This is a genomic window from Nonomuraea polychroma, assembly GCF_004011505.1.
Taxonomy (GTDB): Bacteria; Actinomycetota; Actinomycetes; order Streptosporangiales; family Streptosporangiaceae; genus Nonomuraea; species Nonomuraea polychroma.
In genome coordinates this window covers 11346637-11458018 of record NZ_SAUN01000001.1, presented here as the reverse complement: position 1 = coordinate 11458018, position 111382 = coordinate 11346637, and the positions used below count along the sequence as shown (strand labels likewise).

At 69.5% G+C, this 111382-nt stretch carries 116 protein-coding genes, 1 tRNA gene, 1 pseudogene and 2 riboswitches (2 of these 120 running past the window's edge); of the genes and pseudogenes, 48 read left to right on the top strand and 70 right to left on the bottom strand.

Annotated features, from left to right (window positions below):
• Nucleotides 1–314: the final stretch of an ABC transporter permease gene (locus tag EDD27_RS53520; RefSeq protein ID WP_127940321.1), read on the top strand. The gene continues 436 nt to the left of window position 1, outside the view; only the last 314 of its 750 coding nucleotides appear in the window; the start codon falls outside the window, past its left edge; it ends in the stop codon at nt 312–314.
• Here EDD27_RS53520 and EDD27_RS53515 read toward each other — a convergent pair.
• The 3 genes from EDD27_RS53515 to EDD27_RS53505 all read right to left on the bottom strand — a co-directional run bounded on the left by EDD27_RS53515 (nt 294) and on the right by EDD27_RS53505 (nt 4902).
• Nucleotides 294–1076: a MurR/RpiR family transcriptional regulator gene (locus EDD27_RS53515; protein WP_241564757.1), complete on the bottom strand. Its 783-nt coding sequence runs from the start codon at nt 1074–1076 to the stop codon at nt 294–296. The genes EDD27_RS53520 and EDD27_RS53515 overlap by 21 nt on opposite strands.
• Nucleotides 1077–1489: 413 nt before the next feature.
• Entirely contained in the window at nt 1490–3139 is a 1650-nt protein-coding gene (hutU, locus tag EDD27_RS53510) for a urocanate hydratase (RefSeq protein ID WP_206642059.1), read from the bottom strand.
• Nucleotides 3140–3192: 53 nt separating this feature from the next.
• A complete protein-coding gene (locus tag EDD27_RS53505; RefSeq protein ID WP_241564756.1) occupies nt 3193–4902 on the bottom strand; it encodes an ABC transporter ATP-binding protein in 1710 nt (569 codons plus the stop codon).
• Between the two features lie 218 nt (nt 4903–5120).
• Here EDD27_RS53505 and EDD27_RS53500 point away from each other — a divergent pair, with 218 nt between their 5' ends.
• The 5 genes from EDD27_RS53500 (at nt 5121) to EDD27_RS53480 (ending at nt 10797) form a co-directional block, all read left to right on the top strand.
• On the top strand, nt 5121–6497 hold the full coding sequence (locus EDD27_RS53500; RefSeq protein ID WP_127940317.1) for a DUF4331 domain-containing protein: 1377 nt from the start codon (nt 5121–5123) through the stop codon (nt 6495–6497).
• Nucleotides 6498–6650: 153 nt separating this feature from the next.
• Nucleotides 6651–7853, top strand: a complete 1203-nt coding sequence (locus EDD27_RS53495; protein WP_127940316.1) for a tetratricopeptide repeat protein — start codon at nt 6651–6653, stop codon at nt 7851–7853.
• Nucleotides 7850–9367 carry a nickel/cobalt transporter gene (locus EDD27_RS53490; protein ID WP_127940315.1) on the top strand — a complete coding sequence of 506 codons (1518 nt, stop codon included), beginning with the start codon at nt 7850–7852 and terminating at the stop codon, nt 9365–9367. The genes EDD27_RS53495 and EDD27_RS53490 overlap by 4 nt, the downstream gene beginning before the upstream one ends.
• A gap of 60 nt (nt 9368–9427) precedes the next feature.
• Entirely contained in the window at nt 9428–10003 is a 576-nt protein-coding gene (locus tag EDD27_RS53485; RefSeq protein ID WP_127940314.1) for a PadR family transcriptional regulator, read from the top strand.
• The gene (locus EDD27_RS53480; protein WP_127940313.1) at nt 10000–10797 is read left to right on the top strand and encodes an SGNH/GDSL hydrolase family protein; all 798 of its coding nucleotides are present in this window, start codon (nt 10000–10002) and stop codon (nt 10795–10797) included. Before EDD27_RS53485 ends, EDD27_RS53480 begins: the two co-directional genes overlap by 4 nt.
• Here EDD27_RS53480 and EDD27_RS53475 read toward each other — a convergent pair.
• Genes EDD27_RS53475 through EDD27_RS53460 form a run of 4 tightly spaced genes read right to left on the bottom strand, consistent with a single transcriptional unit; the run spans nt 10764 to nt 13283 of the window.
• A complete protein-coding gene (locus tag EDD27_RS53475) occupies nt 10764–11456 on the bottom strand; it encodes a nucleotidyl transferase AbiEii/AbiGii toxin family protein (protein ID WP_127940312.1) in 693 nt (230 codons plus the stop codon). The two genes, EDD27_RS53480 and EDD27_RS53475, sit on opposite strands and share 34 nt — an antisense overlap.
• The gene (locus tag EDD27_RS53470) at nt 11456–11779 is read right to left on the bottom strand and encodes a hypothetical protein (RefSeq protein ID WP_241564755.1); all 324 of its coding nucleotides are present in this window, start codon (nt 11777–11779) and stop codon (nt 11456–11458) included. The genes EDD27_RS53475 and EDD27_RS53470 overlap by 1 nt, the downstream gene beginning before the upstream one ends.
• A gap of 3 nt (nt 11780–11782) precedes the next feature.
• The gene (locus tag EDD27_RS53465) at nt 11783–12538 is read right to left on the bottom strand and encodes a hypothetical protein (RefSeq protein ID WP_127940311.1); all 756 of its coding nucleotides are present in this window, start codon (nt 12536–12538) and stop codon (nt 11783–11785) included.
• Nucleotides 12539–12578: 40 nt separating this feature from the next.
• Complete coding sequence (locus EDD27_RS53460) at nt 12579–13283, bottom strand: FadR/GntR family transcriptional regulator (protein WP_127940310.1); 705 nt, start codon at nt 13281–13283, stop codon at nt 12579–12581.
• 124 nt (nt 13284–13407) lie between these two features.
• On the opposite strand from EDD27_RS53460, the gene EDD27_RS53455 reads away from it, so the two are divergent.
• From EDD27_RS53455 to EDD27_RS53440, 4 genes are all read left to right on the top strand, one after another.
• Nucleotides 13408–14766, top strand: a complete 1359-nt coding sequence (locus EDD27_RS53455) for a glutamine synthetase family protein (RefSeq protein WP_127940309.1) — start codon at nt 13408–13410, stop codon at nt 14764–14766.
• A 2-nt stretch (nt 14767–14768) separates the two neighbouring features.
• Nucleotides 14769–16109 carry an aldehyde dehydrogenase family protein gene (locus tag EDD27_RS53450; RefSeq protein WP_241564754.1) on the top strand — a complete coding sequence of 447 codons (1341 nt, stop codon included), beginning with the start codon at nt 14769–14771 and terminating at the stop codon, nt 16107–16109.
• Nucleotides 16110–16320: 211 nt separating this feature from the next.
• On the top strand, nt 16321–17085 hold the full coding sequence (locus EDD27_RS53445) for a 3-oxoacyl-ACP reductase (RefSeq protein ID WP_241564753.1): 765 nt from the start codon (nt 16321–16323) through the stop codon (nt 17083–17085).
• Nucleotides 17086–17096: 11 nt separating this feature from the next.
• Entirely contained in the window at nt 17097–17789 is a 693-nt protein-coding gene (locus EDD27_RS53440; protein ID WP_127940306.1) for a gamma-glutamyl-gamma-aminobutyrate hydrolase family protein, read from the top strand.
• A 15-nt stretch (nt 17790–17804) separates the two neighbouring features.
• Here EDD27_RS53440 and EDD27_RS53435 read toward each other — a convergent pair whose 3' ends face one another.
• Nucleotides 17805–18647, bottom strand: a complete 843-nt coding sequence (locus EDD27_RS53435) for a hypothetical protein (RefSeq protein ID WP_127940305.1) — start codon at nt 18645–18647, stop codon at nt 17805–17807.
• 93 nt (nt 18648–18740) lie between these two features.
• Nucleotides 18741–18838: riboswitch (glycine riboswitch) on the top strand.
• 89 nt (nt 18839–18927) lie between these two features.
• Nucleotides 18928–19026, top strand: a riboswitch (glycine riboswitch).
• 32 nt (nt 19027–19058) lie between these two features.
• Between EDD27_RS53435 and gcvT the strand changes: the two genes are divergently transcribed.
• The 3 genes from gcvT to EDD27_RS53420 all read left to right on the top strand — a co-directional run bounded on the left by gcvT (nt 19059) and on the right by EDD27_RS53420 (nt 21968).
• Nucleotides 19059–20144, top strand: coding sequence for a glycine cleavage system aminomethyltransferase GcvT (gene gcvT / locus EDD27_RS53430; RefSeq protein ID WP_127940304.1), 1086 nt, complete (start codon nt 19059–19061; stop codon nt 20142–20144).
• Nucleotides 20141–20530, top strand: coding sequence for a glycine cleavage system protein GcvH (gene gcvH / locus EDD27_RS53425; protein WP_127940303.1), 390 nt, complete (start codon nt 20141–20143; stop codon nt 20528–20530). The genes gcvT and gcvH overlap by 4 nt, the downstream gene beginning before the upstream one ends.
• A 61-nt stretch (nt 20531–20591) precedes the next feature.
• A complete protein-coding gene (locus EDD27_RS53420) occupies nt 20592–21968 on the top strand; it encodes an L-serine ammonia-lyase (RefSeq protein ID WP_127940302.1) in 1377 nt (458 codons plus the stop codon).
• A 28-nt stretch (nt 21969–21996) separates the two neighbouring features.
• Here EDD27_RS53420 and EDD27_RS53415 read toward each other — a convergent pair whose 3' ends face one another.
• Nucleotides 21997–22530: a hypothetical protein gene (locus EDD27_RS53415; protein ID WP_127940301.1), complete on the bottom strand. Its 534-nt coding sequence runs from the start codon at nt 22528–22530 to the stop codon at nt 21997–21999.
• A 165-nt stretch (nt 22531–22695) separates the two neighbouring features.
• Here EDD27_RS53415 and EDD27_RS53410 point away from each other — a divergent pair, with 165 nt between their 5' ends.
• From EDD27_RS53410 to EDD27_RS53395, 4 genes are all read left to right on the top strand, one after another.
• Nucleotides 22696–23868 (top strand): sensor histidine kinase, encoded by a 1173-nt coding sequence (locus tag EDD27_RS53410; RefSeq protein ID WP_127940300.1) that lies wholly within the window; start codon nt 22696–22698, stop codon nt 23866–23868.
• Between the two features lie 14 nt (nt 23869–23882).
• Entirely contained in the window at nt 23883–24545 is a 663-nt protein-coding gene (locus EDD27_RS53405; protein ID WP_206642058.1) for a response regulator transcription factor, read from the top strand.
• Between the two features lie 109 nt (nt 24546–24654).
• Entirely contained in the window at nt 24655–25395 is a 741-nt protein-coding gene (locus tag EDD27_RS53400) for an ABC transporter ATP-binding protein (RefSeq protein WP_127940299.1), read from the top strand.
• Between the two features lies 1 nt (nt 25396).
• The gene (locus EDD27_RS53395) at nt 25397–27886 is read left to right on the top strand and encodes an ABC transporter permease (RefSeq protein ID WP_127940298.1); all 2490 of its coding nucleotides are present in this window, start codon (nt 25397–25399) and stop codon (nt 27884–27886) included.
• A gap of 154 nt (nt 27887–28040) precedes the next feature.
• Here EDD27_RS53395 and EDD27_RS53390 read toward each other — a convergent pair whose 3' ends face one another.
• On the bottom strand, nt 28041–28310 hold the full coding sequence (locus EDD27_RS53390) for a hypothetical protein (protein ID WP_127940297.1): 270 nt from the start codon (nt 28308–28310) through the stop codon (nt 28041–28043).
• Nucleotides 28307–29428, bottom strand: coding sequence for a toxin glutamine deamidase domain-containing protein (locus tag EDD27_RS57585; RefSeq protein ID WP_241564752.1), 1122 nt, complete (start codon nt 29426–29428; stop codon nt 28307–28309). Before EDD27_RS57585 ends, EDD27_RS53390 begins: the two co-directional genes overlap by 4 nt.
• A 281-nt stretch (nt 29429–29709) precedes the next feature.
• Between EDD27_RS57585 and EDD27_RS57580 the strand changes: the two genes are divergently transcribed.
• Nucleotides 29710–30069 (top strand): hypothetical protein, encoded by a 360-nt coding sequence (locus EDD27_RS57580; protein ID WP_127940296.1) that lies wholly within the window; start codon nt 29710–29712, stop codon nt 30067–30069.
• Nucleotides 30011–30133, top strand: a pseudogene (locus EDD27_RS59165) (HNH endonuclease); the annotation flags it as partial. The gene EDD27_RS57580 and the pseudogene EDD27_RS59165, both read left to right, overlap by 59 nt.
• 48 nt (nt 30134–30181) lie before the next feature.
• On the opposite strand, the gene EDD27_RS53370 reads toward EDD27_RS59165, so the two are convergent.
• Nucleotides 30182–30264 (bottom strand) — tRNA-Leu (locus EDD27_RS53370).
• A gap of 130 nt (nt 30265–30394) precedes the next feature.
• Nucleotides 30395–30883 carry a thioredoxin-dependent thiol peroxidase gene (gene bcp, locus EDD27_RS53365; RefSeq protein ID WP_127940295.1) on the bottom strand — a complete coding sequence of 163 codons (489 nt, stop codon included), beginning with the start codon at nt 30881–30883 and terminating at the stop codon, nt 30395–30397.
• A gap of 160 nt (nt 30884–31043) precedes the next feature.
• On the opposite strand from bcp, the gene EDD27_RS53360 reads away from it, so the two are divergent.
• Complete coding sequence (locus tag EDD27_RS53360; protein ID WP_127940294.1) at nt 31044–31376, top strand: DUF3618 domain-containing protein; 333 nt, start codon at nt 31044–31046, stop codon at nt 31374–31376.
• Between the two features lie 35 nt (nt 31377–31411).
• Here the strand turns inward: EDD27_RS53360 and EDD27_RS53355 are convergent, their stop codons facing one another.
• Entirely contained in the window at nt 31412–32605 is a 1194-nt protein-coding gene (locus EDD27_RS53355; protein ID WP_127940293.1) for an amino acid deaminase/aldolase, read from the bottom strand.
• A gap of 138 nt (nt 32606–32743) precedes the next feature.
• Here EDD27_RS53355 and EDD27_RS53350 point away from each other — a divergent pair, with 138 nt between their 5' ends.
• The gene (locus EDD27_RS53350; protein WP_127940292.1) at nt 32744–33346 is read left to right on the top strand and encodes a DUF6286 domain-containing protein; all 603 of its coding nucleotides are present in this window, start codon (nt 32744–32746) and stop codon (nt 33344–33346) included.
• On the top strand, nt 33346–33837 hold the full coding sequence (locus EDD27_RS53345; protein WP_127940291.1) for a hypothetical protein: 492 nt from the start codon (nt 33346–33348) through the stop codon (nt 33835–33837). The genes EDD27_RS53350 and EDD27_RS53345 overlap by 1 nt, the downstream gene beginning before the upstream one ends.
• 27 nt (nt 33838–33864) lie before the next feature.
• On the opposite strand, the gene EDD27_RS53340 is transcribed toward EDD27_RS53345, so the two are convergent.
• Genes EDD27_RS53340 through rph form a run of 3 tightly spaced genes read right to left on the bottom strand, consistent with a single transcriptional unit; the run spans nt 33865 to nt 36882 of the window.
• The gene (locus EDD27_RS53340; RefSeq protein WP_241564751.1) at nt 33865–35529 is read right to left on the bottom strand and encodes a molybdopterin-dependent oxidoreductase; all 1665 of its coding nucleotides are present in this window, start codon (nt 35527–35529) and stop codon (nt 33865–33867) included.
• A 46-nt stretch (nt 35530–35575) separates the two neighbouring features.
• A complete protein-coding gene (gene rdgB / locus EDD27_RS53335) occupies nt 35576–36166 on the bottom strand; it encodes an RdgB/HAM1 family non-canonical purine NTP pyrophosphatase (protein WP_127940290.1) in 591 nt (196 codons plus the stop codon).
• Entirely contained in the window at nt 36163–36882 is a 720-nt protein-coding gene (gene rph / locus EDD27_RS53330) for a ribonuclease PH (protein WP_127941554.1), read from the bottom strand. Before rph ends, rdgB begins: the two co-directional genes overlap by 4 nt.
• Nucleotides 36883–36950: 68 nt before the next feature.
• Between rph and EDD27_RS53325 the strand changes: the two genes are divergently transcribed.
• Nucleotides 36951–38189, top strand: coding sequence for an MFS transporter (locus tag EDD27_RS53325; RefSeq protein WP_164904170.1), 1239 nt, complete (start codon nt 36951–36953; stop codon nt 38187–38189).
• Here the strand turns inward: EDD27_RS53325 and EDD27_RS53320 are convergent.
• The 3 genes from EDD27_RS53320 to EDD27_RS53310 all read right to left on the bottom strand — a co-directional run bounded on the left by EDD27_RS53320 (nt 38174) and on the right by EDD27_RS53310 (nt 40698).
• A complete protein-coding gene (locus EDD27_RS53320; RefSeq protein ID WP_127940288.1) occupies nt 38174–38926 on the bottom strand; it encodes an MBL fold metallo-hydrolase in 753 nt (250 codons plus the stop codon). The genes EDD27_RS53325 and EDD27_RS53320 overlap by 16 nt on opposite strands.
• Nucleotides 38923–39747 (bottom strand): glutamate racemase, encoded by an 825-nt coding sequence (gene murI, locus EDD27_RS53315; protein WP_127940287.1) that lies wholly within the window; start codon nt 39745–39747, stop codon nt 38923–38925. Before murI ends, EDD27_RS53320 begins: the two co-directional genes overlap by 4 nt.
• A gap of 159 nt (nt 39748–39906) precedes the next feature.
• Nucleotides 39907–40698, bottom strand: coding sequence for a thioesterase family protein (locus tag EDD27_RS53310; protein WP_127940286.1), 792 nt, complete (start codon nt 40696–40698; stop codon nt 39907–39909).
• A gap of 110 nt (nt 40699–40808) precedes the next feature.
• On the opposite strand from EDD27_RS53310, the gene EDD27_RS53305 reads away from it, so the two are divergent.
• Nucleotides 40809–41135, top strand: coding sequence for a hypothetical protein (locus EDD27_RS53305; RefSeq protein ID WP_127940285.1), 327 nt, complete (start codon nt 40809–40811; stop codon nt 41133–41135).
• 85 nt (nt 41136–41220) lie between these two features.
• A complete protein-coding gene (locus EDD27_RS53300; RefSeq protein ID WP_127941553.1) occupies nt 41221–43086 on the top strand; it encodes a DUF3352 domain-containing protein in 1866 nt (621 codons plus the stop codon).
• A 49-nt stretch (nt 43087–43135) separates the two neighbouring features.
• Here the strand turns inward: EDD27_RS53300 and EDD27_RS53295 are convergent, their stop codons facing one another.
• The 5 genes from EDD27_RS53295 to clpS all read right to left on the bottom strand — a co-directional run bounded on the left by EDD27_RS53295 (nt 43136) and on the right by clpS (nt 45755).
• Nucleotides 43136–44083: a PLP-dependent cysteine synthase family protein gene (locus EDD27_RS53295; RefSeq protein ID WP_127940284.1), complete on the bottom strand. Its 948-nt coding sequence runs from the start codon at nt 44081–44083 to the stop codon at nt 43136–43138.
• A gap of 1 nt (nt 44084) precedes the next feature.
• Nucleotides 44085–44357 (bottom strand): MoaD/ThiS family protein, encoded by a 273-nt coding sequence (locus tag EDD27_RS53290; protein WP_127940283.1) that lies wholly within the window; start codon nt 44355–44357, stop codon nt 44085–44087.
• Between the two features lie 149 nt (nt 44358–44506).
• Nucleotides 44507–44908 (bottom strand): M67 family metallopeptidase, encoded by a 402-nt coding sequence (locus EDD27_RS53285; protein WP_127940282.1) that lies wholly within the window; start codon nt 44906–44908, stop codon nt 44507–44509.
• Nucleotides 44909–44917: 9 nt separating this feature from the next.
• Nucleotides 44918–45442, bottom strand: a complete 525-nt coding sequence (locus tag EDD27_RS53280) for a DUF2017 domain-containing protein (RefSeq protein WP_206642057.1) — start codon at nt 45440–45442, stop codon at nt 44918–44920.
• A 19-nt stretch (nt 45443–45461) separates the two neighbouring features.
• A complete protein-coding gene (gene clpS, locus EDD27_RS53275; protein ID WP_090935661.1) occupies nt 45462–45755 on the bottom strand; it encodes an ATP-dependent Clp protease adapter ClpS in 294 nt (97 codons plus the stop codon).
• Between the two features lie 46 nt (nt 45756–45801).
• Here clpS and EDD27_RS53270 point away from each other — a divergent pair, with 46 nt between their 5' ends.
• From EDD27_RS53270 to EDD27_RS53250, 5 genes are all read left to right on the top strand, one after another.
• The gene (locus EDD27_RS53270; RefSeq protein ID WP_421917214.1) at nt 45802–47085 is read left to right on the top strand and encodes a nicotinate phosphoribosyltransferase; all 1284 of its coding nucleotides are present in this window, start codon (nt 45802–45804) and stop codon (nt 47083–47085) included.
• A 14-nt stretch (nt 47086–47099) separates the two neighbouring features.
• On the top strand, nt 47100–47669 hold the full coding sequence (locus tag EDD27_RS53265; protein ID WP_127940279.1) for an isochorismatase family protein: 570 nt from the start codon (nt 47100–47102) through the stop codon (nt 47667–47669).
• A gap of 135 nt (nt 47670–47804) precedes the next feature.
• Nucleotides 47805–48302: a hypothetical protein gene (locus tag EDD27_RS53260; protein ID WP_127940278.1), complete on the top strand. Its 498-nt coding sequence runs from the start codon at nt 47805–47807 to the stop codon at nt 48300–48302.
• 87 nt (nt 48303–48389) lie between these two features.
• Nucleotides 48390–49211, top strand: coding sequence for an alpha/beta fold hydrolase (locus EDD27_RS53255; RefSeq protein ID WP_127940277.1), 822 nt, complete (start codon nt 48390–48392; stop codon nt 49209–49211).
• Nucleotides 49212–49235: 24 nt separating this feature from the next.
• Nucleotides 49236–49889 (top strand): class I SAM-dependent DNA methyltransferase, encoded by a 654-nt coding sequence (locus EDD27_RS53250; RefSeq protein WP_127940276.1) that lies wholly within the window; start codon nt 49236–49238, stop codon nt 49887–49889.
• Here the strand turns inward: EDD27_RS53250 and EDD27_RS53245 are convergent.
• The 7 genes from EDD27_RS53245 to EDD27_RS53215 form a co-directional block, all read right to left on the bottom strand.
• Nucleotides 49886–50263 carry an STAS domain-containing protein gene (locus EDD27_RS53245; protein ID WP_127940275.1) on the bottom strand — a complete coding sequence of 126 codons (378 nt, stop codon included), beginning with the start codon at nt 50261–50263 and terminating at the stop codon, nt 49886–49888. The two genes, EDD27_RS53250 and EDD27_RS53245, sit on opposite strands and share 4 nt — an antisense overlap.
• A gap of 196 nt (nt 50264–50459) precedes the next feature.
• Nucleotides 50460–52214 carry a DEAD/DEAH box helicase gene (locus tag EDD27_RS53240; protein WP_206642056.1) on the bottom strand — a complete coding sequence of 585 codons (1755 nt, stop codon included), beginning with the start codon at nt 52212–52214 and terminating at the stop codon, nt 50460–50462.
• 124 nt (nt 52215–52338) lie between these two features.
• Nucleotides 52339–53256: a hypothetical protein gene (locus tag EDD27_RS53235; protein WP_127940274.1), complete on the bottom strand. Its 918-nt coding sequence runs from the start codon at nt 53254–53256 to the stop codon at nt 52339–52341.
• A gap of 251 nt (nt 53257–53507) precedes the next feature.
• Nucleotides 53508–54893, bottom strand: coding sequence for an MFS transporter (locus tag EDD27_RS53230; RefSeq protein ID WP_241564750.1), 1386 nt, complete (start codon nt 54891–54893; stop codon nt 53508–53510).
• A gap of 26 nt (nt 54894–54919) precedes the next feature.
• Nucleotides 54920–55798: a zinc metalloprotease gene (locus tag EDD27_RS53225; RefSeq protein ID WP_127940272.1), complete on the bottom strand. Its 879-nt coding sequence runs from the start codon at nt 55796–55798 to the stop codon at nt 54920–54922.
• A gap of 78 nt (nt 55799–55876) precedes the next feature.
• Nucleotides 55877–56137 carry a DUF3039 domain-containing protein gene (locus EDD27_RS53220; protein WP_127940271.1) on the bottom strand — a complete coding sequence of 87 codons (261 nt, stop codon included), beginning with the start codon at nt 56135–56137 and terminating at the stop codon, nt 55877–55879.
• A gap of 123 nt (nt 56138–56260) precedes the next feature.
• A complete protein-coding gene (locus EDD27_RS53215; protein WP_127940270.1) occupies nt 56261–57868 on the bottom strand; it encodes an MFS transporter in 1608 nt (535 codons plus the stop codon).
• Nucleotides 57869–58025: 157 nt separating this feature from the next.
• Here EDD27_RS53215 and EDD27_RS53210 point away from each other — a divergent pair, with 157 nt between their 5' ends.
• Nucleotides 58026–58649, top strand: a complete 624-nt coding sequence (locus EDD27_RS53210) for a TetR family transcriptional regulator (protein ID WP_164904169.1) — start codon at nt 58026–58028, stop codon at nt 58647–58649.
• Here the strand turns inward: EDD27_RS53210 and EDD27_RS53205 are convergent.
• Together EDD27_RS53205 and EDD27_RS53200 are read right to left on the bottom strand one after the other, a co-directional pair.
• Nucleotides 58646–59224, bottom strand: a complete 579-nt coding sequence (locus EDD27_RS53205) for a YqgE/AlgH family protein (RefSeq protein ID WP_127940268.1) — start codon at nt 59222–59224, stop codon at nt 58646–58648. The genes EDD27_RS53210 and EDD27_RS53205 overlap by 4 nt on opposite strands.
• A gap of 120 nt (nt 59225–59344) precedes the next feature.
• A complete protein-coding gene (locus tag EDD27_RS53200) occupies nt 59345–59956 on the bottom strand; it encodes a TetR/AcrR family transcriptional regulator (RefSeq protein ID WP_127940267.1) in 612 nt (203 codons plus the stop codon).
• 237 nt (nt 59957–60193) lie between these two features.
• Between EDD27_RS53200 and EDD27_RS53195 the strand changes: the two genes are divergently transcribed.
• The 3 genes from EDD27_RS53195 (at nt 60194) to EDD27_RS53185 (ending at nt 64073) form a co-directional block, all read left to right on the top strand.
• Nucleotides 60194–60943: an IclR family transcriptional regulator gene (locus tag EDD27_RS53195; protein ID WP_127940266.1), complete on the top strand. Its 750-nt coding sequence runs from the start codon at nt 60194–60196 to the stop codon at nt 60941–60943.
• Between the two features lie 87 nt (nt 60944–61030).
• Entirely contained in the window at nt 61031–62497 is a 1467-nt protein-coding gene (gene glpK, locus EDD27_RS53190) for a glycerol kinase GlpK (RefSeq protein ID WP_127940265.1), read from the top strand.
• A 10-nt stretch (nt 62498–62507) separates the two neighbouring features.
• Complete coding sequence (locus EDD27_RS53185) at nt 62508–64073, top strand: glycerol-3-phosphate dehydrogenase/oxidase (RefSeq protein WP_127940264.1); 1566 nt, start codon at nt 62508–62510, stop codon at nt 64071–64073.
• On the opposite strand, the gene EDD27_RS53180 is transcribed toward EDD27_RS53185, so the two are convergent.
• From EDD27_RS53180 to EDD27_RS53170, 3 genes are read right to left on the bottom strand one after another with little or no spacing between them, the layout of a single operon-like run.
• Complete coding sequence (locus tag EDD27_RS53180; RefSeq protein WP_127940263.1) at nt 64070–65014, bottom strand: ABC transporter permease; 945 nt, start codon at nt 65012–65014, stop codon at nt 64070–64072. The genes EDD27_RS53185 and EDD27_RS53180 overlap by 4 nt on opposite strands.
• Nucleotides 65001–65930, bottom strand: a complete 930-nt coding sequence (locus tag EDD27_RS53175; protein ID WP_127940262.1) for an ABC transporter ATP-binding protein — start codon at nt 65928–65930, stop codon at nt 65001–65003. Before EDD27_RS53175 ends, EDD27_RS53180 begins: the two co-directional genes overlap by 14 nt.
• A 1-nt stretch (nt 65931) precedes the next feature.
• The gene (locus tag EDD27_RS53170; protein WP_241564951.1) at nt 65932–67074 is read right to left on the bottom strand and encodes a COG1470 family protein; all 1143 of its coding nucleotides are present in this window, start codon (nt 67072–67074) and stop codon (nt 65932–65934) included.
• Nucleotides 67075–67265: 191 nt separating this feature from the next.
• Here EDD27_RS53170 and EDD27_RS53165 point away from each other — a divergent pair, with 191 nt between their 5' ends.
• The 3 genes from EDD27_RS53165 to EDD27_RS53155 are packed head-to-tail and all read left to right on the top strand — an operon-like array spanning nt 67266 to nt 68593.
• Nucleotides 67266–67694, top strand: coding sequence for an Hsp20/alpha crystallin family protein (locus EDD27_RS53165; protein ID WP_127940260.1), 429 nt, complete (start codon nt 67266–67268; stop codon nt 67692–67694).
• Between the two features lie 49 nt (nt 67695–67743).
• A complete protein-coding gene (locus EDD27_RS53160; protein WP_127940259.1) occupies nt 67744–68067 on the top strand; it encodes a MerR family transcriptional regulator in 324 nt (107 codons plus the stop codon).
• A gap of 25 nt (nt 68068–68092) precedes the next feature.
• The gene (locus EDD27_RS53155; protein ID WP_241564748.1) at nt 68093–68593 is read left to right on the top strand and encodes a hypothetical protein; all 501 of its coding nucleotides are present in this window, start codon (nt 68093–68095) and stop codon (nt 68591–68593) included.
• A 434-nt stretch (nt 68594–69027) separates the two neighbouring features.
• Here EDD27_RS53155 and EDD27_RS53150 read toward each other — a convergent pair whose 3' ends face one another.
• Genes EDD27_RS53150 through EDD27_RS53135 form a run of 4 tightly spaced genes read right to left on the bottom strand, consistent with a single transcriptional unit; the run spans nt 69028 to nt 72603 of the window.
• Nucleotides 69028–70437: an NAD-dependent malic enzyme gene (locus tag EDD27_RS53150; RefSeq protein ID WP_127940258.1), complete on the bottom strand. Its 1410-nt coding sequence runs from the start codon at nt 70435–70437 to the stop codon at nt 69028–69030.
• Between the two features lie 56 nt (nt 70438–70493).
• Nucleotides 70494–71123, bottom strand: a complete 630-nt coding sequence (locus EDD27_RS53145; protein ID WP_127940257.1) for a cytidylate kinase-like family protein — start codon at nt 71121–71123, stop codon at nt 70494–70496.
• Between the two features lie 9 nt (nt 71124–71132).
• The gene (locus EDD27_RS53140) at nt 71133–72068 is read right to left on the bottom strand and encodes a tetratricopeptide repeat protein (protein WP_127940256.1); all 936 of its coding nucleotides are present in this window, start codon (nt 72066–72068) and stop codon (nt 71133–71135) included.
• Nucleotides 72052–72603, bottom strand: a complete 552-nt coding sequence (locus EDD27_RS53135; RefSeq protein ID WP_241564747.1) for a MarR family winged helix-turn-helix transcriptional regulator — start codon at nt 72601–72603, stop codon at nt 72052–72054. The genes EDD27_RS53140 and EDD27_RS53135 overlap by 17 nt, the downstream gene beginning before the upstream one ends.
• 233 nt (nt 72604–72836) lie before the next feature.
• Here EDD27_RS53135 and EDD27_RS53130 point away from each other — a divergent pair, with 233 nt between their 5' ends.
• The 3 genes from EDD27_RS53130 to EDD27_RS55180 all read left to right on the top strand — a co-directional run bounded on the left by EDD27_RS53130 (nt 72837) and on the right by EDD27_RS55180 (nt 75974).
• Complete coding sequence (locus tag EDD27_RS53130) at nt 72837–74957, top strand: hypothetical protein (RefSeq protein ID WP_127940255.1); 2121 nt, start codon at nt 72837–72839, stop codon at nt 74955–74957.
• 28 nt (nt 74958–74985) lie between these two features.
• Nucleotides 74986–75657 carry a DUF4230 domain-containing protein gene (locus EDD27_RS53125; RefSeq protein ID WP_127940254.1) on the top strand — a complete coding sequence of 224 codons (672 nt, stop codon included), beginning with the start codon at nt 74986–74988 and terminating at the stop codon, nt 75655–75657.
• A 164-nt stretch (nt 75658–75821) separates the two neighbouring features.
• Nucleotides 75822–75974: a hypothetical protein gene (locus EDD27_RS55180; RefSeq protein WP_164904167.1), complete on the top strand. Its 153-nt coding sequence runs from the start codon at nt 75822–75824 to the stop codon at nt 75972–75974.
• 183 nt (nt 75975–76157) lie between these two features.
• Here the strand turns inward: EDD27_RS55180 and EDD27_RS53120 are convergent, their stop codons facing one another.
• The 3 genes from EDD27_RS53120 to EDD27_RS53110 all read right to left on the bottom strand — a co-directional run bounded on the left by EDD27_RS53120 (nt 76158) and on the right by EDD27_RS53110 (nt 78089).
• Nucleotides 76158–76385, bottom strand: coding sequence for a helix-turn-helix transcriptional regulator (locus tag EDD27_RS53120; RefSeq protein ID WP_127940253.1), 228 nt, complete (start codon nt 76383–76385; stop codon nt 76158–76160).
• The gene (locus EDD27_RS53115; RefSeq protein WP_127940252.1) at nt 76379–76807 is read right to left on the bottom strand and encodes a hypothetical protein; all 429 of its coding nucleotides are present in this window, start codon (nt 76805–76807) and stop codon (nt 76379–76381) included. The genes EDD27_RS53120 and EDD27_RS53115 overlap by 7 nt, the downstream gene beginning before the upstream one ends.
• A gap of 94 nt (nt 76808–76901) precedes the next feature.
• Complete coding sequence (locus EDD27_RS53110) at nt 76902–78089, bottom strand: acetyl-CoA C-acetyltransferase (protein ID WP_127940251.1); 1188 nt, start codon at nt 78087–78089, stop codon at nt 76902–76904.
• Nucleotides 78090–78175: 86 nt separating this feature from the next.
• Here EDD27_RS53110 and mce point away from each other — a divergent pair, with 86 nt between their 5' ends.
• The 3 genes from mce (at nt 78176) to EDD27_RS53095 (ending at nt 81404) form a co-directional block, all read left to right on the top strand.
• Nucleotides 78176–78601, top strand: coding sequence for a methylmalonyl-CoA epimerase (mce, locus tag EDD27_RS53105; RefSeq protein WP_127940250.1), 426 nt, complete (start codon nt 78176–78178; stop codon nt 78599–78601).
• Between the two features lie 192 nt (nt 78602–78793).
• Nucleotides 78794–80113, top strand: a complete 1320-nt coding sequence (locus EDD27_RS53100) for a DivIVA domain-containing protein (RefSeq protein ID WP_127940249.1) — start codon at nt 78794–78796, stop codon at nt 80111–80113.
• Nucleotides 80114–80240: 127 nt separating this feature from the next.
• Nucleotides 80241–81404: an AI-2E family transporter gene (locus EDD27_RS53095; RefSeq protein ID WP_127940248.1), complete on the top strand. Its 1164-nt coding sequence runs from the start codon at nt 80241–80243 to the stop codon at nt 81402–81404.
• A gap of 37 nt (nt 81405–81441) precedes the next feature.
• On the opposite strand, the gene EDD27_RS53090 is transcribed toward EDD27_RS53095, so the two are convergent.
• The 5 genes from EDD27_RS53090 to EDD27_RS53070 all read right to left on the bottom strand — a co-directional run bounded on the left by EDD27_RS53090 (nt 81442) and on the right by EDD27_RS53070 (nt 88069).
• Nucleotides 81442–82227 carry an alpha/beta fold hydrolase gene (locus EDD27_RS53090; protein ID WP_127940247.1) on the bottom strand — a complete coding sequence of 262 codons (786 nt, stop codon included), beginning with the start codon at nt 82225–82227 and terminating at the stop codon, nt 81442–81444.
• A gap of 242 nt (nt 82228–82469) precedes the next feature.
• Nucleotides 82470–83228: an SDR family NAD(P)-dependent oxidoreductase gene (locus EDD27_RS53085; protein WP_127940246.1), complete on the bottom strand. Its 759-nt coding sequence runs from the start codon at nt 83226–83228 to the stop codon at nt 82470–82472.
• A 224-nt stretch (nt 83229–83452) separates the two neighbouring features.
• Complete coding sequence (locus tag EDD27_RS53080; RefSeq protein ID WP_241564746.1) at nt 83453–86797, bottom strand: LamG-like jellyroll fold domain-containing protein; 3345 nt, start codon at nt 86795–86797, stop codon at nt 83453–83455.
• Between the two features lie 171 nt (nt 86798–86968).
• Nucleotides 86969–87673, bottom strand: coding sequence for an alpha/beta hydrolase (locus tag EDD27_RS53075; RefSeq protein WP_127940245.1), 705 nt, complete (start codon nt 87671–87673; stop codon nt 86969–86971).
• A 105-nt stretch (nt 87674–87778) separates the two neighbouring features.
• Entirely contained in the window at nt 87779–88069 is a 291-nt protein-coding gene (locus tag EDD27_RS53070) for an ATP/GTP-binding protein (RefSeq protein ID WP_127940244.1), read from the bottom strand.
• A gap of 68 nt (nt 88070–88137) precedes the next feature.
• Here EDD27_RS53070 and nucS point away from each other — a divergent pair, with 68 nt between their 5' ends.
• The 4 genes from nucS (at nt 88138) to EDD27_RS53050 (ending at nt 91769) form a co-directional block, all read left to right on the top strand.
• Entirely contained in the window at nt 88138–88800 is a 663-nt protein-coding gene (gene nucS / locus EDD27_RS53065; RefSeq protein ID WP_127940243.1) for an endonuclease NucS, read from the top strand.
• Between the two features lie 174 nt (nt 88801–88974).
• The gene (locus EDD27_RS53060) at nt 88975–89547 is read left to right on the top strand and encodes a GNAT family N-acetyltransferase (RefSeq protein ID WP_127940242.1); all 573 of its coding nucleotides are present in this window, start codon (nt 88975–88977) and stop codon (nt 89545–89547) included.
• A 49-nt stretch (nt 89548–89596) separates the two neighbouring features.
• Nucleotides 89597–91069, top strand: coding sequence for an aldehyde dehydrogenase family protein (locus EDD27_RS53055; protein WP_127940241.1), 1473 nt, complete (start codon nt 89597–89599; stop codon nt 91067–91069).
• A gap of 145 nt (nt 91070–91214) precedes the next feature.
• On the top strand, nt 91215–91769 hold the full coding sequence (locus EDD27_RS53050; RefSeq protein ID WP_241564745.1) for a TetR/AcrR family transcriptional regulator: 555 nt from the start codon (nt 91215–91217) through the stop codon (nt 91767–91769).
• A gap of 159 nt (nt 91770–91928) precedes the next feature.
• Here the strand turns inward: EDD27_RS53050 and EDD27_RS53045 are convergent, their stop codons facing one another.
• The 4 genes from EDD27_RS53045 to EDD27_RS53030 all read right to left on the bottom strand — a co-directional run bounded on the left by EDD27_RS53045 (nt 91929) and on the right by EDD27_RS53030 (nt 95496).
• The gene (locus EDD27_RS53045) at nt 91929–92246 is read right to left on the bottom strand and encodes an STAS domain-containing protein (protein ID WP_127940240.1); all 318 of its coding nucleotides are present in this window, start codon (nt 92244–92246) and stop codon (nt 91929–91931) included.
• Nucleotides 92247–92326: 80 nt separating this feature from the next.
• The gene (locus tag EDD27_RS53040) at nt 92327–93493 is read right to left on the bottom strand and encodes a sensor histidine kinase (protein ID WP_127940239.1); all 1167 of its coding nucleotides are present in this window, start codon (nt 93491–93493) and stop codon (nt 92327–92329) included.
• Nucleotides 93494–94603 (bottom strand): ABC transporter permease, encoded by a 1110-nt coding sequence (locus EDD27_RS53035; protein WP_127940238.1) that lies wholly within the window; start codon nt 94601–94603, stop codon nt 93494–93496.
• Nucleotides 94600–95496 (bottom strand): ABC transporter ATP-binding protein, encoded by an 897-nt coding sequence (locus EDD27_RS53030; RefSeq protein WP_127940237.1) that lies wholly within the window; start codon nt 95494–95496, stop codon nt 94600–94602. The genes EDD27_RS53035 and EDD27_RS53030 overlap by 4 nt, the downstream gene beginning before the upstream one ends.
• Nucleotides 95497–95626: 130 nt before the next feature.
• Here EDD27_RS53030 and EDD27_RS53025 point away from each other — a divergent pair, with 130 nt between their 5' ends.
• Complete coding sequence (locus EDD27_RS53025) at nt 95627–96217, top strand: cob(I)yrinic acid a,c-diamide adenosyltransferase (RefSeq protein WP_127940236.1); 591 nt, start codon at nt 95627–95629, stop codon at nt 96215–96217.
• Here EDD27_RS53025 and EDD27_RS53020 read toward each other — a convergent pair.
• The 17 genes from EDD27_RS53020 to prmC all read right to left on the bottom strand — a co-directional run.
• On the bottom strand, nt 96214–96594 hold the full coding sequence (locus tag EDD27_RS53020; RefSeq protein WP_127940235.1) for a DUF2550 domain-containing protein: 381 nt from the start codon (nt 96592–96594) through the stop codon (nt 96214–96216). The genes EDD27_RS53025 and EDD27_RS53020 overlap by 4 nt on opposite strands.
• 25 nt (nt 96595–96619) lie before the next feature.
• On the bottom strand, nt 96620–97021 hold the full coding sequence (locus EDD27_RS53015; RefSeq protein WP_127940234.1) for a F0F1 ATP synthase subunit epsilon: 402 nt from the start codon (nt 97019–97021) through the stop codon (nt 96620–96622).
• 66 nt (nt 97022–97087) lie between these two features.
• Nucleotides 97088–98536, bottom strand: coding sequence for a F0F1 ATP synthase subunit beta (gene atpD, locus EDD27_RS53010; protein WP_127940233.1), 1449 nt, complete (start codon nt 98534–98536; stop codon nt 97088–97090).
• Between the two features lies 1 nt (nt 98537).
• Nucleotides 98538–99440, bottom strand: a complete 903-nt coding sequence (locus EDD27_RS53005; protein WP_127940232.1) for a F0F1 ATP synthase subunit gamma — start codon at nt 99438–99440, stop codon at nt 98538–98540.
• Nucleotides 99441–99443: 3 nt separating this feature from the next.
• Nucleotides 99444–101093, bottom strand: a complete 1650-nt coding sequence (atpA, locus tag EDD27_RS53000) for a F0F1 ATP synthase subunit alpha (protein ID WP_127940231.1) — start codon at nt 101091–101093, stop codon at nt 99444–99446.
• A 24-nt stretch (nt 101094–101117) separates the two neighbouring features.
• Nucleotides 101118–101927, bottom strand: coding sequence for a F0F1 ATP synthase subunit delta (locus tag EDD27_RS52995; protein ID WP_127940230.1), 810 nt, complete (start codon nt 101925–101927; stop codon nt 101118–101120).
• An 88-nt stretch (nt 101928–102015) separates the two neighbouring features.
• Nucleotides 102016–102570, bottom strand: coding sequence for a F0F1 ATP synthase subunit B (locus EDD27_RS52990; RefSeq protein ID WP_127940229.1), 555 nt, complete (start codon nt 102568–102570; stop codon nt 102016–102018).
• A 32-nt stretch (nt 102571–102602) separates the two neighbouring features.
• Nucleotides 102603–102830: an ATP synthase F0 subunit C gene (atpE, locus tag EDD27_RS52985; RefSeq protein WP_127940228.1), complete on the bottom strand. Its 228-nt coding sequence runs from the start codon at nt 102828–102830 to the stop codon at nt 102603–102605.
• A gap of 71 nt (nt 102831–102901) precedes the next feature.
• Nucleotides 102902–103699 carry a F0F1 ATP synthase subunit A gene (gene atpB / locus EDD27_RS52980; RefSeq protein WP_127940227.1) on the bottom strand — a complete coding sequence of 266 codons (798 nt, stop codon included), beginning with the start codon at nt 103697–103699 and terminating at the stop codon, nt 102902–102904.
• A gap of 148 nt (nt 103700–103847) precedes the next feature.
• Nucleotides 103848–104063 carry an AtpZ/AtpI family protein gene (locus EDD27_RS52975; protein ID WP_241564743.1) on the bottom strand — a complete coding sequence of 72 codons (216 nt, stop codon included), beginning with the start codon at nt 104061–104063 and terminating at the stop codon, nt 103848–103850.
• 65 nt (nt 104064–104128) lie between these two features.
• Nucleotides 104129–104551 (bottom strand): Cg1360 family ATP-synthase-associated protein, encoded by a 423-nt coding sequence (locus EDD27_RS52970; RefSeq protein ID WP_127940226.1) that lies wholly within the window; start codon nt 104549–104551, stop codon nt 104129–104131.
• A 131-nt stretch (nt 104552–104682) separates the two neighbouring features.
• Nucleotides 104683–105969 carry a glycosyltransferase family 4 protein gene (locus EDD27_RS52965; RefSeq protein WP_127940225.1) on the bottom strand — a complete coding sequence of 429 codons (1287 nt, stop codon included), beginning with the start codon at nt 105967–105969 and terminating at the stop codon, nt 104683–104685.
• A gap of 57 nt (nt 105970–106026) precedes the next feature.
• Nucleotides 106027–107292, bottom strand: coding sequence for a serine hydroxymethyltransferase (locus tag EDD27_RS52960; RefSeq protein ID WP_127940224.1), 1266 nt, complete (start codon nt 107290–107292; stop codon nt 106027–106029).
• Nucleotides 107293–107340: 48 nt separating this feature from the next.
• A complete protein-coding gene (locus EDD27_RS52955) occupies nt 107341–107712 on the bottom strand; it encodes a hypothetical protein (RefSeq protein ID WP_127940223.1) in 372 nt (123 codons plus the stop codon).
• Nucleotides 107712–109940: a hypothetical protein gene (locus tag EDD27_RS56165; RefSeq protein WP_206642055.1), complete on the bottom strand. Its 2229-nt coding sequence runs from the start codon at nt 109938–109940 to the stop codon at nt 107712–107714. Before EDD27_RS56165 ends, EDD27_RS52955 begins: the two co-directional genes overlap by 1 nt.
• 108 nt (nt 109941–110048) lie before the next feature.
• Nucleotides 110049–110696, bottom strand: a complete 648-nt coding sequence (locus EDD27_RS52945; protein WP_127940222.1) for an L-threonylcarbamoyladenylate synthase — start codon at nt 110694–110696, stop codon at nt 110049–110051.
• A gap of 10 nt (nt 110697–110706) precedes the next feature.
• Nucleotides 110707–111382: the 3' portion of a peptide chain release factor N(5)-glutamine methyltransferase gene (prmC, locus tag EDD27_RS52940; protein ID WP_127940221.1), read on the bottom strand. It continues 179 nt past the right edge of the window; the window shows 676 of its 855 coding nt (coding positions 180–855); its start codon lies off the right edge, out of view — the gene reads right to left on this strand; its stop codon occupies nt 110707–110709.

Sequence of the window (111382 nt, the reverse complement as noted above, 5' to 3'; positions counted from 1 at the left end):
TGTTCGCCTCCAGCCTGTCGCAAGGGCTGGCGCTGACCATCCGGGACGAGAACGGCATGTCGCAGACGCTCAACCTGTTCATGCTGCCGATCATGCTGCTGGCCGGGTTGTTCGTGCCGATCTCATTCGCTCCCGAATGGATGAAGGCGATCGCGCCGGTCAATCCGCTCTACCACGCGGTGGAAGCGGGGCGGGCGCTGTTCGCCGGGCAGCTGTCCGACTCCTCGATCCCGATCGCGTTCGCGGTGTTCATCGTGCTGGCGGTGGTGACCACCATCTGGTCGATGCGGTCGCTAGGCAAGATCGCCGGGTAGGAACGCGCCGGTCTCGTCGGTCATCCGCTCGTACTCTTCGAGCCTGGCCTGCGTACGCAGCGGCGCCGCGTCCGCCATGGCCTCCACCAGGGCCATGGCGAGGGCCAGCGGCGCCGCATGCGAGTCGAACACCAGCCGGTCGCTGACGGGCGCGTCCAGCACGATCTCGGCGGGGAAATCCGGTTTGTCGGTGATCGCCGCCACCCTGAGCCCGAGCTTCTCCGCGTACTCCAGCGCGTGCACCGCCTCCCGGGGATAACGCGGCAACACCACCGCCACCAGCCACTCCGCCCCGGCCCGCCGGGCCGCGTGCAACCCGTCGACCAGCTCCGACCCACCGTGGGTGAGCAGCCGTACGTCGGGGTGGATGCGGCGGGCGTAGTAGGCGAACGTGGTGGCCAGCCCGCAGGAGACCCGCAGGCCCAGCACGGGCAGGGGCTCGGTGGCGGCGAGTTGCTCACCCAGCTCCTTGAGCGGGAACGCCGCCAAGCGCTCCCGCACCAGGGCCAGGTTGCGGATCTCACAGTCGATGGCGCCGCGCAGCAGGCTCTCCTGCGGCTCGGCCGCCCCGTGGGCGCCGCCGCCCAGCACGAGGGGCCGCAGCGCCTGGCGTAGCTCGGGGTATCCGGCGAAACCGAGCACCATGGCGAACCGGGTCACCGACGGCTGGCTGACCCCGGCCCGCTCGGCCAGCTCGACGCTGGACAGGAAGATCGCCTCGTCCAGGTGCTCGCTGAGGTAGTGCGCGATTCTGCGCTGCACGGGCGACAACCTCCGGCCATCCAGCAGCGCACCCAGTCCACCGTGATATCCGTCCGCCACGCCACCTCCAACACATCGTGCCCGGCATTCTCATCCCACCCATCCTGTACGCCGGACGAGCCTTCCCGCGAGGAGACCACACCCGGCCGCCCCTCCCTCACCCGCCGCACTCCGGACCAGGGCCCGCCTCCAGGGCCAACCGGATCGCAGAAGTGGCGGGCCGGCCGGCGCCACACGCACAGCGCCCGACCGCCCGCATAGGCGCCCGCCCTCCGGCGCCGGGTCGGTGAGACGGTGTGCGGCGCGGCTCGGCGCAACCGGGACGGCGGGCGGCCGTCAGGGCTGTCCGGGCGGCAACCGACCTGGCGAGGGGGCCGGGCGGGGGCGTGGTGGACGGTCAGAGCCCCGGGGCGTCAGGACTCCCGCATCGGGATGCGGACGCCGCGCGCATCGGCCACCTCGGCGGCCTTGTCGTAGCCGGCGTCCACGTGCCGCATGACCCCGGTCCCCGGATCATTGGTGAGCACCCGGTTCAGCTTCTCCCCGGCCAGGGCCGTGCCGTCGGCGACCGTCACCTGGCCGGCGTGGATGGAGCGCCCGATCCCGACCCCACCCCCATGGTGGATCGACACCCAGGCGGCCCCCGAGGCCGTGTTGAGCAGGGCGTTCAGGAGCGGCCAGTCCGCGATCGCGTCCGACCCGTCCGCCATGGCCTCCGTCTCACGGTAGGGCGACGCGACGGACCCGCTGTCCAGATGGTCCCGCCCGATCACGATGGGCGCCTGGAGCTCACCCGAGGCCACCATGTCGTTGAAGCGCTCCCCGGCCACATTGCGCTCGCCGTACCCCAGCCAGCAGATCCGCGCCGGCAACCCCTGGAAGTGCACCTTCTCCCCGGCTTCCCTGATCCACCGGGCGAGCTGCTCGTTCTCGGGGAAGAGCTCCAGGATGGCCCGGTCGGTCGCGGCGATGTCGGCCGGGTCGCCGCTCAGCGCCGCCCACCGGAACGGCCCCTTGCCCTCGCAGAACAGCGGCCGAATGTAGGCGGGCACGAACCCGGGGAAGTCGAAGGCCCGCGCGTAGCCGGCCAGGCGCGCCTCGCCCCTGATCGAGTTGCCGTAGTCGAAGACCTCGGCCCCCGCGTCCTTGAACCCGACCATGGCCTCCACGTGCAGCGCCATCGAGGCGCGGGCCCGCTCGGTGAAGCCGGCCGGATCCTTCTCCCGCGCGGCGGCCATGTCCTCGAAGGCGATGCCGAGCGGGAGGTACATCAGGGGATCGTGGGCAGAGGTCTGGTCGGTCACGATGTCGATCTCGGCCCCGCCGGCCAGCAACGCCGGCACGATCTCCGCGGCGTTCCCCACGACCCCGATCGACAGCGGCCGCCGCGCGTCACGCGCCTCGTACGCCAGCCGCAGCGCCTCCTCAGGCGAGGCGGCCTCCACGTCGAGGTAACGGTGCTCGATGCGGCGGGTGACCGAGCGCGGGTCGCAGTCGACGCAGATGGCCACCCCGCCGTTCATGGTGACGGCCAGCGGCTGGGCGCCGCCCATCCCGCCCAGGCCCGCCGTCAGCGTGATGGTCCCGGCCAGCGTCCCGCCGAACCGCTTGGCGGCGACGGCCGCGAACGTCTCGTACGTGCCCTGCAGGATGCCCTGCGTGCCGATGTAGATCCACGACCCGGCGGTCATCTGCCCGTACATGGTCAGCCCGGCCGCCTCCAGCCGCCGGAACTCCTCCCAGTTGGCCCAGTCGGGCACCAGGTTGGAGTTGGCGATCAGCACGCGCGGCGCCCATTCGTGCGTGCGGAACACGCCGACGGGCCGCCCCGACTGCACGAGGAGCGTCTCGTCGCCCTCCAGCGTCGTGAGCGTCCTGACCAGCGCGTCGTACGACGCCCAGTCCCGCGCGGCCTTCCCGGAGCCGCCGTAGACGACCAGCTGCTCAGGGTGCTCGGCGACCTCCGGGTCCAGGTTGTTCTGGAGCATCCGGAGCGCCGCCTCCTGCGGCCACCCCTTGGCGGTGATCGTGGTGCCTCGCGGCGCGCGCACGGTGCGGCTCATGGTGACCCTCCTGAATGAAGGCATTCATCTATGTCACCCGCAGACTACAACGACTAGCCGACGAGGAACTGGGTGGCGGCCAGCTCGCGGTAGAGCTCGTCCGCGCCCACCAGCTCGGCGTGCGTGCCGACGGCCCGTACGCCGCCGGACTCCATGACCACGATCCGGTCGGCGTTCGTCACCGTGGACAGCCGGTGCGCGATGACCAGCACGGTCGTCTCCTTGGCCACCTCGGCGATGACCTCGCGCAGCCGCATTTCGTTGACCGCGTCGAGCTGCGAGGTGGCCTCGTCGAGCAGCAGCAGCCTGGGCTTGCGCAGCAGCGCCCGGGCGATGGCGACCCGCTGCCGCTCACCGCCGGACAGCAGCACGCCGCGGTGCCCGACCGCCGTCTCCAGCCCTTCGGGCAGCCTGGCCACGAGGTCGTCGAGCCGGGTGCGGGCGATGGCGCGGTGCAGCTCGTCCTCGGTGGCGTCCTGGGCGGCGAAAAGCAGGTTCTCCCGCAGGGTGCCGGCCAGCACGGGGGCGTCCTGCTCGACGTACCCGAGCGCGGCGCGCAGCTCGCCCAGCGGCCAGTCCCGGATGTCCCTCCCGCCGATCACGATGGCACCGTCCTGGTGGTCGTAGAAGCGCTCCAGCAGGCCGAACACCGTGGACTTGCCGGCTCCCGACGGCCCCACCAGCGCGGTGAGCCCGCCGGGCGGCACCTCGAAGCTGACCCCGTCGTGCACGAGCGGCCGGTCCTCGCCGTACCGGAACACCACGTCCCGGAACGTCACCCCGATCGGCTCGGCGCCGCCCGGCACCACGACCGGCTCGGCGGGCTCGGCCGGGAGTTCCTCGATCTCCTTGATGCGCTTCAACGCGGCGAGCCCCTGCTGGAGCTGGACCCCGCCCTGCACGAGCTGCCCGATCGGCGGCACCAGGTAGAACAGGTACAGCAGGAACGCGATCAGCGACGACACCTCCAGCGCGCCGGAGGCGACCCTGGCCCCGCCGACGGCCAGCACGGCCAGGAACGCGATCTGCACCGCCATCCACGTCGCCACCCCGGCCAGCGACGTCCACCCGGCGACCTGCAGGCCCCGGTCGCGGGCCCGCACCGCCGCGTCGCCGACCACGGCGATCTCCCGCTCCTCCGCGCCGCTCGCCTTGACGGTCCGGTACGCCTGCAGCGCCCGGTCCAGCACGGCCCCCATCTCGCCCACGGCCTCCTGGGCCTGCGACTGCGCCCGCTGGATCTTCGGCATGATGAGCGCGACCAGCCCGCCGATCACCACGATCACGAGCAGTGTGATCAGCAGCAGCACACCGTCCATCGCCACCATCAAGATGATGGCCCCGACCAGCATGAACGCCGCGCTGACCGACTCGACGATGCCGTTGGTCAGCACCGCGCGCAGCAGCGTCGTGTCGCCGGTCACCCGCGACAGCAGGTCGCCGGGCTTGAGCCGGTCCACGTCGGCGACCTTGAGCCGGAGCATCCGGTCGACGAGCCTGCGGCGGGCGCCGAGCACGATGCCCTCGCCGGTCCGCTCCATCAGATAGCTGCCGGCGGCCGACACGACGGCGCCGACCAGCACCGCCGCGGTTAACCCGAGCAGCGGCCCGGCCATGGACCCGCCTTCGCCGAAGGCGTCCACGACGTACTTGGCCAGCAACGGCATCGCCAGCCCCGCCGCCGAGCCGATCAACCCCAGCAGTCCGCCCAGGAACAGGACCTTCCGGTGCGGGCGCACGTAGGCAAGCAGCTCCTTGATCACCGCATCTCCTCTCACGACATTGCTCGATGAGCTCCAACGAACGGGACCGCGCAATCCACACCGGTCAACCTAAATTGACGACCTAAGTATGTCAACCTTGGTTGACCCTCCTCCTTGAGGAGGAGACCGACATCCGGACGCGGCCCACGGACGAATAGAGCCTCGAGGAACCCGGCCGGAACCTCGCACCAACCGATCAGCCCTCTGAAAGGACGAAAATGGAGCTCCGGATCAACCGGCGCGCTCTAGTCGGACTTGGCCTCGCCGCAGCGGTTGCCGCGTCGTCGTTGGCCGTGCTCCGTACCGACTCCGGCATCGCTTCCTCGCACCGCGAGGCTCCCATGACCGCCGGCCTGCCGCAGATCGACAACACGGACGTGTACGCGTTCGTCAGCCCGGACAAGCCCGACACGGTGACCCTGCTGGCCAACTGGAACGGGTTCCAGGAGCCCAACGGCGGCCCCAACTTCTACCCGTGGGACACCCGCGCGCGGTACAACGTCAAGATCGACAATGACGGTGACGCCAAGACCGACATCACATACCAGTGGACGTTCCGCGACGAGGACAAGCGCGGCAACGACACGTTCCTGTACAACAACGGCCCCGTCACCTCGCTGAACGACCCCAACCTGCTCTACCGCCAGCGCTACACGCTCAAGCGCATCACGCCGAACGGCACCCGGACGCTGGTCTCCGACGGCATCGCGGCGCCGAGCAACGTCGGCCCGGCATCCATGCCGGACTACGGAACCCTGCGCGCCCAGTCCATCAAGAGCCTGCCGAACGGCGGCAAGACGTTCGCCGGCCAGTCGGACGAGGCGTTCTTCCTGGATCTGCGCGTGTTCGACCTGCTCTACGGCGGCAACCTGTCCGAGGTCGGCCAGGACACCACCAGGGGCTACAACGTCAACACGATCGGCCTCCAGGTGCCCGCCGCGGACCTGGCGCTCAAGGGCGACGCCAAGCGCAACCCGGTGATCGGCATCTGCTCGACGACCGACAAGTTCAACGGCAGCAGGTACGTCCAGGTCTCGCGCCTGTGCAACCCGCTGGTGAACGAGGTCGTCGCGCCCGCCGGACTCAAGGACGCCTACAACGCCCTCGACCCGTCGAAGGACGCCGACGTCGCGCCCCTGGTCAAGCGGGTCACCGACCCGGAGGTGGCCAGGCTGCTCGAGGCCATCTACGGCATCAAGGCGCCCGCGACCCCGCGTGCCGACCTGGTCGAGATCTTCCTGACCGGCATCGCCAAGCAGAACGGCCCCATCAAGGCCGACCTGAACTCGCAGGTGCTCAACAAGGACGCGGGCAAGCTGCGCCCCTCCGAGATGTTGCGGCTCAACATGTCGATCCCGCCCTCGAAGGACCCGAACAGGCTCGGCGTCCTGGCCGGTGACCTACAGGGATTCCCGAACGGCCGCCGTCTCGGCGACGACGTCGTGGACATCGAGCTGCAGGCCGTGGCCGGCGCCGCGCTGACCGGCAAGCTCGTGCCCGGCCTGACGGACAAGGTGGACACGAACGACAAGCCGTTCGGGCAGTCGTTCCCGTACATCCCGCTGCCCAGCAACGTCGCTGTGAACCAGCGCTAGTCCCCGACCGGCCGGCTTCCCTCTCTCCAAACCGGCCGGTCCACCCCGGCGGCAGACCCCCGTCTCCCATCGTCTGCCGCCACAGAGAGGACCGGCCGGCCGTGTTCCCCGTCACGGCCGGCCGGCCCGACATCCAGCTCTGGAGCCTTCGACATGCGCACCCTCGCGATATTCGCCGGATTCGCCCTCATAGGCGCAATGATCTTCACGATCGCTTCCTTCTCCGCGGCCCCCGAGCCCGAGCCCGTGGCGGCGGTGAAGCCCTCTACCGAGACCCTCCAGGAACGCCTCAAGCGCCTGCCCGGCGACTACCGCGGCTGGGCCGAGCTCGGCTCCCACTACGTGGACCAGGCCAGGATCACCGGTGACCCGTCGTACTACACCAAGGCCGAGGGCGCGCTCGACACGGCCGCCGAGCTTAAGCCCGGCGACGACGCGGTGCTGGCGGGCCAGGCCGCGCTGGCGGCCGGCCGCCACGAGTTCTCCGACGCGGTACGGCTGGCCGAGCGCGCCCTCGACGCCAACCCGTACTCCGCCGCGGCGTATGGCGTGCTGGCCGACGCCAAGACCCAGCTCGGGGACCTGCGCGGCGCCGAGCGGGCCGTGGCCAAGATGCTGGACCTGCGCCCGGGTGTGGCGGCGTTCGCCCGCGCCTCCTACGCCGCCGAACTGCGCGGCGACGTGGACGCGGCCCGTACGTACCTGCGGTACGCGCACCAGGACGCCTGGCTCCCGGCCGACCTCGCCTATGCCCGCCACTACCTGGGCGAGCTGGCGCTCCACGAAGGCGACCTGGTCACCGCGAACGACTGGTACACCAAGGCTCTGCAGGCCTACCCCGCCTACACGCCGGCCCTCGCCGGCCAGGCCAAGGCGGCGGCGCTCGGCGGCCGGCTGAGCGAGGCGCTCGACATCTACGAGCGGGTCGTCGAACGGCTCCCGCTCCCGCAATACCTCATCGAGCAGGGCGAGACCCAGCTCAAGAGCGGGCAGCAGCCCGACTGGACGCTGCTCAAGGCGCAGTGGGGACTGCTCGAGTCAGCGGGCGTACGGGACCACCTGACGCGGGCGGAGTTCGAGGCCGACCACGGGGACCCGGTACTGGCCGTGAAGCACGCCCGGGCCGAGTACGACCTCAACCCCAACCCCGTCTCCGCCGACGTCCTCGCCTGGTCTCTGTACAAGGCGGGCAAGCCGGAGGAGGCGCTGCCGTACGCGAAGGAGGCCACCTCGACCGGCTGGCGTAACCCGCTGCTCCGCTACCACCGCGCCACGATCGAGCAGGCTCTCGGCCGGCCGGCGCGGGTGGATCCCGGCTTCGATCCGTCGCTCTCCGCCCTCGCGAGGTTCTCATGAGAACGGTCCGGCTCGGCCTGCTGTCCGCCGTGGTGGCCCTGCTGCTGTCCCTGTGTGCGGGCGTCCTGCTGCCCGGCGCGGCCGGGGCGGCGGCGTCGCACCCGCTGGGGAAGTTCACCGCCAACCACTACAACGGCCTGCGGATCACTCCGTCCGAGGTGCGCAACCTCGCCGTCGTGGACCTGGCCGAGCTGCCCACCCTCCAGGCCAGGCCACAGGTCACCGCCGGATACGCGGCCCGCCGCTGCGCCGCGCTCGCCGCCGCCCAACGCCTCGTGGTCGCGGGGAAGACGGTGCCGTGGCGGGTGGCGGGCTCCGAGTTCGCCTACGCCCCCGGCGAGGGCGGTCTCCAGACCAGCCGCCTGACCTGCCGGCTCGTCGCCGATGTCCGCGCCTCGGGGGCCGTGGAGTTCACCGACGGGTTCGAGCAGGACAGGATCGGCTGGCGGGAGATCACCGCCCTCGGCGACGGGGTGCGGGTGTCCCGTTCGTCGGTGCCTGCCGCGAGCGTGAGCCGGGAGTTGCGGGCGTACCCGGATGATCTGCTCTCCGAACCGCTCGACCAGCGCACCGCCACGCTGACCGTGTCCGGCCTGGGCGCCGGCCTGTCGTCTCCGGGCGGCCCTTCCGGCGGCGGTGGCGCCGCCGTGCCGGGCGGGATCGGGATCGGCGGGCCGATCGGGGACGCGCTGAGCGCGCTCGACCGGACGTTCACCGAGCTGGTCGGCTCGGACTCGCTGACGGTGCCGCTCGGGCTGCTGGCCGTCGGGCTGGCCGTGGTGCTGGGGGCCGGGCACGCGCTGATCCCCGGGCACGGCAAGACCATCATGGCCGCGTACCTGGCCGGGCGGCGCGGCCGGCCGCGCGACGCTCTGGTGGTGGGGGCCACAGTGACGGCCACGCACACGGTCGGGGTCCTGGTGGTGGGGTTGCTGCTTACCGTGTTCACGGCGCTGGCGGGTGAGTCGGTGCTGGCCTGGCTGGGCGTGGCCAGTGGCGCCTTGATCGCCGTCATCGGCCTCCGCCTCCTCATGAACGCCCGCCGGGGCACCCTCCACGGACACGGACACGCTCATGGACACGGGCACGGACACGGGGACGGGCACGGGGACGGGCACGGGGACGGGCACGGGGACGGACAGGGGCATGGGCACGGACATGGGCATGGGCATGGCGCCGGCCAGGGCACGGGCCGGCGTGCCGGACTTGTCGGACTAGGCGTGGCGGGCGGGCTCGTCCCCAGCCCTTCGGCCCTGATCGTGCTGCTCGGCGCGATCGCTCTCGGCCGCACCTGGTTCGGGGTGGCGCTGGTGACCGCCTACGGCGTCGGCATGGCGGCGACCCTGACCATCACGGGCCTGCTGCTGGTCAAGCTGGTGGACCGCCTGGAACAACGGGCCTCGGCCGGCCGCCGCCTGGCTGCCCGGGTGTCCGGCCTGGCCCCGCTCGGCACGGCCACTATGGTCGTGCTCCTCGGCACGGGCCTCGCCCTCCGCTCGGCAATCGCCCTCTAGCGCGCCCACCCACCCCGGCCTATAGTCATGCCCATGACTACTCATGGGGATGACTAACCCATGGCGCTCCGACACGCTGTCCTCGCGGCCCTGCTCGACGGCGAATACAGCGGCTACCAGCTCACCAAGATCTTCGACGTCGGCGTCTCCAACTTCTGGTACGCCGCCCCGCAGCAGCTCTACGTCGAGCTGACCAGGCTCGAGGCCGACGGCCTGGTGTCCGGCCGGGAGGTCGTCCAGCAGGGCCGCCCCAACAAGCGGGTGTTCAAGGTCACCGACGCCGGTGTCGAGGAGCTGGCCTCCTTCGCCGCAGCCCCGGCCAAGCCCCTGTTGATCCGCGAGGACCTGGCCGTCAAGGTCCACGCCGTGGACGTGCTCGACCCGGCCCCGGTGATCGCGCAACTCCAGGAGCGGGCCGAGCAGGCCGCGGTCAAACTGGCGTTCTTCGAGCAGACCCTGGTGCGCCTGCGCGGTAACCGGGACGAGGAGACGTTCCTGCGGGAGGGGGACCGCATCGGCCCCTACCTGTCCTGTCTTGCCGGATGCCGGCTGGAGCGGGAGATGCGCGATTGGTGCCTGCAGACCGCGCGGACGCTGAGCGAGCGCGCCGCCCACGCCGGAAGGACGACGTCATGACGTACAGCCGATACGTCGCGCTCGGCGACAGCCAGACCGAGGGCCTGGGCGACGGCGACGACGCCCGCGGCCACCGCGGCTGGGCCGACCGCCTCGCCGAGCACCTGACCCGCGCCAATCCCGAGCTGCTCTACGCCAACCTCGCCGTCCGCGGCCGCCTGGCCGCCCAGATCCGCGACGAGCAGTTGCCGGTCGCCCTGGAACTGCGTCCCGACCTGGCCACGGTCATGGCGGGCATGAACGACATCATCCGCCCCGGCTTCGACGCCGCCGCGGTGGCCGCGGTGCTGGAGGAGATGTACCAGGCGCTGACCGGCGCGGGGACACATGTGGTCACCGTGACCTTTCCCGATATCGGAGCGATCGCGCCCCTGGCCCGGCCGCTCCTGCCCAGGGTGCTCGACCTCAACGCCCGCGTGCGGGACGCCGCCGCACGCCATGGGGTCACGCTGGTGGACACCTTCCAGCTCGCCTACATCACGGACGCCAGGATGTGGAGCGTGGACCGCCTGCACGCCAGCCCGGAGGGACACGCCCGTTTCGCGGCAGGAGTCGCGCACGCGCTGGAATTGCCGGGCAGCGACGACACCTGGACGGCTCCGCTCCCGCCCCTGACCGCACCGTCGGCCTGGCGGGCGACGGCGATCGAGGCTCGCTGGCTGGCCACGTTCATGGGCCCGTGGCTGGGCCGCCGCCTCCGCGGCCGCTCCTCAGGCGACGGCCGGACCGCCAAGCGGCCGCTGCTCACGCCGGTGATCGATCAGTCGATCTCGGGCACATCGTCAGCGTCGTAATCGACGTCGCCGTCGTCCGCTCGGCGCAGCTTGATGTCCGCCACCCACTCCTGGGCGAATCGGCGGATCTCCTTGATCCGCTCCTCGCCCACTCCATAGGCCTCGAACGCCTCGTCGTCCATGAGGTCGACGTATTCCAGCCGCATGTGCAGCTCATGCACGGAGAAGTATTCGTGGTGCATGGCGGCGAGGCGCTCCAGCGCGCGGAAGGAGTAAAGGTGCGCTACTGAGGCGATGTCGATGATGTCGCGGGCAAGGCTGCGCTCGTGGACGGCGCGCATTTTCAGCCCCACCGCGTCGTCCAGGCCCAGCACCTTCAGCGTGCCGCACGTGCTCGGTCGCGCCTGGAGCGCCTCGCGCAGGAGGTCGAACTCGCAGGTCTCCCCGGTCGTCACGTCCGCCACCATCAAGCGGCCCATCCGTGGCGTGACCTCGATGATCGACGCCTCTAACCCGGCCTCCTGGAACGCTCCAACGACGCCCAAGGCGACGTCCGGCAGCGGTATCTCCACGTCGGTCGCGAAATCGAGGTCCTTGCTCGGCCGGTCGGTGAAGCCGTGAGCCTTGATCGCATAGCCACCTGCGAGCACCAGACGGTAGCGCTCGCACACGGGCAACACAGCATGCAACAACCGCTCCTGGAAGGGCGGAAAATGCATCAGGCGGCCGTCTCCCGTCGCAGAGGAAGCTTCTTCTCCCACGCCTTCCGGTAGCCCGGCCCGAGCCCTTTCCTCAGCATCGGCCAGTCGGCGACGAGGTGCTCGGCGTTCAGGTAGATCTCGTAATCGATCCGCCGGCCAGTGGTGATCACTGTGCGATACATCTCCATCCGGATCCCCGGCTTGGACAAGTCGAACTCGGTCAGCCCCGACCATGCCAAGTGCGGCGGCAGAGGCACGACGCCCTCGGCCGGGCCATGGAGATCGTCCAGAGAGTCGGGAACCCTGTCCTCGAGTCCCTCATAGATCGACGGAAGTGCCATACCTCAAGTATGCCGACGACCACGCCGCGTGGAAGGCAGATCATGACGCCCGGAGAGAAACTCCTGGAAGGCGATCTTGGCCCTGATCACCGGCCGCCGCCACCTCTCCTCGCGATGGATAGCCCTGGCCATCTTGCGCGGCGACTTCTTGGCGAAGAACCAGTGCGCCCACGGCGACCCGGGCCGCGCCAGCCGTATCGCCCCCACCAGAAGCATCGGCGGCACGAAAAGCCCCGCCATCCCGGTCCAGATCTTCCCCTTGAGCAGCGTGACCACGGCCAGCGCCGAGTTGGCGACGATCAGCGCGGTGGGATTGACCCATGTGCCGTAGTCCCATATCAACGGACGCAGACCGATGAGCAGCAGGCCGGTGACGGCGATGGCGATGAAGACCGCGTCGACCGACGTCCGCCCTTCCTCCTCCCAGTACACGTCGTGCAGGTGCAGGATCAACGCGAACTCGTCCAGCACCAGCGCGGAGCCGACGCCGAACACGCAGGCCGCGAGCACGTATCCCGCCTGCGACGTGGGCGAGACGATGAACCCCATCACCCCGCCGATCAACATCAGGATGACGCCGAACACGACGTGGTGGATGTGCATCTCCCCCACGTTCACGTTGCGGAACCAGCCCACCTTCGCCCTGATCAGGCGCACGTTGATGCGGGTGGCGATGAACGCCACGATGAGCGTGACGAAGTAACAGAACAGCGGCAGCCGTCCCGTAGCGACGATGTTGTACTGAAACCAATCCCCCATGACTTAGAAACGATGGTACGAGTCGCCTGCCGGGATCGCGTCAGGAGAGGAACCCTCGCAACAGCGCGGCCGTGCCCTCCAGGTGTTCCGTCATCGCCCGGCGCGCCGCCTCGGGGTCGCCGGCGAGGATGGCGTCCACGATGGCCTGGTGCTGCACGGCGGCGTGGTCCAGGTTGACCTGGAGCATCGGGATCGCGTTCAGCAGGTCGCTCACCCGCGACCGCGCGTCGGCGCAGGTGGTGGCCAGCAGGGTCGAGCCGGTCAGCTCGGCGATGGACAGGTGGAAGGCGGTGTCGAGGCGGCGGTAGTCCTCCAGGGACGCCTCGTTCAACTCCGACAGCCTGCGCAACAGCAGGGCCCGCCTCTCCTCGGTCAGCTCGGAGGTGGCCAGGACCTGGGCCGCGCCGCACTCGACGGCCAGCCGGAACGTCAGGGCGTCAGAGAGGTCGTCCATGCCCATTTCCGCCACGACCTGCCGCAGGTCGCCGGCGTCCGGCTTGGGCGGTTCGTACGTCACGAACGCGCCCCCGTAGCGCCCCCGCCGTACGTCGAGATAGCCCGCGTCCGACAGGGCGCGGATCGCCTCGCGGAGGGTCACTCTGCTGATGCCGAGCTGGACGGCCAGCTCGCGCTCGGCGGGCAGCTTGTCGCCCGGTGCGACCACACCCAGCTTGATGGCCTGGAGCAGCCGTTCCACGGTCTCCTCGAAGGCGTTGCCCGCCCTGACCGGGCGCAACACCGTCATCAAACGCGCCGAATCGTCCAACGTGTCCTCAGGTCTTGACAAGCGATCCCGGCATGCACATCAATGGTCTGAGACTAGCCCAATCAACGGGAAAGCGCGCCATGCCAGATGGGAGCGACGTCACGTGAGCGAAGGGTTCTTGACCGTCGGGGAGCTGCGTGACGAGGTGGCGGCCGGACGGATCGACACCGTTCTGCTGGCGATCGCCGACATGCAGGGCCGGCTGCAGGGCAAGCGGTTGTCGGCGCGCTACTTTCTCGACGAGGTGCTGCACCACGGCTCCGAGGGCTGCAACTACCTGCTCGCGGTGGACGTGGACATGAACACCGTCTCCGGGTACGCGATGTCGTCCTGGGACCGCGGGTACGGCGACTTCGTGATGAAGCCGGACCTGGCCACGCTGCGCCGGGTGCCGTGGCAGGAGGGGACCGCGATGCTGATGGCGGACCTGGCGTGGGAGGGCGGCGGCGACGTGACCGCCTCGCCCCGCCAGATCCTGCGCAAGCAGCTGGCCCGCCTGGCCGATCGCGGCCTGGCCGCGTACGTGGGCACCGAGCTGGAGTTCGTCGTCTACGAGAACAGCTACGAGGACGCCTGGAAGCGCGCCTATCGCGACATGTCGCCCGCGAACCTCTACAACGTCGACTACTCCCTCCTCGGCACCGCCCGCGTCGAGCCGCTCCTGCGCCGCATCAGGCGGAGCATGGAAGGCGCCGGCATGTACGTCGAGTCCGCCAAGGGCGAGTGCAACCTGGGCCAGCACGAGATCGCCTTCCGCTACGACGAGGCGCTCAAGACCTGCGACAACCACGCCATCTACAAGAACGGCGCCAAGGAGATCGCCGCCCAGGAGGGCAAGTCGATCACCTTCATGGCCAAGCCGAACCAGCGTGAGGGCAATTCGTGCCACATCCACATCTCGCTGCGCACTGTGGATGGCGACCCGGTGATGGCCGGCGAAGGGCCGTACGGGCTCTCGCCGCTCGGCGCCCGCTTCATCGCCGGCCAGCAGGCCTGCCTGCGCGAGCTCACCCTCCTGTACGCCCCCAACATCAACTCCTACAAGCGCTACGTGCCGGGCAGCTTCGCCCCCACCGCCGTCAAGTGGGGCGTCGACAACCGCACCTGCGCGCTGCGCCTCGTCGGCCACGGCCTGTCGCTGCGCGTGGAGAACCGCGTGCCCGGCGGCGACGTCAACCCGTACCTGGCGGTGTCCGCGCTGATCGCGGCCGGCCTGTACGGGATCGACAACGAGCTGCCGCTGGAGGACCCCTTCGAGGGCAACGCCTACGCCTCCGGCGCCGAGACCGTGCCGCACACGCTGCGCGACGCCCTGGCCCTGTTCGAGGGGTCGAAGCTGGCCCGTGTGGCGTTCGGCGAGGACGTAGTAGAGCACTACGCGAACAACGCGCGGGTGGAGCTGACCGCGTTCGACGCGGCGGTGACGGATTGGGAGATGTTCCGTGGGTTCGAACGGATGTGAGCATGAAGATCGTTAATCCGGCGACCGAGGACGTGCTCGCCGAGGTCGAGATGGCCGACGCGGCCGAGGTCGACCGGGCGGTGGAGCGTGCCAGGAAGGCGTACCCGGCCTGGCGCGACGTGGCCCCCGGCGACCGTGCGCGGCTGCTGCGGCACTTCGCCGACCTGGTGGGCGAGCACGGCGAGGAGCTGGCGGGGCTGGAGCTGGCCAACGCCGGGCACCCGATCGGGAGTGCCCGCTGGGAGGCCGGCGCCGTACGCGACGTCCTGCACTTCTACGCCGCCGCCCCCGAGCGCAACCACGGCAAGCAGATCCCGGTGCCCGGCGGCGTGGACATCACGTTCCAGGAGCCCCTGGGTGTCGTGGGCGTCATCGTGCCGTGGAACTTCCCCATGCTGATCATGTCGTGGGGCGTGGCCCCCGCGCTTGCGGCCGGTAACACCGTGATCGTCAAGCCGGCGGAATGGACACCGCTGACGGCGCTGAGGCTGGCTGAGCTGGCCTTGGCGGCGGGCCTCCCCGAGGGGGTGCTCCAGGTCCTGCCTGGGGCAGGGGAGGTCGCGGGGGCCCGGCTGGTCGAGCACCCGGACGTGGCCAAGATCGTGTTCACCGGCTCCACCGAGGTGGGCAAGGAGATCGCCGCCAAGGCGGCCGCGCAGGTGAAGCGGGTGACGCTGGAGCTGGGCGGCAAGTCCGCGAACATCATCTTCGCGGACGCGGACCTCGAGAAGGCCGCGAAAGCCGCCCCCTACGCCGTCTTCGACAACGCCGGCCAGGACTGTTGCGCCCGTTCCCGGCTGCTCGTCCAGGCCGACGTGTACGACGAGTTCATGGCCCTGCTCGCACCCGCCGTCCACGCCGTCAAGGTCGGCGACCCGCTCGACGAGAGCACCGAGATGGGCCCGCTGATCAGCGCCGAGCACCTGGAACGCGTCCGCGGCTTCGTCCAGGACCCCTACCTGCAGGGAACGTGCCCGAAGGGCAAGGGCTACTGGTTCCCGGCGACCGTGCTGACCCCCGACGTCACCGACCGGGCGTTCACCGAGGAGATCTTCGGGCCCGTGGTGTCGGTGGCGCCGTTCAAGGACGAGGCCGACGCCGTCAGGATCGCCAACGACACCCCGTACGGGCTGAGCGGCTCCATCTGGACCCGCGACGTCGGGCGGGCGCTGCGGGTGGCCAGGGCGGTCGAGTCGGGTGCGCTCTCGGTGAACTCCAACTCGTCCGTGCGCTACTGGACCCCCTTCGGCGGCTTCAAGCAGTCGGGCCTCGGCCGGGAGCTCGGCCCGGACGCCCTGGCTGCGTTCACCGAGACCAAGAACGTCTTCATTTCCTGGGAGTGAACCCGACGCAGTGAGCGAAGTGGAGGCCCGACGCAGGAGGGACTCCGCGAAGCGAATGAGGAGCGGTGAACGACCAAATAAGCAGGGAGTGAACCCGACGCAGTGAGCGAAGTGGAGGCCCGACACGTGCCCATGGCGCGCCTTCGGCACGACATGGGACTCCGCGAAGCGAATGAGGAGTGACGAACGACCAAATGAGCAGGGAGTGATTGTGCAGCGGTTGCAGGATCGGGTGGCGGTCATCACGGGCGCGGGCAGCGGCATCGGGCTCGCCACGGCTCGCAGGTTCGCCGCGGAGGGCGCCAAGGTCGTCTGCGTGGACGTCGACGAGGAGGCGGGCGCCAAGGCCGCGAACGAGGTCGGCGGTCTCTTCGTCAAAGCCGACGTGACCAACGAGGACGACGTCGTCAGGATGTTCCGGACGGCGTACGACACCTACGGCAGCGTCGACATCGCCTTCAACAACGCCGGCATCTCGCCGCCCGACGACGACTCGATCCTGGAGACCGGCATCGACGCCTGGCGCCGCGTCCAGGAGGTCAACCTGACCAGCGTCTACCTGTGCTGCAAGCACGTCATCCCGTACATGCAGCGGCAGGGCAAGGGCTCGATCATCAACACGGCGTCGTTCGTGGCCGTCATGGGGTCGGCGACGTCGCAGATCTCCTACACGGCCTCCAAGGGCGGCGTGCTGGCCATGTCGCGCGAGCTCGGCGTGCAGTTCGCCAGGGAGGGCATCAGGGTGAACGCCCTGTGCCCCGGGCCGGTGAACACGCCGTTGCTGCAGGAGTTGTTCGCCAAGGATCCGGAGCGGGCGCAGCGGCGGCTGGTGCACGTTCCCGTCGGGCGGTTCGCCGAGACGTCGGAGATCGCGGCGGCGGTGGCGTTCCTGGCCAGTGACGACGCGTCGTTCATCACGGCCAGTGAGTTCCTGGTGGACGGCGGCATCTCCGGCGCCTACGTGACTCCGCTCTAGGAGGTTCCCTCGTGCGTCCCGTCATCGGCATCACGTGTTACGTCGAACCGGCGAAGTTCACGGTGTGGACGGACATGACCGTCGCGCTGCTGCCGTACATGTACGTGGAGCAGGTCGTCCGCGCCGGCGGGCAGCCGGTCGTGCTGCCGCCGGCCGGCGATCCCGCGCGGCTCGTGGAGCGGCTGGACGGGCTCATCCTGGCCGGCGGGGGTGACATCGCCCCGGCCAGGTACGGCGATGAGCCCGGGGAAAAAATCGGGTATGTCCGCGATTTCCGGGACGAAGCGGAGTTTGCCGTCCTGGGTGCCGCCCTCGACGCCGGGCTGCCGTACCTGGGGATCTGCCGCGGTCTCCAGGTGCTCAACGTCGCCCGCGGCGGCACCCTGCACCAGCACCTCCCCGACGTCGTCGGGCACGAGGGCCACTCCCCCGCGCCCGGCCGCTTCGGCCCGCTGCCCGTCGTGCCCGTGCCGGGCACGCGCCTGGCCAAGGCGCTGGGCACGGAGCCCGTGACGGTCCCGCACTACCACCACCAGGCCATTGACCGGCTCGCCCCCGGTCTCACGGTCTCCGCCACCGCCGAGGACGGCACGATCGAGGCGGTCGAGATGGACGCGGAGTCGTTCACGATGGCCGTGCAGTGGCACCCGGAGGCGGCCGAGGACTGCGCGATCTTCGAATCCTTCGTGGCGGCCTGCCGATAGGGAGGCGGCCCGGCGCTACCGGACGGGCTTCAGCATGCTGTCGAAGACGACGACGCCCGCGCCGTACTTCTGGTCGAATTGACGGCGCAGGTCGTCGCCGGCCAGCCAGGTGGTCACCGTCACCCGGTTCCCGATCTCGTCGGTCGACGCCGACAGGAGGCCGTCGCCCACCGCCTTCTCGGCCTCCCGCTGGATGGCCCGCAACTCGGCCTCGCTGTGCCGGGCGCCGGTCACGCACAACGCTCCGCCCCACACCTCGCGGATCCACTTCTCGCGGCCCTGCAGATCGCCGGTGAATCTCAGGTTGACCACGTATTTGCGCGCGTCAGAGGTCTGTTCCTGCTCAGGGTCGGGCTCCGGCCCGAGCCGGTCGAGCCAGGCGCCCGCGAACTCCTTGGCCGACCGCGCCCGCTCGATCGCCTCGTTCATGGTCCGCTCCGTCGTCCTGGCGGGGTCGACGGGCCGCCAGCCGCCCGCGGGTTCCGGGCACGGGCTCGCGAACCTGTCCGCGCCGCCCGGATCCTCCTGTCCCCGCACCGGCTTCCCCGGCGGCTCCGTCAAGGTCAGCCTGGCGCCGTCCCAGGTGCCCACCACCCGGTACTCGCCCCATTTCACGCCACCCTGCGACTCGTGCTCGACCTTGCTCCAGTCCCAGCCGACGACGTCGGGCCCGCCGCACTGCGGCGGGAGTGACTGGGCCACCATCGAGCACAGCTGGGGCCCGTGCCCGCCGCCTTCGAGCACCGTCAGGCTGGCCTCGTACCGAGGCGGCGGCGCGGGGGAAGCGGCACTCTCGGCGCCGCAGGACGTGATGGTCAGGGCCGCCGCGAGTCCGAGGGCCGTCTTTCGCCGCTTCATTCCCCTTCAACGTGACCGCCGCCCGAGCGGTTCACGGGCGGCGCGAACGCGACAAGACCCCCGTAACGGCACTAGGCTTGCGGACATCACCGGCGAAACCGTGCGGGAGAGCACCCTGACAGCCGGTCAGGGTCCCTGAAGGAGCAAGCCCTCCCCGCAAACCTCTCAAGGCAAAGGACCGCACGGCCCGAATAAGAAAACTGACACAAGCGGACTGCAGCCCTACGCATCGCGCCCGGTACGACCGTAGCGGCAGCCCACGTGGCAGATTTCTCATTCGTAGGTGACCTCTGGAAAGCAGGCCTGTGGGCCTCGCCGAAGGTGAAAGTCCGGCAAAACCCGGGCGAAGCTCTCAGGCATCGATGACAGAGGGGGAGGATGCTGGCATCCGATCCTGTCCTGAGGTGCGATATGTCCCGACCGACACCGCTACGAGACGTTCATGAGAGCCTCGGCGCCACGCTGACCGACTTCGCGGGGTGGCTCATGCCCCTCCGGTACGGCAGCGAGTCCGCGGAGCACAATGCCGTGCGCCAGGCGGCCGGGCTGTTCGACCTCTCCCACATGGGCGAGATCTTCCTGACGGGACCGCAGGCCGGGCAGGCCCTGGACTACGCGCTGGTCGGGCACCTGTCGGCGCTGGTTCCCGGGCGGGCCAGGTACACCATGATCGTGAACGAGCGCGGCGGGGTGCTCGACGACCTCATCGTCTACCGGCTCGGGGACGAGGAGTTCATGGTGGTGGCGAACGCCTCGAACTACGAAAAAGTGGGAAATGAGCTGAAGGAGCGCGCGAAGTCGTACGACGTCGTGGTCGAGGATCGGTCCGACCAGTACGCGCTCATCGCCGTCCAGGGCCCGCGCTCCCAAGAGATCCTCGCCACGCTCACCGACGCCGACCTCGACGGCCTCAAGTACTACGCCGGCCTGCCCGGCCTGGTGGACGGCCGGAATGCGCTGATCGCCCGCACCGGCTACACCGGCGAGGACGGTTTCGAGCTCTTCGTCGCGAACGAGGACGCCGCGCCGCTCTGGCACGCCCTCATGGCGGCCGGCGAGCCGTACGGGATCAGGCCCGCCGGCCTGTCCAGCCGCGACACGCTCCGCCTCGAAGCGGGCATGCCGCTGTACGGCAACGAGCTCAGCGCCGAGCTCACCCCGTTCGACGCGGGGCTCGGCAGAGTGGTGAAATTCGACAAGCCCGGCGACTTCGTCGGCAGGTCGGCGCTCGAGGCGGTCAAGGACGACCCGCCCCGGCGCCGCCTCGTCGGCCTGGTCGCGCGGGGCCGCCGGGTGCCGCGCCACGGTTACCCGGTCACCAAAGACGGCGCCGTCGTCGGCGAGGTCACCAGCGGTGCGCCTTCCCAGACCCTGGGCAAGCCCATTGCGATGGCCTACGTGGACATGGGCGTCGAAGAAGGCCTGGCTGTGGACATCCGGGGCAGCCAAGAACCTATGGACCTGGTAGAGCTGCCCTTTTACAGGAGGAAGAAGTGAGCAACATCCCTAACGAGCTGAGCTACACCAAGGAGCACGAGTGGGTGGCCGGGCTCGATGACGGGCTGACCGTGACCGTCGGCATCACGGCCTACGCCGCCGACGCCCTCGGTGACGTGGTTTACGTGCAGCTCCCCGAGGTCGGTTCGACCGTCGAGGGCGGCGACTCCATCGGCGAGGTGGAGTCCACCAAGTCCGTGAGCGAGATCTACACGCCTGTCGGCGGCGAGGTCGTCGAGGTCAACCAGGCCGTGGTGGACGACCCGTCGCTGGTCAACAGCGACCCGTACGGCGAGGGCTGGATGTTCCGCGTCCGCATGGAAGGCGACACGGAGGACCTGCTGTCCGCCGAGGAGTACGCCGCGCTCACCTCAGGCGAGTCCTGACCCACTTCGCCGGGGCCCTGGCCAATGCCGGGCCCCGGCCTTGCCACGAAAGGCGCCATCAATGGCGATCAGCGTCTTCGACCTCTTCAAGATAGGCATCGGCCCCTCCAGCTCCCACACGGGCGGCCCGATGGCCGCCGCGCACAAGTTCGCCCGAGGCCTGCACGAGGACGGCCTCCTGCCGCGCGTGGCGCGCGTCGAGGCCATCCTGTACGGCTCACTCGGCCTCACCGGCAAGGGCCACGGCAGCGACAAGGCCGTCCTGCTGGGCCTGTCGGGCGAGAAGCCCGAACTCGTGGACGTGGACTCGATCGACGAGCGCCTGGCCGCGATGCGCGCGTCGGGCACGGTCAAGCTGTACGGCACTCACGAGATCCCCTTCGTCGTCGGCGAGGACCTGATCTTCGAACGCAAGATCTCGCTCCCCGAGCACCCGAACGGCATGCGCTTCACCGCCTACACCGCGGACGGCGACGCTCTGCGGGAGAAGGTCTACTTCTCGGTCGGCGGCGGCTTCGTCGTGGACGAGCAGGCCACCGGCGCCGACCGCATCAAGCCGGACGACACCGTGCTCCCCTACCCCTTCACCACGGGCGAGGAGCTCCTCAAGCACTGCTCGAACACCGGCCTGTCGATCTCCGCCCTGATGCTGGAGAACGAGAAGGCCTTCGGCCGCACCGAGGCGGAGATCCGCGCGGGCATCCTCAACCTGTGGCAGGTCATGTCGGACTGCGTGCGCCGCGGCATCGCCAAGGAAGGCGTCCTGCCCGGAGGCCTGAAGGTCAAGCGCCGCGCCAACCAGCTCTACCGCCGCCTGCAGACCGAGCCGCCGGAGAAGGACCCGCTGCAGGCCATGGACTGGGTGACGTTGTTCGCGCTGGCGGTCAACGAGGAGAACGCCGCGGGCGGCCGCATCGTCACCGCCCCCACCAACGGCGCCGCCGGCATCATCCCGGCCGTCCTGACGTACTACACCCGCTTCGTCCCCCACGCCGACGACGACGGCGTGGTCCGCTTCCTCCTCACGGCGGCCGCCATCGGCGTCCTGTTCAAGGAGAACGCCTCGATCTCGGGCGCCGAGGTGGGCTGCCAGGGCGAGGTCGGCTCGGCCTGCTCGATGGCCTCGGCCGCCCTCACGGAGGTCATGGGCGGCACGCCGGAGCAGGTCGAGAACGCCGCAGAGATCGGCATCGAACACAACCTGGGCCTGACCTGCGACCCGATCGGCGGCCTGGTCCAGATCCCGTGCATCGAACGCAACGCGGTCGCCTCCAACAAGGCGATCACCGCGGCGAGGATCGCCTTGCGCGGCGACGGGAAGCACTATGTGGCCCTCGACAAGGCCATCAAGACCATGAGGGACACCGGCCGGGACATGCTGGACAAATACAAGGAGACGTCGCGAGGCGGCCTGGCCGTCAACGTCATCGAGTGCTGATCGACCTCACACGTGGCGAACGCACGGCCTAACCGTTGCTGGTCGGCTCCGTATCGGGTCGGACCCTCATGTCGAACGGCGCCTCGCAGACGATGCCATCACCGGTGTCCTCGCAGACGTCAAGGCGTCGTTCCGGGACCACGAAGCGTTGCGGTCCCCAGCCGGGAGATTCCAGATACACGCGATGATGGTCATGCCGGTCGCCCAGATTGCTCACCAGCGCCACCGTGGTGCCGCCGGACAGCGCACCCACGACGAGGCCGATGAGGCCGGCGCCGACGATCTGGGCCGGCTTCTGCCGGATGAAGTCGCGGAAAGAGGTGTCGGGACGGCGGGACGAACCCCAGCCGGCTGATCCCGGCATGGTGTGCGCGGCCGTGGTGTGGTCCTGGCCGGCGTGAGGACCGGGGCCCGGGGGGATTTCTCCGTACTTCAGGTTGGACTGCTCGGGGTACACGTCCGTGTCGCGCTCGTTCGAGGGGGCCGCAGGCTCCTCCCGGGCGGGGTCGCGCGGTGCTTCCTCGTCACCGCGCGACCCATCGTCGCGATCATGATCCGCCATCACGATCTCCCTTTACTCGCCCGCCGGAGGGGCGCTCCCGGTATAGAGGATGGCCAAACCACCGTAAGACCCGCGTAAGACCTGCGTTGTGTGCGACCTGGGTCGTACTCGTACTTCCGCCTGCAGACGGACCTACGGCGGCCCCGGCTTACATATCGTGAGGATGTGTTCGGCAGGGTACGGGCGTGGTCCAGGCGCCATGAGAAGCTGGCGGGCGCCCTCCGGGTCGCGCCTCTCGCCGCGCTGTGCACGATTCTCGGGGTGCCGTTCGTGACCAACACATCCCCGGGCGGTGGCCAATATGTCGGCTTGGCCGGCTACGTGGGGCTGTCGGTCCTGTTGCTGGTGCCGTTGTTGTGGCCGGGCCGGCCGCTCGCCGCGTTCTCGGCCATCTCGCTGATCTGCTTCGGCCAGTGGGTAGCGGACGTCAACCTGCTGCCTGCCAACCTCTCCGTGCTGGTGGCGCTGTGGGCGGTGGCCTACGAGTGCTCGTTCCGCTGGGCGCTGGCCGCCGGCCTGGTGGCGGAGCTGGGCGTGTTCATGGCGTTGGTCAGCTGGGAGGAGCCCGCGACTTTCGGGATGTTCTTCAGCGGCTCCATCTTCGTGGTCACGATCTGGCTGACCGGCCTGTACGCCAACACCCGCCGCCGCTACCTGGAAGGCCTGGAGGAACGCGCCGAGCGAGCCGAACGCGAGCGGGACCAGCAGGCCAGGATGGCCGCCGCGGCCGAGCGCGCCAGGATCGCCAGGGAGTTGCACGACGTCGTGGCCCACAACGTCAGCGTGATGGTGGTGCAGGCCGACGGCGCCGGCTTCGCCCTGGACAGAGACCCGGAGCAGGCCCGTCAGGCCGTCAGGACCATCGCCAAGACCGGCCGGGCCGCGCTCGCCGAGATGCGCAGACTGGTCGGCGTGCTGCGCGAGAACGAGCACGGCGAGACCGACTACACCCCCCAGCCTGGGCTGGCCCAGCTGGAGGAGCTGATCCGCGGCTCGGCCGTGCCCGCCCGGCTGCGCGTCACCGGCGTGCCCAGCGAACTGCCCGAGGGCCAGCAGCTCGCGATCTACCGCATCGTCCAGGAGGCCCTCACGAACGCGCTCAAGCACGGCGGCCCAGGTGCCGAGGCGCTCGTCGAGATCGAGTACGGCGGTCCCGACCTGCTCGTCCGCGTGACCGACGACGGCAGGGGCGCCGCGGCCCCGCGCAGTCCCGACGGCCACGGGCTGATCGGCATGCGCGAGCGGGTCGGCATGTACGGCGGCGCGGTGTGGGCGGGCCCGCGCTCTGGCGGCGGCTTCGAAGTGCTGGCCAGGTTGCCCATGGTCAAAGCGGCGTAGGAGGAGGCGGCCTGGTGATACGGGTGATGTTGGTCGACGACCAGGAGTTGCTGCGCGCCGGCTTCAGGATGGTGCTGGGAGCGCAGCCGGACATCGAGGTGGTGGCCGAGGCCGGCGACGGGGTGGCGGCTCTGGAGCTGCTGAAGACCACCGAGGTGGACGTCGTGCTCATGGACGTACGCATGCCGAACATGGACGGCGTCGAGGCCACCAGCCGGATCGACGGGCCGAAGGTGCTGATCCTGACCACGTTCGACCTGGACGAGTACGCGTTCGCGGCGGTCAAGGCAGGCGCGGCCGGCTTCCTGCTGAAGGACGTGCCGCCGGACGATCTGGTCAGCGCCATCAGGCACGTGCACGCGGGCGACGCCGTGGTGGCGCCGGCCACGTTGCGGCGCATGCTGGACCAGTTCGCCGCCCAGCTGCCGTCGGGAGAGCCGGCCAGGACGGCCGACCTGACGCCCCGCGAGCGGGAGGTGCTGCTCATGGTGGCACGCGGTCTGTCCAACATGGAGATCGCGAACCGCCTGGAGGTCGCAGAGGCGACCGTGAAGACGCATCTGGGGCGGGTGCTGGCCAAGCTCGGGTTGCGGGACCGGGCGCAGGTGGTCGTGTACGCGTACGAGAGCGGCCTGATCGTGCCGACCCGTCCGTCCTCCCATCAGCCGAACGTCTGACCGGGGTCATCTGAAGTCCGACGGGAAGTCCCTCCTCAGGACCCATGGATCAAGAAATTTCCACTCCTAGCGTGGTTCGCGTTGATCTGGTCCGCGACAAGGAGTGAATGTGACGCTCACCCAGGCCCCGCCTGCCGTGGTGGCGACGAATCTGACCAAGGTGTACGGCCACGGCGACGCCGAGGTGCACGCCCTGCGGGGGGTGAACGTGAGCTTCGCGACCGGGGCGTTCACCGCGATCATGGGCCCGTCGGGCTCCGGCAAGTCCACGCTGATGCACTGCCTGGCCGGGCTCGACACCGCCACCTCCGGCACCGTGCACATCGGCGACGTGGAGCTGACCAGGCTGACCGATCGGCGGCTCACGCTGCTGCGCCGCGAGCGGATCGGCTTCGTCTTCCAGGCGTTCAATCTGCTGCCCACGCTGACCGCCGAGCAGAACATCCGCCTGCCGCTCGACATCTCCGCCCGCCAGGCCGACCAGGCGCTGTTCGACCGGGTGATCGACACGGTCGGGCTGCGTGACCGGCTGGCGCACCGGCCGACCGAGCTGTCCGGCGGCCAGCAGCAGCGCGTGGCCGTGGCCAGGGCGCTGATCAGCAAGCCGCAGGTGATCTTCGCCGACGAGCCGACGGGCAACCTGGACTCGCGCAGCGGCGCCGAGATCCTTTCCTTCCTGCGCACGTCCGTACGCGAGCTGGGGCAGACCATCGTCATGGTCACGCACGACCCGGTGGCGGCCGCGTACGCCGACCGTGTGGTCTTCCTGCGCGACGGCGAGCTGGTCACCGAGATCGCCGCGCCGACGCCGCAGTCCGTGCTGGACACGCTCGTGAAGCTGGAGGGCTGAGGTGCTGAAGACGGCACTGGCCGGGCTGCGCGCGCACCGGCTCCGGCTGCTGCTCACCTCGCTGGCGATCACGCTGGGGGTGGGGTTCATCGCGGGCACGTTCGTGCTGAACGACACCATCCAGGCGGGATTCTCGCAGCGGGTCACGGCCGACGCCGACAAGGTCGACGTGGCCGTGCTGCCGAAGGACCCCGACGGCGTCCTGTCTGAAAAGATCTTGGAGCGGGTGCGCGCCATCGAGGGCGTGACCGAAGCGCAGGGCCTGATCAAGGAGCCCGCGCCGCTGCTCGGCAAGAACGGCAAGGCCGTCGGAAGCGTGCCCACCACGGCCGTCTCGATCGTCCGTGGCCCGTTGGATCGCACCACCATCGTCTCCGGCTCCGGCCCCGGCAGCGACGACCAGGCCGCCGTGCTCGACGAGAACACCGCCAAGGCCCAGGGATTCCAGATCGGCGACACGATCACCGTACTCGACGGCTCGCGGAGCGAGCACCGGTTCAAGCTGGTCGGCCTGCTCGATCCCGGCGTGGACCAGGAGCTGGCATACACCGGCGTGGTCGGCCTCACCACGGCCACCGCGCAGCGGATGACCGGCGCGAAGGGGTACCGCGAGATCGATGTCGCCGGCGAGGCCGCCGGCTTGAAGCAGCTCGTTGCGGCGGCCGCCGGGGCAGGCGCCGTGGTCAAGACCGGCGACGAGCTGGCCGCCGAGCTGGCCAAGGCGGCCGGGTTCGAGATGCGGACGCTGACCATGGGGCTGCTGATGTTCGGCGCGGTGGCGATGATGGTGGCCGCGCTGGTCATCTACAACACCTTCGGCATCCTCGTGGCGCAGCGGACCAGGGAGATGGCTCTGCTGCGGTGCATCGGGGCCACACGAGGTCAGGTGTTCGGCTCGATCGTGCTGGAGTCCGTGGTGGTCGGCCTGCTCGCCTCCGCGTTCGGCCTGGTCATCGGGTACGGCCTCGCGATGCTCGCCCTCACGGTCATCGGCGCGTTCGACGCCCCGCTGCCCACCGACGCGACCGTCACGCTGGCCCCGGCCACGATCGCCATCGGCCTGGCCGTCGGCCTGGTGGTCACGGTGTGCGCGGCGCTGCTGCCCGCCCGGTCGGCCACGCGGGTCCCGCCGGTGGCCGCCCTGCGTACGCAGGTGGAGGAGCAGACGTACCGCACCGGGCTGCTGCGCTGGGGCTTCGCGGCGTTGTTCCTGCTGGCCGGGATGGGGACGACCGGCTTCGGGGTGTGGGGTATGCAGCCCGGCGAGCCGCCCACGTTGTTCGTCGTGATGGCCGGGGGCGCGCTGACCTTCCTGGCCGTGCTGATCCTCGGGCCGGTGCTGGTCAAGCCGCTGAGCGCGGCGGTCGGTTGGATCCCGGCCCGGATGTTCGGCGTACCGGGACGGCTCGCGCTGGACAACTCCGCCCGCAACCCCGCGCGGGCCGCCACCACGACCGTCGCGCTCACCATCGGGGTCACGCTCATGACGTTGATCTCGGTGCTCAGCGCGTCCACGCGGGTGACCGTGTTCACCAAGCTCGACGAGCAGTTCCCCGTCGACTACATGCTGGGCGCGCAGGGGCGCGAGGACGGCGTGCCCCGGTCGGTGGCGCAGGAACTGCGCGGCAAGCCGGAGCTGGCCTCCGTGCTGCAGATCCGCCGGACGCCGACCAAGGTGGCGGGGCGGTCCTACGCCATCGGGACCTTCCACGGGACCGTCACCCCCGAGGTCGTGTCCGGGTCCATGACCGGGTTGTCCGCCGGTGAGGTGGCGCTGCTCGACTACGCAGCCACGGAGCTGGGCGTGACGGTCGGCGGCACCGTGCGGGCCAGGACCGACCTGGCGGGGACCGTGCCGTTGCGCGTGGTCGCCGTGCTGAACGGCGCCAACTCCACGCTGCCTGCCCTCACCGTTGCCGAGCAGCCGTTCGACACCTACTTCGACCGGCTGCCCGACTCCAGCGTGATGATCAACATCCGCGACGGGGTGCCGGCCGAACGGGCCCGCGCCGTGGTGGAGGCCGCCGTCGCCACCCACCCGACCGTCCAGCTGTCGAGCTCGACCGAGGTGCGTGGCCAGTTCGACGAGACACTGGACATGCTGCTCATGATCGTCACCGGGCTGCTGGGGCTGGCGATCCTGATCTCGCTGCTGGGCATCGCGAACACTCTGTCGTTGTCGGTCCACGAACGCACCAGGGAGTCGGCGCTGCTGCGGGCTCTCGGGCTGACCAGGCCGCAGCTGCGCCGGATGTTGTCCATCGAGGCGCTGGTGCTGGGCCTGATCGGGGCGCTGGTCGGGGTCGTGCTGGGCGGTGTGTTCGGATGGGCCGCCGTGATGGCCATGCTGGACGGGGCCGTGTTGTCGGTGCCGGTGCCGCAGATCCTGCTGTTCGTGGTGTTGTCGGGGGCGGCGGGTGTGGTGGCCGCCATCCTGCCGGCCCGACGTGCGGCACGGGCCTCGATCGTCGGCGCGCTGGCGACCGGCTGACCGGACGAACAGGCCTTAAGGCGAATAAATCCGGAGAACACGGATAGAGGGAACACGCGCGCGGGCTGCTCCGGTATCTCGTCCCCAGCAGCCCGCACGCCAAGGGTCGGGCGTCTCATGGGGGCGGCGCCCGGCCCTTTCCGCACTCCACCCGTCATCGGGGGACGGGACCCGGCCACAACTCGGCGACCGTCTCCGGGTCGAGCAGCGGACGGGCCACCACCTCACCCGTGGCCCGGTCGATCACGATGCACCCGCCGCCGACCGTCTCCGGCAACGTGCCGGGATCGTCGGGATCGAGCTCCCGCACCCAGGCGACATATCCGTCGTGGAACCCGAAAATCCCCACAGGCAGCGCCTCGTCGAGCGGCCGTACCCCGTTGAAGTACTCCTCGGCCAGGGCCCGAGCCTGATCCAGATTCATCGCGGCTGCCCCTGCCGGTCGAGGATCACACAGAACACCCCGGTCACCGTCGTGTACGGCGGCTCGACGGACATGTGCCCCCGCTGCGCGTCGATCCAGATCACCTCACCGTCGGCATTGACCGCGTTCCAGGCGTGGGTGCCGCCTCCCGGCCAGCGCACAACGATGACGGCGCAGGCCCCGTGCGCGGCCTCGATCAGCCGCCGCGCGATCATCGGGTACGCGTGCCGGCCCTGGCCGGCGTACTCCAGGCGCTGCCCCACCCACCGCTCGATCCTGGCCCGGCTGTCGCGCTCGCCGGTCAGCAGCGGGCGGCCGATCCGGTCGTACTCGGGCAGTCTGGGCGCGGCCGTGGCAGGCTCACCGTGCCAGGTGGACATGACGGCCAGCGCGCAGTCGGCCGCGTTGGAGGCCCGGAACGGGTCGTCGGCGGGCCCGCCGCCGTTGATGAGTCGTATCCAGGTGCCGCGCGGGTCGGGGAAGCGGGTGCCCGGCGGCAACGCCTCGATCAGGTCCCGCTCCACCTGCGGGTCGGGCTGCGCGAGCCCGCCCGGCACGCCGTACGGGCGGCAGTCGGCGAGCCTCGGCGGCCGGTGCGGCCGCTCGAACCAGTCACCCTCCGTGGTGCGCTCGGCAGGCACCTCCAGAAGGTCGAACCGCAGATCAGAGACCACGGTGGCACCCTCGCCATTGCTCGGCGGCACGGTTCGTGACTCGACCGCAGGCGCAGCGCGCGAGTCGGGAGCAGGCGCCACGCCGGACTCGATAGCGGGCGTCGCACGGTATCCGCTGAGGGGTGCCAGGCCGGATTCGGCGGCGGGCGCCGCACGGCATTCGCCCAGAAACGCCGGGCCGGAATCGGCAGAGGGCGGCGGCGCATCGCCAGGCCGACCCGCGCCAGGCGTGTCCACGGGCTCCGGCACGTCGACAGGCTCTAAGGTGGTCGTGCCCTCGGCAGCCCCGTCACCGGGCATGGGCGCGGCATCCACCTCGGCGGCCCGCTCATAGTCGAGCCACCGCATTCCCTCCCCGACCAAGGGGTTGTACTGCCCCTCGGGAAGAACCCACCGGACACTCGGCTTGCGCTCGTGGAACACGGCCTGCCTCCTGTCATTCATCGGTGACCGATGGTATAGGCGTTGTCACGCTTCGGAGGTGCACTCTGGAAGATTCGCCGCAAGATCAGTGACCGATGAAGCCCGCAAAGCCCAATACCTAAATGCGGGAAAAATGGCCAATTTCGGGAAATAGCGAGTCGGTCATGAGCAGCTTCATTCGGAATTTGTCATTCGGCACGCCTAGGCTTTCTCCATGCCGGACATCGACCCCACCCCAGAAGAGCCGGCGCCCTTCGCTACAGCTCTACTTTCCGCGCGTATCCCCATGTAAATACACAACTGTGGCCGCATCAACCGGCATCAAGGGAGTGCTCAACCACCTGGGGATCCCGCGTAGCAGATCCGCCGTCAGCTTCACGCGTACGGCCGTGCCCGAACCGGCCGGATTTCGGCCCATCCGGCTCAGCGAGGCGGACGTCAGATCGGCCGCCGAGGCGTCACGCTCGGTCGTGTCGATGATGCGCCTTCTCAATCTGCCGGTCACCGAAACGAACCGGCGACGTGTCCTGCGCCGCATCGCCCGCTACGACATCGACACGTCCGGCTTCGACCGCACACGGCAAGGATCCGCGTGCCACTCTGGTGGTACGGGCCTCCTGGCACAGGCCGCACCCCAGGACGCATCCTCCGACGTGCGCTAACGGCGGCCCGCTGGACAACCGCGAGGATAACCTGCGTCTGCTGTGCCCGAACTGCCACTCACAAACGGCCACATTCGCTGGAAGAAAGCAGAGCCGATCCGACAGTCAGATGTGCGGGCGGGGGGACTCGAACCCCCACGGTGTCTCCACCAACAAGACCTAAACCTGCCGCGTATGCCATTTCGCCACGCCCGCGCCGTCCCGCCCAAAGCAGGCCTCACATAGTTTAGCGCTCCCCGCGCGCACAGGGGCCACAGTGATGACGACCCGGTTTCCTTTATGAAGACGGCGCGAGGCCCTCGTGAGGGAAGGCCCCCCGGCCGGGTCAGGCCAGGCCCAGCTTCTTCTTCAGCGACGCCACGTGCCCGGTGGCCTTCACGTTGTAGAGGGCCTGCTCGATCTTCCCCTCGCCGTCGATGACGAACGTCGAGCGAATGACGCCTACTACCTCCTTGCCGTACAACTTCTTCGCGCCGTAAGCCCCGTACGCCTGATGGACGGCCAGTTCGGGGTCCGACAGCAGGGGAAAGGTCAGCGCGTCGCGCTCGGCGAACTTGGCGAGTTTCGCCGGCTTGTCCTTCGACACGCCGAGCACCACGAAACCCTCATCCGTCAACTGGGCCAGGTTGTCGCGGAAATCACAGGCCTGCTTGGTGCAGCCGGGCGTCATCGCGGCAGGGTAGAAATAGAGGATCACTCGCTTGCCGCGGTAGGCATCGAGCGAGACGGTGCCGCCGTCCGCGGTGGGTAGCGTGAAGCCGGGCGCGGCGTCGCCGGGTGCGAGCTTGGTTTCGGTCTGCTGGGTATCTGTCACGGGGCCCTCCTGAGTTTCTCCCCCGCAAACCTACCGGCTACCGGCCCTGCCACCGTGCCGTGCGGTGGAGCGACCTGACAGACTGATCAGGACCAGACCGGACGGAGCTCGCACGGCACGCGGAGCGGGCGCTACCCCGCATACGGTCGAAAGGAGAGCCATGGCTGACACCGATCCCGACGAGCTGGAGCGGCGGATCGCGCGTACACGCGCGGAGTTGGCGCAGACGGTCGACGCCATTGCCGACCGGGTGAGCCCCAAGCGGGTCGCCGAGCGTACGGTGGCCGACGTCAAGAGCCGGGCCGGGCATTTCGTGGCCTCCGTGGGCGATGCCCTGGGAGTGACGCCGAAGCCGGTCGAATTCGGCGACCACCCGGAAGGGGTGTGGGAAGAGGAGCGGCCCAACCTGGCCCCGGTGCTGATCGGGGTGGGCGCGGCGCTGGCCGTGGGGGCCGCCATCGTGCTGTGGCGGCGTCGCCGTCGCCGCATCTGACGTCTGCGTAAGACCTGGCGAGCAGGGCCTCGCCTTCAGAGGAAGGTCTGGCCCTCGCCCCTGTACGTGGGCACCGCCTCCACGAGCGTGTCACCGTCGACGAGGTGCAGGGTGTCGAAGCGCTCGCACAGCTCGCCCGCCTTGGCGTGCCTGAACCACACCCTGTCCCCGATCCGCAGATCCTGGGCCGCCTGGCCGAGCAGCGGCGTCTGCACCTCGCCCGCGCCTTCGTCGGGTGCGTACCGCAGGCCGGCGGGCAGGTACGGCTGCGGCAGCCGGCTCGGCCCCGCCTGCCCGGAGGCCACGTAGCCGCCGCCGAGCACCGTCACCGTGTCCGGGCCCGGCCGGCGCACCACGGGCAGCGCGAACAAGGCGGCAGGGTGGCCGGTGAAACGGCGGTAGAAGTCGAACAACCGGGGATGGAACAGGCCGGAGCCGGCGGCGACCTCCGTGATCGCCTTCTCACGTACGGTCCGCTCGATGGACCCTGTGCCGCCGGCGTTGACGAACTCGAGGTCGGCGACCTGGCGGACGGCGTTCACGATGCGGCCGCGCCTCATGATGAGCTCCCTGGCCGATTGCGCCTGCATGAGGCGGATGGCGCGGGCGTACACAGTCTTCCCCGGCGGGGCGTCGCCGATGCCGGCGATCTGGGCCTCGTACGCCAGCAGGCCGGCCAGCCGGAAGCCCGGTCGTTTGGCGACGGCGGCGGCCAGGTCGGCGGCCTGCTCGGCGTCGCGGATGGGCGACCGGAGAGCGCCCGCCCGAAATTTCCCGCCAAAGGCGGTATATCCGGCATCGAGGTCGATGCATACCCGGATCTCAGCGCGTGGCCGCGCCGCCGCCACGGCCGCCTCGATGAAGTCCAGGTGAGCCGCGGAGTCGATGGTCACCGTGACGTGGCCGGCCACCCGTGGATCCCCGGCCAGCGTCGCCAGAGCGTGCCGGTCGGCCGTCGGGTAGGCCACGAGGATGTCGGTGAAGCCATGGCCGGCCAGCCACAGCGCCTCGGGCAGCGTGAAGGCCATGATCCCGCGGAAGCCGTCCATGGCCAGGACACGTTCGAGCACCGCGCGGCTGCGTACCGACTTGCTGGCCACCCGGATCGGCTTGCCGGCCGCCCGCCGTACGAGGTCGGCCGCATTGGCACGCATGGCCGCCAGGTCGATGATCGCGAAGGGCGGCTCCAGGGCCGCTGTGGCGCGGTCGTAACGCTGGCGGTCGTCCATACGAGCAGGGTAACGGCATTATGGGGCAAATGAATATGAGGGCAATTCATATTCGTCCGGCTCCCCGTAATGTTCGGGCAAATCGGCGGCGAGGGGGCGGTTCAGGTCGTGCGTGCCCCATGTACGTCTGTCGTTGTGATGACCACGCTTCAGCAGCAACGCCCCGGCGCCCCCGCCACCACCACGCCACACACCGCGCTGCGTACGGCGAGGAGAGCGCTCAGGCCGGCGCGCACCCTGCCGGGAGCCGTCGTCTCGCTCGCGCTGGCGGCCGGGCTGGGGACGACCGCGGCAGAGGTGGTGTCGGCGCTGCTCGGGCACCCGCTCGGCTGGGTCCCGGTGAACGAACTCATCGAGGTCGCCGGTAAAACGACGTGGCGGGAGGCGGCCACGGCCGCCCTGGTGACGACGGGCGCGGGCACGCTGATGGTGCTGCTCGCGATCGTGCCCGGCCGCTGCCGGCTGGTGCCGGTGCAGACCGCCGATCCGCTGATCGTCATCGGCATCACCCGCTCCGGCCTGCGCCGCACCCTGCGGGCGGCCGCCCAGCAGGTGGCCGGGGTCGACAAGGCCCGGGTACGGCTGCGCAGGCGCACCATCGAGGTCACCGTGATGACCGGGGCCGAGAGCTCGGGTTCGATGCTCAGGCAGGTCGGCACCGCGGTCGGCGACCGGCTGGCCGGGGTGGGCACACTCGGCACCGGCGAGGTCGTCGTCCGCCTGCGCAGAAAGGGACCGTGATGCGTCAATACGCCGGCAACCGCATCGGCCTGGCCATCGTCGGCAGCACGCTGGCGGGACTGGGCGCGTACGCCTGGCTCCGCGGCCAGGGACGTCTCTTCGACCTGCCGCCGAACACGAAGATCCTCCCCGCCCAGGCGTCCCGAGCCCTGGCCGCCGAGCCCTGGCTGCTGTGGGCCCTTGCCCTGGCCCTGCTCCTGCTGTCCCTGGGCGCCCTCCGCTGGCTGCTGCTCTGCCTGGGCTGGGGCCGCCGCGGCGCCCGCAACGGCACGGGCACGGCCATGCTGCACGTCGGGCTCAAGGGCGTGGAAGGGCTGGGCCGGGCGGGGGTGCGGGTCGGGCCGGACGGTGTGCGCATCGCCCTGTCCTGTCCGGAGACGGCCGACGTGGGGGCGGTGGTGAGCAAGCTGGACCACGACATCGTGGGGAAGATCCGCCGCGAGATCCAGGACGACGCCCCCACACTCGTGCGGCTGCACGTGCGCCGGTAGGTCTGTCTGCGTCGGCCTGTCGTCGGGCTAAGCCACCCGCACGGAGATGGTGTGCCACCCGGTCGCGCCGTCAGGGGCGGGTGGCGCCTGCTGCTCTGTCTGGGTGTGTCCGGAGGCGTCGGTGGCCCGCACCTGGATCGTGTGCTGGCCGGGGGTGGCGTCCCAGTCGAGTGACCACTGCCGCCACGTGTCGGGGCCGGGGACCTGCGCCAGCCGCGCCTCGCGCCAGTCGCCGCGATCCACCCGTACCTCCACGGCGTCGATCCCCGTGTGCTGGGCCCACGCCACGCCCGCGATCGTGGTACGTCCCGCCTTCAGCGAGTCCCCCTGCCTGGGCAGGTCGATGCGCGACTGGGTCTTGACAGGGCCCATGGCCGACCAGCCGCGCGGCGTCCAGTACGCCTGGTCCCTGTCGAACCTGGTCACCTTGATGTCCACGACCCACTTGGTGGCCGACACGTACCCGTACAAGCCGGGCACCACCTGCCGCACCGGGAAACCGTGATCCACGGGGAGGACCTCGCCGTTCATCGCCACCGCGAACAGCGCGTCGCGGCCGTCCATGACCACGTCCACCGGGGTGCCGCAGGTGAAGCCGTCGGCGGAGGTGGACAGCAGCATGTCGGCGTTCGCCTGGAGGCCCGACCGGCGCAGCACCTCGGCCATGCGGACGCCGAGCCAGCGGGCGTTGCCGACCAGGTCGCCGCCCACCTCGTTGGAGACGCAGGTGAGCGTGACGTCGGCTTCGGTGAGCGGCATCTTGAGCAGGTCGGCGTAGGTGATCTCGATGGGGCGGTCGACCATGCCGTGGATGCGGAGCTTCCACTTGTTGGGGTCGACCTGAGGGACGATCAGGGCGGTGTCGATCCTGTAGAAGTCCTGATTTTTCGTGATGAACGGGGACAAACCGCTGATGCGGAGGTCTGCGCCTGCCGGGATGGGCCTGGCGGGGATCGTGGGCTTGGGCAGCGCCAGGCCCACCCGAGCGGCGCTCACCGTCCGCCGCTCGCCTACCTGCCACCCCAGCACGGCCGACGCACCGGCGACCACCACGCCACCGGCGACCCCGGTCAACAACCGCCGCCGATCCAACGCGGACGGCACCACACCCGCCGACGACACCGTCCCACCAGCCGACGGCACCCCATGGTCGGTGGCATGGGTGGCACCGGTCGCCGGGGCCCCACGACCGGCGGCGCCTGTCGTCTGGACACCACCGGCGGTGCCCACCATCTGGGCGCGATCGCCTGCTGCCCGCCGTACCAGCCACGAGAGCGTCCACGCGCCCGCCGCCACCCCCGCTGCTGTCGGCAGCACGTCCGTGACTCCCGCGCTGTCCGGCCGGGTCACGACCGCGAACGCCCCGACCACTCCGAACACGCCCAGTCCAGCGAGGCCGTAGGCGAGCCGCCGCCGCAGGGACAGCACGCCGATGGCCGCGGCGACCAGGGCGAGCACCACCAGCACCCCACCCACGAGCACCGGCTTGTCGTAGAAGCCGAACGTCTCTTTCGCGAAGTCCACGACCGGGGCGGGCGACAGATCGACCGTGGCGTCGGCCACGGCGAGGACGGGAAACGCCTCAGGTCTGACGAACCCGGCCACGAGCTGCGCGATCCCGAGGGCCACGCCCCCGGACACCAATCCCGCCAAGGCGCCCGCCCAGGCGGGCACCGTCTGATTCCTCTGCACAATGCGACGGTACGTCGCCCTTCGCCACAGTGTTCTTACGCGATGGTTACGTGGTCAGCAGCTCGCGCACGATCGGCGCCAGCGCGCGGAAGGCCCGCCCCCGATGGCTGATGGCGTCCTTCTCCTCGGGAGACATCTCGGCGGTAGTGCGCTCGTGCCCGTCGGGTACGAAGATCGGGTCGTAGCCGAACCCGTTGGACCCGCGCGGTGTGGTGACGAGGCGGCCCGGCAGCGTGCCCTCGACCACGCGGGACTCGCCGGACGGCAGCGCCAGCACGGCGGCGCAGGCGAAGAAGGCGGTCATCCGGTCGGCGGGGACGTCGGAGAGCTGGGCGAGCAGCAGATCCATGTTCGCCTGGTCATCGCCGTGCCGCCCGGACCAGCGGGCGGAGAAGACGCCCGGCATGCCGTTGAGCACGTCGACGCACAGTCCGGAGTCGTCGGCGACCGCGGGCAGGCCCGAGCCCTGGGCGACCGCGTGCGCCTTGAGCAGGGCATTCTCTTCGAACGTCACGCCGGTCTCGGCGACCTCGCCGATCGAGGGGAACTCCTCGAGCCCCACGATGTCGAACCCGGACAGGATGCGCCGCAGCTCGGCGATCTTGCCCGCGTTGCGGGTGGCCAGCACGATCGTCATGACTCCAGGGCCTCCTGCTGGATCAGCGTGAGCTCCTCACAGCCGACCACGGCCAGGTCGAGGAGCTGGTTGAGCACGCCCCGGTCGAACGGAGCGCCTTCGGCGGTGCCCTGCACCTCCACGAAGCTGCCCTCCCCCGTCATGACGACGTTCATGTCCGTCTCGGCGGCGACGTCTTCGGCGTAGCAGAGGTCGAGCATCGGCACCGCGCCGACCACCCCGACGGAGACGGCCGACACGGAGCCGATCAGCGGGTCGCCCGGGCACATGCGCCGCTCACGCATCCAGGCGACCGCGTCGGCCAGCGCCACGTATGCGCCGGTGATCGCGGCGGTCCTGGTGCCGCCGTCGGCCTGCAACACGTCGCAGTCGAGCAGAATGGAGTTTTCCCCCAACGCTTTGTAATCGACGCATGCGCGGAGCGAACGTCCGATCAACCGGGAAATCTCGTGAGTCCGGCCGCCGATTTTGCCGCGGACCGATTCTCGATCGTTACGTGTATTGGTCGCTCGCGGAAGCATGGCATATTCGGCCGTAACCCAGCCCTGGCCGCTGCCTCTGCGCCAGCGGGGCACGCTGTCCTGGACCGAAGCCGCGCACAACACCTTAGTGCCGCCGAATTCGACCAGCACGGAGCCTTCGGCATGGGCCAGCCAATGCCTGGTGATGGTGATCGGGCGAAGCTGGTCAGGGTTGCGGCCATCCTGTCGGGACATGCAGATCACCCTATCTCCGAGCCACAACGCTCTTGACCAAATGTGTCCGACACATGGATCCTTACGCAATGACAACGGGGGTGTTGCGGAACCCTGACTTCCTTCGCTTCCTCAGCTCGCATGTCGCCAACGAACTCGGCGCGAATTTCTCCCGCGTGGCCCTCCCGCTGGTGGCCGTGCTCGTGCTGCATGCGGGTCCTGCGGAAGTCGGCGTGCTCGCCTCGCTGCAGACGGCCGCCTATTTGCTGATCGGCCTGCCCGCGGGGGTGTGGGTCGACAGAATGCGCCGGCGGCGCGTGATGATGGTGTCCGACGTGGCCAGATTCGTGCTGCTCGGGAGCATTCCGGTGGCGGCCGAGCTGGGCGTGCTGTCGATCGAGATGATGTTCGTGGTGGCGCTGCTCGCCGGCACGGCGCAGGTCTTCAACGACGTGGCGGACCAGACATACCTCCCCAAACTGGTCAACAATCAGCAGCTCAGCGACGGCAACGGGAAGCTGGAGGCCGTGCGGGCAGGCGGGATCCTCGCCGGACCCGGCTTGGGGGGCGCGCTGGTGCAGTTGGTCGGCGCTTCGCGCACGATGGCCGCCACCGCGCTGGCCTCGCTCGCGTCGGTCTTCTTCCTGTCCTCGATCAAGGCGCCGGACAACGCCCCTTCTGCCGCCGAGCACCCGCCGCTCCTGCGCGGGATCGGCGAGGGGCTCTCATACCTGTGGAACGACCGGCTGTTGCGCATGTTCGTGGCGTCCTCGACCATCGGCAACCTCTGTGTCAGCGCGGTGCTCGGCCTGTCGGTGTTGTTCCTGGCCGAGGAGGTCGGTCTGACGCCCGGCGTGATCGGCGTGCTGCTCATGTCCGGCGGGCTCGGCGGCCTGATCGGCGGTTTGTCCGGGGGCTGGCTGTCCAGGAAGTTCGGCACGGCCAGGATGACGTGGCTGGCCGTCACGGTGGGCGCGCCCTTCAGCCTGCTGCTTCCGATGACACAGGCCGACTGGCGGGTGGCGTGCTTCGCGATCACCTCGATCATGTTGTCGTGGAGCGCTGCATTGTCGAACGTGGGGCAGAGCACCTACCGGCAGACGGTGACCCCCGAGCACTTGCTCGGCCGGGTCAACGCCTCCGTGCGGTTCATGACCTGGGGCGCCCTGCCGCTGGGCGCATTACTCGGCGGGCTCATCGCCCAGCAGATCGGCGTACGCCAAACGTTGTGGCTGTTCCTGGCGGGCAGAGTGCTGTCGTTCGTGCCGCTGTTGTTCTCCCCGCTGCCCCGTCTGCGTGACTTCGACGAGGTTCACGCCAGGTCGTAGACCGCGCCGCTGCGGGCCAGCTCGAACGGGCCGTCGTAGCCGCCTCTGGAGGCGTCGTCGAGGACGGTGGCCTGGTTGTTCCAGGGGACGAGGTGGGTGAGCACGAGCCGGCCGACACCGGCCTTGGCGGCGTGCTCGGCGGCTTGGCGGCCGGTCAGGTGCAGGTCGGTGGGCAGGCCTGGCTGCTCGATGAACGACGCCTCGCACAGCAGGAGGTCGGCGCCCGCGGCCAGCTTGACCAGTTCGTCGCACTCGCCGGTGTCGCCGGAGTAGGCCACGGCCTTGCCGCCGGCCGCGACGCGGAAGCCGTACGCCTCGACCGGGTGGTTGACCAGCCCCGCGGTGAGGGTGAACGGCCCGATCTCGAACGAGCCGGGTTCGAGCGGCACGAAGTCGAAGGCGGTCTCCAGGCCGGGCTCGTCCGGCATGCCGTACGCGGCCGACAGCCGGGTGGGAGCGTCGGCGGGCGCGTAAACGGGCACGGCAGGGTACGGCGCCTCCGGCCCGTACGTCCGCGCCACGTGATAGCCGCAGATGTCCAGGCAATGGTCGGCATGCAAATGGGACAGGCAGATCGCGTCCACGTCGTACAGGCCGATGTGGCGTTGGAGCGCGCCCAGCGACCCGCTGCCGAGGTCGAGCAGCAGCCTGAACCCCTCCGTTTCGAGGAGGTAGCAGGACGCTGGGCTGTCGGGGCCGGGATAGCTGCCCGAACATCCGACGATGGTCACCTTCATGTGGGCCTCCCGTTAAAGGTAGTACCCCCCACTGGTGCGACTTCGACCACATCGATCTCCGGGCCCAGGAAGCGCCGTCCGAGCCGGGCGAAGAGCAGGGAGTCGCCGGTGGCGCGGAAACGGTGCCGGGGGGTGGCCTCGCTTCCGGCCGCCAGTTCGCGGTCGTGCAGGATCCGGTAGACGTCTTTCGCCGTCTCGTCAGCGCTGGAGACCAGCGTGACCTCGTTACCGACGACGTACGAGATCGCGCCGGCGAGCAACGGGTAATGGGTGCAGCCGAGGATGAGGGTGTCGCACCCGGCGGCCCTGATGGGTTCCAGGTAGTCGCGCACGACCTCGATGAGCTCGTCGCTCATCGTCTCGCCTCGTTCGACGTACTCCACCAGGCGTGGGGCGGCCACGCCGGTGAGCTGCACGTCGGGAGCCGCGGTGAAGGCGTCGTGATACGCCATGGACTCGATGGTGGCCCTGGTGGCGATCACGCCCACTTTCCCGTTGCGGGTGGCACGCACCGCGCGCCTGGTCGCGGGCTGGATCACCTCGATGACCGGCACGTCGTAGCGCTCGCGGGCGTCGCGCAGCACGGCGGCGCTGGCGCTGTTGCACGCGATCACGAGCATCTTGACGTCGTGCTCGACGAGGTGGTCCATCACTTCCAGGGCGTAGGCGCGGACCTCCGCGATGCGTTTCGGCCCGTACGGCTGACGGGCCGTGTCGGCCACGTAAGTGATCGATTCCTGGGGCAACTGGTCGATGATCGCCCGGGCGACCGTCAAGCCGCCGACTCCGCTGTCGAAGATCCCAATACTCGTGTCCGGCACGCTTCAGAGAGTAGGCGACCCGCCCGATCAACACTGCGTAAGAATCCTCACAGGTCCTCTTTCGTCGGACCTGTGAGGAAGCTCACTGTGTCTATTGGCTCGCTCGCTGCGCTCGCTCACGGCCCCAGATGAGCTTGAAGGGGTGTTGTCTTGCTCACATCAGCCCCTGCCGACCCGTGCGAGCTGACGCGACTGGGCCACCAGGCGGCCGGTGGAGTCGCGTACCTCGACCTCCTCGTCGAACCAGCCGTCGGAGACCAGCCGGCCGCTGCCGAGCAGGGTCAGCCAGCCGGGCGCGGGCAGCGCGCGCAGGTGCCAGGTGAGGTCCACGGTCGGCGCCCAGCCGCGCGCCCCCGCCGAGAACACCACGGGGGGCAGCGCGTCCACGGCCAGCGCCAGCACGTACGGGTCCGGGTCCTGGGGCTCGGCCATCCTGAAGTACGCCCGCGACTCGGGCCGGCCGGTGGGCTTGCCGGTCAGCCAGCCGATCGTGGGCGGGTCGAAGAGCAGCTCCATCTGGGCGTTCAGGGTCATGCCCGATTCGGGCTTGGGATCGGGGAGTTGGGCGCAGTCCTCGAGGGCCGGCATCTCGTACGCTGATTTTTCTGCATACATCGGCTCAACGTCGTTCAACGTGGCCGTCGTGATCAAGCTCTCGATCTGCGCCACGCCATCCTGGACGAGCGTCGCCCGGGCGAAGGCGGCCGTCCTCCCCGCCTTCAACGGCTCCACCTTGACCTGGGCGGGCCCGGGCACCGGCGCCTTGAGGAACTGCGCGGTCGTGCTCACCGGATGCTCGAACGGCGAGGCGTCCACCGCCGCGCGCAGGATCACCGCCATGAGGTAGCCGCCGTTGAGCGGGCCGCCGATGGCGTATCCGGGGTCGATGCACACGTCGTAGGTGCCGTCGTCGACTCTGATCGCCTGCGTGGCCTCGTCGAACTTGGTCATCCGCTCCCACCTCAAGCCTGGAACTATATTCTAGTAGCCCCATACTTTACGACATGCGCCTGTCAGCGCGCCTACCTGCGAAAACGTGGCCGGGCTGAGAACGTTTGATCATGGCAAGTGTTACCGAACTCATAGGCCAGTCCGTCTGGGACTGCCACGGGGTGTGGGTCGGTCACGTCGTCGACATCCGCATGGTCAAGCACAAAGGCGAGCTCCAGCAGAGCCACACCGTCTGCGGTCTCGTCGTGTCGAGCCGACGCGCCCCGTTCCTGCTCGGGCTCACCCGCAGCCTCCACGGGCGTGTGCCCTGGCTCTCCCGGGCGCTGGCGCGGGTGATCTACGCCGGATGCACGTTCGTGCCGTGGTCGAGCGTCACCGACTACGCGGACGGTGAGGTGCATATCGAGGTGCTCAGAAAGGAGCTCAACAGGGTCTGATTCCGACTTCAGCACATTGCAAGCGGCCGACAAGCAACATCAGCTAACTTCGCTGTGGTTAAAAGTCCACATTGTGAGTTGAGTGATGTCTGCGAATAATCCCCCTTACGGCCAGGATCCTGACCGGACCACGGCGTACAACTGGAACCAGGGGCAGCCGTACCCTCCGCAGCAGCCATACCCCCAGCAGTCCCACGGCCAGGAGGGGGCTTACGGCCAGCAGCAGCAGCCGCAATACGGGCAGCAGCAGCCTCATGGCCAGGGCTACGAACAGCAGGCCTACGGGCAGCAGCAGCCGCAGTACGGGCAGCCGGCATACGACCAGCAGCAGCCGCAATACGGGCAACAGGCATATGGGCAGCAGCAGCCGGCGTACGGGCAGCAGGCTCAGGGTGGCTGGCAGCAGGAGCAGTTGCAGCAGGGCGGCTGGCAGCAGGAGCAGAGCTGGCAGCAGGGCCAGTACGCGCAGTCAGGATGGCAGCAGCAGGGCCCCGACGGCTTCGGCCCGCCCCAGCCGGCCAAGAAGAGCCGCAAGGGCTGGGTGATCGCGGCCGCCGCGACGCTCGCGGTGGTGCTGCTCGGCGGCGGCGCCGTGTGGGCCGTGGGCGCCATCGGCGGCGGCGGCACGCAGCCGAACGACGTCCTGCCCGCCAACTCCATCGCCTACGCCCGCCTCGACCTGGACCCGGCCGCGAACCAGAAGCTCGCGCTGTTCGCGCTCGCCAGGAAGTTCACGGTCACCAAGGAGTCCTTCACCGGCGACGACCCGCGCAAGGCGCTGTTCGACACCATCAACAAGGACTCCGACAACAAGATCGACTTTGCCAAGGACGTCGACCCGTGGCTGGGCAGCAGGATCGGCTTCGCCGCCGTCCCCTCCGGCAAGGAGGAGCCCGACTTCGCGGTGGCCGTCCAGGTCAAGGACCAGGAGCAGGCCAAGGCCGGCATCGCCAAGCTGATGGACGGCGACAAGTACGGCATCGCCTTCCGTGACGACTACGCGCTCCTCACCGCCAACCAGGCGCTGGCCGACAAGTATGCGCAGGCCGAAGGCAGCCTGGCCGACAACGCCGAGTTCAGCGAGGACATGGGCGCGGTCGGCGAGCAGGGTGTGCTGTCCTTCTGGGCCGACATGAACGGTCTGATAGGCCTGGCCAAGGCGGACTTGACCGCCGAGCAGCAGGCGGCCGTCGACAAGGTCAAGGACGCCAGGTTCGCCGGCGCCCTGCGCTTCGACAGCGCCTACGTCGAGCTCGCCGGCACGGTCCGCGGCGCCACGGGCATGCTGCCCCAGGGCGACCTGCCCAAGGCCAACCTGGGCATCCTGCCCGCCACCACGGCAGGCGCGCTGTCGATCTCCGGCCTGGACCAGGTCGTCACCAAGCAGTGGGCCGAGATCGAGAAGCAGGCCGCGGCGTCCGGGGCGGCGGAGATCAAGCAGCTCATCGAGCAGGCCAAGACCCAGTTCGGTCTGCAACTGCCGGGTGACCTCGCCACGGTCTTCGGCAAGAACTTCACGGTCGCGGTGGACAGCCAGGGCCTGAACAGCAACCAGATCAAGGGCGGCGTACGCATCGCCACCGACCCGGCCAAGGCGCAGGCCATCCTCGACAAGATCCAGCAGGCGATGACCGCCAGCGGGCAGCCCGCTCCCCAGATCGCCAAGATGGCCGGCGACGGCGTCTTCACGGTGGCGACGACGGACGAGTACGCCAAGAAGCTGGCCGAGGAGGGCACGCTGGGCGACTCGGAGACGTTCCAGACCGCGATCGCGGACCCGGACGGGGCGACGTCGGCCCTCTTCGTCGACCTCGACAAGATCGAGAACCTCTACCTGAAGAACATGCAGGGCGACGAGAAGGCGAACCTGCGGGTGCTGCGGGCCATCGGCGTCAGCGCCACCCAGACCGACACGGAGGCGACGTTCTCGATGCGGGTCCTGTTCAACTGAGCCGAACGAAGAGGGCGGCCGGTCCCCGACCGGCCGCCCTCCTTCACGTTCAGGCCCAGAGCTGGCCTTCGAGGCGGTCTTCCGCCTCCTCCAAGGTGCCCTCGTAAGCTCCCGTGGACAGGTATTTCCAGCCGCCGTCGGCCACCACGAACACGACGTCGGCGCGCTCTCCCGCCTTGACCGCCTTCGCGGCCACCCCGAGCGCCGCGTGCAGCGCGGCTCCGGTCGAGACGCCGGCGAAGATGCCCTCCGAGGCCAGCAGCTCGCGGGTACGCCGCAGCGCGTCCGCGGAGCCGACCGAGAACCGGGTGGTCAGCACCGACTCGTCGTAGAGCTCGGGGATGAACCCCTCGTCCACGTTACGCAGCCCGTAGACCAGCTCGCCGTAACGCGGCTCGGCGGCGACGATCTGCACGCCGGGCACCCGCTCGCGCAGGAACCGCCCCACGCCCATCAGCGTCCCGGTCGTGCCCAGCCCCGCTACGAAGTGGGTGACGGTCGGCAGGTCCTCGAGGATCTCCGGGCCCGTGGTCTCGTAGTGCGAGCGCCAGTTGGCCGGGTTTCCGTACTGGTAGAGCATCACCCAGGAGGGGTTCTTCGCCGCCAGTTCCTTGGCCACGCGCACGGCCTCGTTCGAGCCGCCCGCCGCCGGGGAGGAGATGATCTCGGCGCCCCACATGCGCAGCAGCTGGCGCCGCTCCTCTGAGGTGTTCTCCGGCATGACGCAGATCAGCTTGTAGCCCTTGAGCTTGGCCGACATCGCGAGCGAGATGCCGGTGTTGCCGCTGGTGGGCTCCAGGATCGTGCAGCCGGGCGTGAGCCGGCCGTCCTTCTCGGCCTGCTCCACCATCCACAGCGCGGGCCGGTCCTTGATCGAGCCGGTCGGGTTGCGGTCCTCGAGCTTGGCCCAGATGCGTACGTCGGCGGACGGCGACAACCTCGGCAGGCCGACGAGCGGCGTGCGGCCCACCGAGTCGATCAGCGATTCGAAACGCATGTCACCCGCCGGCGACAGCAGGGAGCACGGTCACCGTGTCACCGTCGGACACCGGCGTGCCCAGGCCGCCGAGGAAGCGCACGTCCTCGTCGTTCAGGTAGACGTTGACGAAGCGGCGCAGGCCGCCCTCGTCGACGAGGCGGTCCTTGATGCCCGGGTGGCGGGACTCAAGATTGGTGATCAGCTCGTCGAGGGTAGCGCCCTCGGCGCTCACGGCCTTCGCGCCGTCGGTGTAGTTGCGCAGAATGGTCGGAATGCGAACCTCGATGGCCATCGCGGTCAGTCTCCTCAGGTCAGGTCGTCGTCCCATCGGCATGCAACGCCGACGGCTGAAGGGGGATTCCAGACAGCTTCAGCCGCGACAGTCATAGACGACGACAGCCGGAGTGTGCGCGAAGAGGAAGCTCTGCACCGGCCGGACCATCATGGGAGAAACCTTACCTCTTCCTCGGTAATCACTCCGTCGAGGATCCGGTAGGAGCGGAACTCCACCTCGTTCTCGTCCCGGGTCGAGACCAGGACGTAGTGCGCGTCGGGCTCGGAGGCGTACGACACGTCAGTGCGTGACGGGTACGCCTCGGTGGCGGTGTGGGAGTGGTAGATCACGACGGGCGCCTCGTCGCGGTCGTCCATCTCACGCCAGACGCGAAACTGCTCCATCGAGTCGAAGCGGTAGAAGGTGGGCGAGCGCTCGGCGTTCTCCATCGGGATGAACCGCTCGGGAACGCCGTTCTTGCCCGCGATCACACCGCACGCCTCGTCGGGGTGGTCGGCGCGGGCATGGGCGACGATCTTGTCCGCCAGTTCCTGCGAGATCGAGAGCATGCCCGGAAATTACCAGAGCGCCCGGACCAGGCTGTCCTGGAGGTACGTCAACCAGTCGTAGGTGACGTAGGCCGGGTATCTGGGGTCGTCCTCGGACATCATGGCGATCTCGTCGTGCACTTCTTCGGTCACCTCGAGCTTGGTGCCGAGCGTGAGCCGGATGTCGTTGAGCGCGCGCAGCCACGCCTGCGCCTGCTCCGGCGTCAGGTCGAAGCGCCCTGAGGCGGCGGTCTCGAGCACGGTCTGCGCGTCGGCCCGTTTGCCGTCGCGCAGCGTGGCCTCGGTGTAGCGGCGGAACTCCACGGAGTCCTTCTCGTCTTCGTACGCCGACGGGAACAGGCGTGCCAGGACCGGGTCCGACGGCGCCTCGCCCGCCCCGATGCCCAGCGCCCGCTCCAGCGGATCGTCGCTCGTCTCGCCCGGCGACACGAGGCCGAGCGTCATCGACACGAGCGAGCGCAGCAGCGAGACCTCCGCGGCCTCGAACCGCGCGACGACTCCGCCACGCTTGCCCGGCGAGAACCCCGAACTCACCCGCACCTCTTCACGTGCATCATTTGACCGAATCCGGCTGGAGCGTCGCCCACAGGCCGTAGGAGTGGAGAATCTGCACATCGCGTTCCATCTCTTCGCGCGTGCCGCTGGACACGACCGCCTTGCCCTTGTGGTGTACGTCCAGCATGAGTTTCTCGGCCTTCTCCTTGGTATAGCCGAAGACCGTTTGGAAGACGTAGGTCACATAGGACATGAGGTTGACCGGGTCGTTCCAGACGATGGTTACCCATGGCAGATCGGGCCGGACGTCCGATGACGGACGCTCGACGGCGATTGGAGCGGTGCTACCCACATCCCCGAGTCTGCCCTATCTGGGCCGTAGTCTTCGAGTCGTGACAATGACCATGAGCACTGCGTTGCTCACAGATCACTATGAGCTGACAATGCTGCAGGCCGCGCTGCGAAGCGGGGCGGCCCACAGACGCGCGGTCTTCGAGGTGTTCGCCAGGCACCTGCCGGGCGGGCGGCGTTACGGGGTTGTCGCAGGAACGGGACGTGTCCTGGACGAGCTCGAACGCTTCCGTTTTGGTGAGATTGAACTCACCTATCTGCGCGAGCACAAGGTTGTGGACGAAGCCACTCTGGCGTTTCTGGCCGATTACCGGTTTTCCGGGAACATCTGCGGCTACCGCGAGGGCGATCTCTATTTCCCCGCCTCCCCCATCATGGTCGTGGAGGGCACCTTCGCCGAGGCCGTGCTGCTGGAGACGCTGATCCTGTCGATCCTCAATCACGACTGCGCGATCGCCTCCGCCGCCTCCCGGATGACCAACGCCGCGGGCAAACGCCCGATCATCGAGATGGGCTCGCGGCGCACCCACGAGGCCGCGGCGGTGGCGGCCGCGCGGGCCGCGTACATCGCCGGGTTCGCCTCCACCTCCAATCTGATGGCCGGGCACATGTACGGCATCCCCACGGCCGGCACGGCGGCGCACGCCTTCACCTTGCTGCACGACTCCGAGCGGGCGGCGTTCGAGGCCCAGATCGCCTCACTCGGGCCGGAGACGACCCTGCTGGTGGACACCTACGACGTGCCGGAGGCGGTCCGCACGGCGGTGGAGCTGACCGGGCCGAAGCTCGGGGCCGTCCGCATCGATTCGGGTGACCTGGCCGCCGCGGCGCAGGAGGTGCGTGAGCAGCTCGACGCGCTCGGCGCGTTCAACACCCGCATCCTGGTCACCTCGGACCTGGACGAGTACGCCATCGCCGCGCTCGCCGCCGCCCCGGTGGACGGGTACGGGGTGGGCACCTCGCTGGTGACCGGGTCGGGCGTGCCCACGGCTGCACTGGTGTACAAGCTGGTGGCGCGGGAGACGGCCACGGGCAAGCTGGAGGCCGTGGCCAAGCGCTCGGTGGGCAAGCCGTCGCGGGGCGGCCGCAAGCAGGCGTACCGGCTGCTGGACTCCTCCGGCCACGTCGACACCGAGCTGATCACCACCGGCGGCTTGGTCCCCGAGGGCGGCATCCCTTTGCTGCACGAGCTCGTGCGCGACGGGGAGGTCGTGGGCGCGGAGCCCCTGTCCGCGGCTCGCGAACGCCACGCTCACGCCGTCGCCACACTCCCCCTGGAGGCCCTCCACCTGGGCAGGGGGTACGCGGCGGTCCCCACGGAGTTCGCCTGACGTATCGTGCTGGTATGGGCACCGCGTTGATCATCGTCGATGTGCAGAACGACTTCTGCGAGGGTGGCAGCCTTCCCGTGGCCGGCGGGTCCGCGGTGGCGGCGGCGATCACTCGTCACGTGGCCGACCACGGCTACCACCACGTGGTCGCCACCCGCGACTACCACGTCTCCCCCGGCGACCACTTCGCGGAGTCGCCCGACTACCTCGCGACCTGGCCGGCCCACTGCGTGGCCGGCACGCCGGGGGCGGACTTCCATCCGTCGTTCGACGTGTCGGCGGTGGAGGAGGTCTTCAGCAAGGGAGCGTACGCGGCGGCGTACAGCGGCTTCGAGGGCGTGTCCGGCGACGGGGTGACGCTGGCCGACTGGCTCAGGGAGCGCGGGGTGCACGAGGTCGACGTGGTGGGCATCGCCACCGACCACTGCGTGCGCGCCACGGCCCTGGACGCCGTCAAGCACGGCCTCGCGGTGCGGGTCCTGCTGGACCTCACGGCCGGCGTCTCCCGGCCCACGACGGAGGCGGCGATGGCGGAGCTGAAGGAGGCGGGCGCCACCTTGCAAGGAGCGCCCGCCGTGGGCTGATCGCTCCCGCGATCCATCACGAAGCGTACACAGTGTGGAACGCTGAGGTGATGTGATATCCAAGAGGGGCGAACTCTCTCCGGGGTCGGAGTAACACGGAGAGTGACACGTCTTCCTCGTCGCTGGAGGTTCTCCATGCTGGCCGTCTCCTTAGGTGTGGCCTGGCTGCTCCTCGGCCCGCTCAGCCTGTGGCTCCTCGTCAAGGGCAGCACCACCGAGCGCATGGGGGCGATCGTCGCGCTGGCGCTGCTGGAAGGCGGCACGATCGTGATGAACCAGGTCGTCCAGGACTCCATCCTGGAGCACTCCGTGGTCTCCCACGACGTGTCACCGACGGCGGTCTGCGACGAGCGCACCCCTTCCCCGCGCTCCGCCAGGGTCGGCAGGTCTCTCGTCCTGGCCTGGCCCGCCGTGCGCCGCGAATGCGAGACGGCCGAGGTCACGGTCCGCGCCAAGGGGAGGCGGCTGCTGGTCTGGGTGCATACGGTCGCTGGTCCGGGCGATCACCTGCCTGTGCTTCCCGTACGAGTCAAAGGCGACACGGCCCGAGTGACAGTCCCGTTGCCTGAGAAATCAGGCCATATCCCAGTTGATGGCCGAAACGGCCGTCGGATCCCGACACCGATGACGTAGCCGCAGTCATCTGCCCGGATGTACCGGCATGGAGTGCGGATCTGGGTTCGGGCGCATTCCACCTTCCTGACATGGAGGAGCACTGCCATGCCGTACATCACCGCCACCGACGGCACCGACATCTTCTACAAGGACTGGGGCTCCGGCCAGCCGGTCGTGTTCAGCCACGGCTGGCCGCTGAACGCCGACGCCTGGGACAGCCAGCTCCGCCTGGTGGCCGAGAACGGCTACCGCGCCATCGCCCACGACCGCCGTGGCCACGGACGCTCCGCCCAACCGTGGAACGGCAACGACATGGACACCTACGCCGACGACCTGTTCGGTCTCCTGGAGACCCTGGACGTGCGCGGGGCGATCCTGGTCGGCCACTCGACGGGCGGCGGCGAGGTGGCCCGCTTCCTCGGCCGCCACGGCAGCGCCCGCGTCTCCAAAGCGGTGCTCCTCGGCGCCGTGCCGCCGCTGATGCTCAAGACGGACGCCAACCCCGGAGGGGTGCCCATCGAGGTCTTCGACGACATCCGCGCGGGCGTGCTGGCCGACCGCTCACAGTTCTACAAGGACCTCAGCGCCCCCTTCTACGGCGCCAACCGGCCCGGCTCGACCGTCTCTCAGGGCACGCGCGACGCGTTCTGGCTGATGAGCATGCAGTGCGGGCTGAAGGGCGCCTACGACTGCATCAAGCAGTTCTCGGAGACGGACTTCACCGACGACCTGCGGCGCATCGACGTGCCGACGCTGATCGCGCACGGCGACGACGACCAGATCGTCCCCATCGCGAACGCGGCCATCAAGTCGGCCGAGCTCGTCAAGGACGCCACTCTGAAGGTGTACGAAGGGGCTCCGCATGGCTTGACGGGCTCGTACAACGACGCCTTCAACGCCGACTTGATGGCCTTCATCCAGAGCTGATCGCTTCGGCTAAGGTGGTCCCCCGTGACCGAACCGGACTTCCTGCATACCACGCGGGCGTCCTATGACGCCATTGCCACCGACTACGCCGACTTCTTCCGTGACGTGTGGGCGGGCATGCCGCTGGAGCGGGCGATGTTCGCCGCGTTCGCCGAGCTCGTAAAGGACTCCGGGCCCGTGGCGGACGTCGGCTCCGGTCCGGGGCAGGTCACGGCGCTTCTGCACGGGCTGGGGCTGGACGTGTTCGGCGTGGACCTGTCGCCGGAGATGGTGGCGCTGGCCCGGCGCACGTTCCCCGGCCTGCGGTTCGAGGAGGGCTCGATGCTGGCCCTGGACCTGCCTGACGGGAAGCTGGGCGGTCTGGTGGCCAGCTACTCGATCATCCACGTTCCCCTGGAACGGCTGCCCGAGGTGTTCTCCGAGTTCCACCGGGTGCTGGCTCCCGGGGGTCACCTGCTGGTGGCGTTCCAGGTCGGGGACGAGCCCCTGCGCCTCACGGACGGGTTCGGCCATGCCATCTCACTGGATTTCCACCGCCGCCAGCCGGACCAGATCGCCGAAATGCTGGACGCGGCGGATTTCACCGTGGACGCCCGCCTGATACGGGAGCCGAAGCCGGGCACCCGCGAATCCACCCCGCAGGCCATGCTCCTGGCCCGCAAGCCCGCGACCGCCTAAGACGCGGCCACGGCCAGCCGCAGGGCGTCGTCGAACCTCGCGAAGACCTCGAACGCGTGCCGCAGCCCCGTGATGGACAACACCCTCGCCATCACCCCGTGCACCCCACCGAGCAGCAGCCTGGTCCCCCGGGCCTCGCAGCGCTGCATGACGCTGAGGAGCTCGTTCATCCCCATCGAGTCGCAGAACGCCACCTGGCCGAGGTCCAGGATCAGGAAGGGCTGCGGGGGCAGCTCCCAGATGCGTTGCAGATGCTCGCGCAGCACCGGCACCGCGTTGACGTCGAGCTCGCCTTCGAGCCTCAGGATGACGGCGTTTCTTGAGAGGCCTGAGGTCACGCTGAGCGTCGGCTTCCGGTTGGCCTCAGATGACATTGGCGAAGTCCTTTGCACATCTCAAGACGAGCCAAGAGAGGTTGTTGCCGGTTCGACCGAGCTTCTAACAGCTTCTGACAGAAGGTCACTGCTCTGTGTCCCGAGGGGAGAGGTCCCGGCCAGGCACCGACGCCGTCAGACGGTCGTGAGCGTGCCGCCCACGCTCCGCCGTCCATCCGTGCCTGCCGGGCTCGAGTCAGCGCCGCTGGGTGGCCCAGCGGCGGATCGTGTCGATCCGCTCCTGGATCTGCTCGGCCGTCGCCTGGGCGATCGGCGGGCCGCCGCAGGTGCGGCGCAGCTCCGCGTGGATGACCCCGTGCGGCTGGCCCGTGCGGTGGTTCCAGGCGCCCACCAGGCCGTTGAGCTCCTTCCGCAGCTCCGCGATCTGCTCGTGCGGCGCCAGTGTCTCGCGCGACTCCTCAGCCGGCTGCTGCTTGCGCCTGGCTGCCTGCTGGTCCGACTGCCGTTTGCGGAGGAGGGTCGCCACCTGGTCGGGCTCCAGGAGCCCGGGCAGGCCGATGAAGTCCTCCTCCTCGGCGGAGCCGACCTCCGCGCCCGTGCCGAACTCGCCGCCGTCGAACAACACCCGGTCGAACGTGGCCGACGTCTCCATCGTCTCGAACGGCAGCTCGTCACCCAGGACGTCCGGGTTGTCCTTCTTGCGGTTGGCCTGCTCCAAGAGGCTGTCGTCGAGGCCGTCCTCCGGAGGCCGCTTGTTGAGCACGTGGTCGCGCTCCACCTCCATCTCGTTGGCCAGGCCCATGAGGGTCGGCACCGAGGGGAGGAAGACCGAAGCCGTCTCGCCCCGCTTGCGTGCGCGTACGAAACGGCCCACCGCCTGGGCGAAGAAGAGCGGGGTCGAGGTCGAGGTGGCGTAGACGCCCACGCACAGGCGGGGGATGTCGACGCCTTCCGAGACCATGCGTACGGCCACCAGCCAGCGGTCCTGCGACGCGGCGAACTGCTTGATCTTCTTCGAGGCGCCGGGGTCGTCGGAGAGGACCACGGTGGCGCCCTCGCCGGTGATGTTGCGCAGGTGGCGCGCGTAGGCGCGGGCGGTCTCATGATCGGTCGCGATGACCAGGCCGCCCGCGTCGGGCACGCCCCTGCGCACCTCGGTGAGGCGGCGGTCGGCGGCCTGCATGACCTGGCGGATCCAGTCGCCCTTGGGGTCGAGCGCGGCCCGCCACGCCTGCGAGAGCTGGTCCTTGGTGAGCGGCGTGCCCAGCGTCGCGGCGATCTCGTCGCCGGCCCGCGTGCGCCACTTCATCTCCCCGGAGTAGGCGAGGAAGATGACCGGCCGCACGACCCCGTCGTCGAGGGCGGGCCCGTAGCCGTAGGAATAGTCGGCGACGCTGCGTTTGAGGCCCTCCCCGTCCTCCTCGTAGGCGACGAAGGGGATCGGGTTGTCGTCGGACCTGAACGGCGTCCCGGTGAGCTGGAGGCGGCGCGTGGCAGGCTCGAAGGCCTCCCGCACGCCGTCGCCCCACGACTTGGCGTCGCCGGCGTGGTGGATCTCGTCGAAGATGATCAGGGTCTTGCGCGCCTCCGTGCGCGCCCTGTGCAGGGCGGGGTGCATGGCGACCTGCGCGTACGTCACCGCGACCCCGGTGTAGTCGCGTGACGTCGTGCCCTGGCTGTTCTTGAACTCGGGATCGATGCCGATGCCGACCTTCCCGGCGGCGTCGGCCCACTGGCGCTTGAGGTGCTCGGTGGGCGTCACGATGGTGATCGCCCGGATCACCCCGCGGGTGAGCAGCTCGCTGGCGATGCGCAGGGCGTAGGTCGTCTTGCCCGCGCCCGGCGTCGCCACGGTGAGGAAGTCACGTGGCTCGTGCCTGAAGTAGAGGTCGAACGCCTCTTGCTGCCAGGCACGCAACTTGGGAGCGGTGCCCCATGCGGCGCGGTCTGGATAGGAAGGCGAAAGGTGGGACGCGGCGAAGGTGCTCACCGCATCACCTCTGGGGTTCGTGTGCTTCGCTCTCTCACAGTGACCCGATAGTAATCGGGCCCACCGACAAGACGTGCCGTGAGCCGTGGATTCTGGCCAAGGTCTTCCTCACGTGCTATGCGGCTTATCGGATCCTCATCATGACGGCGTCGAGCGCCTGTCTGCGCGCGGTTTCCTCGGGTTGCAGCAGTCCGAGGAGCAGGACGGCCCGGTCGCCGCGAGTGATCAGCATCACTCTCATGAAGGCGGGCCTGTTGACCACGTCCCGGTATTCCGCCCGGAGCGCCCGGGTGTGACCCCCTGGGATCTCCTTGTCCTCGACGATGCTCACGCGGTCCCCTTTGAGCAGCAGCCTGGAGTAGAGCTCCGCCGCCTCGGCCGTGGCCTCCTCGGCGTCCACCACGCCTGCGGGCACCGGCCTGGCCATGACCAGGCCGCCGCTTCCGTCCCTGACGACCGATGTGAATCCGGTCACCGGTGGCACCGCGGCCACTCTCCAGCCCTGCGGCAACGTCGCCGTCACCCCGGCCAGCCCGTCGCTCAGCCTGCCCGGCTCCGCGCCCGGCTCGGTGATCCGCAACACCACCGCGGTCGCCCCCGCCACCAGGCCCGTCCCGGCTAACAGTGCGGCGAGCACGACCGCCCACCGCCGCCACAGGCGTGCTCCGGCGCGCCTGCGCACTCCGGGGTCCACCGGGGTGCCGTAGAGCCGCGCGGACGGCGGCAACGTATCCCATGTCGGCGCGGACAACGGCGAGTTGCTCGCGTGCCCCCGCTCCCAGCCGTCCTGTTGCAGACTCCGTCCCCAGTCGTCGCGCTCCGGGACGCGTCCCCACTCGTCACGTTCCAGACCGCGTCCCCAGTCGTCACGTTCCGCCGGGTGCTCCACGCCCCGTCCCCAGCCTGCCGCAGGCGGCTCCGGGCTTCCCCCCGGCGGCCAGTCCGCACCCGGATGGGGGCCGGGGCCGGGATCATGGTCGGCGGTCCTGCGGATGCGCGGGTTCCACGGCTCGTCGAGGTCTTCGCTCTCCCCCGCGTCCAAGTCGAGCGGATGCGGCCTCCGGGGACTCTCGGGCCCTCGACGCGGCTCCTCCTGGCGCGGGCTCCGGCGCCCCGGAGCCTCGCCCCACGTGGACTCCGTGTCCTCTGGAGGAGTACGGCGATGCCTGGCTCCCGGCTGAGGCGGCCAGACACGGTGATCACCCTCCATGACACCTCCTTGTCCCGCTGTCCTATCACTCCTCGCCGAGAGGATCCGGCGAACCGTGATCGCTGTGACAAGAGGGACGGAATTCAGCGGATGCGCCCGGCGAGCAGCGTGGCTGCCAGCCCGACGGCCGCCATGAGGAGGCAGATGACGACGAACCCGGTGGCGATCTCGGCGGAGGTGTGACCGATCAGGTTGACCAGCGCCCCGCCGACCCCGATGGCCAGTGCGGAGCCCAGCATGTCCGTCACGGACAGCGCCGCCGAGTTGGCGCCCTGCTCGTTCTCGGGCGACTGCTTGAGCACCGTGACGCTGATGGTGGCCATGGCGAGTCCCATCCCGAACCCGGCCACGATCCACGCGGGCACCGCGACCCACCCGCTCATCCCCGGCAGAACAGACAGCAGGGACAGCAGGATGCCTCCCGTCAGGCTCGCCGCCCCGACCCTGAGCCTCCGGTGCGGCTCCACGCTCCGCCGGCTCTGCAGGTATGACCCGGTCGACCAGCCGAGCGCCCCCGTGGTCAGCGCGATCCCGGCCTCCCGCGCATCGAAGCCTCTCACTTCCTGCAGCGCCAGCGGGATGAAGGAGTTCACCCCGAAGAAGGCGGCCGAGAAGAACCCGCGCATCAGCACGGTCGTGGGCAGTCCTCGGACGAATCGCAACGCGCCGGGCGGCAGCAACCGGTACAGGCCGTAGATCAGGAAGCCCAGCCCGGCCACCGTCTCCAGAGCACCCGAGACGGGAGCCAGGTGCAGCCGGTCCACCCCGTGCAGCAACGCCGCGGCGCCACCGGCCGTCGCCGCCGCGGCCAGCGTCATCGCCAGCGGCCGCGACCGCGGGCCGTCCCCGGGCGCCACGTCGGCTGACCGCGGGCTCCGCAGCGCGGGGACGAGCATCACCAGCGCGGGCACGATCAGCGGGATGATCCCGTAGAAGACGTACCGCCAGCCCCACTGCTCGGCCACGGATCCCGCGACGGCCGGGCCGACCATGGAGGGCACCACCCAGGCAGCGGAGATCGCGGCGAACGCCTTGGGTCGCATCTCGGCCGGATAGACCCTCGCGATCATCACGAACAGCGCCACGATCGAGGCCCCCGCGCCCAGCCCCTGGACGGCCCGGGCCGCAAGGAACATCGTCGCCGACTGCGCGGCCCCCGCCAGCCCCATACCGGCCACGAAGAGCATCAGCCCGGCCAAGAACGGCATCGGGTAACCGCGCCGATCCGCCCAGAGCCCGGCGACCACGTTCGCGAACAAGCTGGAGATCAGGAAGGCGGAGAAGCTCAGACCGTAAAGGTTCAACGCGTCCAGCTCATCGGCGACGTCCGGCATGACCACCCCGACCGACATGCCCTCGAAGGCCACGAGCGTGATGACGAGCAGGATGCCAAGGGTGGCGGTACGGTAGGCCGGGCCGAAGATCCGGGGAGTCTTGTGGGGAGCGTCGAGTGCTTTCGGTCCTGTCACCCACACATCGTAATTTGCCGCGCAATCTAAATTTTTGAGGTGTGCCGGTACGCGGCCCAGATCTCGTGCATCCGCCGCGCCTGCCCCTGCGTGAACTCCGCCATGCATCGGTCATGGGCGTAGTCCATGAAGTTCCGCGTGGGATCTGGCCCGGCCTGAGGGCACGTGTCCTTGTGCGCCGGGCACGCCTCGGTCGGCTTGGCCTCCGCCGGGGTGTCGTCGATGCCGTCGCCGGGCTGCCGGCAGCCGTTCTCGAAGGTGTGGAACAGGCCGAGCCAGTGGCCGATCTCGTGGACGCCGGTGAAGCCCCGGTTGTAGTTGGTCATCGCGCCACCGGGCAGGCTGCGCCAGTCGATCACGACACCGTCGAGCAGGGGCGCGCCCGCGTACCAGTAGGGGTAGCTGGCGAAGCCCAGCATCAGCTCGCTGAGCTGGGCGATGTAGAGGTTGAGCGTTTCAGCACCGCCCTTGTGCAGCGCGTTCTTCATCGGCTGCTCGTGACCCACGGGATCGGTGAACCAGGTGGCGTTGTCCCTGACCGAGATGCTGTCGAGCCGGAAGCGCACGCCGGTGTCCACGCCGCCGAAGGCGCCGCCGTACGCGGAGTTGAGCACCGCGATCTGGCTCCTGATCGCCTGATCCGAGACCTTGCGGACACCTCGGGTGAGGACGTGCACCCGGGTGGGCACGGTGATCGTCGTGGGCGGCGTGACCCCGGCCAGCCGCCGGTCGAGCTCGGCCATGAGCTTGGCCACGTCTTCCGGCTTGGGCGAGCGCGGCCCCGGCGTGCTCCTGTGCGGAGATCCGGCGCAGACGGCGGCCCGGGCGGCACTGAGCTGGAGCGGTGGCGCGATCACCACTGTGAGCAGGCATGCCAACGAGACGGCGGTCGCGCGCCGGGCCATGCGGTACCCCCATGACGGTATGAGCTGGTCTGGCTACAGACCGTAGCTCCACCTGGGGGGATTACCGCTCAGCAACACTCACTGTTTGTCGCCGCCCTGATCGCCGCCGCCCACGGGCAGGCTCTCGTAGATTTCCTTGCACTCCGGGCACACCGGATATTTCTTGGGGTCGCGGCTGGGCACCCAGACCTTGCCGCACAGGGCGCGGATCGGCGTGCCCGTCACCATGCTCTCGGTGATCTTGTGCTTGTCCGCGTAGTGCGCGAATCGCTCATGATCGCCGTCGCCGTGCGACGTCCGCGGCGTGGTTTCCTGCTCTGGGAGGATCTTCGTGCTCACCCCAGCAAGTTTATGCCCCCACCGCAACCGCCACCCCACATAGCGGCTCGACCCCTGCCACGTGGCGGGGGTCGTCAGATGCGACCCCCGCCAGGCGGCGGAGGCCGTACCCGTACGCGATGATCAACCCATGTGGACCGGCTGGCCCTCGGTCTTGCGGCCCGCCTTCACGAAGAGGGTCAGGGCGGCGGTGAGCACGGCGATGCCGGTGCTGACGAGGAAGGCCACGGACATGCCGTCCATGAACGAGTTGTGCACGGCGTCCACGATCGGCTGCCCCAGCCCGGGCGGCGCCGTCCCGAACGCGGCCGCCTTCTCCAGCCCCGCCAGCTGTGCGGCCGGGATCCCCTGGGCCGCCGGGCCGAGGTGGCCGGGCAGCGTGGCGGAGATCTGGGCGGCCATCACCGCGCCCAGGACCGCGGTGCCGAGCGCGCCACCGACCTGCATGGCCGACTGCTGCACGCCGCCGGCCACGCCGGTCAACCCCGCCGGGGCGTTGCCGACGATGATCTCCGTGGCGCCCACGAAGACCGGCGACATGCCGAAGGCCAGCAGGAGGAACGGGATGCCGCTCTCGATGAACGACGCGTCGATGCTGAGCCTGGACATGAGGAACATCGAGAAGGCAGTGACCAGCAGACCCGCCGCCATCGTGATCTTCGGCCCGAACCTGCCGAGCGCCATGCCGGCCAGCGGCGAAGCGAAGATCATGCCGGCGCTCATCGGCAACATGCGCAGGCCGGCCTCCAGCGGCGACAGGCCGTGCACACCCTGGAAGAAGAAGCCCAGGAAGAACATCGCGCCGAACATGGCGAAGGCGACCATCATCATCAGCACGGTGCCGATGGAGATCGAAACATTCCTGAACAGCGACAGCGGCACCAGCGGCTGCCTGCCCAGTTTCTCAGCCCTGCTCTGCCAGAAGATGAAGGCCCCGATGAGCACCGCGAACCCGGCCACGAAGGTCAGGGTCGTGCTGTCACCCCAGCCCCACTCGGGCGCCTTGATGATCGTCCAGACGAGCGCGAACATCGCGCCGGACAGCAGCAGCACGCCCAGCCAGTCGATCCTGGCCATTGTCTGCGCACGACTGTCCTTGATCAGCAGGATGCCCATGATCAGGGCGACGACGCCGACGGGCGCGTTGATGAAGAAGACCGTCTGCCAGCTCGCCTGCTCGACCAGCACGCCGCCCACGATCGGGCCGGCGGCGCTGGACAGACCGATGATCGCGCCCCAGGCCCCCATCGCCTGGTTCAGCTTCTCACCGGGGAACGCACTACGCAGCAGCGCCAGGGCGGCGGGCTGGAGCAGCGCGCCGAACAGACCCTGAAGCACGCGCAGGCCGATCAATGCACCGACCGGCGTGACGCCGGGAATGACGTCGGCCAGTTCGGCGCTGAAGCCGATGCCCACCGAGGAGAGCGCGAAGCCGCCCACACCGATGAGGAAGACCCTCTTGTGCCCGAACAGGTCGCCCAGCTTTCCCGCGGTGATCAGGAAGACCGCCAGGGCCAGCAGGTAACCGCTGGTGACCCACTGCAGGTCGGACAGCAAGGCCTTCAGGTCCAGCTGGATGGACGGGTTGGCGATGCCGACGACCGTGCCGTCGAGCATCACCATGATGACGCCGAGGCTGACGGCCAGCAGCACCAGCCACGGATTGCCTCCTGCCCCCGTCTTCACAGAGCCAGGCGATGGCGGTGCGTCGACCGCCTTCGCGTTCGCCATGAAGTCCCCCTCAGTACACGTACGCCCACATCAGGGCATAGATCTCGTAAGCCTCAGGTAATATATGGCAGTCGATGACAGATGACAAATGACTTTTAATCGGCATCGTATGACTTGTGGCACACTGTGACAGAAGGGTTTCGAAGGAGTGACCACTGTGGGTCTTCGGGAACGTAAGAAGGAAAAGACGCGCCTGGCGCTCCTGGACGCGGCGCTGGACCTGTTCCTCGAACAAGGATACGAGTCGACCACGGTGGAGCAGATCGCAGGGGCTGTCGACGTCTCGCCCCGCACCTTCTTCCGTTACTTCACCAGCAAAGATCACCTGGTGCTGTGGTTCCACGACCACGGTGAGGAGATCATGCTGGAGACCCTGACGTCCCGCCCGGCGGACGAGCCCCCGTTCACCGTGCTCATGCACGCGCTGCGCGCCGTGCTGAGCGACATGCAGGGGTCAACGCCAGAGGAGTCCGCGAGGTTCCTGAAACTGCGCCGGATCCTGGACGAGAATCCGCGGCTGATCGGCCAGTCGGTGGCCCGGGGCGCGCAGACCGAGCGCCGCCTGGCGGAGCTGGTGGCCGAGCGCCGGGGCGCCGATCCCGACAACGACCAGCTCTCGCATCTCATCGTGGCGTTCGCCATGTCCACGTTGCGGGTGGGCTTCGAGTGCCCGCGCCGCGACGGGACGCTGGTGGAGATCACCGACCGCATGGGCGAGACCATCGACCTGGCCGAGCGCTCACTCCAGCCGGGCTGGGACCTCCAGCGGCCGGACCGCTAGTTCATCGTCGGGTCGTCCGGGCACGTGGCCACGAAGGCCAGCTCGCCTGGCTGCCTGCGCAGCACGTGCCGCCAGAGCGAGCCGGGATCGTCGTGGAAGGTGTCACCGGCTTCGGAGTCGACGACATACCAGGCGCCCTCGGCGATCTCGCTCTCCAGCTGTCCCGAGGACCAGCCCGCGTACCCCGCGAAGATGCGCATCTGCGCGATCTCGCCCTGGAGGATCTCCGGCGGAGCGTCCAGGTCCACCGTGCCGAGCCGGGACACGGCAGGGGTGCCGGCGTGCAGCCTGCGCCAGCCGAGCGGCTCTTCCCCGCTCGGGACCGCCGCCAGCGCCAGTGCGCTGTCGGTCTGCACGGGTCCGCCCTCGAAGAGCACCGGCGGCCCGGTCACCAGCGGGTCCCACACGGGCAGCACCTGGGTCACCGAGATGTCGCTCGGCCTGTTGAGCACCACTCCCAGGGTGCCGCCGTCGTGGTCGTGCTCGAGGACCAAGACGACACTACGCCGGAAGTTGGGGTCGTCGAGAAGCGGCGTCGCCACCAACAAACCGCCGACGTAGATCGCTTCCGCCATACATCCATCATGAAGGGTCGAAGGGGGTTCGCGCTGCCCCAGTGCGCCGATGTTACTTTACGCGTTCATATCGGCACTCAGGAGATGGCGCTCCGGTCGTGATCCGCGTGCCTGCGGCCCCTAGGGGATGAACGCCCCGGCCCGGGCGGCGGCGAGCGCCCGTTGGACCGAGCGTTCGGCGACCTCCGGCGTCACCGGCTCCCGCGTGACCACCAGACGGTAGTAGAGCGGGGCCGAGACCGCCCGGATCACCTCCATGGCGTCGGTCCCCCGGGGAAGGTCGCCCCGCTGGACGGCCAGCTCCACGGCGCCGGCCCATTCCTCGATGCGGCGCAGATAGAAGGCCCGCAGGGCGTCGGCCGCCTGCCGGTCGCAGGTGGCGGCGGCGATCATCGCCTGGAACGTGGCCCCGAGCCGCCCGTCGTTGACCGCCTCGCACACGGCCAGGGCGTTGACCCGCAGGTCGCTCTCGATCGAGCCGGTGTCGGCGTGCGGCGACGACTGATCTGCCAGCTCGGTCATGAGGTCGGTGACCAGGCCCGCCGGGCTCCCCCAGCGCCGGTAGACCGTGGTCTTGCCGACACCCGCCCTGGCCGCCACTTGATCCATGGTGAGGCCATGGAAGCCGTGCTCGACCAGCTCGTCCTGGGTGGCCTCGAGCACGGCAGCGCGCACGCGCGCAGTACGGCCACCAGGCCGCACGGTTCCCGCCGAGCGGGAAGCTTGCTCCATCAAGTCTCCTCGGTGGACTACGGCATGCCCAACTAACGGGATGACTATCCCGTTAGGCTGTAATGCGTGGGCGGCGCGGGCTGTTCCTGGGCTCATGCCGTCGGCCGCGTCGTTCGCGCGGGGCTGTCTGCGCTGTGGCTCAAAGGAAGCGTTGCCGCCGGCGCAATTGTAGAGCCGCGTGGCCTTTCCACGATCGCGTTCGGCAATACCGAACCGCACTGCGCTAGGGTGCCGATTGTGGGAGAGACGATTCAGTCGGTCGAGCGGGCCGCCGCGATCCTGCGGCTGCTCGCCTCCGGTCCCCGCCAGCTAGGGGTGGCGGAGCTGGCGAGGGCGCTCGGCCTGCCGAAGGGGACGCTGCACGGCATCCTGCGCACGCTCGTCCGCGTCGGCTTCGTCGAGCAGGACCAGGCCACGGGGAAATACCGCCTCGGGGCCACGCTGCTCCACCTGGGCAGCAGCTACCTCGACGTCAACGAGCTGCGCACCCGGGCCATCAACTGGGCCGACGCGCTCGCCGGCCGCAGCAGGGAGAGCGCCTGGATCGGCACCCTGCACGAGGGCCACGTCCTGGTGATCCACCACGTGTTCCGGCCCGACGACAGCTTGCAGACGCTCCAGGTGGGCACATACCTGCCGACCCACGCCAGCGCGCTCGGCAAGGTCCTGCTCGCCTACGACCCGTACGGCGAGACGCTCCCCCAGCCGCTGCAGCCGCACACCAAGAAGACCATCGTCGACCCCGGCCTCCTGGAGACCGAGCTGGAGCAGGTCAGGACGCGCGGCTGGGCGGCCGAGATGGAGGAGCTGACCGAGGGCGAGGTGGCCATCGCCGCGCCCATCAAGGACTCGCGCGGCATCGTGGTGGGCGCCATCGGCATCCGCGGCGCGGTCGAGCGGCTTGCGCCGGAAGGGGGGCTGCACATGGAGTTCGTCTCCTACGTACGCGACGCGGCCCGCGCGATCACACGCGATCTCGCCCGGTGAGCAAAACAGTTGAACGCGTCCGGGTAACCGAATAATATTTCTCACGTCGTTCGACATTGTCGAACCCTGACCTTGCGAGGAACTCTAGTGCCTCGACCGCATTACGTCGCCGCCATCGACCAGGGCACCACGTCCAGCCGCTGCATCGTCTTCGACCAGGCCGGCCACATCATCTCCGTCTCCCAGCGCGAGCACCGGCAGATCTTCCCCAAGCCGGGCTGGGTCGAGCACGACGCGGCCGAGATCTGGCAGGCCGTGCAGGGGGTGCTGGAGGAGGCCCTCGGCGGCCTGGACGGCCAGATCGCCGCACTCGGCATCACCAACCAGCGCGAGACCACCGTGTTGTGGGACCGGGCGACCGGGCAGCCGGTGTGCCCGGCGATCGTCTGGCAGGACACCCGCACGGCGCCGCTGACCCGCGCCCTGGCCGCGCACGAGCAGTTGTTCAAGGAGAAGGCCGGGCTGCCGCTGGCCACCTACTTCTCCGGCCCGAAGATCCGCTGGCTGCTCGACGAGCACCCAGGGCTACGGGAGCGGGCCGAGCGGGGCGAGGTGCTGTTCGGCACGATGGACAGCTGGCTGTTGTGGAACCTCACCGGCCGTCACATCACCGACGTCACCAACGCCAGCCGCACGATGCTGATGAACATCCACACGCTGGCCTGGGACGAGGAGTTGCTGGCCGCGCTGGACGTGCCGCGCGCGATGTTGCCGGAGATCCGCCCGTCCGCCGAGATCTTCGGCCGCACGCCGGGCGGTTTCCCGGTGGCCTCGGCGCTCGGCGACCAGCAGGCGGCGCTGTTCGGGCAGACCTGCTTCGCGCCCGGCGAGACCAAGAGCACCTACGGCTCCGGCAGCTTCCTGCTGATGAACACCGGCCACGAGCCGGTCGTCTCCAAGCACGGGCTGCTGACCACGGTCGGCTACCAGATCGGCGACACACCGGCCACGTACGCGCTGGAGGGCGCGATCGCCATCACCGGCTCCCTGGTGCAGTGGCTGCGCGACAACCTCGGCCTGATCTCCAGCGCCGCCGAGATCGAGACGCTGGCCAAGACGGTGGACGACAACGGCGGCTGCTATTTCGTGCCGGCGTTCTCGGGGTTGTTCGCACCTCACTGGCGCTCGGACGCGCGCGGCGTGATCGCGGGGCTGACGGGGTTCGTCAACAAGGGGCACATCGCGCGGGCCGTGCTGGAGGCCACCGCGTGGCAGACCCGCGAGGTCGTGGACGCGATGAACGCCGACTCCGGTCTCGACCTGGCCTCGCTGCGCGCCGACGGCGGCATGACCGCCAACAACCTGCTCATGCAGACGCTCGCCGACGTGCTCGCGGTGCCGGTGATCCGGCCCATGGTGGCCGAGACCACCGCGCTGGGCGCCGCCTACGCCGCGGGCCTCGCGACCGGCTACTGGCCGGACGTCGACAGCCTGCGCGCCAACTGGCACAAGGCCGCCGAGTGGCGCCCGGAGATCGACGAGGCCGACCGCGAGCGGGAATACCGCAATTGGAAGAAGGCCGTGGCCCGCACCCTCGACTGGGTGGAGCAGTAGGAGTATGGCAATGATGATCGCGATGGGGACCGAGCGCGCACAGATCCGCGAGGAGCTGTCCAGCGCCACCTTTGACCTGCTCGTGATCGGCGGCGGCATCCTGGGCACGTCGGTGACCTGGATGGCGGCGCAGGCCGGGCTGCGGGTGGCGATGGTGGACGCCGGCGACTTCGCCGGCGCCACCTCCAGCGCCTCGTCCAAGCTCGTCCACGGCGGCCTGCGTTACCTGCAGACCGGCAACGTCCGGCTGGTCGCCGAGAACCACCGCGAGCGGCGTGCCCTGGCCGCCGACATCGCGCCCCACCTGGTCAAGCCGCTCACGTTCCTGGTGCCGATCTACAAGGGCGGGCCGCACGGGGCGGCCAAGCTCGGCGCGGGGGTGTTCCTGTACTCGGCGCTGTCGGTGTTCGGCGACGGCATGGGCAAGGTGATCACACCGCAGCAGGCGGTTTCCAAGGTGCCCGCGCTCCGCACCGGGGGCCTGCGGGCCGCCGCCGTCTACGGCGACCACCAGATGAACGACAGCCGCGTCGCGGTCATGACCGTGCGTGCCGCGGTGGACGCCGGCGCGATCGTCCTCAACCACGCCGAGGTCGTCGACCTGCGCAAGACCGGAGGCACCGTGACCGGCGCCGAGCTGCGCGACCGGCTCGACGGAACCGAGTTCGGGGTCTCCGCCCGGCTGGTCCTCAACGCCACCGGGCCGTGGGTGGACCACCTGCGGCGGATGGAGGACCCGGACGCGGACCCGAGCATCCGGCTGTCCAAGGGCGCGCACCTGGTCCTGCGCCGCCACGAGCCGTGGAAGGCCGCGCTGACCACGCCGATCGACAAATACCGGGTGTCGTTCGCCATCCCGTGGGAGGACCACCTGCTGCTCGGCACGACCGACGAGGCGTACGAGGGCGACCCGGCCGAGGTGCGGCCCACCGAGGCCGACATTGCGCAGATCCTCGACGAGGCCGGGCACTCCGTACGCGAGGAGCAGCTCAGGCGTGAGGACATCACCTACGCCTTCGCCGGGCTGCGCGTGCTCCCCGGCGGCCCCGGCCAGGTGGCGGCGGCCAAGCGGGAGACCGTGGTGACCCGGGGCAAGGGCGGCATGTTGTCGGTCGCGGGCGGCAAGTGGACGACCTACCGGCACATCGGCAGGCACGTGCTCGACACGCTCGCCCACCTCCCGGGGCGGCCGCTGGGCGACGATCTGGCCGACATCCTGCCCGTCGTGCCACTGCCCGGGCTGGCCAGCCCGGACGCGGTCGCCATGCGGCTGTGGACGGACCGGGAGCGGGGCGCCCGCATGGATCCCCTGGTGGCCAGGCATCTGGCCACGCACTACGGGTCGATCGCGTTCGACCTGGCCAGGCTCATCCGGGAGGACCCGGCGCTGGGCGAGCGCATCCACCCGGACGGGCCGGACATCTGGGCGCAGGCGCTCTACGCTCGCGACCACGAGTGGGCGGCCACGGTGGACGACGTCGTACGCCGCCGCACGACGCTCACCGTACGCGGCCTCGACACGGCCGACGTACGCGCCAAGATCGCACAACTGCTGGGAGAGGCACTGAAGCCCTAGACCCGCACCTCCTGGCGGAGGAACGCGATGTAGGCCACGGCGAACACAACCGCGGCCAGCGCCACCAGCCCGGCCAGCTGGGGCCAGACCAGCAGGACGCTCTGCCCGAGGGGCAGCTGACCGGGCACCGCGCGGAAGGCCTGCTCCGGCAGGATCACGCCCAGCGTGCGCAGCTCGGGCGTGAGCAGCGCGGCGGTGACCTCCTCGTACACGATGGCGGGCGAGGCGCGGCCGAGCGCCTGCTGCAGCCCCGCGTGCTCCACGCTCCCCGGCTCGGCCAGCATGCCCGCCGCCATCTGCACGATCAGCGCCGCGAGCAGCGACAACACCAGCCACGTGCCGATGGCGGTCAGCGCCGCCGTGGCAGCACGCTGGAGCACGATCGACAACATGAGCGCGAAGGCGAGCCAGACGCCGATGTACACGATCGAGACCACGAGGTAGACCAGCAGGCGCCCGAGATCCTCGGGCCTCGGCACGATGCCCAGCCTGACCACCCCGACCGCGGCCACCAGCAGCATGAGCGCGGTGAGCAACATCCCGATGACGGCCAGCCCACCGGCGAACTTGCCGTTGACCACGTCGTCCCGGTGGATCGGCTGGGCCAGCAGGCGCGGCAGCGTGCGCTGCGACCTTTCGGAGCTCACGGCGTCGAAGCCGAAGGCGATGCCGAGCAGCGGGCCGATCAGGGCGACGAAGTTGACGAACGCGAACGGCGTGTTCTCGATCGCGACGGTGAACAGCTTGAGGAACAAGGAGGGGTCGTCGGCGGCCTGGGAGGCGACGTCCCTGATCCGGCCGCCGGCCGCGTACACCGCGGCGACCCCGGTGATCGTCAGCAGCGCGGCCACGACGAAGAACCGCGCCGAGTGCAGGTGGTCGGCGATCTCCTTGCGTGCCACCACCCGCCAACCCGTCCTGAGTGTGTCAGTTCTGCTCATGGAAGTACCGGTGGTAGATCTCGTCCAGGTGGCTGCTGCGCTGCCGCAGGTGCAGCAGCGTGTGGCCGGCGCCGGTGAGCGCGCCGGCGATGTGCCCGCGGGAATCGCCCTCGCACACGGCCAGCAGGAGGTCGCCCTCCCTGTCCACGTCCCGCACGCCGTCCAGCTCGGCCAGGCGGCGGGCCGCCGCGCCGGCGTCGCCCGCCACGCCGACCTCGAGCACCGTACGCCCACCCGCCAGGCGGGCGGCCAGCTCCTCGACCGAGCCGACCGCCACCAGGCGGCCCCGTACGAAGATCCCGACCCGGTCGCAGACCTCCTGCACCTGGTAGAGCAGGTGCGAGGAGAGCAGCACGGTCATCTGGTGCTGGTCGCGCAGCTCGCGGATCAGCGCCAGCACCTGCCGCACGCCGTCCGGGTCGATGGCGATCGTGGGCTCGTCGAGGATCATCACCGACGGGCTCTTGACCAGGGCGTCGGCGATGCCGAGGCGCTGGAGCATGCCCCGGGAGTAGGTGCCGGCGCGCCGGTCGGCGGCGTGGCCGAGCCCGACCTGCTCCAGCAGCCGGGCGATGCGGTCCTCGGCGTCGGCGATGCCGTTGAGCCTGGCGGTGTAGCGCAGGTTCTGCCGGGCGGTGAGGTTGGGGTAGAAGCCGACGGCGTCGGGGACGTAGCCGACCTGCCGCTTGACCTTGGCGGCCTCGCGGGCCGGGTCGAGGCCGAGCACGCGCACGGTGCCGGAGGTGGGCTCGGCCAGGCCGAGCAGGGTGAGTATCGTCGTGGTCTTGCCCGCGCCGTTGGGGCCGAGCAGGCCGAACACCTCGCCTCGCCGTACCTCCAGGTGGAGCTCGCGGACCGCCTCCACCTGGCCGTACCGCTTGGTCAGCCCTTCGATGGAGATGACGGCGGCGTCCATGTCAGCGCCTTCCGAAGGTGCGGAAGACCCACCACAGGCCGCCGGCGACGGCCATGATGACCAGCACGCCGGCCAGCCCCCACCAGCGGGAGGTCTCGACGGTGTAGCGGATGTCGGCCTCGGAGCGCTGGCCGTCCTTCTCCGCGGTGAGCGTGACCATGTAGTCCCCGGTGACGGCGTCGTCGGACGGCGCGATCACCGCGGTCACCCGGGCCTGCTGCTGCGGCGCGACGTCCACCGTCTTCGGCTCGAACGTCACCTCCCAGCCGCTCGGCGGTGACGCCGACAACGTCACGCCGGCCAGCGGGGTCGTGCCCTTGTTGGTGAGCACCAGCGGCACCCTGGTGCGCTGGCCGGTGGAGCCGGAGGCGTTGAGCCGGTCCTCCGGCGTGCTGAGCTCGAGCTCGACCGTGCCGGTGACCTCGGCGGTCAGCTCGGCGGCCGCCTGCCGCCCGCCGCCGGTCACGCCAAGACGGATGGGGTACGCGCCGGCGGCAACGTCGTCCGGCGGGTCGGCGCTGACGTTGATCGTCGCCGTGCTGCCGCCATCGACCTTCACCGTGGTGGCCCGCTGCTGGGAGCTGGGGTTGGCGGAGACGTTCCAGCCTGAGGGCCCCTGGACCGCCAGGGCGAACGTCGTGGTCTTGGGTGCGTCGTTGCGGAGCGTGACGGTGTAGCTGAAGGTGTCGCTCGCCTTGCCGGTCAGCTTGGCGAACTCCGCCTCCAGGCCGACGGCGGCCTGCGCGCCCGTGCCGCGCACGGTGAGGGTCAGCGGCAGCCTGGCACGCTCTCCCCCGGCTCGCTCCGCGGTCACCGTCACCTTGTGTGTGCCCTTGGCCTCGGCCGGCACGGCCACGTCCAGCGTGACCTCGGCCTTGCCCGCGTGCACGCTGGAGACGACGTATCCGCCGCCCCGCAAGGTGGTCTTCCAGCCTTTGGGTGCGTCGACGTCGAGCTCCACCTGGCCCGCGGGCGAGCCGCTGACGTCGAGATCGAGGGAGACGTTCTCGCCCGGCTCCACTTCGAGTGAGGGATAGGGCGTGGTCAGCGTGAGTGTCTGCGCGTACGCGGGGGACGCGTTGAGCGTGCCCAGAGCTAACAGGGCCACGAGGGCGTACGGCAGGAAGCGGAAGAGCGGCCTCATCACCAGTCGTCCGTTCGGGTCAGCTATCTCTCTGCCTGAATCGAGGAAACTTATAACTCTGTCTGCAGTTTTTCGCAAGACCCGAACTGAGCTTTTGCTCAAGTGAAGTTGCATGGCGTCGCATAGGTGGCTAACCTCCAACTTGGATTGCAGGTTTGACCCTCGAGAGCGAGCGAGCAAGGAGGTAACCGATGCTGTTGACGTCGATCGACCCGTTCGTCCAAGAGCTGGAGCGCCAGTTCAACCGTCTGACGCAGCAGGCCTTCGCCCCTGGCTCGGGCATGCCCATGGACGGGCTGCGCCGTGACGACGACGTCGTCCTGCGCTTCGACCTGCCGGGCATCGAGCCAGGCTCCATCGAGGTGACCGTGGACCGCGGCGTCCTCAGCGTCAGCGCCCGGCGCGAGGAGGAGATCGGCGAGGACGAGCGGGTGTTCGTCCGCGAGCGCCCCATGGGCGCCTTCACCAGGCGGGTCTACCTGTCCGAGCACCTCGACAGCGAGCGGATCGACGCCCACTACGACAACGGCGTGCTGACGCTGCGCATCCCGGTGCTCGAACGCGCGAGACCCCGCAAGGTCGAGATCCAGCACGGTGACGTCAAGGCCATCCACGCTTGACGTCGTGTCAGGGGACGGGCCGGACGCCCGTCCCCTACGTTGAAGAGCCATGATGTCCAAGCTCCCGTTCGACGACGAGCACGCCCCTCTCTACTCCATGAGCCAAGTGGCGAGCATGCTCAACGTGCAGCAGGCCTACCTGCGCCGGCTCGACCAGCACGACGTCGTCACCCCGAGCCGCTCCGAGGGAGGCCAGCGGCGCTACTCGCGCCGCGACATCATGACCGTCCAGCACGTCACGCGCATGGCGGACGAGGGCATGACGCTCATCGCGATCCGGCGCATCCTGGAGCTCGAACACGAAGTCGCCAGGCTGCGCGAGCAGCTGGCCGCCGCGTACGCCCGGCTTGAACAGCGAGAGCACGACTCCTGACCCATCCGCGGGGAAGGGGGTAGGCATGCGTACTCCCATGAACGAAGCCCTGATCCGCCACTTCCGCGATCTGCGTGACGGCAACCACGGCCGGGCCGTTTCGCGGGATGACAAGGAGAGAGTGTTCGTCACGGCGGTCGAGCTGCTCGACCCCGTGGCGAGGACGACGCTGGAGGAGCTCAACGCCGACCTGCTGCTCGGCACGGGCGAGGTGGTGGCCAGCGGGGTCACCAGGTCGAAGGAGGGCGGGCTCAACGCGATGTGGTCGCTGACGTGGCCGGAGCAACGCGCCTGCCACGCCCAGCCCATCGCGGTCGTCGCCCACTACGGCGCCGGATTCCACCACCCGCACCTACGGGGCAACACCGTCGGAGACTGGCCGATGAACATCTTCGACGCCGCGGACGCCCAGGCGCAGATCGACACGCTCCGCGTGATCGCCGCGGGCGACGCCCACAACCTGGTCTTCCAGGAGAGCTACCGCCTCATGCCCGCCATCACCCAGCGAGCCGACGCCGCCTCATAACACCACGCGTCAACCGGCCCCTCCCGAGCGCGCCCTCACGCCCCCAGCCCTCAACGCCCAAGCTCAGGCAACAGGCACCCCAGCCGCACCTTCTCCCGCAGCGACACGTCCGCGCACGCAAGCGCCCGCCCCACAGAGCCCCGCACCCCACAACGCCGCCCTGCCGACGTGACAGCCGGCACGGGGAGAGCCACCCGGCGGGCGGCACCCGCAAGTCCGGGTCCGGTGCGTGAGCACAGGCCGGATGCCGGGGCGGGCCTTCCGGCGGTGGGACAGTGTGCGGCGGCCAAGATGGGAACCACGGAACCCGGCCAAGGATGCGCCGTTACGGCGGGCCACCGGTGAAGGGCTCAGAGGGCGTCTCCCTGGAGGGCCATCAGCCGAAGTGCGGCGTCTGGCGCGCCGGTGGCCCCGCCGTAAAAGACAAAATGTCTTTATGCCTCAGTGAAGCCTCTCGCGCGCCCCCCGGCGGATTCGCGCACCGCCGCGGCCACCGCTCCCGCCACATCCGGGTGGAACACGCTCGGGACGATGTAGTTGGGCCCCAGTTCCTCCGGCGAGACGACCGCGGCCAGCGCGCCGGCCGCCGCCAGCAACATCTCCTGCGTCACCCCACCGGCCTGCGCGTCCAGCAGCCCCCGGAAGACGCCGGGGAAGGCCAGCACGTTGTTGATCTGGTTGGGGTAGTCGGACCGCCCGGTCGCCACCACGGCCGCGTGCTCGCGCGCGTCATCGGGCGACACCTCGGGCTCCGGGTTGGCCAGCGCGAACACCACCGCGTCCTTGGCCATCGTCGCGATGTCGTCCCCGGTCAGGATGCCCGGCGCGGACACCCCGACGAACACGTCGGCCCCCTTGATCGCCCCACGCAGGTCCCCGGCGTATCCCTCGGCATTCGTGTGCTCGGCGATCCAGCGCAGCGACTCGTCGAGGTCGTCACGCCCCTTGTGCACGGCGCCAAGATAGTCGCACACGATCACGTTGCGCGCCCCCGCCGCGAGCAGCAGCCGCAGCACGGCGTTCCCGGCCGCGCCCGCGCCCGCCATGGTGATCTTGACGTTCTCGATGCCCTTGTTCACGACCCGCAGCGCGTTGGTGAGCGCCGCCAGCACGCAGATCGCGGTCCCGTGCTGGTCGTCATGGAAGACGGGGATGTCGAGCAGCTCGCGCAGCCGCCGCTCCACCTCGAAGCAGCGCGGCGCGCCGATGTCCTCCAGGTTGATCCCGCCGAACCCCGGCGCGATCACCTGCACGGTACGGACGATCTCGTCCACGTCTTGCGTGTCCAGGCAGATCGGCCAGGCGTCGATGCCCGCGAAACGTTTGAACAGCGCCGCCTTGCCCTCCATGACCGGCAGCGCCGCCTCCGGGCCGATGTTGCCCAGCCCCAGCACGGCGGAGCCGTCCGTGACCACGGCAACGGTGTTGCGCTTGATGGTCAGGCGCCGCGCGTCCTCCTTGTTGCGCGCGATCGCCATCGACACACGCGCCACGCCCGGCGTGTAGGCCATCGACAGCTCGTCGCGGTTACGCAGCGGCACCTTCGACACCATCTCGATCTTGCCGCCGAGGTGCATGAGGAACGTGCGGTCGGACACCTTGTGGATGACGACGCCCTCGACGGCCTCGAGCTGGTCGACGATGGCCTGGGCGTGGTCGGTGTCCCGGGCGGCGCAGGTCACGTCGATGCGAAGCTTTTCGTGGCCGGCGTTGGTGACGTCGAGGGCGGTCACCACGCCTCCGGCGGTCTCTACAGCATGGGTGAGCTGGCTGACGGCCTTGCCGCCTGCGGGCACCTCGAGCCGCACGGTGATGGAGTAAGACACACTGGGGACGGTCGCCACGTCAATCGCTCCTTCGGGACTGACCAAGAAGTCCTCCCATGTTAGGGGGAGTCAGGTCAATCCAGTGCCTCGGCGGCGGTGACGATCAGGTCGACGCACGTCGAAACGGGAATCGTGGTGCTGTCCACGACCAGATGATATTGACACGCGTCCGACGGATCGGTGCGGTAGAAGGTGCGCCAGTAGGCCATCCGGGCCCGGTCGTTGTCCTCGATGATCCGGCGGGCTTCGCGCTCGCTGACCTCGCCCAGCGTGGCCGTCTGCCGGATCCGTCGTTTGACCGGGGCGTCGAGCCGGACGTGCAACGCGCCGGGGTGGTCGGCGAGGACCACGGCGCTTGCCCGGCCCAGAAAAACGCCGCCCTGAGTGCGGGCGGTCTCCCGCATGATGCGCTCGGTACGGCGCACGAACTCCTCGGGCGCGAGCGGCATCGCGCCGGGAACATACATGTCCACGCCGCCGAACGTGACCGTCGGCAACCGCATCGCCCCTGACAGGAGCCTGCCGAGGCCGTGCTCGGCACGGTCATCGTGGGCGAGCGCCTCCTCCAGCGTGCAGCCGAGCTCTTGGGCGACGGCGCTGGGAATGGCCCGGTCGACGAAGGGCACATCGAGCCGCTCGGCCACGGCCGGGCCGATCTGGCCCCCGGCCGTGCCGTATGTCGCCGATATGGTGACGACCCGCATATGCCCAGGTTAGAACAGGGCGCTCGCCAAAGCTCTACGTGCTTTCGCCAAAGATGGGTCTTCTGCGGGCAACGCGTCGAACAATCCGAGCAAATGACGCCTGGCCTTGTCGCGCTCGTCGCCCGAGGTGCGCTTGACCACGGCGATGACGCGGTTGAACGCCTCGTCCACCGAGCCCGACAACATCTCCAGGTCGGCGGCGAGCAGCTGCGCGTCCAGGTCGGCGGGGTCCTGCAGCCGCCGCTGGACGTCGGCGGGGTCGACGCCCTCCGTGCGCTTGATCAGACTGACGCCCGCCAGACCCATCTTGGCGTCCTCGTTGCCGGGAGAGCGGGCCAGCAGCCGCTCGTAGGCCTCAGCCGCAGCGTCCATGTTGCCGCTCTCGATCGCCTGCTCGGCGGCGGCCAGGTCGGGGTCGATGGGCGGGCCCGCAGGCGCCTCCTCCTCGCCGGCCGCAGGCGGCCGGGCGTCGGGATTGGCCTGGTAGAACTGCTCGACCGCGCTCATCAGCTCGTCGAGCCAGCGGCGCACCTCCTGCTCCGGCAGCACCTGCTGGAAGCCGGTGACGGCCTGCCCCTGGAAGATGGCCAGCACGGTCGGGACGGCCTGCACGCGCAGCGCCTGGGCGATCTGCGGGCTGGCGTCGACGTTGACCTTGGCCAGCACGACCCGGCCGCCGAGGTCGCCGACGACCTTCTCCAGCACCGGGCTCAGCTGGGCGCTGCCCGGCGCCCTGGGAGACCAGAGGTCGAGCACGACCGGCAGTCTCATCGACCGGTCGATGACGTCGGTCGTGAACGTCTCCTCGGTCACGTCGACGATCGAGGCCGCCGCGCCCGTCTGGGGACCTGCTGCCTCCCGCCGGGCCTGCGCCTCCAGTGCCTGCTTGCGCGCGCCCAGATCTATCGCTCCGTAGAGCGACCCGGGCCTAGAGAAGTCCGCCATGCTCTTCATCTTGCCGCATCGGCGGGACCGCGAAGTCACCCGCCGCGATCCTGAGCGTACGCAGCAGCTCGAACATCTGGTGGAGTTCGTCCTCGGCGTACATGGGGAGACCGAATTCCGCGGCCATCAGATCCCGCGTGGCACGCCGCACGACATCTTTGCCCGCGGCGGTGATCTCGGCCAGCACGCCACGTCCGTCGCGCGGATTGGGAAGGCGGCAGACGAATCCGGATTTCTCCAGCCTGTCCACCGTGTTGGTGACGCTGGTGGGATGGACCATGAGCCGTTCGCCGATTTTCGACAGCGGGAGCGCCCCTGTCTTGCTGAACGTCAGCAGGACCAGCGCCTCATATCGGGCGAAAGTCAGGTCATAGGGCTTCAGGAGCGAGTCAAGCTGCGACAGCAGGATCTGATGCGCTCTCATGATCGAGGTCACGGCGGCCATGGCGGATGAGGGCCCGAAGTGCGCGCGCCAGCTCTCCGCGGCGCGGTCGATCGGGTCGAACGGCAGGTTGAGCGGCTTCGGCTGGGACACAGCGCTACGGTAGCGCGCCTGTCGTCCCGATTCGTTCCGACTACCTGGAGCGACAGGCGTACTTGCTTGACCAAGAATCCGGACGTCAACCATCACGCTCAGTTATGGTTCTCGTACGGATGGTGACGCGGAAGCCAAGTCCATTCAGCCTGTGGGGACCGGCTGGACTGATCGTTTTCCGTCTTGCCGAGGGGCACGGGGGTGCTTGATGAAGTGCAACAACGGGATCAAGGGTGCGTGAGCACGCGGGCGTTTCACGAGAGGAGCTGAAGCAGAGCGCGGCAGTCACGGTTGCCGTGCTGCTGGCTGTCGGCCTGGTCGCGGCGTGGAACGTCCTCATCCCAGGCGTGGACGCGTGGGAGAACATCGTGGCCGCGGTCATCGGCTCGCTCCGGTTGACCGGGCCTGTGGCCGCGGCCTTCGCCGCGTGGGTGGCGTTGCGCAAGCGCAGGGCGTTGCGCGGCCGCTCGCTCACGACGTGGCGGGCGCTCAAGGCGCCGCTGGCTATCGTGCTGGTGGTGCTGGGGTCGTTCGGGGCGACGGTGCTGGTGCTGGCGATCAAGACGGTGCTCACCGACCAGGCGGGCCGGCTGAGCCTGTCGGGGCTCGGCATGGGCATGGCGGGGCTGGCGTTGTACTCGGTGATCGGGTGGGTGGCCGGCTGGGTGCTGCCCAGGACGTTCACACCGCCGCTGGCCGGGCTGGCCTGTTACGGGGCGTTCTCGTGGCTGGCCGACGACCGGGGCTGGGCCGACAAGCTGGCGCCCGGCACCGGCGAGCCGTACGACTTGTTCCAGGGATTGAGCGGGGCGCCCTTCTTCGACCAGACGATCTGGCTGCTGGGCATCACGGCGGCGCTGCTGCTCGGCTGGGCGGCGCTGGTGACCAGGCAGGCGATGGTGTTGGCGTGCGCGCTCCTGGCGGTGCTGGCCGCAGGGATGGGCGTGTCGCGGGTGCTGACCCAGGCCAAGCCGGCCGCCGCCGAGGACATCGCGTACAGCTGCCAGGAGTGGCCGATTACGGTGTGTGTCCATCCTGGGATGCGGGCGGGGCTGACCGAGCTCGGGGCCGCGTTCACGCAGATCGCCTCGCGGCTGGCCGGGACGCCGGCGGCGTTCACGCGGGTGGAGCAGCGGCCGCTGGACGACGAGCTGAAGCCGTCCACCGGGCTGGCGCCGATCCACGTGCCCGATCTTTCCGCGGGGTTCGCCGAGGAGGCGGCGTACGAGTACATCGACTCGCTGGCCGCCAAATGCCCGGGCACGGTGGCGGACGGCTACCGGGAGATCGTGATGGCCTGGCTGCGCGGGGAGCCGCTGCCTGGAGGGCCGCTGCCGGAGCACCAGTACGCGGCGTCGTGGTTCTCGTGGCTGAGCGAGCACCAGCGGCGGGAGTGGTTGCGCATGTTCTACAGCGACTTCCAGAACTGCGGGCTGTCGAGCACGCATTTCGGCGGCGGACCGGGGCGGCCCGCGCTGGCCTCGCCGCCGGTGCGGCCGGCACCGGAGTCCACGCAGGTTTATCCGGTGTATCCGGACCCCAGTGGGACGCCGGCGACGAGCACGGTGCCGAGCACGCTGGGCCCGGGCGCCGCGATGGGGTGGACGCCACCGCAGGGCGCCACGCAGTGGGCGCCACCGCACACCTCCGTGCAGTGGCCGCCCGGGCATGCGTCCGCGGACGGCGGGGTTGCGGCAGCGCCCGGGCAGGCCGCCACGTCCGGCGGCGCGGCGCGAGGGTCCGCGGCGGCCGGCGGCACGCCCGTCGCGGCAGGCTGGGCGACACCGGGCGCGCCGACCGCCGGATGGGCGTCGAGCACGTCGCAGGGCGGCGTGGGGCACGGCGGACAGGGCGGCATGGCGCACGGCGGTCAGGGCAGCGGGCCGCAGGCCGGGCAGGCCGGCGGGCCGCACGCCGGACAAGGCGGCGGGGGCGACAGGCACGGCGGCGAGCCGCGGGGCGACCAGGGTGACGGGCAGGGCAGCGGGTCACGCGCTGGAGATGGCGGCGGGAACGACGACCACGGCGGCGGGCCTGATGGTGGCCGGGCACCCAGCGGGCAGGGCGGCGGGTCGATCGTCGGTCAGGGCAGCGGATCACGCGGCACGCAAGGCGGCACCCAGGGCGGCGGGACCACCGTGGGCCAGGGCGGCGGGTCACGCGGCGTGCAGGGCGACGGGCCTCAGGGCCGGGCCGAGCGCGTGGTGCCGGTTCACGGGTGGCAGGTGGGCGGCGCACTGGGCGGCTGGTCGCGTACGACGTCAGAGGCCGGGTGGGCGCCCGGCGTGTCCGGGTCCGGGTGGGCACCGGCGGTCGTGACGGAATCGGAGATGTCACCAAACGGCTGGCACTGATGATCGACCAGCGGGTAGGCATGCGAGCATGACGACTTCCCGTACGACGTCGCCCGAGGTGATTCCCGGGCGGCGCCGCAGGTGGCGATATGTGGCGGGTTTCCTGGTCCTTGCGGTCCTCCTCGTGGTGGCCGGCCGTCTGGCCTGGACCTGGCTCAACCCGATGGGCGAGCAGACCATCGACCGCAGCCAGCCGGTGCTACTGCAGTCGATCAAGGACCTGAGCCGGTTCGAGGCCGCGACCGGAAACTTCCAGGTCGTCGTGGACCTGGAGAAGGACGCGAACTTCCTGCCCGACGCGATCAAGGGCACCAGGACGTTGTTCGTCGGCTCGGGCGGCGTGGACGCCTACGTGGACTTCTCGGCCATGGCGACGAACGCGGTGACCGTCTCCGAGGACCGCACCGAGGCGACCGTACGGCTCCCGCGGGCCCAGCTGGAGAAGCCCAACCTGGACAACAGCCGCTCGTACGTGTTCGCGCAGCAGCGGGGCCTGTTCGACCGCGTCCAGGACTTCCTGTCGGGCTCCCCCGGCGACCAGCGCGAGCTCTACCTGCTCGCCGAGAAGAAGATCAGAGAGGCCGCGGTGGCGAGTGACCTGCGCGCCAGGGCCGACACCAACACCAAGGCAATGCTCTCGGGCATGCTCAAGTCGCTCGGTTTCACGAAGGTCACGGTCAAGTTCACCGACGAGCCCTAGGCAGCTCTCACGGCCGCCTTAGGCCCTTGTGCACGCGTCTAAGTACCTCCCTAGCTGCCCTTACGCCCGGAGATAAGGCATACGCCCGATGTGCCGGAGGGGGCCTTAGGAGGAGTCTTAAGAGTGCAGACAAAAGGCACCACGTAGAGCACAGGAGCACTCGGATGAACGCCGAACTCGAATACTCGATCATGCAGCATCGCGCTTCCGAACTGCGCCGGACGGCCGCCGAGCACCGGCGCGTCCGCGAGGCCGTGAAGAGCGTGCGAGCCGAGCGCCGCCACCGCTCGGTCTTCGCCAAGTTCCTCGCTTCATGACCGCCCACAAGCAGCCCGGCCGCAACCTCCCTCGCGGCCGGGCTGAACAACCCCCGTAAGGGGGCGCTCGACGGCGTCGAGCACGCGTTACGGAGCCCCGGTCCATTCCTGGTTGGACCGGGGCATCGCGCTGTCCGGGCTACGTCACCACGCGCCCGCCGGCGCCGACCCGGGGGATCGCCTTCATGACTTCTCCTGCTGGGGGTACTGGAACACGTCGTCGATCGGGACGCCGAACACCCGCGCGATCTGGAACGCCATCTCCAAGGAGGGCGAGTAACGGCCCTGTTCGATGGCGATGATGGTCTGCCTGGTCACGCCGACGCGGTCGGCCAGCTCCGCCTGAGTCATCTCGCCGTGCGCGAACCGCAGGGCCCGGATCGAGTTCGTGACCTTCGTGGACTTCACCATGACGGCAGCCCTCGGCGGTAGGCGATGATCTTGAGTGTCGAGCCGAGGACGGCCGAGAGGACGAACGCCAGGTAGAGCGTGTTGGCGATCCAGAAGTGGTCCCACTCGAGCATCGCCATGATCATCGCGGCGATCGCCCCGGCGACGAGGAACGACTGGCCGGTGTACTCGCCGTAGCGGTGGATCTCGCGGTCGCGCTGGTCCTTCTTACCGATGTCGGCGGGCGAGGCCATGCTGACCGCGATGAACAACACGATCGAGGCCAGGCACGCCCCGCCGATGCTCCACAGCAGGGGCGCCACGTACGGCACCTCAGTGAGGGGGATGGTGCCCGCCCTGCCGAGGACGACCGCGAGGTATGCCCCGTAAGCGCAGACCGAGACCACCACCATGATCCACGCGCGTTTCTCTTCGGATGCCATGTCCCGAATGTAAAGCAGCGCGGACATCGTGTCTATAATCTTTTACATCACCGAGGTCGCGCCACACCAGCGCGACCCCGAACGGGCCGGAAGGCTAAGACTTGGGGACGGCGATGAGAAGGGCGTCGCCCTGGCCGCCGCCGCCGCACAGACCCGCCGCGCCCAGGCCGCCGCCCCTGCGCTTCAGCTCGTACGCCAGCGTCAGCACGATCCTCGCGCCCGACGCGCCGATCGGGTGACCCAGGGCTATGCCGCCGCCGTTGACGTTGATCTTGTCCAACGGCACGCCCAGCTCCTTGGCCGACTGCAGGACCACGCTCGCGAACGCCTCGTTGATCTCGACCAGGTCCAGGTCGTCGGCCGTCACGCCCTGCTTGGCCATGGCCTGCTTGATGGCGTTCGCCGGCTGGGACTGGAGTGAGGCGTCCGGTCCCGCCACGTTGCCGTGCCTGCCGATCTCCGCCAGCCACTCGAGGCCGAGCTCCTCCGCCTTCGACTTGGACATGACGACCACCGCGCAGGCGCCGTCGGAGATCTGGGAGGCCGAGCCCGCCGTGATCGTGCCGTCGGCGGCGAAGGCCGGGCGGAGCTTGGCCAGCGTCTCCACCGTCGTGTCCCCGCGGACGCCCTCGTCCTCCTTGACGACCACGGGCTCCCCGCGCCGCTGCGGGATCTCCACCGGGACGATCTCGTCGTCGAAGAGGCCGTTCTTGATCGCGGCGGCGGCGAGCTGATGGGAGCGCGCCGACAGGGCGTCCTGCTCCTCGCGGCCGATGCCGAGCCTGGCGTTGTAACGCTCGGTCGACTCGCCCATCGCGCACTGGTCGAACGCGCAGAACAGGCCGTCGTGGGCCATCGAGTCGATCACGTCGGAACCGCCGTACTTGACGCCCTTGCGCAGCCCCGGCAGCAGGTGAGGGGCGTTGGTCATGGACTCCATGCCACCGGCCACCACGATGTCGAACTCGCCCGCCCGGATGAGCTGGTCGGCCAGGGCGATCGCGTCCAGCCCCGACAGGCAGACCTTGTTGATCGTGATCGACGGCACGGTCATCGGGATGCCCGCTTTGACGGCGGCCTGGCGCGAGGGGATCTGGCCGGCGCCGGCCTGGAGGACCTGGCCCATGATGACGTACTCGACGGCCTCCGGCGCCACTGCCGCCCGCTCCAGAGCGGCCTTGATGGCGATGCCGCCCAGCTCGACGGCCGACTGGCCGGACAGGGCGCCGAGGAGCTTCCCGATAGGGGTGCGAGCTCCGGCCACGATGACGGAACGGGACATGACAACGGCCTCCAGTGCTCGCGCGTCGGCTTCTTTGACACGATACCCATGAGTAGGACGGCGACGGCTATGGAGGTGGACCACACATGTTCATGCGGATCGACCACATCGGGATCGCGTGCCGCGACCTGGAGGAGAAGATCGCGTTCTTCTCCGAGACATTCGAACTGACCGTCGTGGCCAGGGAGGTGAACGAGGAGCAGGGGGTGAAGGAGGCCATGCTGCACATCGCCGACGGCGAAGGCGGGGGCTCCTACATTCAGCTCCTGGAGCCCCTCTCCGAAGACTCGCCTGTAGGGAAATTCCTCGCCAAGCGGGGCGAGGGAGTCCATCATGTTGCTTTCGGTGTACGTGACGTCACGGAAACCATGGGTAAGATCCACGAGAAGGGTGTGAGGCTGCTGGACGAGCGTCCCAGGCACGGCTCGATGGGCTCGCAGATCGCCTTCCTGCATCCCAAGGATGTGGGGGGCATGCTGACGGAGTTGGTCCAGGCGGCCAAGCCCCATTAATCGCAGAAAAACGTTCATATGTAACTAGTCACGCAGAAAGTTGGACGGGGCTTCGCAGGCAGCACCAGCGGAGTACGCTTGACCTTCCACCGGACATGGAGCCTGCCGCGAGGCACAGGTTCCTTGGATCGGATGCCCCGAACCCCCCGTCCGGCCCGTGTAGCCGTCTCGACAACCCAGGATCGAGCCTCCATGCAGTCCGACATCGACGCCCAGCTCAACAACTTCTTCGAAGACGCCCCAGCACGCGAATTCGACGTGGTCCTTCGTGGTTACGACCGGCATCAGGTCCACGATCATCTCAAGACACTCGACCACGAGCTGCGCCAGGCCCGCGAGCAACTCGCCAGCCTGCAGCGCGATCTGTCCGACTCCCAGCGTCAGCTTCAGGAGCAGGAGCGTCCCACCTACTCCGGTCTCGGCGCCCGCATCGAGCAGCTGCTCAGGCTGGCCGAGGAACAGGCCACGGAGCTGGTGCAGGCCGCCAGGTCCGAGGCCAACGAGATCAAGGCCGCCGCCAAGGTGGAGGCGGCCGACCTGCGTGCCGCCGCCGAGGCCGAGGTCGCCGAGAAGCGCGCCCAGGCCACGCGCGAGACCGACGAGATGCGCACCGCCGCCGAGCGGGAGGCCGAGGAGATCCGCTCGACCGCCCGCCGTGAGGCCGACGAGCTGACCAACACCACCGAGCGCGAGGCCGCCAAGCTTCGGGCCACGGCCGACCACGAGGTGGCGGAGAAGCGGGCCGACGCCGAGCGGGAGATCGCCAAGCTCCGCACGACCACCGAGCGCGAGGTCGCCCAGCTGCGGGCCTCCACCAAGCGCGAGCGCGACGAGGTCCTCACCACCGCCAAGCGGCAGGCCGACGAGATGCGCGCGCAGGCTCAGCGGGTGCTGGAGGAGTCGGAGGCCAAGCGGGCGCAGGACGAGGCGGAGTTCGAGATCCAGCTCGCCGCCCGCCGCGAGGAGGCCGAGCGCCAGGAGGCAGAGCGCCACGCCACCGCCCAGGCGCACACGCAGAAGCTGGTCGCCGAGGCCGAGCAGCGTGCCGCCACGGCCGAGTCGCGGGCCACGAAGGCGACCCAGCAGGCCGAGCAGACCCGCCGCGAGGCCGACCTGCACGCCAAGCAGCTGGTCGCCAACGCCCGCAAGAACGCCGAGACCATAGTGGCCGAGGCCAAGTCGAGCGCCGAGACCATCGTCACCGAGGCGAAGACCGAGGCCGACCGCACCCGTACGGCGATGCAGCGCCAGGTCGACGAGCTCACCCGCCAGCGCGACAGCATCACCAGCCACCTGGCGCAGCTGCGCCAGCTGCTCGGTGGGGCGGCCCTGCCGGGCATGGAGCCGGAGCCCGCGGTCGCCGCGGCACCGCCCAAGCCCGCGATCGCCGCGCCCGCTTCCGCTCCCGTGGTCGAGGCCCCGGCCCCCGCTCCGGCGCCGGCACCGGCACCGGCTCCGGCTCCCAAGGCCGAGGCCAAGTCCGAGGACGACGCGGAGTGGTGGCAGGAGTAGACATCCACTTCACGGGGGCTGAATGACGGCTGGGAAAGAGCCTGGCGATCCCATGGGTCGCTAGGCTCTCTCTTTGTCGCCGCTTGTCCTTGTTGCCGGTTCCGTACCCGTATCTCTGGGGGTTTCGTTGTCCACAGAAGCCGAGCCCGCGGTCACCGAGAAGGAAGCACGCGAGGACGAAGAGGCTCCCCAGGCGGAGAACGCCCCTCAGGAGACCACGGAGAGCCAGGAGGGCCCCGGCGGGCAACCGTACGGGATCCCCGGCAAGCCCCTGGCACGCGGCCCGTTCCTGTTCGGGCTGGTCGGCGGGCTCGGAGTCCTGACGGCGATCGCGATCGGGCAGATGGTCGTCAACTCGCTGAGCACGATCATCCTCGTCGTGGTGGCGATGTTCCTGGCCGTCGGCCTCAACCCGGCCGTCGAGGCGTTGCAGCGCAAGGGCGTGGCCAGGCGGGGCGCGATCTCGATCGTGTTCGCCGGCGTCATCGTGGCGTTCGCGCTGTTCGGGCTGGCGGTGGTGCCGCCGGTGAGCAAGGAGCTGACGGAATTCGTCGCGGCGGTGCCCGGATACCTCAACGAGTTGCAGAACCATCCGACGCTGCGGCAGCTCGACGCCGAGTACAAGATCATCCCGCAGATCACGACGTTCGTGACCGGCACGCTGGGGCCGTCACTGGCCAGCGGCATCATGGGCGCGGGGCTCGTGGTCCTGGACAGCGTGTTCACCACCGTGACGCTGCTGGTCCTCATGCTCTACTTCCTCGGCTCGTTGCACACGATCAAGGACTACCTGCTCAAGCTCGTGCCGGCCTCGCGCCGGACCCGTACCGGCGCGATCAGCGAGCAGATCCTCACCGGGATCGGCGGCTACGTCGCGGGCAACGTGCTGATCTCGATCATCGCGGGCGTGCTGACGTGGATCTTCCTGTCCATCGCCGACGTCAGGTACGCGCTCGCGCTCGCCCTGGTCGTCGCGCTGACGGACCTGATCCCGCTGGTGGGAGCGACGATCGGCGCGGTGCTCGTGACCGGCGTGGCGTTCCTGCAGTCGGTGCCCGCCGGCCTCGCGTGCGCGATCTTCTTCGTCGTCTACCAGCAGGTCGAGAACTACCTCATCTACCCGAGGGTGATGAAGCGCTCGGTGGACGTGACGCCGGCCGTGACCGTGATCGCCGCGTTGTTCGGCGGCGCGTTGCTGGGCATCGTGGGTGCGCTGCTGGCCATCCCGGTGGCCGCGGCGATCGCGCTGATCATCCGCGAGGTCGTCATCCCACGTCAGTCGCAGGCCTGATCCCGTGCCCGCCGCTCGTCAGCCGCGGGCCTGACGATCACTGCCGTACGCCGCCCAGCTCCGTCCTGAGGAACTCGGCCACCGCCGCGTTGAACGCCTCCGGCTGCTCCACCGCGCTCAGATGACCGGCCTTCGGGATGACCTCCAGCCGGCTGCCTGGCACGGCCTGCGCCATCGCCTCGGCGTCGGCGAGCGGGGACAGTTGGTCCTCCTCGCCCACGAGGATCAGCAGTGGCACCTTGAGCGCGCCGAGCGTGTCGAACGAGTCGGGCCGTGCGGCCATGGCCCGCTGCGCCCAGGCGACGGCGCCCGGCGGCGCGGACTGCACCAGCCCTTTGACGCGCCCGAACACCATGGCGCGCCGCTCCTTGGTCGTGGGCCCGATGAGCGTCGGCAGCACATCGCTGACCAGCACGTCGCTCCCGTCGGACAACACGGCCTGCGCGATGCGCTCCCTGTTCTCCCTCGCCGGAGCCGGGTCTGGACCGGCCTTGGTGTCGGCCAGGATGGCGCCGAGCAACCGGTCGGGGTGCCGCCGGCAGAACGCCATGGTCACGTAGCCGCCCATGGACAGCCCGCCGACCACCGCCCTGTCGATGCCCTCCTCGTCCAGCAGCCTGACGACGTCGTCGGCCATGAGGTCGAGCGACGGATCGTCCTCGCCCAGCCGCGAACCGCCGAAACCGCGCAGGTCAGGGGTGATGACCCGGCAGACCTTGGCCAGCCCTTCCCGCTGGGCCAGCCACATGGCCGACGACAGGGGGAACGCGTGAAGCAGCACAACCGGGAGCCCGGTCCCGGCCGATCTCGTGTAGAGCTGCACGGATCACACGGTAGCCGGGTTCGCGGCCGCGAGCACTCCTTGTCCTAGGCCGATATATCCCATATCGCCGACCGCTTCCCCACGCACCAGGACCCCGGCGTGCAGAACCGAGCACCCCAAGGCCGCCCGGGGCCAGCCCCGCCTGGCACGCAGTCGGCGTTCCCGACGCGGGAACACATGCACAGGGCCGCCTGCGCCGAAGGCCGGGGCCCCGGGCACGGGAGGTGTCAGGTGCGGGGCGGTCAGATGGCGGTGGCGCCGCCGTCGACGAACAGGACCTGGCCCGTCATGTACGCCGACGCCGCGCTGGCCAGGAAGACCGCCGGCTGGGCCATCTCCTCCACGCTCCCCCAGCGCCGCATGGGCACGGAGCCGACCGTGGCCGCGCCGGCCGCCTCGTCCTCCCACAGGTTGCGGTTGAGCTCCGTGGCCGTCCAGCCGGGGCACAGGGCGTTCACCCGTACGCCGGCCAGCGCCCACTCCACGGCGAGCGTCTTGGTGAGCGCCACCAGCCCCGCCTTGGCGGCGGCGTACGGGGCGAGGAAGGGCGCGCCGAGCGCGGCCACAGACGCCACGTTGATGACCGACGCCCCACCCCGCTCCAGCAGGTGGGGAGCGGCCGCGTGGCTGACGACCATGGCGGTGTCGAGGTTGAGCCGCATGAGCTTGTCCCAGCCGGACAACCGCAGGTCCTTGAACTCCACCATGAAGTTGGACCCGCCGGCGTTGTTGACCAGGATGTCGAGGTGGCCAAGCCCGTCGACGGCCGCCGCCACGGCCCCGGCCGCGGCGTCGCGGTCGGTGAGGTCGGCGGGGATGACGACGGCTCGCCTGCCCAGCGCCTCGATCTCCTTGCCGACCTCGGCGAGGCTCTCGGCGGACCGGGACACCAGCGCCACGTCGGCGCCCGCCTCGGCGTAAGCGAGTGCGATGGCCCGCCCGATCCCCTTCGACGCCCCGGTGACAAGGGCCTGCTTCCCACTCAGATCGAACGCGCCCACGCCGCCGCCTCCTCAGTAGCCTCACCAGAACCGAACAATATTCTAACCTGGCTTTGGCCCGAACAGGGGCCGCGAGCGAGGCCCGATTTTGGGCCCGAACAGGGGCCACGAGCGAGAAGGTCGGGTTCGTCGGTTGGCTGCGGTCGGTTCCAGCGGGATTCGGGCAGCTCCAACTCCCTCGGCAGGTCCATCGAACCTCTCCCAGTGGAGGTGCTGGCCGGGAATTACTGGGCTGCTAGTTGGGCGATCTGCTCGGGGCTCAGCACGCCGTCGTACGTGCGGACGTCGTCGACGGCTCCCGGCCAGTAGCCGGTGAGGACACCCGCGGACTTGGTGCGGCCCAGGTGCAGGGGGCCGATGGCACTCCATTTGCTGACATGGCTGGTGACGGTGGTGGTGGACAGGCGGCCGTTGACGTAGATGCGGAGCTGGCCGGCGAGCGGGTCGTACACGCCGGCCACGTGGGTCCACTCCAGCGGGTTGGGGACCGCGTCCGAGCGGGTCCGCACCAGTGCCGCCGTGTCGGTGTCGTCGGCCGCCATCCCGAACGCCCACCGCCCCGCGGCCTTGTCGTAGCCGAGCTGGAACCCGGCCGCCCGCGTGCCGGTCTGCGCGGCCGCGGCGGCGTCACCGGACGGCAGGTAGTCGAGCTGGGTCCACAGGGCGACGGTGAACCCGGTCCCGGTGGACACGGCGGGCTTGGCCGCCTCGGCGGCGCCGTTGACGCCGTCGAGCGCGAGCGCGCCGTCCAGCCAGCCGGCCGTCCACGAGGCGCCGCCCACCAGCGCGGCAGGCGTGGCCCGGCCCGAGGAGTCGGCGGCGGAGTAGCCGGACTCCTCGTCCAGCTTCCAGTGGCCGACCAGGGTGGCGGCGCTGTTGACCAGGTCGGCGACCTCGTCGGCGAACATGGCCCGGCCGTAGACGCGCACGTCGTCGACGTCGCCCGGCCAGAACTCGGCCGCGGCTCCGTTGACCTTGCCGCGGCCGATCGTCAGTGGGCCGGTGGCGTTCCAGGGCTGGGTGAAGGCCACCGTGGACTCCAGGTGGCCGTTGACGTACAGCGAGATCTGGCCGGCGGCCGCGTCGTGGACGCCGGTCAGGTGGGTCCACTCGTTCAGCCGTGGCGCGGCGGCCGACAGGGCGCGCGCGGTCGTGGCGCCGTCCGCGTCGGCGGTGGTGCGGGTCAGGGCCCAGCGGTCGTCGGGCTTGGAGTACTGCAGCGCGAACGCCCCCGTTCTGGCGCCCTCCTGGGTGACGAGGGTGGCCGTGCCGGTGGTGGCGGTCAGGCGGGCCCAGGCGGTGACGGTGAAGTTGCGGGCGGTGTCGGCGACGGGGCCGGAGGTCTGGGCGTAGGCGTTGGCCAGTTGGAGTCCCGCACCGGTCTTGCCGGTCGTCCACGTCGCGCCGTACAGCGTGGCGGGGTGGGTGTTCGCGGCGTCGCCGGCCACTGGGCCCCCACCCTCGTCCAGGGCCCAGTGGCCGCTCGGCGCCTTGCCTGCGTTGACGTTGAACACGTACGTGCGGATCGGGCCGAGCTGGCCCGCCCGGTCCTTGCTGCGTACCGACAGGACGTTGGGGCCGTCGTGGCGCGGCGTGAGCTGGATCGTGGCCGTGCCGTCCGGCCCGGGTGCGACCTGCGTGCCGGGCGTGGCGTCGAGCCCGTAGACGTAGGCGGCCACGTCGGTGACGCCGTTGGGGGCGAAGGTGAACGCGCCCGCCAGGCCCACGCCGTCGTTCCAGGTGTTCTCCGCGTATTGCGGCGAGGTGACCTGCGGCTCCTTGCCGGGCGCGGTGGCGTCCACGGTCGCCTCGCACCACGGGCTCCACGCGCTGCTGGCTCTGCCGTCCTGGGCGCGCACGCGCCAGCGGATCAGCGCGCCGTCGGCGTACGCACCCGCCGGAACGGCCGCGGAGAACGCGGTGCCGCTCGACCCCAGGGCGGTGACGTGCTCGCCCAGCTTCACCCCGGCCGCCGACCACCACTCGAAGTGGCCCTTGACCGAGTTGTCGGCGTCCTTCAGCCTGGCCCACAACTTCGGCGTGGTGCTGCTGATGACCGGCCGGGTGTCGCCCGAGCCGCACGCGCCGCCCGGATCGGACCACGCGTCGGCGGCGACCGGGGCGGCGGGAATCGAGTTGTACTCGATGACGAGGCTCGGGTTGTTCCTGAACTTCTTCCACGCGTAGACGTCGGTCTCGCTGGTGGCCCGCAGACCGACGGTGATGTTGGGCCACTTGTTGGCGGCGGCGTTGACGACCTGCGGGGTCACGTCGAACTCGACGCCGCCGGGCAGGCAGGAGGAGCCCCAGCCCTTGGCCACGTTGACCGTGGACAGCAGGGTGACCCACTTCGGCTGGTTGTTCCAGGTGGTGCTCTTGCTGATCGTGTTGGTGGCCCACGCCTCGACCTTGCGGGCGCTGCAGGAGTACGACCACGTCTCGTACGTGCGCAGCGTCCCCTTGATGATCTGCTTGCCGTGGATGGTCGAGCCGGTGTTCATCTGGAAGAACGAGCGGTTCGTCTGCGACTCGACGTGGCCCACCCTGGCGACGTCGCTGGAGTTGAGGTAGTTGGAGTTGGGCCAGTTGCTCCAGACCGCCGTCCAGGCGCCACGGGCGGCCGAGAAGTACGGGTCCAGATAGACGGGGAACTTCGTCTTCGGGTCCGCCAGCATCGTGCGATCCGGCTTGAGCCTCAGCTTCCCGCCCTTGAGTTCCACGCCCATCGCGGCCTCACGCGCCTCCGGGGAGCGACCTTCCTTGAGCGCCTGCGGGCTGGTGATGCCCTCCGAGTCCCACATCTTGGGGGTGGGCGCGACGAAGATCGTGCCGCCCCTCGCGTCCACGGCCTCGAGGTTGCCTGCCTTGTCCGCCTTCAGCGACAGGCCGGCGGAGGAGAGCGGGAACGTCAGCTCGGTCACGTTCGCCGCGGCGGCCCGCGACTTGACCACCAGGACGTGGGAGAAGCCGTCCACGTCCGCGGTGACCTGGAGGTCCACGCCCGGCATCACCTCGGGGTAGGTGGCGGTGTCACCGTTGAGCGCCGGCTCGGGCAGCGTGCCCGGCCAACCCAGCTCCAGGACTTTGGCGCCGCGCGACAGGCGGGCCAGCCGGGCGTCGCCGCCGCCGGAGAACGTCAGCCCGACCGCCGCGGCGACCGGCTCGACCGCACCGTCCGGGCGACGGCGGAGCGTGGTGTCGACGGGGACCCAGCGGCCGTCCTTGCGCACGCGTACCGGCCGGACGTGTAGTTCCAGGGTGGAAGTGCCGTCGGGCTTGACGAAGACCTGGCGGGTCTCGTTCGTCAGCGCCGCCACCTCGACGGGCCGGTTGTCCCGCCGGGCCAGGGCCAGCGCGTCCTGCTCGGGAGAGAGCGCCTTTCCCGTCGAGGCCGCCCTTTCCGTCGAGGCAGCCTCTTCCGTCGAGGCAGCCTCTTCCGTCGAGGCAGCATTTTCGGTCGAGGCCGCCGTCGTCGGCAGTGGCGTGTCCGCGACGGCGACCGGGGACAAGGGGATCATCACGATCGGGAACGCCAACGCCGCCGCACCCAGTACACGCACAACCCGCATCTGTCCTCGCCCATGGTGAGCTGGGGTTACGCGCGGGACGGCGGACCGCCCGGCGTCTCCACGATCTTCGGTTGACGATCGGATTCTCACCCTGGCCCTGGCACGGGTCCAGAGTTCTGCTCATTCTGCTCAAAGAATCCTTCAGCGCCGCGATTCACGCGGAAATATCCGTCATACCTCCGTCGGGAGCGGCCACGCCTCCGGATTGACGCGCTTGACGATCTCGTTCAGCGCGATGCGCACGTACGGCTCCCCCACCCACAGGTGCTTGGCCCCGTCCACCCCGACGACCTCGGCCTGCGGCACCCGCGCGAACCGCCTGCGGGCCTCCTCCGGCCGCAGGTAGTCGTCGAACTCCGGCACCAGCGCCGTCAGTGGCCGCCCGAACCGCGCCCACGCGTCCAGATCGTCGTCGGTGGCCCTGTGCAGCGGCGGCGAGAGCAGGATCGCGCCCTCGACCAGCGGGTCGTGGGCCCACTTGAGCGTCAGCTCGGTCCCGAACGACCAGCCGACCACCCAGACGTGCGGCAGATCGTGGTATTCGGCGTACTCCAGGGCCGCGGAGACGTCGAACCGCTCCCCCTGGCCCCCGTCGAACGTGCCCTCCGACGTGCCGCGCTCCGACGACGTGCCCCGCGTGTTGAAGCGCAACACCGCCAGGTCGGCGAGCGCCGGCAGGCGGTTGGCGGCCTTCTTGAAGACGTGGCTGTCCATGAAGCCGCCGTGGGTGGGCAGCGGGTGCAGGGTCACCAGCGTCGCCACGGGCGGCCGATCCTGCGGCAGTGCCAGCTCGCCGACCAGGGTCAGGCCGTCACCTGTGTGCAACTCGATCGGCTCGCGCCGGGCCGGCAGCACGGTCGACGCGCGAATTTCCACCTCGTGGGGGTCCTTTCAATGCTCATGAAAAATCTGCAGCCAACTGCCGCTACGGTCTCGACCAGGCACCTCAGTAGGGCGGCAGTCTACTGAGCAGGTTTCTTATTAGTAACGACTCCTTCCGGGGCCGCGGTCCAGTCTCTTGCGCCAGCAGGCTGAGTGCCAGTGGCGGCGCTCCTCGTCGCCCCCCGCCCAGTTGGGCCAGGCCACGAGGTGTGGCTGGCCACGGCGGATCTCCTGGTCGCAGCCGGGGCAGCGGTAGTCCTTGGCCGACGAGGCGCCGGTGAGCATACGGACCTTCCACTCGCCGTCCGGCCATTCCTCCACCTTGTCCAGGCCGGTCGGGAAGCCGAAAGGGCGGGAGGACTCCCTGCGGCGGGCACGTCGTGGACTCATCCCGCGCCGTATGCGGACCGTTCGAACGCCATGCGTCCAGTTTTCCAGAGCCGCTAAGGTGGGTCGTCATGCGGCTGGTCATCGCGCGATGCAGCGTGGATTACGTAGGACGGCTCACGGCACACCTGCCGATGGCGCCGAGGCTCGTCCTGATCAAGGCGGACGGCAGCGTGAGCATTCACGCCGACGACCGCGCCTTCAAGCCGCTCAACTGGATGAACCCGCCGTGCAAGCTCAAGGAGGACGGCGACACCTGGACGGTCACCCACGGCAAGACCGGCGAGAAGCTGGTCCTGACCATGGCCGAGATCCTCCACGACTCCAGCCACGAGCTGGGCGTCGACCCCGGGCTGATCAAGGACGGGGTGGAGGCCCACCTGCAGGAGTTGCTCGCCGAGCACATCACGACCCTGGGCGAGGGATATTCGCTGATCCGGCGGGAGTACATGACGGCGATCGGGCCCGTCGACATCCTGTGCCGCGACGCGCTGGGCGCGACCGTGGCGGTGGAGATCAAACGCCGCGGGGAGATCGACGGCGTGGAGCAGCTCACCCGGTATCTCGAGCTTCTCAACCGTGACCCGCTGCTCGCCCCCGTCCGCGGGGTCTTCGCCGCCCAGGAGATCAAACCCCAGGCCAAAGTGCTTGCTCTCGACCGCGGCATCGACTGCGTCACGCTCGACTACGACGCCCTCCGCGGCATCGAACCCGAAAACCCCACTCTTTTTTGATCTTTTACGCGGTGCCGTGGTTCGCCACTCGCCGCACTTCGGCTGGTGGCCCTCCAGGAAACGGCCTCTGACCCTTCAGTGGTGGCTCGCCGTTACGCGAGCCTCGGTTGGCCGGTTACCCGGTTTCGTGACCTGCCGCGTGCCGTGGATCCTGGATGGAGGAGGTGAGGGGCCATGGAGATTCGGGCTGCGGACGTGGAGCGCGAGGCCGAGGCGGTCGGTGACGCGCTGGCCAGGGCGTTTCACGACGATCCAGTGATCAACTGGTTGCTCGGGGAGGGCAAGGACGCGGCACTGATGTTCGCCACGCTGGCCCGGTACACGCACGAGATCACCGAGGTGGCCGTGGATGAGGACGGCTCGCTGGCGGGGGTCGCGCTGTGGGACCCGCCCAGGCACCAGCCCGACTATCCGGAGGGTGCCATCGCGGGCTTCATGGCGGCCATGGGGGATCGGGTCTCGTACGGGATGCTGCTGGACGAGGAGCTCGGCAAGCGGCGGCCCGAGCAGCCGTTCTGGTATCTGGCCCAGCTGGGCACGGTGCCGGAGCGGCAGGGCACGGGCGTGGGCGGCGCTCTGCTGCGGGCCGGGCTGGCCAGGTCCGACGCCGAGCGCATGCCGACGTACTTGGAGAGCAGCAAGGAGTCCAACGTGCCGTTCTACGAGACCTACGGCTTCGCGGTCACCTCGCGCTTCGAGCTGCCCGACGGCCCGCCGATCTGGACCATGTGGCGGCGGCCCGCCTGACCAGGGCCCGGAGCTGGTAAGCGTTGCCTTACCGGTCTATCGTGACGCCATGACCACGCTCACGTTCGACTCACTCAACCCGGCGACCGGCGCGATCGTCGGCAGCCACCCCAAGCAGGGCCCCGACGCCGTCGGCGAGGCCGTCGGCCGGGCCGACGAGGCGGCTGCCTGGTGGGCCGGGCTGGGGCATGGCGAGCGCCGGCGCCGCCTGCTCGACTACAAGGCCGTCGTCACCCAGCACCTGCGTGAGCTCGCCGCACTCGTCCACGAGGAGAACGGCAAACCGGTGGGCGATGCCACGCTGGAGATCGTGCTGGCGATCACCCACATCGACTGGGCGGCTCGCAACGCGGAGAAGGTGCTCGGCCGCCGCCGGGTCAACACCGGCATGATCGGCCTCAACCTGGCCGCCACCCTCGAATACCTCCCGCTCGGCGTCGTCGCCGTGATCGGCCCGTGGAACTACCCGGTCTTCACCCCCATGGGCTCCATCGCGTACGCGCTGGCCGCCGGCAACGCGGTCGTGTTCAAGCCGAGCGAGCTGACCCCCGGCGTGGGTGTGCGGCTGGCGGAGTTGTTCGCCGAGTCGGTGCCCGAGCACCCGGTGTTCCAGACCGTGACCGGGCTGGGCGAGACGGGGGCGGCGCTGGCGGGCGATCCGCGCGTGCGGAAGGTGGCGTTCACCGGCTCGACCGCCACCGCCAAGCGGGTCATGGCGGCCTGTGCCGAGAATCTCACCCCGATCGTGGCCGAGTGCGGCGGCAAGGACGCGTTCATCGTGGACGCCGACGCCGACGTGGCGCGGGCCGCCGACGCCTGCCTGTGGGGCGCGATGTCCAACGCCGGACAGACGTGTGTGGGCGTCGAACGCGTCTACGTGGTGGACGCGGTCTATGAAAGTTTCATGCGGGAATTGTCCGATCGGGTGGCGAAGGTGCGGGCCGGCGAGGACTACGGGCCGATCACCATGCCTGGGCAGGTGGACATCATCAAGCGGCACATCGAGGACGCCACCAAATCCGGAAAGGTCGTGACGGGCGGCCCCGGCGCCGTACGCGCGCCGTACGTGGACCCGGTGATCATCGAGGACGTGCCCGAGGACTCCCCCGCCGTCCGGGAGGAGACGTTCGGGCCGACCATCACCGTCCGCCGCACCCGCGACGCCCAGGAGGCCCTGCAACTGGCCAATGCATCCGCGTACGGGCTGGGTGGCACGGTTTTCTCGAAGAACGCCCGCCGGGCGATGGAACTGGCCCGCATGATGCGTTCCGGAATGACCGCGATCAACTCGGTCATCTCCTTCGCCGGCGTCCCGGCGCTGCCGTTCGGCGGCGTGGGCGATTCCGGGTTCGGGCGCATCCACGGAGCCGACGGCCTGCGCGAGTTCGCCAGGCCCAAGGCGATCTCCAGGCAGCGGTTCGCAATGCCGGGGATGAACCTGACGTCGTTCACGAGAGGACCCGCAGAACTTGAGCGACTGATCAGACTTGTCACGTTCTTGCACGGTCGACGTAAAAGATAATCTTCTTACCCTTTCCTAAAACAGGATCAACCGTCCATAATTGTGTGCTCTGGGGGCCACGATCATGTTGGACGGGTGGATTGTGAACCGGTCTTACCGGGGAATGTCGGCTGAGCAAAGGCTGGCGGACAGACGCGAGCGGCTGATGACGGCCGCGTACACGCTATACGCGAAGCCGGGTTTCGCGGCGACGACCATCGAAAGGCTCTGCTCGGAGGCGCGGATCTCCAACCGCGCCTTCTACGAATGTTTCGGCGGCCGCGAGGAACTCCTTCAGGCGCTGCACGAGCGCTGCGTGGAGGAAAGCCTGGCCGTCGTGACCAAAGCGGTACAGGAAGCGCCGAACACCCTCGAGGGACGGATCCAGGCGGGGATTCGCGCTTACATCGACTTCACCACGGCCGACTGGCGACGGGCCCGCATCATGCACGTGGAGGTACGCAGGTCAGGTGATGTCCTGACGCTGTCCCGCCAGCGCGCCATAGACTCCTTCGCCCGGCTGGTGCAGGAGGCCTCGGCTGATTTCCCGCAGGCCGCGCCGCTGAACCGGCGCCTCGTGGCGCTCGCCACCGTTGGCGCGTTACAAGAGTTGCTCATCGAATGGCTGCTCTCCGACGACCAGCCGGACATCGACGAACTCGTGGACACGGCCGTGCACATCTTCACCCGGAGCTTGGGGACCCCCGACATGCCGGGTTGACGCGCCCTGCGTTACGTGTCATGCACACACCGGATAAATCTGCATTGGGCTGTATTCAGTGGGATAGGTCTCCGATTGCGTGCCATCCGTAATCTACATTTTGTCTAAGTCGGGAAAGAGCGGGCAACGGCTGATCGTCGCCCGCTCCGATATGTCACCTCAGGCCACCGCAGCCGCCGGAGCCTCCACGTGCAGCACCCGATTCAGCCGGGTCACCGCCAGGATCCGCATGATCCGCGGGGGCACCCCCCGAAGAACGAGGCGGCGTTGCACGCTCAGCGCGCGCCGATGCGCCCCCACGAGCACCCCGAGACCGGTCGCGTCGATCATCTCCAGCTTGGAGAGATCCAGGATCAGGTCGCCCTTGCCGGAGTCGAGGGCCTTGTGCAAGCGCTCGCGCACCCCCGCCGACGTCCCGGCGTCGAGCCTGGCCCCGATCCGCACCACCTGAGCCCTCGGATTGCCCCGGACGCGCATGCCACCTCCTCATTCACTCACAGCGTGGCCACACCCCCACGTCAAGCACCCGCCGAGGTGAACCCCCCTGCATGACACCTCTACCCACGTATCGGCAATGACACGACCGCCGTGAGCAGGAACTCTCCGTCGCCCGTCGGCTGGGCGGTCATCTTGCCGCCCACGGCGGCCACCCGCTCCGTCATGCCCGTCAAGCCGGTACCCAGGTCGTCGGCCTGCCGCCGGGCCACGCCGTCGTTGCGTACGCGCAGCTCCGCCTCTTCCTTGGTGAAGCGGAGGGTGATGTCACAGAACGTCGCGGTGCTGTGCTTGAGCACGTTGGTGACCGCCTCGCGCACCACGTACGCGAAGACGGGCGCCACCCCGTCGGGCAGGTCACGGTAGGGCAGGTGCACCTCGCAGCGCACACCCGCCGCCTCGAGCACGCTCTTCACGCTGTCCAGCTCGGCGGACAGGTCGAGCTCGCGGTAGCCGCGCACGGCCTCCCGCAGCTCACGCAGCGCCTTCCTGGTCAACGTGTTGATCTCGGCCATCTCGGCCTTGGCCGCCGCGGGGTCGGCGTCCGACAGCCGCACGGCAAGCTCGGTCTTGACCGCGATGGCGGACAGCTGATGCCCCACGAGGTCGTGCAGGTCCCTGGCGAAGCGCAGCCGCTCCTCGGCCAGCGCCAGCCGCGTGTGCGCCTCGCGGCCCTCATGAGCCTGCACGGCCAGTGTCCAGATCCAGACCCACACCCGGCCCGACGGCGGCAGGATCGCGCACCAGATACCGTAAAGCAGGATGTAATAGCCCAACGCTCCGGCAGGCGGCATGTCGATGGCCATGATGCTCGACCCGGTCGCCATGCCGAGCATGGCCAGCCCCACGCTGACGGCCAACGTCCCGATCGACTGGACGACGGCCGTACGCCTCGAGACCCCGAGCGTCGCGAGATACAGCCAGCACATGGGCACGAAACCGAAGCTGAACGGGTCGGCCCCGCCCACGCCGGCCGCGATCAGCGCGAGGACCGCCGTCACCACCATCTGCCTGGTGGGGTAGCGGCGGTCCAGAATGGCGTCGATGATGTGCTGGCTGAGCCAGGTGAAGGCGACCGAGGCGATGAGCGCGGGCACGAGGCGCCACCATGGGAGCGTCCCCTCGCCGGTCCCGATGACGACCCCGATCCCGATGAGGACCCACATGATGGCGAGGCCGAGGATCAGCGTCGCCCAGGTGAGGCGTCGTGCCCGCTGGATCTCGTCCATCTACCGCGTGCGCAGCACGTCGCCGAGCTTCACCCGGGCGCCCGTCCGCAGCACCGCCCGCTCGTACACCTTGGCGCCGAAGGCCAGCACCGCCATCAGGGCCAGCGCCATCCCGGCCATGGAGGCCGCCGTCTGCCACAGCGGCACCTCGGTCGCGGCCATCCGGACCGGCATGATCATCGAGGAGAACGGCGGCACGTACGACAGGACCGTGGCCAGCGTGCCCGTGGGATCGTTGACGGCGTAGATGGCGACGAAGTAGGTGGCCATCATGACCGTGGTCAGCGGAGTGAGCACGCTGTTGACCTCTTCCTGGCGCGAGACCAGTGAGGCGAGCGCGGCCGACAGGGTGGCGAAGAAGGCGTACCCGAGCACGAACCAGACCAGCACCCCGGCCACCAGCCCCGGCATGCCGGGCGGGAAGTCGGCGGCGACGCCGGAGGCCGTGGCTCCGATGAAGCCGGCGACGATGACCGTGGCCAGGTTGACGAGACCGAGCGCGCCCAACCCGACGATCTTGCCGCCGAGCAGTTGCCACGGCCGCAGCGTGGAGAGCAGGATCTCCACGATCCTGCTGCCCTTCTCCTCCACCACACCCATGGCGACCACCACGACCTGGCCGAAGAGCAGCATGAAGAGCACGATGGTGAGCACCCAGGCGATCCCGGTGCGCGCGGCTTGGTAGCGGGTGTCGGCGCCCACGGACTCCATCTGCAGCGCCGGAATCGACACGCCGACCGCGCCCAGCCGCACCTCCCGGTTGACGCTCTGCAGGAGCACGCCGAGCTGGGAATCAATCTCGCCGTCCGTGAGCACCTTCGTGCCGTTGACCAGCACGGCGTCCACATCCCCCGCCAGCACGGCCTGCTTGGCCGCGGCCTCGTCGGGGAAGGAGCGCCACTCGAACTTCGCTTCCGGCGCGGCCGCCTGCAGCGGCAGTTGCTGCGAGTTGACGGTGCCCAGAGTGTAGGAGTCGGGGCCGCCCATGAGCCTGGGGGCGAAGGAGATCACGGCCGTCAGCACGGCCGTGATGATCAGGCCGATCACGAACGCCTTCGTCCGGACCTGGGTGACGATCTCCCTGCGGGCGACCAGCATCAAGCCGTTCACGCGACGGCCTCCTTGAAGATCTCGGTGAGAGTCGGCTGCTCGATGCCGAAGTGCTCGACGTGCCCGGCCTTCATGGCGCGGCGCAGGATCTCCTGGTCGTCGCCGTCCGCCGTACGCAGGACGTGCCGGTCGCCGTTCACGGTGACCGTGCCCGGCAGGCCGTCCGCCCAGCCGGGAGCGGGATCGCGGACGACGACCCGCAGGATGGTGCCCTCCTCCGCCCGGAGGTCGCCCACCGTGCCCGTGGCCACCATCCGGCCGGCGGAGACGATGCCGACCGAGTCGCACAACCGCTCGACCAGCTCCAGCTGGTGGCTGGAGAAGATCACCGGCACGCCGCCCCTGCACCGCTCCTGCAACGCCGCGGCCAGCGCGTCCACCGCGATCGGGTCGAGCCCGGAGAACGGCTCGTCCAGCACCAGCACCTCGGGATCGTGCACCAGCGCCACCGCCAGCTGCACCCGCTGCTGGTTGCCCAGCGAGAGCGCCTGCACCGGGTCGTTCCTGCGCTCGGCCACCCCGAGCCGCTCCAGCAGGTCGTCGGTGGCCTTCTTGGCGGCCGTCGCGCTCATCCCGTGCAAGCGACCGAAGTACTCGATCTGCTCGGCGACCCGCATCTTCTGGTAAAGACCGCGCTCTTCCGGCATGTAGCCGAAGCGCCGCCGCACGTCGTAGTCGAGCGGCTTGCCCTGCCAGCTCACCGAGCCGGAGTCGGCCTGCAGCACGCCCATGACGATGCGCATCGTCGTCGTCTTGCCGGCGCCGTTCGCGCCGACGAACCCGAACATCTCCCCCGGCCGCACGGCGAAGCTGATCCCATCAAGGGCGACCTTGCCGCCGGGGGCGTCGGGGCCGCCCGCGAAGCGCTTGCGCAGCTCGCTGATCTCGAGCATCAGGTCCTCTCCTTCATCATGGATCAATCGTGGCTTCCGAGCCGTTCGCCCTGCCAGTCGCGGAAATCACGGGCCTGATGTGGATCCCGCGTCGGATCCGGATGACATTTGTCATGAGTACGCTGAGCCCATGACACGCGCCGACAAGGACAAGCCGGTGGTCCTGTCCCGGATCTACACCCGCACCGGCGACGACGGCACCACCGCCCTGAGCGACATGAGCCGGGCATCGAAGACCGATCTCCGGCTGGCCGCCTACGCCGACGTGGAGGAGGCCAACGCCCACCTGGGCGTGGCGCTCGCGCACGGGACGCTGCCCGCGGAGCTGGTGGAGGTCCTGGTCCGTGTTCAGAACGAGCTGTTCGACCTGGGGGCCGACCTGGCCACGCCGGTCGCCGAGAACCCGGAGTTCCCGCCGCTGCGGGTGGAGCAGCCGTACATCGACTGGCTGGAAGAGCAGTGCGATCGCTTCAACGCCGGTCTCAAGCCGCTGCGCAGCTTCATCCTGCCCGGCGGGGATCCGGCCACCGCGGCGCTGCACGTGGCCCGGGTCACCGTGCGCAGGGCGGAGCGCTCGACCTGGGCGGCGCTGCAGGTGCACGACGACATGAACGTGCTGACGGCGAAATACCTCAACCGCCTGTCGGATCTGCTGTTCATCGCGTGCCGGGCGGCCCACGCGGGCAACGAGATCCTCTGGAAGCCGGGGGGGACGCGCTAGGCCACGTCGAGGTAAGCGCTGGGCGGCGCGGACTCCAGCCACGCCAGGAAGCCCGTCAGCGCGTCCGCGCTCATCGCGAGCGACACGTCGCGCGTGCTCCCTCCGCAGTCCACGGCGTAGAGCCCGTCGCCGATCTCGCGGCGGGCGGAAACGACGAGGCCGCGCCTCGCGATCGCGTGGCGCGGCCTCAGTCGCACACCCAGAAGGGGAATCCAGTGGAGCTCCCCGTCGGCGTAGCGGGCCACCCCGCTGCGCCAGGCGCCGTCCCCTACTCGCAGGCGACAGGGTACGCTCCCGCGCGAGCGGACGAGCATGACAGCGCGCAACACCACGAGGGCGGCGAGCAGCACCAGGAAAGTCACAACCGTAGCCACCATGCCGCCGCCCCCTGAACGTGTTCTGCTATACCTCTTCGCCTGCGGCGCGCAGCCGGGCCCTGGCCCGCTTGGCCTCGAGTGCCGCGTCGGCGTCTTCCTGGTTGGCCTCGATCGAGGCCTGGGCCCGGTCGAGAGCGTCACGGGCAGCCGCGACGTCGACCTCGGAACCGAGCTCGGCCACCTCGGCGAGCACGGACACTTCGTCGTCGGCCACGGAGATGAAACCACCGTGGACCGCCGCCACAAGCTCCGGCTCCCCCTCCCGCTTCACGCGCAGCACGCCGCCCTCGACGAGAACGCCGAGAACAGGTGCGTGTTGCGGCATAATACCGATCTCGCCGTCCACGGTCTTGGCAATCACCATGTCGGCCTCGCCCGACCAGATCTCACGCTCGGGTGAGACAACCCCTACGCGTAGCTTCGCCACTTTGTGTAGGTCCTTTCCGATCAGGTGATGGCGCGGTTCCGGAACCGCGCCATCACCGTGGGGCGATTAGCGACGCTCGAGTTCCTTGGCCTTCGCGATGGCCTGGTCGATGCCGCCGACCATGAAGAACGCCTGCTCGGGCAGGTGGTCGTACTCACCCGCGCAGAGGCCCTTGAAGGAGGCGATGGTCTCGTCCAGCGGCACGGTCTCGCCCGGCTGGCCGGTGAAGGCCTCGGCCGCGTACATCGGGTGCGACAGGAAGCGCTCGATGCGGCGGGCCCGCTGGACGGTGACCTTGTCCTCCTCGGAGAGCTCGTCGATACCGAGGATCGCGATGATGTCCTGGAGCTCGCGGTACTTCTGCAGGATCCGCTTGGTCTCCTGGGCCACCCGGTAGTGCTCCTCGCCCACGATCTGCGGGTCGAGGATCCGGGAGGAGGAGTCGAGCGGGTCCACCGCGGGGTAGATGCCCTTCTCCGAGATCGGCCGCGACAGAACGGTCTGCGCGTCGAGGTGCGCGAACGCGTTGTGCGGGGCCGGGTCGGTGATGTCGTCCGCGGGCACGTAGATCGCCTGCATGGAGGTGATCGAGTGGCCACGGGTCGAGGTGATGCGCTCCTGGAGCACACCCATCTCGTCAGCCAGCGTGGGCTGGTAACCCACGGCGGACGGCATGCGGCCGAGCAGCGTGGAGACCTCGGAACCGGCCTGCGTGAAGCGGAAGATGTTGTCGATGAAGAGCAGCACGTCCTGCTTCTGCACGTCGCGGAAGTATTCCGCCATCGTCAGCGCCGACAGCGCGACCCGCAGACGGGTGCCCGGCGGCTCGTCCATCTGGCCGAAGACGAGGGCGGTGTCCTTGAGGACGTCCGCCTCCATCATCTCGAGCCAGAGGTCGTTGCCCTCACGGGTGCGCTCGCCCACACCGGCGAAGCACGAGGTGCCACCGAAGTTGCGGGCGACGCGGCGGATCATCTCCTGGATCAGAACGGTCTTGCCGACGCCGGCGCCGCCGAACAGACCGATCTTCCCACCCTGCACGTACGGGGTGAGCAGGTCGATGACCTTGATGCCGGTGACCAGCAGCTCGGTGCGGGACTCGAGCTGGTCGAACGCCGGCGACGGCCGGTGGATGCCCCATCGCTCGTTGATCTTGAGCGACGAGGTCTCGACGTCGAGCGTCTCACCCAGCGCGTTCCACACGTGGCCCTTGACGACGTCACCGACCGGCACCGAGATCGGGCTGCCCGTGTCGGTCACCGCCTGGCCGCGGACCAGGCCGTCGGTGGGCTGCATGGAGATGCATCGGACGAGGTTGTCACCCAGGTGCTGGGCGACCTCGAGCGTCAGGGTCTTGGTCTCGCCACCGAGGGCCACGTCGACCTTGAGCGCGTTATAGATGTCGGGCATCGCCTCGACGGGGAACTCCACGTCGACGACGGCGCCGGTGACACGTGCCACGCGGCCGGTGCCGGCCGCGGCGGCTTCTACAGTTTCAACAGCCTCTGCAGTCATTTCACTCTTTCCCCGCTGCGGCGTCAGCGAGCGCGTTGGCCCCACCGACGATCTCGCTGATTTCCTGGGTGATCTCGGCCTGGCGAGCCTGGTTCATCTGCTGGGTGAGCACCCGCATCAGCTCGTTGGCGTTGTCGGTCGCGGACTTCATCGCGCGCCGCCGCGCGGCCTCTTCCGAGGCCGCCGACTGCAGCAGCGCCGTGAAGATACGGGACTCCACGTATCGCGGCAGCAGCGACTCCAGCACGTCGCCCGCGGTCGGCTCGAACTCGAAGTACGGCGGGATCACAGTGGACTCCGTCGCCTCGGTCTCCTCGACCTCCAGCGGCAGGACGCGCTTGACCACGACGTTCTGCGTGAGCATCGAGACGAACTCGGTCGAGACGATGTGGATCTCGTCGATCCCGCCGTCTTCCTTGAACGAGTCGATCAGCGTGTTCGCGATCTCCTTGGCGTCGGCGTAGGCCGGCTTGCGCGAGAACCCGACCCAGCTGCCGCCCATCTCCCGCTGACGGAAGGTGTGCCAGGTGACACCCTTGCGCCCCGTGACGAACGGCACCACGGTCAGCCCTCGGCTCTCCAGCAGCCCCCGCAGGGCCTCGGCCTCGCGCAGGATGTTGGCGTTGAAGCCGCCACAGAACCCGCTGTCGCTGGTGACGATGAGGACGCCCGCCTTGGCGGGGTTCTCCTTCGCCACGGTCAGCGGATGGTCGACGCTGGCCGCGTTGCTGACGACGCCGGTGACGGCGCGAGTGATCTCGCGCTCGTACGGCAGCGCCGCCTGCATCCGCTGCTGCGCCCTCACGATCCGTGAAGAGGCGATGAGCTCCTGGGCGCGTGTGATCTTCGCGGTCGACTTGACCGAGCTGATCCGCCGCCGCAGCAGCCTTAGCTGGGCACCCATGTCCTACTTCTTCTCCGCCGGACGGACGACCTTCTTGATCTTCTCCTGGCCGACCTCGTCGGCGCCGAGCGGCGCCACTGGCTCGTCCTTGACCAGCAGCTCGCCCGAGGAGGTGGTGAAGCCCTTCTTGAACTCCGTGATGGCGTCCTTGAGAGCGGTCACCGCGTCGTCGGGCAGCTCCTTGGTCTCCCGGATGCCGTCGAGGATGCCCTTGTGCGAGGACTGCAGGTAGTCGAGGAACTCCGTCTCAAATCGGCGGACGTCCTCGACCGGCACCTCGTCGAGCTCGCCGGTGGTGCCGGACCACACCGACACGACCTGCTTCTCGACCGCGAACGGGGAGTATTGCGGCTGCTTGAGCAGCTCGACCAGGCGCTGGCCGCGGTCGAGCTGAGCACGCGAGGCCGCGTCGAGGTCGGAGGCGAACGCGGCGAACGCCTCCAGGTCGCGATACTGCGACAGCGACAGCTTCAGCGTGCCCGCCACCTTGCGCATGGCCTTGACCTGCGCCGAGCCACCGACTCGGGAGACCGAGATACCGACGTTGATCGCCGGGCGCACGCCCGCGTTGAACAGGTCGGTCTCGAGGAAGCACTGCCCGTCGGTGATGGAGATGACGTTGGTCGGGATGAACGCCGACACGTCATTGCCCTTCGTCTCGATGACCGGCAGGCCCGTCATCGAGCCGCCGCCCATGTCGTCCGACAGCTTGGCGCAGCGCTCCAGCAGCCTGGAGTGGAGGTAGAAGACGTCGCCGGGGAAGGCCTCGCGGCCCGGCGGGCGACGCAGCAGCAGGGACACGGCGCGGTAGGCGTCGGCCTGCTTGGTCAGGTCGTCGAAGATGATCAGAACGTGCTTGCCCTGATACATCCAGTGCTGGCCGATGGCCGAGCCGGTGTAGGGGGCGAGGTATTTGTAGCCGGCCGGGTCGGAGGCGGGGGCGGCGACGATGGTGGTGTACTCCAGCGCGCCTGCCTCCTCGAGGCGGGCCTTGACCTGCGCGATCGTCGAGCCCTTCTGGCCGATGGCGACGTAGACGCAGCGGACCTGCGCCTCGGGGTCGCCGGAGGCCCAGGCCTCGCGCTGGTTGAGGATGGTGTCCACGGCGATCGCGGTCTTGCCGGTGCCACGGTCACCGATGATCAGCTGGCGCTGGCCGCGGCCGATCGGCGTCATGGCGTCGATCGCCTTGATGCCGGTCTGCAGCGGCTGCTTCACCGGCTGCCGCTGGACGACCGAGGGGGCCTGGAGCTCGAGGGCGCGCGTGCCCTCGGACTCGATGGCGCCCTTGCCGTCGAGCGGGTTGCCCAGGGGGTCGACCACGCGGCCGAGGAAGTTGTCGCCGACGGGCACGGACAGGACCTCGCCCGTCCTGCGGACCGTCTGGCCCTCCTCGATGCCGCTGAACTCGCCCAGGACCACGACACCGATCTCGCGGGTGTCGAGGTTGAGCGCAAGGCCGCGCGTGCCGTTCTCGAACTCGAGCAGCTCGTTCGCCATCGCCGAGGGAAGGCCGGAGACATGGGCAATGCCGTCGCCGGCGTCGACGACGGTCCCGATCTCCTCGCGCGCGGCGCCTTCCGGTTCGTACGCCTGGACGAAGCGCTCAAGCGCGTCCCGGATCTCGTCCGGCCGGATCGTAAGCTCCGCCATCTCTACTCTGTCTCCCTATTCGCCCTAGCCGGCCAACCGGCGGCGGACTTCTTCAATTCGTCCGACAATGGTGGTGTCGATGATCTCGTCGCCGATGCGGACCGAGAACCCACCGAGCACTCGCTTGTCCACCTCGACATTCAGGTGCACGTCGCGGCCGTACGAGGTGCGCAGCCACGCCACGAGGCGGCGCTTCTGCTCCTCGGACAGCTCGACTGCGCTGCGCACCACCGCCACGAGGCGCTGGCGCTGCGCGGACACGAGCTGACCGACCTCTTGCAGCCCTGTTTCCAGGCTACGCCCCCGCGGGTGCACAACCAGCTGCGTGATGAGGCGCAGGCTGGTCGGGGCGACCTTGTCGCCGAGCAGGTCGCGCAGCAGCTGCCGCTTGCCCTCCCCGGGCGCCGCCGGATCGGTCAGCGCGAGACGCAGATTGGAATTGGCGGCGACGATGCGGCCGAAGCGGAAGAGCTCGTCCTCCACCTCGTCGAGCCTGGACTGGCTCTCGGCCTCCGCCGCCGCGGCGACGACGCCGAGCCTTTCGAGCACGTCAGGCAGGTCGCCCGCGCGTGACCACCTGGCCGAGACCGCGGCCTCGACGGTGTCCAGCGTGGCCTGGGCGACCTTGCCGGCGAGCAGCGCTCGCACGGTGCCCGCCTTCTGCTCGGCGGGCCTGGCAGGGTCGGACAGTGCCCGGCGCAGGCCGTGCTCGCGGTCGAGCAGATCCGCGACCGCGAACAGCTCGTCGGAGAGCGCGCCGAGGTCGGCACTGCCGGCGACGGCGTTGAACCGCTCCTCGACCTCTGCCAGCGACGTCCTGCTCAAGCCTCTCATTGGTCGCTCACCCGCTCCTCATTCGCTCCGCGGACCCGCTCGTCCCTCACGTGTCCACTCCACTCACTGCGGGGGGTTCGCTCCTGCATTAGCGCACCGCCTGCGCGCTGCCGGCTTCCAGCTCGTCAAGGAACCGGTCCACGATGCGGCTCTGGCGGACGTCGTCCTCCAGGGACTCGCCGACGATGCGACCGGCGAGGTCGGTCGACAGGCGGCCGATCTCGGTGCGGAGCTGCGCGAACGCAGCCTGGCGGTCGGCCTCGATCTGCGCGTGCGCGGCCTCGACGAGACGACGGGCCTCGGCCTGCGCCTCCTCGCGGAGCTCGGCCTTGATCTGCGCGGCCTGCTCGCGAGCCTCCTCGCGCAGCCTGGCCGCGTCCCGACGGGCCTCCTCCAGCTGCTCGGCGTAACGCTGCTGCAGGGCCTGAGCCTCGGCCTGGGCCTCTTCCGCCCTCTTGATGCCGCCCTCGATCGCGTCAGTGCGCTCGGCCAGCGTCTTCTGGATACGCGGGACGAGCATCCTGCCGACGACGAAGAACACGACGGCGAACGCGAAGATACCGACGACGAGCTCGTAAGCGTGCGGGAAGAGGGGGTTGCCGCCCTCCTCCTGCGCGAGGAGCGTAGCTGCCATGTACGTCATGGGTGCAGCCTTTCGTCAGAAGGAGACGGTCACTAGGCGCCGTAGATGAACGGCGCGACCAGACCGATCAGGGCGAGGGCCTCGGTGAGGACGAAGCCGAGGAGCATGTTCTGGCGAATCAGGCCGTACGCCTCCGGCTGGCGGGCAATGGCCTGCACGCCCTGACCGAAGATGATGCCGACGCCGATGCCGGGGCCGATGGCGGCGAGACCGTAACCGATGGCGGTGACGTTGCCGGAGACCTCAGCGAGAACGCTCATTATCTGTATTCCTTTACTGGACGGCCGGCGACCTGGGTGTCACCGGTCATGGACATTCCGGTATGTGGTTCTCAGTGCTCGGGGTGCAGCGAGCCGCCGATGTACATCGCGGCCAGCATGGCGAACAGGAACGCCTGCAGGAACTGGATGAACATCTCGAATCCCGTGAGGATGATGGTCATGATCACGCCGAGGACGCCGAGAGGGGCCCCCAGCGGGGTGAGCTGCTCGAAGAGGAACCAGAAGCCAACCATGCTGAAGAAGGCCAGCAGCATGTGGCCGGCGAACATGTTGGCGAACAGTCGGACCGCGTGCGTGAACGGCGCGATGATCAGGTTCGACAGGAACTCGATCGGCGCCAGCAGGAAGTAGATGAACTTCGGCAGCCCCGGCGGGAACATCATGTTCTTGAAGTAGCCGACCGCGCCCTGGTGCTTCATGCCGAGGTAGACCTTGAGCACGTAGATCGAGATCGCCAGCACAGCGGGGAACGCGATGTGCGAGGCCACCGGGAACTGCAGCACCGGGATGACGCCCATGACGTTCCAGACCAGGACCAGGAAGAAGAGCGTCACCAGCAGGCCCATCCACCGATCGGCGTCCTTGCCCAGGAAGGGCCGGGCGATCTGGTCGCGGACGAACATGTAGCCGTACTCGACGACGTTCTGCACACCCCTCGGGACGACCTTGGGATTGGCGAAGGCCGCCCAGCACAGGCCGATCACGATCAGCGAGCTCAGCAGCGCCAGCAGAACCGGCTTCGTGAACCATTCGACCCCGGGGATGATGGGCGGCAGGTTGAACAGCTCGTCAGGCGTAGGCGCCCGGAACTGGTCGGCTGGTGGAGCGAGGACCGTCAGCGCACTCACGCGGCTACCTCCGCCTTCGGCAGTGAGCCGCGTGAGTGCGCGACACTGCTGTGTTCATTGGTGCGCTCGCGTTGCTCCCGCACGGCGTTCCCTTCAACGTCGTAGTAGTTCACAAGGGTTTCCTCAGGAAAGCGATCGCTGCGCCGGGCTAGCGACCGAACTTCCGGTAGACCAAGTAGCCACCGAGCACGACCCCCAGGACGACGCCTATGGGGAAGAACGCGGACATGCCCAACCAGCGGTCCAGCAACCAGCCGAGACCGCCGTAGAAGGCCATCCCGGCGAGCAGATAGCTGGGAACTGACCACATGGCGTCGGCGAAGTCGCGACCGTCTTCTTCCGGTCGGCGTTCCTTTGCGCTCATCGCGGCCCCGACGATAGCAGGCGAGTAGAGGACTAGTCATATCGGACCCTGTCCGTGCACCAGCCTCATGAGTCGCCCTTTCCGGGGACCTTGGCCTCAGGGTCGACGTAAAGCATCTTGGTCTTCATGAACGCGCGGACCTCGAAGCCGGTCCACACGAGGGTGCACAGCACGACGGACAGCGCGAAAGCCAGCGTGTTCCAGGCCGTGGTGTCGCGGAACGCGGACAGCACGATCATGATGGCGACGACCTTCACGAGATAACTCACCATCGCCGCGATCGCCATCATTTGGGGAGACACCCGTGCGGCATACGACACCGCTACCACACTGATGCTGAAGAAAACCCCGACGAGCAAGGCGCCGAGCGCCGCGCCCAGAGCGCCCTTGCCACCGGCTGTCAGAAGCGACACGACCACGGCGACCACCCCGACCGCGAGGGTCGGAATCGCGGCGCTCTTGAGTACGCGCACGTCGTTGGCCTGCATTGGTGCTCCATCAGCATGTTGTCAAGCGAGCGTTTGCTACCCCCAGAACATGTCCTTCTGAAGGCCCCTGCTCGTGAAAGATATCACAAGCTCACGGAAGACCGCTTTTACCTGCCGTTTCTAGTTCGGGATCAAGAACGGCTAGGAAAGACCGGGATGACCGGATTGCCCTCGGCCGACGCGCGTTCGTGCGAAGGGCCGTCCGTCGGCGGCATCCGCCGTCTGACCTCCGGCTCCGGCGGAATCGGCGGCATGGGCCCGGTGGGCGGGCCGTCGTCGTCAGGCTGATTGCCACGCGAGGCGGCGTGCGCGCCCCCTCTGCCCCGCCAGCGTGGCAGGGCCATCAGCACGAGCACGGCCAGGGCGAGCAGGATGACCACGGGGAACAGCAGCACCGGCACGCCGATCGTGGACATGCCCACGATGCCGAAGGCGAACAGGAACGCCCACGCGTACATGATCAGCACGGACCTGCGGTGGGAATGGCCGATGTCCATGAGCCGGTGGTGCAGGTGGCCGCGGTCGGGCGCGAACGGCGACAGGCCGCGCGAGGTGCGCCGCACCACGGCGGTGATCAGGTCGACCAGCGGCAGGACCAGCACCGCGGCCGGCAGGAGCAGCGGCAGCAGCACCGGGACCTTGTTCATGCCCTCGATGATCCCGGGGTCGACGGGCGTCACGGTGACGATGGAGGAGGCGAGCACGAGCCCGATGAGCATGGCCCCGGTGTCGCCCATGAAGATCTTCGCCGGATGGAAGTTGTGCGGCAGGAACCCCAGGCAGGTGCCGATGAGGATGGCCGCGATGGCCGCCGTGGTGGTGATGCGCCCGCCGCTGATGTTGTCGGCCAGGAAGATCGAATAGGCCCAGGTGGCCATGCCCGCGATGCACACGATCCCGGCCGCCAGGCCGTCGAGGCCGTCGACGAAGTTGACCGCGTTGATGGTCACGACCACGACCATGATGGTGATCACGGTGCTGAGGGTGTAGTCGAGGCTGGTGGAGCCGCCCCAGTCCTGCGGCAACGGGATGTAGAGCAACCGCAGGTCGAAGAAGACCAGCACGCCTGCCGCCGCGATCTGCCCGCCGAGCTTGATGAAGGCGTCCATGCCCCACCAGTCGTCCAGGAAGCCGGTGATCGTGATGAGGCCGCCGGCGACGATGAGCGCCGTCACCGCGTTGGCGTCGGTCTGCGTCAGCGCCTTGCCCGTGTGCGTGAGCTGGCCGGCCACGAGCAGCCCCACGACCAGGCCGCCGTACATGGCCAGGCCGCCCAGCCTGGGCGTCGGCGTGGTGTGCACGTCACGCGCGCGAACCTCCGGCACGGCGCCGATGCGGATGGCGAAGCGGCGCACCAACGGAACCAGCAGATAGGTCACCGCTGCCGAGATGAGCGCCATGAACAGGTATTCGCGCACGGACCTAGTTTCCCGGATGCTCCGGCCGACTGTGACCGGAAAACGACACAGACCAGCTTAATATTCGCTGAGATATGGCCGATGGATGGCGAGAAGCGCCGCAACTCTTTCCCTGACCTCGGCCGCTTTGCCAGGATGGCGCACCGCCCTGGTCACCAGCATCCCCACCTCTTTGAGCTCCTGGGGCCCCATCCCCTGGGTGGTGACGCACGGCGTCCCCACGCGGATGCCCGACGTGATGGACGCCGGCTCCGGATCGTACGGAATCACGTTGCGGTTGAGTGTGATCCCCGCCGCCGCGCACCGCAGTTCGGCCTCCGCCCCCGAAACTCCCACGTCACGCAGGTCGATCAGGGCCAGGTGCGTGTCCGTGCCGCCGGAGACGGCCCGCATCCCCTCCCCGGTCAGCGCCTCGGCGAGGGCGCGGGCGTTCACGATCACCCTGTTGGCGTAGTCGGCGAACTCCGGCCGCATCGCCTCACCGAAGGCCACCGCCTTGGCCGCCACCGCATGCATCAGCGGCCCGCCCTGCACGAACGGGAACACCGCCCGGTCGATCTTCTTGGCCAGTTCCTCGGTGCAGAGGATCGCCCCGCCGCGTGGCCCGCGCAGGGCCTTGTGGGTGGTGAACGTCACGACGTCCGCGTACGGCACCGCCGAGGGGATCGCCCCGCCCGCCATCAGCCCGATCGGGTGGGCCACGTCGGCGAGCAGCCACGCCCCCACCTCGTCGGCGATGCCGCGGAAGAACGAGAAATCGATCAGTCTCGGGTACGAGGTCGCGCCGCACACGATGAGCTTCGGCTGGTGCCGCAGCGCCAGGTCCCTGACTTCGTCGTAGTCGATGAGCTCGGTGTCACGACGCACTCCGTACGACACGACGTCGAACCATCTTCCCGAGAAGTTCACCTTGGAGCCGTGGGTGAGGTGGCCGCCGTGCGGGAGGGCCATGGCCAGCATCGTGTCGCCGGGCTGCAGGAGCGCGGCGTAGGCGGCGAGGTTCGCGGAGGCGCCCGAGTGCGGCTGGACGTTGGCGTGCTCGGCGTTGAAGAGTTTCTTGGCCCGGTCGATCGCCAGCCGCTCGGCCCGGTCGACCACCTCGCAGCCGCCGTAGTAGCGGCGGCCGGGGTAGCCCTCGGCGTACTTGTTGGTGAGCGTGGAACCCAGGGCGGCCAGAACGGCGGGCGAGGCGAAGTTCTCGCTCGCGATCAGCTGGAGCCCGCCGCGCACCCGGTCAAGCTCATCGAGCAGCACCTGCGCGAGTTCGGGATCCTGCTTCTGCAGCAGGCCGAAGTCCGGACCGTAGTAGGGCTGCGTACCCATTTCTCCAAGGTACGCCCTGATGTCCGTTTCGCCCACAGGGTGGGGTCGCTAGTTGGCCCGGGGGATCGCGGCGGTGGTCGGTACCCAGCGGGGCGTGTCGGCCGCCTGGTCACTGATGGCCGTCAGCACGGCATGGCGGTAGAGGGCCAGCCTGTTGCGCCATTCGCGGATGTCCTCGACGTAGCGCTCGCCTACGGGGGCGTCCCACGTCTGGGGGCTTCTGGCCAGGTTGTAGGCCTTGTCGAGGGCCGTTCGCAGGGCATCCAGCTGGGGTTTGACGTTGTTCCACGCGACGACCAGGCGCTCGTACTCGGGATTGAACAGGTAGGTGGCCGGTGTGTCCTCCTGAGATGGGGAGGTGGTGCGCGGGGGACGGTCGCCCTTGTGCCAGGGCTCGGGGGCCGGCGGATCGACGAACATCAGGCGCTCCTTTCCGGCGAGCCGGGATCGACCGTGCCCGGCGGGCCGTCCGGGCGAATGTCCTCGGGCGCCCACGCGCCCTTGCCGTACTCTCCGGGCGGGACCTGCACGGAAGGCATCTCCTGGCGCTGGATGTCCCGGTGGTTCTCGATCATCGTCCTCAGGGCCTCCAGGTCCGGTGGGGGGACGTCTATGGAGACGACGTCGCTGTCGTCGCTCGCCCACGCCTCGGCCCCGCCATCGGCCCCACCATCGGTCCCGCCATCGGTCTCGGCAACGGCGGCCACGTCGTACGCGGCCGTCGGCGCGCTGCCGTAAGCGCCGTTCGGCGTGGTGCCGAGTTTGTCGGCCGTCCCCGTGCCGGGTGCCTCGGGGGCGGCTCCCGTGCCCACGCCTGCCTCGCCGGCAGGTGGTGTGGGCGGGATCCGCACGCCGGTGTCGCCGCCCGGCGTCGCACCCGTCCCATCGGGCGTCGACCCGGTGCCGCCCGGCGTGCCATCTGGAGTCCCACCCTTACCATCCGGTGTGGTTTCCTTACTGTCCGGAGCCGGGAGCGTGGTGTCCTTGGCGCCAGGGGCAGGCTGTGTGCCGTCGGGGGTCGGCTGTGTGCCGTCGGGGGTCGGTTGTGGGCCGTCCGGCGTGGTGTCCTTGCCGCCGGGCGCCGGATCCGTGCCGCTCGGTGGGCGGTCGGTGCTGGAGCCGCAGGCGTCGTCAGCTCGCGTGTCCGGGGACGGATCGTCGATCGGCGTGACGCCCGCAGAACCGTAGCCGTCCACCGGATAGGCACCCGTCGTGCCGCCACCGCCCGCCGTCGCCGTAGGGCCGGTGCCGTCCGCTGCCGCCGTGGGGCCGGTGCCGTCCGTGGGCGTTGACGCCGGCGGGAGTGTCACTTGGTCACCGCCGGCCGAGGTGGGGACTCCCGGGGCGATGGAGCCCGGATCCCCGTCCGGACGGATGTCGCGCTCGGCCCATTGGCCCTTGCCGTACTCGCCCGCCGGGACCTCCACCCCCGGCATGTCGTGGGGCTGGATGTCGCGATGATCCTCGATCACCGTCTTCAGCGCGTCCAGATCGGGCGGGGTGGTGTCGGCCGAGACGACGTCACTGCCGTCGTTGGCCCAGGCATTGACGTTCGAGGCTGCGGTGGTGTCGGCGGGCATCTTCGGCATTTCCGCCGGCTGGACCTTGTCGGTGTTCTCGAGCAGGTCCTCCAGTTGCTCGGCCGTGGGCGGGTCGAGCGGTATCTGCAGGACCTTGACGCCGTCGACCACCACGACCTGCGGCTTGGTGACATCGGTGTCGTCGGGGTGGTCCTTGGCCGGGGTGTCCGCCGCACCGCCGGTGTCCGTCCCACCGCCGTCCGCCTCGGCCCCGCGCTCGCGCCGACTGTCCAGATCGTCGTCCTTGGGCTGGTCAGCAGGCTGATCACCGGTGCTTCCCCCGGTGTCGGCAGCCCCGTCGCTACCAGAGCCCGGATCCGCCCCGGTGCCCGTCCCCGTGCCCGTCCCCGTGTCCTTGTCCGTCCCCGTGCCCGTGTCCTTGCCGTTGCCGTCGGCGTCGTCGCACGTCTTGCCGTCCGAGCCGGTCCCCCCGTCAGAGCCGGTCTTGCCGTCCGAGCCGGTCCCCCCGTCAGAGCCGGTCTTGCCGTCCGAGCCGGTCCCCCCGTCAGAGCCGGTCTTGCCGTCCGAGCCGGTCCCCCCGTCAGAGCCGGTCTTGCCGTCCGAGCCGGTCCCCCCGTCAGAGCCGGTCTTGCCGTCCGAGCCGGTCCCCCCATCGGAGCCGGTCTTGCCGTCCGAGCCCGTCGTCCCGTCCGAGCCGGTCTTGCCGTCGGAGCCCGTCGTCCCGTCAGAGCCGGTCTTGGGCTCCTCGCCCGTCTTGACGTCGTCGTCCTTCGGGGTCACCTGGTCGGGTTTCTCACCGGCGCGCGGGTTCTCGTACCTGTCCCGATCCCCACGCGTCTCCTTGGGCTCGTCCGTGGGCGCGGCCCCGGAACCGGGCGGGTCGACCCGCTTCTCCAGGACCGCGAGCCGCGCGTTCACGTCCCTGACCATCTCCTCGGCCGCGTCGGCGACCTGGGCGGGGCGGTGGGTGGTCTGGGTGGACAGCCCTGCCCGGCTCATCTCGAGCCTGACTCGATCCTCGACCGCGCGCATCTGCGCGACCGCGTGTTTCACCTCGGTCAGCAGATCACGAACCAGCTTGGGATCCATGCCGTCGAACTTGCCCATGAACTACTCCCGGACATATCGCCGCTCCGGGCCTCACCGTAATCATGGCCGGAGCGCCGTCGCAGCCGGGATAAGCAGACGGTATACGTCGACAGCCGGGTCAACCGATCAGTCGTCGGTGGCGACGTAGCCGATGATGCCGCGCAGCTTCTCCACCGGGATCGCACCCCGCCGCAACATCCTGGGCACGGCCGTGGTCAGGTCGAGGATGGTGGACGGCGTGTTGTCGGTGGTCTTGCCGCCGTCGAGATAGACCGCGACGGCGGCGCCGAGCTGCTCCTCGGCCTCCGCCGCCGTGGTGGCGGCCTGGGCGCCGGAGCGGTTGGCGCTGGAGACCGCCATAGGTCCGGTCTCCTTGAGCAGCTCGAGCGCGACCGGGTCGAGCGGCATGCGTACGGCCACCGTGCCCTTGGTGTCCCCCAGGTCCCAGGAAAGGGCTCTGTTGGCCTTGCAGACGAGCGTGAGCGGCCCGGGCCAGAAGGCGTCTATCAAGTCCTGCCCGTAGGGTCCCATGTCGTCTATGAGCGCTGTGGCGGCTCTGACGGTGCCGACCAGGACGGGCGGCGGCATGTCACGGCCACGCCCCTTGGCCTCCAGCAGCGCGGTGACCGCCGACGGCGTGAAGGCGTCGGCACCGATGCCGTAGACGGTGTCGGTCGGCAGCACCACGAGCTCGCCCCTGCGCACCGCGGCGGCGGCCTCCTGGAGGCCGTCGGCCCGCTGTTCGGGGTCTGAGCAGTCAAAGCGTCTTCCCACGGCAGAAATCCTATTCCTGGCTCAGCCTCGCGGTGACGAAGCGATCTCTTCTCGTGAGGTCCTGGCGAAGCCGCACGTCGCGCCAGCCGTTGTCCTCGGGGAACGTGAGGTAGACGGCCCTGCCCTGCTCGTCGGCGTGCTCGACGGCGACCCAGCCGCCGGGGCGCAGCAGGCGGCGGGCCGTACGCTCCACCGCGCGCACCTCCCCGAGGCCGTCGTCACCGGAGCCGTAGAGCGCTCGCGACGGGTCGTAGTCGCGTACTTCCGGATCGCGCGGGACCGCGCCGGGCGGGATGTAGGGCGGGTTGGAGATGACCAGGTCCACCTTGCCGTTGAGCTCGGGCAGCGCCTCGGCGAGGTCCTCGGGGTGCAGGTGCGTACGGCCCTGGCCGTGCTCGGAGATGTTGCGCTTGGCCCAGGTGTACGCCGCGGGGTCGACCTCCACGGCGTGGACCTCGGCCAGCGCCACCTCCTGCGCGATCGAGAGCGCGATCGCGCCGGATCCGGTGCCGAGGTCGACCACGAGCGGAGCGGTCACGTCCATCTCGCGCAGCGTCTCGATCGCCCAGCCGGCCATCACCTCGGTCTCCGGCCGCGGCACGAACACGCCGGGCCCGACCGCCAGCTCCAGGTAGCGGAAGTACGCGTGCCCGGTGATGTGCTGCAGCGGTTCCCTGGCCGCGCGC

Bases quoted from the DNA above. Each gene is read 5' to 3' on its own strand.
- EDD27_RS53050 (WP_241564745.1), top strand. From the start codon at position 91,215: ATGACGGCCGCGTACACGCTATACGCGAAGCCGGGTTTCGCGGCGACG.
- EDD27_RS53215 (WP_127940270.1), bottom strand. From the start codon at position 57,868: ATGGCGAACGCGAAGGCGGTCGACGCACCGCCATCGCCTGGCTCTGTG.
- EDD27_RS53170 (WP_241564951.1), bottom strand. From the start codon at position 67,074: ATGAGGCCGCTCTTCCGCTTCCTGCCGTACGCCCTCGTGGCCCTGTTA.
- EDD27_RS53175 (WP_127940262.1), bottom strand. From the start codon at position 65,930: ATGGACGCCGCCGTCATCTCCATCGAAGGGCTGACCAAGCGGTACGGC.
- EDD27_RS53350 (WP_127940292.1), top strand. From the start codon at position 32,744: ATGACCACGCTTCAGCAGCAACGCCCCGGCGCCCCCGCCACCACCACG.
- EDD27_RS53420 (WP_127940302.1), top strand. From the start codon at position 20,592: ATGGCGATCAGCGTCTTCGACCTCTTCAAGATAGGCATCGGCCCCTCC.
- EDD27_RS53115 (WP_127940252.1), bottom strand. From the start codon at position 76,807: ATGGCATCCGAAGAGAAACGCGCGTGGATCATGGTGGTGGTCTCGGTC.
- EDD27_RS53145 (WP_127940257.1), bottom strand. From the start codon at position 71,123: ATGCGGGTCGTCACCATATCGGCGACATACGGCACGGCCGGGGGCCAG.
- EDD27_RS53360 (WP_127940294.1), top strand. From the start codon at position 31,044: ATGGCTGACACCGATCCCGACGAGCTGGAGCGGCGGATCGCGCGTACA.
- EDD27_RS53030 (WP_127940237.1), bottom strand. From the start codon at position 95,496: ATGCTCGAGATCAGCGAGCTGCGCAAGCGCTTCGCGGGCGGCCCCGAC.
- EDD27_RS53450 (WP_241564754.1), top strand. From the start codon at position 14,769: ATGAAGATCGTTAATCCGGCGACCGAGGACGTGCTCGCCGAGGTCGAG.
- EDD27_RS53080 (WP_241564746.1), bottom strand. From the start codon at position 86,797: ATGCGGGTTGTGCGTGTACTGGGTGCGGCGGCGTTGGCGTTCCCGATC.
- rph (WP_127941554.1), bottom strand. From the start codon at position 36,882: ATGTCCCGACAGGATGGCCGCAACCCTGACCAGCTTCGCCCGATCACC.
- EDD27_RS53325 (WP_164904170.1), top strand. From the start codon at position 36,951: ATGACAACGGGGGTGTTGCGGAACCCTGACTTCCTTCGCTTCCTCAGC.
- mce (WP_127940250.1), top strand. From the start codon at position 78,176: ATGTTCATGCGGATCGACCACATCGGGATCGCGTGCCGCGACCTGGAG.
- EDD27_RS53025 (WP_127940236.1), top strand. From the start codon at position 95,627: ATGACACGCGCCGACAAGGACAAGCCGGTGGTCCTGTCCCGGATCTAC.
- EDD27_RS53285 (WP_127940282.1), bottom strand. From the start codon at position 44,908: ATGCTCTCGATCTCGCAGGAACTGGCGGACAAGATCGTCGCCCATGCC.
- EDD27_RS52990 (WP_127940229.1), bottom strand. From the start codon at position 102,570: ATGACGTACATGGCAGCTACGCTCCTCGCGCAGGAGGAGGGCGGCAAC.
- EDD27_RS53045 (WP_127940240.1), bottom strand. From the start codon at position 92,246: ATGCGCGTCCGGGGCAATCCGAGGGCTCAGGTGGTGCGGATCGGGGCC.
- EDD27_RS53155 (WP_241564748.1), top strand. From the start codon at position 68,093: ATGCGTACTCCCATGAACGAAGCCCTGATCCGCCACTTCCGCGATCTG.
- EDD27_RS53205 (WP_127940268.1), bottom strand. From the start codon at position 59,224: ATGGCGGAAGCGATCTACGTCGGCGGTTTGTTGGTGGCGACGCCGCTT.
- EDD27_RS57585 (WP_241564752.1), bottom strand. From the start codon at position 29,428: ATGAATGACAGGAGGCAGGCCGTGTTCCACGAGCGCAAGCCGAGTGTC.
- EDD27_RS53435 (WP_127940305.1), bottom strand. From the start codon at position 18,647: ATGAAGCGGCGAAAGACGGCCCTCGGACTCGCGGCGGCCCTGACCATC.
- EDD27_RS53225 (WP_127940272.1), bottom strand. From the start codon at position 55,798: ATGGCCCGGCGCGCGACCGCCGTCTCGTTGGCATGCCTGCTCACAGTG.
- EDD27_RS53125 (WP_127940254.1), top strand. From the start codon at position 74,986: ATGACGACTTCCCGTACGACGTCGCCCGAGGTGATTCCCGGGCGGCGC.
- EDD27_RS53060 (WP_127940242.1), top strand. From the start codon at position 88,975: ATGGAGATTCGGGCTGCGGACGTGGAGCGCGAGGCCGAGGCGGTCGGT.
- EDD27_RS53475 (WP_127940312.1), bottom strand. From the start codon at position 11,456: ATGCATTTTCCGCCCTTCCAGGAGCGGTTGTTGCATGCTGTGTTGCCC.
- EDD27_RS53490 (WP_127940315.1), top strand. From the start codon at position 7,850: ATGAGAACGGTCCGGCTCGGCCTGCTGTCCGCCGTGGTGGCCCTGCTG.
- EDD27_RS53185 (WP_127940264.1), top strand. From the start codon at position 62,508: ATGATGATCGCGATGGGGACCGAGCGCGCACAGATCCGCGAGGAGCTG.
- EDD27_RS53160 (WP_127940259.1), top strand. From the start codon at position 67,744: ATGATGTCCAAGCTCCCGTTCGACGACGAGCACGCCCCTCTCTACTCC.
- EDD27_RS53355 (WP_127940293.1), bottom strand. From the start codon at position 32,605: ATGGACGACCGCCAGCGTTACGACCGCGCCACAGCGGCCCTGGAGCCG.
- EDD27_RS53390 (WP_127940297.1), bottom strand. From the start codon at position 28,310: ATGAATCTGGATCAGGCTCGGGCCCTGGCCGAGGAGTACTTCAACGGG.
- EDD27_RS53500 (WP_127940317.1), top strand. From the start codon at position 5,121: ATGGAGCTCCGGATCAACCGGCGCGCTCTAGTCGGACTTGGCCTCGCC.
- EDD27_RS53320 (WP_127940288.1), bottom strand. From the start codon at position 38,926: ATGAAGGTGACCATCGTCGGATGTTCGGGCAGCTATCCCGGCCCCGAC.
- EDD27_RS53055 (WP_127940241.1), top strand. From the start codon at position 89,597: ATGACCACGCTCACGTTCGACTCACTCAACCCGGCGACCGGCGCGATC.
- EDD27_RS53100 (WP_127940249.1), top strand. From the start codon at position 78,794: ATGCAGTCCGACATCGACGCCCAGCTCAACAACTTCTTCGAAGACGCC.
- hutU (WP_206642059.1), bottom strand. From the start codon at position 3,139: ATGAGCCGCACCGTGCGCGCGCCGCGAGGCACCACGATCACCGCCAAG.
- EDD27_RS53200 (WP_127940267.1), bottom strand. From the start codon at position 59,956: ATGGAGCAAGCTTCCCGCTCGGCGGGAACCGTGCGGCCTGGTGGCCGT.
- EDD27_RS53165 (WP_127940260.1), top strand. From the start codon at position 67,266: ATGCTGTTGACGTCGATCGACCCGTTCGTCCAAGAGCTGGAGCGCCAG.
- EDD27_RS53300 (WP_127941553.1), top strand. From the start codon at position 41,221: ATGTCTGCGAATAATCCCCCTTACGGCCAGGATCCTGACCGGACCACG.
- EDD27_RS53180 (WP_127940263.1), bottom strand. From the start codon at position 65,014: ATGAGCAGAACTGACACACTCAGGACGGGTTGGCGGGTGGTGGCACGC.
- EDD27_RS53260 (WP_127940278.1), top strand. From the start codon at position 47,805: ATGCTGGCCGTCTCCTTAGGTGTGGCCTGGCTGCTCCTCGGCCCGCTC.
- EDD27_RS53270 (WP_421917214.1), top strand. From the start codon at position 45,802: ATGACCATGAGCACTGCGTTGCTCACAGATCACTATGAGCTGACAATG.
- EDD27_RS55180 (WP_164904167.1), top strand. From the start codon at position 75,822: ATGAACGCCGAACTCGAATACTCGATCATGCAGCATCGCGCTTCCGAA.
- EDD27_RS52970 (WP_127940226.1), bottom strand. From the start codon at position 104,551: ATGCAGGCCAACGACGTGCGCGTACTCAAGAGCGCCGCGATTCCGACC.
- EDD27_RS52975 (WP_241564743.1), bottom strand. From the start codon at position 104,063: ATGAGCGCAAAGGAACGCCGACCGGAAGAAGACGGTCGCGACTTCGCC.
- EDD27_RS53305 (WP_127940285.1), top strand. From the start codon at position 40,809: ATGGCAAGTGTTACCGAACTCATAGGCCAGTCCGTCTGGGACTGCCAC.
- nucS (WP_127940243.1), top strand. From the start codon at position 88,138: ATGCGGCTGGTCATCGCGCGATGCAGCGTGGATTACGTAGGACGGCTC.
- EDD27_RS56165 (WP_206642055.1), bottom strand. From the start codon at position 109,940: ATGGGCAAGTTCGACGGCATGGATCCCAAGCTGGTTCGTGATCTGCTG.
- EDD27_RS53110 (WP_127940251.1), bottom strand. From the start codon at position 78,089: ATGTCCCGTTCCGTCATCGTGGCCGGAGCTCGCACCCCTATCGGGAAG.
- EDD27_RS52960 (WP_127940224.1), bottom strand. From the start codon at position 107,292: ATGGGTACGCAGCCCTACTACGGTCCGGACTTCGGCCTGCTGCAGAAG.
- EDD27_RS52995 (WP_127940230.1), bottom strand. From the start codon at position 101,927: ATGAGAGGCTTGAGCAGGACGTCGCTGGCAGAGGTCGAGGAGCGGTTC.
- EDD27_RS53265 (WP_127940279.1), top strand. From the start codon at position 47,100: ATGGGCACCGCGTTGATCATCGTCGATGTGCAGAACGACTTCTGCGAG.
- EDD27_RS52955 (WP_127940223.1), bottom strand. From the start codon at position 107,712: ATGTTCGTCGATCCGCCGGCCCCCGAGCCCTGGCACAAGGGCGACCGT.
- EDD27_RS53470 (WP_241564755.1), bottom strand. From the start codon at position 11,779: ATGGCACTTCCGTCGATCTATGAGGGACTCGAGGACAGGGTTCCCGAC.
- atpD (WP_127940233.1), bottom strand. From the start codon at position 98,536: ATGACTGCAGAGGCTGTTGAAACTGTAGAAGCCGCCGCGGCCGGCACC.
- atpA (WP_127940231.1), bottom strand. From the start codon at position 101,093: ATGGCGGAGCTTACGATCCGGCCGGACGAGATCCGGGACGCGCTTGAG.
- EDD27_RS53295 (WP_127940284.1), bottom strand. From the start codon at position 44,083: ATGCGTTTCGAATCGCTGATCGACTCGGTGGGCCGCACGCCGCTCGTC.
- EDD27_RS53005 (WP_127940232.1), bottom strand. From the start codon at position 99,440: ATGGGTGCCCAGCTAAGGCTGCTGCGGCGGCGGATCAGCTCGGTCAAG.
- EDD27_RS53480 (WP_127940313.1), top strand. From the start codon at position 10,000: ATGACGTACAGCCGATACGTCGCGCTCGGCGACAGCCAGACCGAGGGC.
- EDD27_RS53140 (WP_127940256.1), bottom strand. From the start codon at position 72,068: ATGGCGGACTTCTCTAGGCCCGGGTCGCTCTACGGAGCGATAGATCTG.
- EDD27_RS53290 (WP_127940283.1), bottom strand. From the start codon at position 44,357: ATGGCCATCGAGGTTCGCATTCCGACCATTCTGCGCAACTACACCGAC.
- EDD27_RS53120 (WP_127940253.1), bottom strand. From the start codon at position 76,385: ATGGTGAAGTCCACGAAGGTCACGAACTCGATCCGGGCCCTGCGGTTC.
- rdgB (WP_127940290.1), bottom strand. From the start codon at position 36,166: ATGACGATCGTGCTGGCCACCCGCAACGCGGGCAAGATCGCCGAGCTG.
- atpE (WP_127940228.1), bottom strand. From the start codon at position 102,830: ATGAGCGTTCTCGCTGAGGTCTCCGGCAACGTCACCGCCATCGGTTAC.
- EDD27_RS53415 (WP_127940301.1), bottom strand. From the start codon at position 22,530: ATGGCGGATCATGATCGCGACGATGGGTCGCGCGGTGACGAGGAAGCA.
- EDD27_RS53310 (WP_127940286.1), bottom strand. From the start codon at position 40,698: ATGACCAAGTTCGACGAGGCCACGCAGGCGATCAGAGTCGACGACGGC.
- EDD27_RS53495 (WP_127940316.1), top strand. From the start codon at position 6,651: ATGCGCACCCTCGCGATATTCGCCGGATTCGCCCTCATAGGCGCAATG.
- EDD27_RS53345 (WP_127940291.1), top strand. From the start codon at position 33,346: ATGCGTCAATACGCCGGCAACCGCATCGGCCTGGCCATCGTCGGCAGC.
- EDD27_RS53460 (WP_127940310.1), bottom strand. From the start codon at position 13,283: ATGACGGTGTTGCGCCCGGTCAGGGCGGGCAACGCCTTCGAGGAGACC.
- EDD27_RS53245 (WP_127940275.1), bottom strand. From the start codon at position 50,263: ATGTCATCTGAGGCCAACCGGAAGCCGACGCTCAGCGTGACCTCAGGC.
- EDD27_RS53485 (WP_127940314.1), top strand. From the start codon at position 9,428: ATGGCGCTCCGACACGCTGTCCTCGCGGCCCTGCTCGACGGCGAATAC.
- gcvT (WP_127940304.1), top strand. From the start codon at position 19,059: ATGTCCCGACCGACACCGCTACGAGACGTTCATGAGAGCCTCGGCGCC.
- EDD27_RS53020 (WP_127940235.1), bottom strand. From the start codon at position 96,594: ATGGTGGCTACGGTTGTGACTTTCCTGGTGCTGCTCGCCGCCCTCGTG.
- EDD27_RS53070 (WP_127940244.1), bottom strand. From the start codon at position 88,069: ATGAGTCCACGACGTGCCCGCCGCAGGGAGTCCTCCCGCCCTTTCGGC.
- EDD27_RS53040 (WP_127940239.1), bottom strand. From the start codon at position 93,493: ATGGACGAGATCCAGCGGGCACGACGCCTCACCTGGGCGACGCTGATC.
- EDD27_RS53465 (WP_127940311.1), bottom strand. From the start codon at position 12,538: ATGGGGGATTGGTTTCAGTACAACATCGTCGCTACGGGACGGCTGCCG.
- EDD27_RS53255 (WP_127940277.1), top strand. From the start codon at position 48,390: ATGCCGTACATCACCGCCACCGACGGCACCGACATCTTCTACAAGGAC.